The following is a 112656-nucleotide window of genomic DNA, read 5'->3' on the forward strand; positions in this document are numbered from 1 at the left end:
AGGCGTGCGGCGCGCACGGCCAGGCTGCCGGCGCGGTTGGCCTGAGGCTCCAGCGCCGCAGCCGCCACCAGTAAGCCCAGGGCCCAGATCGCCCCGCGATGGGTATTGACCCCACCGGTGGTGACCCGCATCGCCGCTTCGCCTTCACGGCCGATGCGGCCCAGGGCTTCGCGCAATGGCAAACCGATTGCGCCAAGTTCGATGGCGGCGTCAGCCATGGCCTTGAACGCCGGCCACAGGGACAGGGCCGAGGCGTGCATCAGCCCCAGGTGCAGGTCGCTGTGGGCGCCGTTGCCACGACGGTCCACCAGCGCCGGCTTGGGCGACAGGTCGGCCTCGTCGATCAGCGCGTCCACCGCCAGGTCCGCCAGGCGCTCGGCCAGGCTCAGAGGGTGTGATTGCAGGTTGAATGCGTGCATTACCAGCTCCTGAACTTGGCGGGCGGGTGGTACAGGCCACCCGACCACTCCACCAGATCGGCGACGCTTTTCGCCGCGAGCAACTCGCGACTGGCATCGGTACGGCGAATGCCGAGGTCTTCGGGCAAGGCGATCAAGCCTTCACGGCGCATGCGCGCGGTGTCTTTGGGGTTATGTCGCAGGCCGATGGCGGTGACCCCGGCCACGGCGGCAATCATGGCCTGGCGCTCCTCCAAGGAGCGGGCCTTGTACAGGTAGGCGATGCCTTCCTCGGTCAGCAGGTGGGTGACGTCGTCGCCGTAGATCATGATCGGTGCCAGGGGCATGCCGCTTTTGCGCGCCACCTCCACCGCGTCCAGGGTCTCGACGAAGGTCGGTTTGCCGCCCTCCTGGAAGGTCTCGACCATCTGCACCACCAGCTTCTTGCCGCGCTCGAGCATGGCCTGGGGCGCGTCGTTCTGATCGACGCGCATGTCCAGCCAGGCCGGGGTGCCGTGGCGACGGCCGCGGGGGTCGTGACCCATGTTCGGTGCCCCGCCGAAACCGGCCAGGCGGCCCCGGGTCACGGTGGAGGAATGGCCGTCGCCATCCACCTGCAAGGTGGCGCCGATAAACAGGTCCACCGCGTACTGCCCGGCCAGTTGGCAGAACATCCGGTTGGAACGCAGGGAACCGTCGCGGCCGGTGAAGAACACGTCCGGGCGCGCGGCAATATAGTGCTCCATGCCCAACTCGGTGCCGAAACAATGCACGCTTTCGACCCAGCCGCTTTCAATGGCCGGGATCAGGGTCGGATGGGGGTTGAGGGTCCAGTTGCGGCAGATCTTGCCCTTGAGCCCCAGGGATTCGCCGTAGGTGGGCAGGATCAGCTCGATGGCCGCGGTGTTGAAACCGATGCCGTGGTTGAGCGACTGCACATTGTGTTTTTCGTAGATGCCGCGGATCGCCATCATCGCCATCAGCACGTGCACCGGCTTGATGTGCCGTGGGTCGCGGGTAAACAGCGGCTCGATGTAGAACGGCTTGTCGGCCACCACCACGAAATCCACCCAGGACGCCGGGATGTCGACTCGCGGCAACTCGCTGACGTCATCCACCAACTGGTTGACCTGGACGATCACGATGCCGTCGCTGAAGGCTGCCGGCTCGATCAGCGCCGGGGTGTCCTCGGTGCTCGGGCCGGTGTAGATATTGCCGGCGCGGTCGGCCATGAAACCGGCCGAGAGCACCACATTGGGGATCAGGTCCACCACCAGCCGTGCATAAAGCTCGATGTAGGTATGGATCGCGCCGACTTCCAGCAGCCCGTCTTCGAGCAACTGGCTGATGCGCAGGCTCTGGGTGCCGGCAAAGGAAAAGTCCAGCTTGCGCGCAATGCCGCGCTCAAACAGGTCCAGGTGCTCGGAACGGCCGACGCTGGGCATGATCATGTGCAAGTCGTGGAGCTTGGCCGGGTCGGCCTTGGCCAGTGAGCGCGAAAGAAAATCCGCCTGCTTCTGGTTGTTGCCCTCCAGCACCACCCGGTCTCCGGGCAGGATCAACGCCTCCAGGGCGGCCACGATCTTGTCGGTGGGCAACACCACACCATCGGCCAGGGCCCGCACCTGCTCGAGGCGCCGCTGCTTCTCGCTGCGCCGCCGCGTCCAGCGCGAGTCGGGGGATATTATTGTTGTCATGCTCACTCCACGGGTTCGCTGTCGTGGAGCCACCTTAGGAGGCAATCCCCGGGGCATCAATCAAGCCCGGCGGCGGATCGTTACGCTCAGGGTAATGATTCAAGCCACGGCCATGGAGGCCGTGCCTGCACCGCCGATCTTGGAGTACCCTGCCACCCCACCACAGGCGCATCCCGAATCACCCGGCCGCTGAATGGCCGGCATCGACCTGACGAGAACTCTCATGGCAAAAACCGCATTCCCTCCTGTCCGCTCGGTCGAGCAGTTGCTGGGGCAGCTCCAGCAGGGCTTCAAGCCCGAGTACCTGATGTTCTGGGGCCACCAGCCGGCGCGGGATGGCCGTGTCACCCCCAGCTGTTTCAGCCAGTGGTTCCCGACGCCGTTCGAGGTCGACGGAGTGAGTTACGCCAGCGCCGAGCATTTCATGATGGCGGGCAAGGCCCGGCTGTTCGATGACGCCCAGACCCTGGAGCGGATCCTCGTCGCGGCGACCCCGGCCGATGCCAAGCAATTGGGGCGTCAGGTGCAGGGGTTTGACGGGGCGCAGTGGGACGCGGCGTGCTTCGATATCGTGGTGCGCGGCAACCTGGCCAAGTTCAGCCAGCACCCGGCACTGGGTGAGTTCCTGCTGGCCACTGGCGAGCAGGTGCTGGTGGAAGCCAGCCCGGTGGACCGCATCTGGGGCATCGGCCTGGCCGCCGAGGACAAGAAAGCCTCGCAGCCGGAGAAATGGCGCGGGCTCAACCTGCTGGGGTTTGCCCTGATGCAAGTGCGCAGCGCCCTGCGCGCCGGCTAAGCAGGCTCAAGCCACGCCCGGCACCAGCCCCGACGCCACCAGCAAGGCTTCGAGCCCCAGTAGGTCGGGGACCTTGGCCACTTGTTCGGCCACCTGTACCGCGGCTTTTTCCAGGGCGCACAAGGGCACATCGACGTAGCTCAATTGGCTGTCGAGTTTGTGCGAGCGCGGGATGCCCTGGACCAGCAAGGCAATGAACGCCAGGTTCGGTCGTCCGCCCAGGGCGTTGAGCACCACGATCCGCGCCCGGTCGCCAATCACGGTCTTGCCGCCACAGGCCGACTCGAAGCTGAGCAACGGAATCTGCCGATCGCGCCAGCTCACCAGGCCCAGGTACCAGGGCGGTGAATCCAGGTCGAACGAGCCGGGCTGGTAGTCGATCAGTTCGGCGATCGCGACATTGGGCAGGACCAGGGTCCGGTCGGCCAGGGGCAACAGCAGCCCGGTCAGGTTGCTGGCGCGGTGATCAAGCATGGGGTTTGCTCCACAGGGCGATGCTTTCGAGCAATACCGACTCTTGGTAGGGCTTGCCGAGGTAGTCGTTGACGCCGATGGCCATGGCCCGGTCGCGGTGTTTCTGCCCGGTGCGCGAGGTGATCATGATGATCGGCAGGTGCTGCAGGCGCGGATCGCTGCGCACCTGCATCGCCACTTCAAAGCCGTCCATGCGCGGCATTTCGATGTCCAGCAGCATCAGGTCCGGCAGGTGCTCGTCGAGCAGGAGCATGGCGTCCACCCCGTCCTTGGCGGTCAGCACGTTCATGCCGTGACGCTCCAGCAGGCGGCTGGTGACCTTGCGCACCGTGACCGAATCGTCCACCACCATCACCAGCATCGGCCGTTGCGGCTCGGCCTCGAGCGGCGCGTCCTCGTTGCCCACCACCTGCGGGCGCGGCAACCAGCTCTGCTGGACGCGGATATGGGCCAGCAAATCGAGAATCAGCACCACCCGGCCATCGCCGAGGATGGTCGCGCCCGACAGCCCCTGCACCGCCGAGAATTGCGGGCCGAGGCTCTTGACCACAATCTCGCGGCTACCGGCCATGGCATCGACCTGCACCGCGACCCGGTGCTCGTTGTAATGCACCAGCAGCACCGGCAGCGGCAGGCTCTGGCCCAGCAGTTTCGGGCGGCCGACGGTGTGCAGCAGTTCGCCGAGGTAGCACAGCTCGTAGCGCTGGCCGGCGTATTCATAACGCGGCGGATCGAGCTGGTAATAGCTGTCGAGTTCCACCGGCAGCACGCGGACGATGCCTTCGATGGTGTTCAGCGGGATCGCGTATTGCTCGTCGGCGCACTGCACCATCAGCGCCCGATTGACCGACACGGTGAATGGCAGGCGAATCCGGAAGTGCACGCCCTGCCCCGGGATCGAGTCGATGCTCATGGTGCCGCCCAACTGCCGCACCTCTTCATGCACCACGTCCATGCCCACGCCGCGCCCGGAAATCTGGGTGATTTTCTCCGCCGTGGAGAACCCCGGCTGCATGATGAATTGCAGCACGTCGCGGTCGCTGATTTCGAGGTTCGGGTCCAGCAGTCCGCGCTTGATCGCCTTGCTGCGCACCGCCTCCAGCGGCACCCCGGCACCGTCGTCACGCATGTCGAAAACGATGTCGCCACCTTCATGCGCCAGGTCCAGGGTGATCCGGCCCTGGGCCGGCTTGCCCACCGCCAAGCGCGCCTCGGCCGATTCCAGGCCATGGTCGACGGCGTTGCGCAGCATGTGTTCCAGGGGCGCCACCATGCGCTCCAGCACGTTGCGGTCCATCTCGCCCTCGGCATTACCGACGATGAACTCGACCTCCTTGCCCAGTTCGCTGGCGACCTGGCGCACGATGCGCTTGAGGCGCGGCACCATGCGTTCGAACGGCACCATGCGCGTGCGCATCAAGCCTTCCTGCAGTTCGGTGTTGATTCGCCCCTGCTGCTGCAGCAGGTTGTGTGCGTCGTGATTGCGGCGGTCGAGGGTTTCCTTGAGGTCGAGCAGGTCGGAGGCCGATTCGAACAAGGCCCGCGACAGCTGCTGCAACTGGGAATGGCGGTCCATTTCCAGCGGGTCGAATTCTTCATAGCCCAGGCGCTCGGCCTCCACCTGCTGGCGGCTGAGGATCCGGCCCTGGGTTTCGGTGTCGAGCCGGCGCAGTTGGTCGCGCATGCGCTCGATGGTGGTTTCCATCTCGCTCAGGGCCACCCGCGCATCGTTGACCTGCTGTTCGATACGCCCGCGAAAGATCGAGGTTTCCCCGGCCAGGTTGACCAGGTCATCCAGCAGCTCGGCCGACACCTTGACCATGTCCCCGGCCGGAGCCTCGACCACCGGCACAGGTGTTTCAGGCTTGCTCGGCGCTGGCAGGCTGAGCAGCGCTGGCGGCGGGCTGGGCTCGACAGAGGGATGGGTAAACGCCCGGATTGCTTCGATCAGGCTGTCGGCGGGCTTGATCGGCTGCCCCGCGCGGGCCGCATCGAGCATCTGCGCCAGCCGGTCGTGGCTGCTTTGCAGCAGGCTGAACAACGCGGGGGTGGCGTGCAGCAGCCCGGAGGACAGGCCTTCGAAGAGAAACTCCAGCTCATGGGCCAGGTCGCCGATCGGGGCGATTTCCACCATCCGCGCCCCACCCTTGAGGGTGTGCAGGTCGCGCAGCAGGGTTTCCACCTCCTGCCGCCCCTGGGGCTCGGCCTGCCAGCGCACCAGGGCCGCAGCGGAGCTGTCGATGATGTCGAAACCTTCCTCGAGGAAGATCTCCAGCAGCTCCGGGTCATGGGCGGCGGAATCACGGTCGGCCAATGGCTCCACGACCTCGGGGGCGACACTCGCCCGCTGGCGGAAACGGCTGATGGCCTTGATCAGCTCCTGCGGCTCGTCCAGCGGCTGTTGCCGCTGCAACTGCTCCAGCAGCACCGCCAGTTGGTCGTGGCTGTGCTGCAGCAGCTGCGCCAGTTCCGAGCTGTGCTGGTAACGCCGGTCCACCAGGCCCTGGTACAGGTTTTCCAGCTCATGGGCCAAATCGCCCACCGGCCCGACTGCGGCCATGCGCGCCCCACCCTTGAGGGTGTGCAGGTCGCGCTGCAAGGACAACAGCGGCGCGCCGTTATCCGGGTCGGACAACCAGCGATGCAGGGCCTGGCCCGCGCTTTCGAGGATGTCCACCGCCTCTTCGAGGAAGATCGCGACAATTTCATCGTCCTGCTCCGGCAGGTCCGCAGCCTGCCCCAGCTCGGCGGTGGCGGCCCCCAGCTCGCTGATGCTCAGGGTGCGGCTGCCGTCACTGCGGATCAGCCCGGTGGCCGCCGGGTCCAGGCCTTCATCGAGCAATTCGCGCAGGGCCCTGACCCGCGCCGGTTGCGGGCTGACCACCTGCCCGGCGGCCAGTTCGTCGAGCATATTGATCAGCGCTTCATGGGCGCTTTCGGCCTCGCGGAAGAAGCGCTCGCTGACCGCCAGGCTGCTTTCTTCCACCGCCCCATACAGGTCGAGCAAGGCTTCGCACAACTCATCCATCGGCTGCAGGTCGGCCAGGTGCGCGCCCTCGCCCAGGGTCGTCAGCTCATCCAGCAGCGCGCTCAGTTCCTGGCGCGCGCCGGGGTGCTGCTGCCAGCGGCGCAACAGGTTTTCGGCGTCCAGCAGGATGTCCATGCCCTGGGCCAGGAAGTTGTTGATCAGTTGCGGGTCGCGCTTGATGCGCAGCCCGCTGGCAGGGGAATTGAGGAATTTTTCCAGGCGCTCGCCCAGCAGCGCCTGGGTGCGGTCGATCAATGACCGCGCTCCGCTGATGGGCGCCTGGGGATCGCTGCCCAACTGCTTCAAGCCACGGCGAAACAGGCCCTCGGCCTCCAGCAGCAGCTCGACTTCATCCAGGTCGAGGGCGATCAGGTGCGCGCGATATTCCCGGGCCAACTGGTCCAGGGGCGCCGCCAGCTCGGCAATCGGCAAGACCCCGGCCATCGAGGCACTGCCCTTCAGGGTGTGCAGGGCCCGTTGCAACTCGTCGCTGGCCTGCAATGGCAGGTGTTCGGCGGCGTGGTCGAGAAAGCGATTGATGCTGTCGAGGTGGGTTTGCGCTTCATTGCGGAAAATCTCCAGCAACTGCGGATCGAGGGCAGCGTTCGCCGTGTGCTCCACGGGCGCGGCGTCATCGCCCTTGGCCAGGGCATGGGCGCGGGCCGCCAGTTGGTCGACATCGTCACGCTGGCGCTGGGCCTGGGCGGCGAATTCGGCGATCAGTTCCGGCAGCAGCTGCACCACCTCGCCCAGCAGTTGCCAGACCTGGGGCCCGGGCTCGACGCTGCGCTCCAGCACCCGGTTGAGCAGGTTCTCGACGGCCCAGGCCAGCTCCCCCAGGACCAGCGCGCGCACCATGCGCCCACTGCCCTTGAGGGTATGGAAGGCCCGACGCAGCTCACTCAGCGCGGACTTGCTCGCGGGATCGGCCGACCAGCGCGGCAGGTACTCGCGCAGCACCTCCAGTACCTCGTCGGTTTCCTCGAGGAACACTTCCCGCAGCTCATCGTCCACCGGCGCTTCGTCCCGCGGCGGCGGCAGCAGGCTGCCCGGGGTGTTGAGCGCCGGCGGGTTGAGGGCCGACACCGGGCTGGCCAGCACATCGGCCAGAGACTGCACTACCTGCGGGTCGTCGAGTTCCTGCAGGTCCTGCATCACCTGGGCTTCGCCGGGGCTGAGCACGTCGTCGAGCAGCGGCACCTGTTCGGCCGGCACATAACCCAGCGCGGCCAGGCCCTGCTCGGCCACATCGAGGATTTTCTCTCCCGGGGCCTCGGGGTCTTCGCTCAGGCGCTCCAGGTAGTACTCGATGCTGGTAATCACGTCGGCCAGGCTGTCCAGTTGCTGCCACTCGGGGCGAACCGGGTCGGGCAGCAGGTGTTCTCGGATAAAGCGGTTGCAGGCGTCGAGCAGGCTCGCGGCGCGGCTCAGGGGAATCATCGCCAGCGCCCCGCGCACCTGGGTCAGCAGCTCGGGCAAGGGCAACAGGTGCTCGCGGTCCCAATCGGCGTCGATGTATTCGACGATCAGGTCCTTGGCCTGTTGCAGGCACAGCCGCGCTTCCTTGATCACCAATTGGTGGATCTGGGTCAGGTCGGTGGTGGGCAGGCGGCTTTCTTCGCGGCTTTCAGGCTCCACGGTGCCGACCATGCCGGCCAGGGTCGCCTCGACATACAGCAAGGCGCCGGCCACATCCATCAGCACCGCGTCATTGGGTTCGCGCTGGCCCTGGGCCAGGCTCTGAACCACCGCCAACTGATCGATGATCACCTTGCGCGGCTGGCCGAAACCCAGCACCGCAAGGGTGTCGGCGATCTGCCGCAACGGCGCCAGCAGGCTGTCCAGATCATCGGCGTGCTGCCGGTCGCTGCGCACAAACAGATCCAGGCGCTCCTTGACCCGCACCAGCTCCTCACACAGCGCGGCCAGGACCGAGCGCATGGCATCGCGGTCGGGGCCGGCCATGCGGGCGCGTTCCTCGTCGACCAGGGCGCTGTCGGGCAGCGCGTCGTCCAGGGCGTAGCGTTCTTTCATGATCTGCATCTGCGGGGTGGGATGACGGGCCTTGGCGATGTAAAACAGCAGGCTCTTGAGTAGTTCGTCCGGCGCCGGCTGGTTGACCCCGGCGATGCCTTCCTCGAACAGGCGCTTGAGCTGGCGGTCGACATCCTTGAGCAGGCTGCGCACCGCCGGGCTGTTGGCCACCACCGCATGGCGCATGCCATCCACCAGGGCCAGGGAGATCTGCCACAACGGCCCCAGCGGCGCGTTCTGGCACAAGGTTTCAAGGCGCTCGAACACGCGGGTCATATAGGACAGGCTGTTTTCCACATCCTGTTCCCGCAGCAGGTCCACCAGCGCGGTTTGCAGCATATGCCGCAGTTTGCGCAACAAGACCTGCCATTGCCCCGGGTCCAGCGCGGCCAGGGCCGCCGCGTCGAGCGGCGCAAGGCTGGGCAGCAGCGGGCTGAACAGGCTGGTTTCCGAGAGCAGGCTCTCGCCACGGGCGCTGCGCAGGTCGTTGAGCAGCGGCAACACCACCAGCGGCAGGTCGCGCCGCGCACTTTGCACCCGGTCCAGGTACTGCGGCAGCTGGGTGATGGCCTGCAACAACAGGCGGATGGCTTCGTCACGCTGGGACACCCGGTGCTGCTGCAAGGCCAGGGCCAGTTGTTCCATCTCTTCGGCCAGCAGCGCCGCGCCATAGAACTCGACCATCTGCAGGCTGCCATGGACCTGATGGATGCCCTCCAGGCACTGGCCGATGGCGTCGGCGGCCAACGGCTCATCGAGCAGATGCTCCAGCGCCTGATAGGCCTGCTTCAGGGTCTCGGCAATTTCGCCCTTGACCCATTCGAGGGCCACATAGTCGTGCCGATCAACCATAACCACTCCCGTCAAAGTCTTCGTCTGCCTTAGCGCTTGTCACCCGGGACCTGCTCCCGGGAAGCCGGCAAGGTGAAGCCGGACACCGAACGCCGCAGTTGGCTGGCCATTTTTGCCAGGTTGCCAATGCTTTCAGCCGTCGCGGTGGAACCGGACGAAGTTTGTGAGGTGATCTGCTGGATCACGTTCATGGTCAGGGAAATCTGCCCGGCCGATGAGGTCTGCTGCTGCGCCGCGTTGGAAATGCTCTGGATCAGCGCCGCCAGGGTCTTGGACACGCCTTCGATTTCTTCCAGGGCCACCCCGGCGTCCTGGGCCAGGCGCGCACCGCGCACCACTTCGGAGGTGGTCTGCTCCATGGAGATCACCGCCTCGTTGGTGTCGGTCTGGATCGCCCGCACCAGGGTCTCGATCTGCCGCGTGGCCGCCGAAGAGCGCTCGGCCAGCCGCTGCACTTCATCGGCCACCACCGCAAAACCACGCCCGGCGTCCCCGGCCATGGAGGCCTGGATTGCCGCGTTCAGGGCGAGGATGTTGGTCTGGTCGGCGATGTCGTCGATCAGGCTGACAATGTCGCCGATCTCCTGGGAAGACTCGCCCAGGCGCTTGATGCGTTTGGCGGTGTCCTGGATCTGCTCGCGAATGTTGTCCATGCCGTGGATGGTGTTGTGCACCACCTCGTTGCCCTTGTTGGCGATCTCCACCGACCGCTCGGCCACCGCCGAGGACTCGGCAGCGTTGGCCGAGACCTGGTCGATGGATTGGGCCATGTCGTTGATCGCGGTGGAGGCTTCGGAAATCTGCTGCGCCTGGTGCTCCGAGGCTTCGGCCAGTTGCATGGCGGTGGCCTGGGTTTCCTGCACGGCACCGGCCACCTGGCCGGCGGTGAGGTTGATGGTGGCCACCAGGTCGCGCAGTTGGTCGACGGAATAGTTGATCGAGTCGGCGATGGTTCCGGTGAAGTCTTCGGTGACCGAGGCTGTCACCGTCAGGTCGCCGTCGGCCAGGTCTTCGATCTCATCCAGCAGGCGCATGATCGCGTTCTGATTGCGCTCGTTCTTTTCAGCGGTCTCGCGCAGTTGGCGATTGGTCTCGCGCACCATCACCAGGCCGATCAGGATGATCGACATCAGCGCCAGCAAGCCCAGGACATAACCACCGATGGTGTCCAGGGAGCGGCCGCCGGCCAGGTTCTCGAAACCGTTGGCCAGGCGCGAGGCTTCATCGAGCAGGGTTTGCGAAAGGCTGAAGATATTGCTCGCGGACTCGCGAACCTGGAACAGCTCGGGAGAAGTTTCGAGGATTTCATCCACCGAGCCCGACACGAACTCGAACAGCTCGGAGATCTCGGCCAGCCGGGCGCGGGCATCACGGTCTTCGACCTGGCTGATCTTCAGCGCCGGATTGCCCTGCAGCATGCCGTTCAGCACCTGGCCAAAGCGTGCCGCATCGCGCCCGAAGGCATCGGCGGCCTGGACTGCATTTTCATCCCCGGCGAGCACGGTGTTCACCGCCCCCAGGATCCGCTCCGCCAGCAGCGACTGACGCTGGGCCACGGCCACCTGGGCCGCCGGCGCGCCACGCTGGAGGAGGATTTCGACCACCTTCTCGTACTCCACCTGCAGTTGCGGCACGGTTTCGGCGAGGGTCGCGGCCACTTGATGCAGGGACAACACGGTCTGTTCGCTGGCAAGAATGGCGTCGGTGTTCTTCAGCAGTTTTTCCCAGTCCTGCTGCACGGCGTGCATTTCATCGCGCACGGCCAGCGGCGCGCCGGGCAGGCCGGTGGCCGGGTCGCCTTTTTTCAGGTAACCCCAGCGCTGGGCAAAGTCGTTGCGCGCATCACTCAGCAGCTTGAACGCGGCAGCCTTGCCGGCGGCGGCTTCAGTGGCGTTCTTGGCAATGCGCTGGGACAGCACCCGCAACTCGCCGGCGTGGCCGATGTACTGCTTGTCGTAGGTGGCCTGGGTGTTGAGGTAAGCGAAGTTGGCGAACAGCAGCATGATGAAAATGATCAGCGCGATAAACAGCACGATGATCTGCGAGCGGCTGCGCGAGCCTTCCACGGGCTTGGCGGTTTTGGCTTTTATCATCGATCAGGCCTGTGGCGAGCGAGCATGCCCGCGTTGTAAGTGCACAGCGCGCATGACGGGCCCCGCGGCGGCAATGCCTGGCGGTTCACAGCGCTACATCCATAAATCCCGAGGAACCGGCCAGGGCAAAGGGACTGAACACCTGCCACACCTGGTCGCGTTCGAAACGGCCTTGCAGGTAGGGCGCGATCGCCCCCTGGGCCGGCTCGATCACGCTGGCTTGCAGGCTGTCCTGGGCAAAATGCTGCATGCCGACGACTTCATCCACCATCAGCCCGGCAAATACCTCTTTGTGTTCGACCACCAGCACCCGGCGTTGCTTGCGCAGTGCCGAAAGCTCATGGCCGAAGAAACCGCACAGGTCCATGACCGGCAGCAGCCGCCCCCGCAGATTGGCCACGCCCTTGACCCAGGATTTCACCCCGGGCAGCACGGTGTAGCGCGGTTCATGCAGGACTTCGCTGACTTCGCCCATGGGCGCCACGTACCACTGCTCACCGATGCGAAAGCCGATCCCGCTCCAGCTGTGCTGGCGGGTTTCCTGGGACGGCAGATCCGCCGCCAGCAGGCGGCAGCGCCGATCGATATCGAGCAGCAGCTCGAACGCGGTTTGCGACTCGGCCATGGCGCTGGCCGTCAGCCGGCCAGAACGTTGTTCAGGGTCTTGATCAGGGTTTCTTCATCCACCGGCTTAGTCAGGTAGTCCTTGGCGCCCTGGCGGGTGCCCCAGACCTTGTCGGTCTCCTGATCCTTGGTGGTGATGATGATCACCGGGATATGGCTGGTTTCGGCGTCCTTGGTCAGCTGGCGGGTCGCCTGGAAGCCATTGAGGCCCGGCATGACGATGTCCATCAGCACCGCGTCGGGTTTTTCCTGGCGGGCCAGGGCGACGCCGTCCGCGCCGTTTTCGGCCTTGAGGACTTCATGACCGTGCTTTTCCAGCATGCCGGTCAGTTTGTACATTTCAGTCGGCGAATCATCGACGATCAGAATACGTGCCATGGTCTTCCCCATACGAATAGGCGTTCGGCCCCTTGGCTGAACGTCAATGTGCTTGTTCTACTGCGGCGAAGCCCGGGACATGGGCCTTGATCGCGTTCAGCAGTTCTTCCTTGCTAAAGGGCTTGGTCAAAAACTGGTCGGAACCGACGATGCGGCCCTTGGCCTTGTCGAACAGACCGTCCTTGGAGGACAGCATAATCACCGGCGTGGACTTGAAGGCACTGTTGTTCTTGATCAGGGCGCAGGTCTGATAGCCATCGAGGCGCGGCATCATGATGTCGACAAAAATGATCCCGGGGTGATGATCGGCAATCTTGGCCAGGGCCTCGAAACCGTCAACCGCAGTGATGACTTCACAGCCCACGTTCTTGAGCAGCGTTTCAGCCGTGCGGCGAATCGTCTTCGAGTCATCGATCACCATCACCTTCAAGGCGCTGGAATGCTGTTCCATATTCTGCTCTACCATCGCCACAGCGAATCGATTTAATGCCGGTACCGCCTGGTAAAGCCCCAAACCCTTGATGTTCAAGGCCTGAGCGCGGCATGCGAGCCTTTTTAGCATACTCTCAGAATGCAATCTATCGGCCGACCGGCAAGGCGGTTTTTCCTTGACCGGGAACCGCCCGGGCGCCACTCTGACGCCACTTTTTCAAGCCATTGCGCCCACTAAATTTTCGAGGAAACAGCCCATGAGCGTTCGCGTCGGGATTGTCATGGACCCTATCGCCAGCATCTCCTATAAAAAGGACAGTTCGCTGGCCATGCTGCTGGCCGCCCAGGCCCGCGGCTGGACCCTGTTCTACATGGAACAGCGCGACCTCTACCAGGGCGCGGGCGAGGCACGGGCGCGCATGCGTCCACTGCAAGTCTTTGCCAACCCGGAAAAATGGTTCGAGCTGCAAGATGAAATCGACTGCCCGCTGAGCGATCTGGACGTGATCCTGATGCGCAAGGACCCGCCGTTCGACATGGAGTTCGTCTACTCCACCTACCTGCTGGAGCAGGCCGAGCGCGCCGGCGTGCTGGTGGTCAACAAGCCGCAGAGCCTGCGCGACTGCAACGAGAAGCTGTTCGCCACGCTGTTCCCGCAGTGCACGCCGCCGACCGTGGTCAGCCGCCGCGCCGACGTGCTGCGTGAATTTGCCGCACAACATGGCGACGTGATCCTCAAGCCCCTGGATGGCATGGGCGGCACCTCGATCTTCCGCCACCGCGCCGGCGACCCGAACCTCTCGGTGATCCTGGAAACCCTGACCGCCCTGGGCGCCCAGCAGATCATGGGCCAGGCCTACCTGCCGGCGATCAAGGATGGCGACAAGCGCATCCTGATGATCGACGGCGAGCCGGTGCCTTACTGCCTGGCGCGAATCCCGGCCGCCGGTGAAACCCGGGGCAACCTCGCCGCCGGCGGACGTGGCGAAGCCCGCCCGCTGACCGACAAGGACCGCTGGATCGCCGCTCAGGTCGGCCCGACCCTGCGGGAGAAAGGCCTGCTGTTCGTCGGCCTGGACGTGATCGGCGAGCACCTGACGGAAATCAACGTCACCAGCCCGACCTGCATCCGCGAAATCGACAATGCGTTCGGCACCAACATCGGTGCGCTGCTGATGGACGCCATCGAGGCCAAGCTGCAACTGGCAAGCCGCAAGCCACAAGCTTGATGTGGATCATGTACAGCCTGTCGCTTGAAGCGTGAAGCTCGCAGCTTGAAACCAACATTGCGTTATCATGCGCCGCCTGTGAAACGCGCGATGTTGGTTTTGTGATGCCTCCTGTGATGTTGAACCGATGACACTCCCGTCCGACCTGCCTCTCGACCTCCCTCCCGAGCTCGCGCATAGCGGTGTGCGTCCGGCCGATCGTCTCGGTTTCACCCTGTTTCTCGCCGCCCTCCTGCACCTGGCGCTGATTCTCGGCCTGGGCTTCTCCTTCGCCGAACCCAAGCAGATCAGCAAGACCCTGGAAATCACCCTCGCCACCTTCAAAAGCGAGACCAAGCCGAAGAAGGCCGATTTCCTGGCCCAGGACAACCAGCAGGGCAGCGGCACCCTGGACAAGAAGGCGATCCCCAAGACCACCGAGGTTGCGCCGTTCCAGGACAACCAGGTGAACAAGGTCACGCCGCCGCCCGCCGCCAAGCCCGAGGTCAAGGAAGCAGCGCCCAAGGCCGCCGTCGCCACCACCGCGCCGAAACCGAAGAAGACCGTCACCAAGCGCGAAGAGGTCAAGACCGAAGCCGCGCCCAAGCCTGCGGCGCCGACCTTCGACAGCTCGCAGCTGTCCAGCGAGATCTCCAGCCTCGAAGCCGAGCTGGCCAATGAACAGCAGCTGTATGCCAAGCGCCCGCGCATCCACCGCCTGAGCGCGGCCTCGACCATGCGCGACAAGGGCGCCTGGTATAAGGACGAATGGCGCAAGAAAGTCGAGCGCATCGGCAACCTCAATTACCCCGAGGAAGCCCGGCGCAAGCAGATCTACGGCAACCTGCGGCTGATGGTCTCGATCAACCGCGACGGCTCGCTGTATGAAGTGCTGGTGCTGGAGTCGTCCGGCCAGCCGTTGCTGGACCAGGCGGCGCAACGCATCGTGCGCCTGGCCGCGCCTTTTGCCCCCTTTACCGGTGACCTGTCGGATATCGACCGCCTGGAAATCATTCGCACCTGGAAGTTTGCCCGGGGCGACAAGCTTTCCAGCAACTGACGCCGTGGCCAGTGAGCCGGCTCAAGCTCGGCCCGGCACTGCGGAGCGAAGGCAGCACCTGGCCCCGCGCCACCGGGCCAACCGCCCATGATCACCAGCTTGTCAGTTTGCCCCTCCAACGCCACACTAGCGCACATGAAAAACGTCAGCCCCAGCTACCTCAAGCATCACTTCCTGATCGCCATGCCCCATATGGCCGACCCGAACTTTGCGCACACCTTGACTTACATCGTCGAGCACAACGCCAATGGCGCCATGGGGCTGGTGGTCAATCGCCCGCAGGAACTGAGCCTTGCCGACATTCTCGAGCAACTGCGCCCCGATGTTGAAACGCCACTTTTGTGCGAGCACGTGCCGATTTTCAGCGGCGGCCCGGTGCAGACCGATCGCGGTTTTGTCCTGCATCCCAGCGGCCTGACCTTCCAGGCCACGGTCGAGCTCGAAGGCCTGGCGCTGTCCACCTCCCAGGACGTGCTGTTCGCCATCGCCGACGGTGAAGGCCCGCAGAAAAGCCTGATCGCCCTGGGCTACGCCGGCTGGGAAGCCGGGCAATTGGAGGCCGAACTGGCCGACAACGCCTGGCTGACCTGCCCGTTCGATGCCGACATCCTGTTCAACACCAGCAGCGAACTGCGCCTGGAAGCGGCCGCGCGGCACCTGGGGATCAACCTCAACCTGCTCACCAGCCAGGCGGGACACGCCTGATGGCCTTGCGACTGATCCTCGGTTTCGACTACGGCACCAAACAGATCGGCGTCGCCGTCGGCCAGGCCATCACCGCCCAGGCCCGCGAGCTGTGCACGCTGAAGGCACAGAACGGCATTCCCGACTGGAACCAGGTCGAAGCCCTGATCAAGGAATGGAAGCCCGACGCCGTAGTCGTCGGCCTGCCGCTGAATATGGACGGCAGCCCCAGCGACATGTGCGTACGCGCCGAAAAATTCGCCCGGCGCCTCAACGGCCGCTACAACCTGCCCTTCTATACCCACGATGAACGCCTGACCACCTTCGAGGCCAAGGGCGAACGCCTGACCCGGGGTGGGCAAAAGGGCAGCTACCGCGACAACCCGGTCGACGCCATCGCCGCCGCCCTGCTGCTGCAAGGCTGGCTCGACGAAAACGCAGCCTTGCTCGAACACTGAACCGCCCGATCCTGAAGATGCGTGGCTGCCCCAGCCACACGCCTCCTGGCCACAACACCAGCCGTAAGACTCCGCACCCGGCTCCACGCAGCCGGGCGCGGGCCCACGAAGGAGCAACCATGAGCCTGCCCAATCCCGTCGAACTGATCAGCCAGATGGCCGCTGATCTCAACGCCCACCTGGCCAAGCGCAAGATCAGCGAGCCGCGCTATATCGGCATTCGCACCGGTGGTGTCTGGGTCGCCCAGGCCCTGCTGGAAGCGCTGGGCAGCGACTCGCCGTTGGGCACGCTGGATGTGTCGTTCTATCGCGATGACTTCAGCCAGAACGGCCTGCACCCGCAAGTGCGGCCTTCGGAGCTGCCGTTCGAGATTGAAGGCCAGCACCTGGTGCTGATCGATGACGTGCTGATGAGCGGCCGGACCATCCGCGCCGCCCTCAACGAACTGTTCGATTACGGCCGCCCGGCCAGCGTGACCCTGGTCTGCCTGCTGGACCTGGACGCCGGCGAACTGCCGATCCGCCCGAATGTGGTGGGTGCGACCCTGTCGCTGGCCGCCCACGAGCGGGTAAAATTGTCCGGCCCCGCGCCGCTGCAACTCGAACTGCAAGACCTCGCCCTTTGACACGCCCCTTTAAAGAGTCCATTGCGATGACGCCTCCAGACGCCAAGCGCCCGCTGCAGCTCAATGATCAGGGCCAGCTGCGCCACTTCCTGTCGCTCGACGGCCTGCGCCGCGAGCTGCTGACAGAAATCCTCGACACCGCCGACTCGTTCCTTGAAGTCGGCGCCCGGGCGGTGAAAAAAGTCCCGTTGCTGCGCGGCAAGACCGTGTGCAACGTGTTCTTCGAAAACTCCACCCGCACCCGCACCACCTTCGAACTGGCGGCCCAGCGCCTGTCGGCGGACGTGATCACGCTGAACGTGTCCACCTCCTCGGCGAGCAAGGGTGAAACCCTGCTCGACACCCTGCGCAACCTGGAAGCCATGGCCGCCGACATGTTCGTGGTCCGCCACGGCGACTCCGGCGCCGCGCACTTCATCGCCGAACACGTGTGCCCGCAAGTGGCGATCATCAATGGCGGCGACGGCCGGCACGCGCACCCGACCCAGGGCATGCTCGACATGCTGACCATCCGCCGGCACAAGGGCGGCTTCGAGAACCTGTCGGTGGCCATCGTCGGCGACATCCTGCACTCGCGGGTAGCCCGTTCGAACATGCTGGCCCTGAAGACCCTCGGCTGCCCGGACATCCGGGTGATCGCGCCCAAGACCCTGCTGCCGATTGGCATCGAGCAGTATGGGGTCAAGGTCTACACCGACATGACCGAAGGCCTGAAGGATGTGGACGTGGTGATCATGCTGCGCCTGCAACGCGAGCGCATGCAGGGCGGCCTGCTGCCCAGCGAAGGCGAGTTCTACCGCCTGTTCGGCCTGACCACCGCGCGCCTGGCCGGCGCCAAGCCGGACGCCATCGTCATGCACCCGGGCCCGATCAACCGCGGCGTGGAGATCGAATCGGCGGTGGCCGACGGCCCGCATTCGGTGATTCTCAACCAGGTGACCTACGGCATCGCGGTACGCATGGCCGTACTGTCCATGGCCATGAGCGGGCAGACCGCCCAGCGACAATTCGAGCAGGAGAACGCCCAGTGAAGCTCAGCATTCTCGGCGCCCGCGTCATCGATCCAAGCAGCGGGCTGGATCAAGTCACTGATTTGCATCTGGAAGCCGGCAAGATCCTCGCCATGGGCGCCGCCCCGGCCGATTTCAACGCCGTCACCACCATCGACGCCAAAGGCCTGGTGGCTGCCCCCGGGCTGGTGGACCTGAGTGTCGCCCTGCGCGAACCGGGCTACAGCCGCAAAGGCAGCATCGCCAGCGAAACCCGGGCTGCCGCCGCCGGTGGCGTCACCAGCCTGTGCTGCCCACCGCACACCAAACCGGTGCTGGACACCTCGGCGGTGACCGAGCTGATCCTGGACCGTGCTCGCGAAGCCGGCAATACCAAGGTGTTCCCCATCGGCGCCCTGAGCAAAGGCCTGGAAGGCGAGCAGCTTGCAGAACTCATCGCGTTGCGCGACGCCGGCTGCGTGGCGTTCGGCAATGGCCTGGAGAGCTTTCGCAGCACCCGCACCCTGTGCCGCGCCCTGGAATACGCTGCAACCTTCGACTTGACCGTGATTTTCCACTCCCAGGACCGCGACCTGGCCGAAGGCGGCCTGGCCCACGAAGGCGCCACCGCCAGCTTCCTCGGCTTGCCGGGGATTCCGGAGACCGCAGAAACCGTGGCCCTGGCCCGTGACCTGCTGCTGGTGGAGCAAAGCGGCGTGCGCGCGCACTTCAGCCAGCTGACCAGCGCCCGGGGTGTGGCGTTGATCGCCCAGGCCCAGGCTCGCGGCCTGCCGGTGACTGCCGATGTGGCGCTGTATCAGTTGATCCTGACGGATGAAGCCTTGATCGACTTCTCCAGCCTGTATCACGTACAGCCGCCCCTGCGTTCCCGAGCGGACCGCGACGGGCTGCGTGAGGCGGTGAAGTCCGGGGTGGTCCAGGCCATTTCCAGCCATCACCAACCCCACGAGCGCGACGCCAAGCTGGCGCCGTTCGGCGCCACCGAGCCGGGCATCAGCAGCGTCGAGCTGTTGCTGCCACTGGCGCTGACCCTGGTGGAAGATGGCTTGCTGGACCTGCCAACCCTGCTCGCCCGCCTCAGTGCCGGCCCGGCCGATGCCCTGCGCCTGCCTGCCGGCAAGCTCGCGGTAGGCGCCCCGGCCGACCTGGTGCTGTTCGACCCGGCCAGCTCCACCGTGGCCGGCGAACACTGGCTGTCCAAAGGCGAAAACTGCCCGTTCCTCGGCCACAGCCTGCCCGGCATGGTGCGCTACACCCTGGTGGATGGACGCATCAGCTACCAGGCGTGACTGCAGGCGCTGTGGTGTGTCAGGGGAGCGCTGGGCCTAGCGCGGCTCAGCAGCGGCTACGGGTTGTAGCCGCTGTTTGGGTCAGGTTAGCGCCGCTTGGCGTTTTCCAGGGAGACCTGATCGTTCAGGGTCCAGAAGTCGTAGAGCACGCCCAGGAAGAACAGCCCGCCTGTCAGCAGGTACAACAGGCCGCTGATCCATTTCCCCTGGTACATGCGATGCACGCCAAACACCCCGAGAAAGGTCAGCAGCACCCAGGCCACGCTGTATTCGAGCGGGCCGGCGGTAAACCGCAGGTCCGCTTCACGGTCCATGGCCGGAATCAGGAACAGGTCGATCAGCCAGCCAATCCCCAATAAGCCCAAGGTGAAAAACCAGATCGTACCGGTCACCGGCTTGCCGTAATAAAAGCGGTGCGCACCGGTAAAACCGAAAATCCACAACAGATAACCGATCACCTTGCTGTGGGTGTCCTGCGGTGAAACATCCTGACGATAGGTGTTCATTGATGACCTCATTCCACGCAATAGATAAATATTCTTTAATTCTTTGTGACTTTTTTACAGGCTGCCGACGTATGGGAAATGTTAAAGTCCCTCCCGCCAAAGCCCCGTACCGCCTGAGTTCTGGCGGACAATTGCGTCAATTTGCCGCTACTTTGCAGAAGTTGACCTCCAGGTTGAATCGACAAACGGCCTCGGAACAGACAAAAAAGCTGTTATAAAGTTGCGCGCTAACCCATAAGAGCCTTGCCTAATGCGTCCATTTTTCAAGACATGGCTAACCATTTGCCTATTAATGCCACTGGCCGCCCACGCCACCAATCGTGAGCAACGTCTTCCCAACATTAACGGTTACACCCCGAAATCCCATGTTTCGCCGGTAACCGCCAAGAACAAGCAAAGCGTCAAGGGCCCGACTCACCTGAGCAAGGCCGACAGCAAGCTGGTCCCGCAAATGGCGGCCAAGCAGAGCAGCAATGTACTGAGTCGCGCCGTCAACGTCCTGGGTACTCCCTATCGTTGGGGCGGCAGCAGCCCAAGTAAAGGCTTCGATTGCAGCGGGTTGGTGAAATACGCGTTTAATGATGTGGCAGCGGTGGATCTGCCTCGCACCTCCAATGCCATGGCCAGCGGCCACGGGCAGAAGGTCGAGCGCAAGGACCTCAAGCCGGGCGACCTGCTGTTTTTCAACATCAAGAGCCGCAAGGTCAACCACGTTGCCATCTACCTGGGCAATGACCGCTTTATTCACGCCCCGCGCCGTGGCAAGGCCGTGTCGATCGACACCCTGAAAAAGCCGTACTGGGATAACCACTACGTGGTTGCCAAGCGCGTCCTGCCTAAAGAGCAGAACGCCCTGCGTGTGGTTCAGCGCTGACCGTCAGCCCTAACGTCACACCTCTATCGCCGGCAAGCCGGCTTCGACAGGTCTCACGGCCTTGTCGGGGTCGACTTGCCGGCGATGACGTTTCAGGCGCCGCCAAAAACCCCTCGCTCACAGCCCCTGGGGCGTCCGGGCCTTCTCCCGGGCATGTTCCGGGCTGATCAGCCCCGCGTTCAGCAACGCCTTCAAGCTCATGTCCAAGGTGCGCATGCCCACCGCGCCGCCAGTCTGGATCGCCGAATACATCTGCGCCACCTTGTCTTCGCGGATCAGGTTACGGATCGCCGGGCTGCCGAGCATGATTTCGTGCGCCGCCACCCGCCCACCGCCGATGCGCTTGACCAGCACCTGGGCGATCACCGCCTGCAGCGACTCGGCCAGCATCGAACGCACCAGGGCCTTCTCCTGGGCCGGAAACACGTCCACCAACCGGTCGATGCTTTTCGCCGCCGAGGTGGTGTGCAGGGTGCCGAACACCAGGTGCCCGGTTTCGGCGGCGGTCAATGCCAGGCGAATGGTTTCCAGGTCCCGCAGTTCGCCCACCAGGATCACATCCGGATCTTCGCGCAGGGCGGCGCGCAACGCCGCGGCAAAACTTCGGGTATCACGCAGGACTTCGCGCTGATTGATCAGGCACTGCCTGGGTGCATGGATGAACTCGATGGGGTCTTCGATGGTGAGAATGTGTTGCTGACGGTGCTGATTGAGGTGGTCGATCATCGCCGCCAGGGTGGTGGACTTGCCGGACCCGGTCGGACCCGTCACCAGCACCAGGCCATGGGGTACGGCGGCAATCTGGCGAAACACTTCGCCCATTCCCAGTTGTTCCATACTCGGCACCTGCGCGGGAATGGCGCGCAAGACCCCGGCAGCGCCACGGCTCTGATGGAAGGCATTCACCCGAAAGCGCCCGATTCCCGGCAGTTCGTAGGAAAAATCCAGGTCAAGGGTTGCCGCGAACTCCGCCCGCTGCGCCTCACTCATCAGGCCCTGGAGCATGGCCTGCACCTGCTGCGGCTCAAGCACCGCCAGCTCGCTGCGGACAATCTCGCCATCAACCCGCAGCATCGGCGGCAAACCTGCGCTAAGGTGCAAGTCCGACGCGCCCTGTGCAACGCACAAGGCCAGCAACTCAGGGATGTCCATAGTGCTTCCCAATTCCAGTAGAATGCCGCAACCCCAAGACCCGCTGGCGCACATTGAATGTCCACGATAGCAGACAACATCGCACTGGTCGGCGCGCGGATCCGCGCTGCGGCGCAGGCTTCGCAACGAGATGTAAACAGCATTCACCTGCTCGCCGTGAGCAAGACCAAACCCGCCGCCGCCCTGCGTGAAGCCCACGCCGCCGGCGTGCGCGACTTCGGCGAGAACTACCTGCAGGAGGCCCTGGGCAAACAGCTCGAACTGGCCGACCTGCCCTTGTGTTGGCACTTCATCGGCCCCATTCAATCGAACAAGACGCGACCTATCGCTGAACATTTCGACTGGGTGCACTCCGTGGATCGCCTGAAAATCGCACAACGCCTGTCCGAGCAACGCCCTGAACACCTGCCGCCGTTGAACATCTGCATTCAGGTCAACGTCAGCGGCGAGGCCAGCAAGTCCGGTTGCACCCCGGCCGATCTGCCGGCCCTGGCCAGCGCCATCAGCGCCCTGCCGCGCCTGCAACTGCGCGGGCTGATGGCGATACCCGAGCCGACCGAAGAGCGTGCCGCCCAGGACGCTGCCTTTGCTGCCGTGCAGGCGCTGAACAACCACCTGCAACAGCGTTTGAATCTGCCGCTCGACACACTTTCCATGGGCATGAGCCACGACCTCGAAGCGGCCATCGCCCAAGGCGCCACCTGGGTGCGGATCGGTACCGCGCTGTTTGGTGCCCGCGACTATGGCCAGCCCTGACGTGGCTGACTTACCTCTCTATAAGGACCTGACATGAGCAAGACTCGTATCGCCTTTATCGGCGCCGGCAACATGGCTGCCAGCTTGATTGGGGGCCTGCGCGCCAAGGGCCTGGACGCCGCGCAGATCCGTGCCAGCGACCCGGGGGCCGAAACCCGGGCCCGGGTCCAGGCTGAACACGGCATCGAGGTGTTCGCCGACAACGCCGAGGCCATCCAGGGCGCCGACGTCATCGTCCTGGCGGTCAAGCCCCAGGCCATGAAAGCCGTGTGCGAGGCCCTGCGCCCTAGCCTGCGGGCTTCGCAGCTGGTGGTTTCAATCGCCGCCGGCATCACCTGCGCCAGCATGAACAACTGGCTCGGCGCCCAGCCCATCGTGCGCTGCATGCCCAACACGCCGGCGCTGCTGCGCCAGGGCGTCAGCGGCCTGTTCGCCACCGCCCAGGTGAGCGCCGAACAACGCCAGCAGGCCCAAGAGCTGCTGTCGGCCGTCGGCATTGCCCTGTGGCTTGATGAAGAACAGCAACTGGACGCGGTCACCGCGGTGTCCGGCAGCGGGCCGGCGTATTTCTTCCTGCTGATCGAAGCCATGACCGCCGCCGGCGAGAAGCTCGGCCTGCCTCGGGAAATTGCCGCCCAGCTGACCCTGCAAACCGCCCTGGGCGCCGCGCATATGGCCGTCTCCAGCGAGGTCGATGCCGCCGAGCTGCGCCGCCGTGTCACCTCGCCGGCCGGCACCACTGAAGCCGCCATCAAATCGTTCCAGGCCGGGGGCTTCGAAGCCCTGGTGGAAAAAGCACTGGGTGCCGCCGCGCACCGCTCGGCCGAAATGGCCGAACAACTGGGCCAATAAAGGAGCCACTGATGATTGGATTGAATACTGCAGCGGTGTATGTGCTGCAAACCCTTGGCAGCCTGTACCTGCTGATCGTGCTGCTGCGCTTTGTGCTGCAACTGGTGCGCGCCAACTTCTACAACCCGCTGTGCCAGTTCGCCGTACGCGCGACCCAGCCGCTGCTCAAGCCGCTGCGCCGGATCATCCCGAGCCTGTTTGGCCTGGACATGTCGTCGCTGGTACTGGCGATCATCGTGCAACTGGCACTGATGGCGCTGACCCTGCTGCTGACCTACGGCACCACCGGCAACCCGCTGCAACTGCTGATCTGGTCGATCATTGGCGTGACCGCGCTGTTTCTGAAGATCTTCTTCTTCGCCCTGATCATCAGCGTGATCCTGTCCTGGGTCGCTCCGGGCAGCCACAACCCGGGCGCTGAACTGGTGAACCAGATCTGCGAGCCGGCCCTGGCGCCGTTCCGCAAGATCCTGCCGAGCATGGGTGGCCTGGATATCTCGCCGATCCTGGCGTTCATGGTACTCAAGCTGCTGGACATGCTGGTGATCAACAACCTGGCGGCGATGACCATGATGCCGGACATCCTGCGCCTGCTGATCTGACCCGGTGAGCTACTTTCGCTGGGACGGTGACGACCTGATTCTGGAATGCCACCTGCAACCTGCGGCCCGCAGCGATGACTTCGCCGGGCTGCACGGTGAGCGGCTGAAAATTCGCCTCACCGCGCCGCCCGTCGAGGGCAAGGCCAACGCCTACCTGATGGCGTTCCTGGCCAAGGCGTTCGGCGTCTCGAAAAGCCAGGTCAGCCTGATCAGCGGCGAGCTGAACCGGCAAAAACGGGTCCGGATCAACGCCCCCAAAAAGCTCCCGGACCTGCCCGACCTGACCCGCCCAGCCTGATCCCCTCGATTCCGGCGTCCAGGCTACAACCCGCGAAATAATCAGCCCCGGCCTTTGCTTGCCGCTGGGGGCAGCGGTCTTTAGACTTACGCCTCATTTAAATGAGAGCAGGGTCGATGCCAACTGCCTTTCCCCCCGATTCCGTTGGTCTGATCACGCCGCAACTGGCGCACTTCAGCGATCCCCTGGCCCTGGCCTGCGGTCGCTCGCTGCCGGCTTATGACCTGATCTTCGAAACCTATGGCGAACTGAACGCCACGGCCAGCAACGCCGTGCTGATCTGCCATGCCCTGTCCGGCCATCATCACGCTGCCGGTTTTCACAGCGCCGAAGACCGCAAGCCGGGCTGGTGGGACAGCTGCATCGGCCCCGGCAAGCCCATCGACACCCACAAGTTTTTCGTGGTCAGCCTGAACAACCTCGGCGGCTGCAACGGCTCCACCGGCCCCAGCAGCCTCAACCCGGAAACCGGCAAGCCGTTCGGCGCCGACTTCCCGGTACTGACCGTGGAAGACTGGGTGCACAGCCAGGCCCGCCTGGCCGACCGGCTCGGCATCCAGCAATGGGCCGCCGTGATCGGCGGCAGCCTGGGCGGCATGCAGGCCCTGCAATGGACCATCACCTACCCGGACCGAGTGCGCCACTGCCTGGCGATCGCCTCGGCGCCCAAGCTGTCGGCGCAGAATATTGCCTTCAACGAAGTGGCGCGCCAGGCGATCCTCACCGACCCCGAATTCCACGGCGGCTCCTTCCAGGAACACGGTGTGATCCCCAAGCGCGGCCTGATGCTGGCGCGCATGGTCGGGCACATCACGTACCTGTCCGACGACTCCATGGGCGAAAAATTCGGCCGTGGCCTGAAGAGCGAAAAGCTCAACTACGACTTCCACAGCGTCGAGTTCCAGGTCGAAAGCTACCTGCGCTACCAGGGCGAGGAGTTCTCCGGACGCTTCGACGCCAACACCTATCTGTTGATGACCAAAGCGCTGGACTACTTCGATCCAGCGGCGAACTTCGACGATAACCTGGCAAAAACCTTCGCCAATGCCACCGCCAAGTTCTGCGTGATGTCCTTCACCACCGACTGGCGCTTCTCCCCAGCCCGCTCCCGGGAGTTGGTGGACGCGCTGATGGCGGCGAAAAAAGACGTCTGCTACCTGGAAATCGATGCGCCCCAGGGCCACGACGCCTTCTTGATCCCGATCCCGCGTTACTTGCAGGCCTTCAGCAACTACATGAATCGGATTGCGCTTATATGAGCCGCTATCACTTGGGGAGGACGGCATGAGAGCCGATCTGGAAATCATCCAGGAATGGATCCCCGCCGGCAGCCGCGTGCTCGACCTCGGCTGCGGCGACGGCGAGCTGCTGACCTGGCTGCGCGACCACAAGCAAGTCACCGGCTACGGCCTGGAAAACGACCCGGACAACATTGCCCAGTGCGTGGCCAAGGGCATCAACGTCATCGAGCAGGACCTGGACAAGGGCCTGGGCAACTTCGCCAGCAACAGCTTCGACGTGGTGGTCATGACCCAGGCCCTGCAGGCCGTGCACTACCCGGACCGGATCCTCGACGAAATGCTCAGGGTCGGCCGCCAGTGCATCATCACCTTCCCCAACTTCGGCCACTGGCGCTGCCGCTGGTACCTGGCCAGCAAGGGCCGGATGCCGGTGTCCGAGTTCCTGCCCTACACCTGGTACAACACGCCGAACATTCACTTCTGCACCTTCGAGGATTTCGAAGAGCTGTGCCGCGAACGCGAAGCCCAGGTCATCGATCGGCTTGCCGTCGATCAACAACACCGGCATGGGTGGGCCAGTAAGCTATGGCCTAATCTCTTAGGAGAGATCGGCATCTACCGCGTCAGCAGCCCGGGGCTTGCGGACCACAAGGTCGCGGTTTAATCCACGTCATAGCAAGGAGAACGATCATGGGTCGCTTGGTAACTTTTCTATTGGCCGCCTGCCTGAGCTTCACGGCCGTGGGCGCCGAGGCCATCAAGGGCGAGCGCAAGGAAGTCTTCGGTGACGTCACCGTGCACTACAACACCTTCAACTCGACCTACCTGCAACCGGACATCGCCAAAAGCGCGGAGCTGATCCGCAGCAAGAACCAGGGGGTGATCAACGTGTCCGTGATCAAGGCCGGCAAACCGCTGGTCGCCCAGGTCAGTGGCACGGTCAAGGACCTGACCAGCAAGAGCATCCCGCTGAGCTTCAAGCAAATCACCGAACAAGGCGCGATCTACTACATCGCCCAGTTCCCGGTCGAGCAGCAGGAAACCCGAACCTTCACCATCAACGTTCAAACTGGCGGCGACAGCAACAGCTTCAGTTTTAACCAAGAGCTTTTCCCGGGCGAATAATGAACCTCACGCAACTCGTACTGGCCAGCCATAACGCCGGCAAACTCAAGGAACTGCAGGCCATGCTCGGCGCATCGGTGCAATTGCGCTCGATCGGCGAGTTCAGCAGCATCGAACCGGAAGAAACCGGTTTGTCGTTCGTCGAGAACGCCATTCTCAAGGCGCGCAATGCCGCACGCATTTCCGGCCTGCCGGCCCTGGCCGACGATTCGGGCCTGGCGGTGGACTTCCTCGGCGGCGCACCGGGCATCTACTCGGCGCGTTATGCCGATGGCCAAGGCGACGCGGCGAACAACGCCAAGCTGCTGGAGGCCCTCAAGGATGTCCCCGAGGAACAGCGCGGCGCGCAATTCGTCTGCGTCCTGGCGCTGGTGCGGCATGCCGACGACCCGCTGCCGATCCTCTGCGAAGGCCTGTGGCACGGGCGCATCCTTCATGCGGCCAGCGGCGAACACGGTTTTGGCTACGATCCGCTGTTCTGGGTCCCGGAGCGCAACTGCTCCAGCGCCGAACTGAGCCCGGGCGACAAGAACCAAATCAGCCACCGCGCCCGTGCAATGGATCTGCTGCGCCAGCGTCTGGGCCTGAAATGACCCCACAGACACCCGCGCAGCCGCTGATTCTCGGCACTGCGCCCACGCCCCGGGCGGCCCTTCCCCTGTTGCCGCCCCTGGCGCTGTACATCCACATCCCGTGGTGTGTACGCAAATGCCCGTATTGCGACTTCAACTCCCACACCGCCAGCCCTGTGCTGCCGGAAGAAGAGTACGTCGACGCCCTGCTGGCCGACCTCGACCAGGACCTGCACGCCGTCTACGGCCGCGAGCTGAGTTCGATCTTCTTCGGCGGCGGCACGCCGAGCCTGTTCAGCGCCGCAGCCCTGGGCCGCCTGCTCAAGGGCGTGGAGCAGCGCATCCGCTTCGCCGCCGATATCGAAATCACCCTGGAAGCCAACCCCGGGACCTTCGAGCAGGACAAGTTCATCGCCTACCGCGCCCTGGGCATCAATCGGTTGTCGATTGGTATCCAGAGCTTCCAGGAGGCCAAGCTCAAGGCCCTGGGCCGGATCCACAACGGCGCCGAAGCGATCCGCGCCGCCGATATGGCGCGCCTGGCCGGCTTCGACAACTTCAACCTGGACCTGATGCACGGTTTGCCCGATCAGTCCCTGGACGATGCCCTGGGCGACCTGCGCCAGGCCATCGCCATGCAGCCGACCCACCTGTCCTGGTACCAGCTGACCCTGGAACCCAACACCGTCTTCTGGAACCAGCCCCCTGTGCTGCCGGAAGACGACACCCTGTGGGACATCCAGGAAGCCGGCCAGGCATTGCTCGCCGAGCATGGCTACGCCCAGTACGAAGTGTCGGCCTACGCCCAGCCGGGCCGCGCAGCACGGCATAACCTGAACTACTGGAGCTTCGGTGACTTCATCGGCATCGGCGCCGGCGCCCACGGCAAGCTCAGCCACCCGGACGGGCGCATCGTGCGCACCTGGAAAACCCGCCTGCCCAAGGACTACCTGAACCCGGCCAAACAGTTCAAGGCCGGCGACAAACTCCTGGCCAACGAGGAGCTGCCGTTCGAGTTCCTGATGAATGCCCTGCGCCTGACCCAGGGCGTCGATGCCGCGCTCTATGCGCAACGCACCGGGCTCAGCCTGGAAAGCCTCGCCGACGCCCGGCGCCAGGCAGAACAAAGTGGCTTATTGCAGGTCGAACCGTCACGCCTGGCGGCTACCGCCCGCGGACAACTCTTCCTCAATGACTTGCTGCAATACTTTCTGACTTAAGGAAACCCCATGGATCTGGTACTCGATCTGCTCGCCACGGTGTCCCGCTGGAGTCGCAGCAACCTCTCGGAAATCGCCCTGGCACTGGTGGGCTGCCTGCTGGTGCTGTTTGGCGCCGACATCAAGGGCTGGGTCGAGCAACGCCTGGGCGGCCTGGCCGGCGCCCTGCGCGTGCCATTGATGGCCCTGCTGTGCATGATCGGCAGCGGCCTGGCGCTGATCTACGCCACGCCCTGGATCATTCGCGGCCTGAGCCAATTCAACAATTACAGCCTGGCGCCGGTGCTGCTGGTGGTGCTGGTGCTGATCGGGGTGGTGGCGGATCGCCGCTGACCCGGGTTCACACACAAGGATGAACATGAGCAAGAAAGTCATCGATGAAACCAGCAAGTTTCTCAGCTACGTCCTGCGCCATGAGCCCCAGGCCATAGGCCTTGAACTGGACACTGAAGGCTGGGGCGATATCGACGCACTGATCAGCGGCGCGGCCCGGGACGGGCGGCAGTTGAGCCGGGAACTGATCGCGCAGGTGGTCGACAGCAACGACAAGAAGCGCTTTTCCCTGTCGGCCGATGGCCAGCGCATCCGCGCGGTCCAAGGTCATTCCAACAAAGACGTGCAGCTGCAGCTCGAAGCCAGACAGCCGCCCGCGATCCTCTACCACGGCACCGCCACGCGGTTCATGGAGTCGATCAATGAGAAGGGGCTGATCCCGGGTTCACGGCATCACGTGCACCTGTCCCAGGACCTGGAAACCGCCAGCGCCGTGGGCCAGCGTTACGGCAAGGTGGTGATTTTGCAGATTGCCGCGCAAGCCATGCAGGCCCAGGGCTTCACGTTCTATCAGGCAGAGAATGGGGTGTGGCTGACCGAGCAGGTGCCGGTGAGTTTTATCAAACCCCTGTAGGAAAGCGGCTCCCTTGTGCCAAGGGAGCCTGATCCACTCAAGCGGTTCAGCTCAGCTTTTCAAACTTCAGATCCCACACCCCGTGCCCCAGGCGCTCGCCGCGGCGTTCGAACTTGGTGATCGGGCGTTCGGCCGGGCGCGGCACGCACTTGCCGTCTTCGGCCAGGTTGCGATAGCCCGGCGCGACGTCCATCACTTCCAGCATGTACTCGGCGTAGGGTTCCCAGTCGGTGGCCATGTGCAGGATGCCGCCCACCTTGAGCTTGCTGCGCACCAGCTCCGCGAACGAGGCCTGGACGATGCGCCGCTTGTGATGGCGGCTCTTGTGCCACGGATCGGGGAAAAACAGCATCAGGCGATCGAGGCTGTTGTCGGCGATGCAGCGGTTGAGCACTTCGATCGCGTCGCAATCGTAGACCCGCAGGTTGGTCAGGCCCTGGGTCAGCACGCCATTGAGCAACGCACCGACACCCGGACGGTGCACTTCGACGCCAATGAAGTCCTGCTCCGGCGAGGCGGCAGCCATTTCCAGCAGCGAGTGGCCCATGCCGAAGCCGATTTCCAGGGAGCGCGGCGCGGAACGGCCGAACACCTGGTCAAAATCCACCGGCGCATCGGCCAGGGGCAGCACAAACAGCGGCGTGCCCTGCTCCAGGCCTTTCTGCTGGCCTTCGGTCATGCGCCCGGCGCGCATCACGAAGCTCTTGATGCGGCGGTGTTGGCGTTCTTCGCCTTCTTGCGGCTGGATAGGCGTGTCGTTTGATTCAGTCATCAATGGCTCTTACTTGATCAGACCATCCAGCGGCGAGGAGGCGCTGGCATAGAGTTTCTTCGGCATGCGACCGGCGAGGTACGCCAGGCGGCCCGCGACAATCGCGTGTTTCATGGCTTGCGCCATCAGGATCGGCTGTTGCGCGTGGGCGATGGCCGAGTTCATCAGCACCGCCTCGCAGCCCAGTTCCATGGCAATGGTGGCGTCGGAAGCGGTGCCGACACCGGCATCCACCAGCACCGGAACCTTGGCTTCTTCGAGGATGATCTGCAGGTTGTACGGGTTGCAGATCCCCAGGCCAGTGCCGATCAGGCCCGCCAGCGGCATGACCGCGATGCAGCCCATTTCCGCCAGCTGGCGGGCGATGATCGGGTCATCGCTGGTGTAGACCATCACGTCGAACCCTTCCTTGACCAGCACTTCGGCGGCCTTGAGGGTTTCCAGGACGTTGGGGAACAGGGTCTTCTGGTCGGCCAGGACTTCGAGCTTCACCAGGTTGTGGCCATCGAGCAGCTCACGGGCCAGGCGGCAGGTGCGCACGGCTTCAACCGCGTCATAGCAACCGGCGGTATTGGGCAGGATGGTGTAGCGATCCGGCGGCAGGATATCCAGCAGGTTCGGCTCACCCGGGTTTTGCCCGATGTTGGTACGACGCACGGCAACGGTGACGATCTCGGCGCCCGAGGCCTCGATGGCCAGGCGGGTTTCTTCCATGTCACGGTACTTGCCGGTGCCTACCAGCAGTCGCGACTGGTAGGTACGACCGGCCAGGACGAAGGGCTTGTCACTGCGAACATTGCTCATCGGAAATCCTCTGTTGGGGTGAGGTTCTTGCAGAATTCTGGAAGTGCGCGGGTCGGACCTTAACGGCTAGCCGCCGCCAATGGCGTGCACCACTTCGACCTGATCGCCTTCATTCAGGGAAGTCTCGGCGTGCTGGCTGCGCGGAACGATGTCCTGGTTGAGTTCGACCGCAATCCGGCGTCCGGTCAGGTCCAGACGGGTCAGCAGGGCCGCGACGGTTGCACCGTCGGGCAATTCAAAGGGCTCACCGTTCAACTGAATGCGCATGCTCAAGGCCGCCATCATTTTTAGGGGCCAGCATTCTAGCCCGATCGAGCCCCAAAGGTCAGCTACAAGCGTCAGACGGCAAGCTGCATGCGCCAGGCGGCAAGACCGAGGAAAAACCAGCCCAGCAGGAAGGCCAGGCCGCCAAGCGGGGTGATGATTCCCAGCTTGCTGATGCCGGTCAGGGTCAGCAGATACAGGCTGCCGGAGAACAGCAGGATACCGACCACGAACGAGATTCCAGCCCAGCTCACCAGGCGCCCGGGAATATGCGCGGCCAGCAGGGCCACGCCGAACAGGGCCAGGGTATGCACCAGTTGGTACGTGACGCCGGTGTGGAAAATCGCCAGGTATTCGGCACTCAGACGGTTTTTCAGGCCGTGGGCGGCAAAGGCGCCGAGGGCAACCCCGGTAAAGCCGAAAAAGGCAGCCAGCATCAGGAAGCCACGCAGCATGAGGAACTCCAGTCAGAATCATCGGGCAGGGTCTGTATAATGGCCCGCTCAACGGGTTCGGCCAAGCCATCTCTATGCTGCGTTTACTTTTCCGTCGCGTCACAAAAGCCCTGCTCTGGTTCGCAGGCGGCAGCGTTCTGCTGGTGCTGGTATTTCGCGTGGTGCCGCCGCCCGGCACGGCGCTGATGATCGAGCGCAAGATCGAATCCTGGGTCGACGGCGAGCCCATCGACCTGCAACGCACCTGGAAACCCTGGGCCGAGATCTCCGACGACCTCAAGGTGGCGGTCATCGCCGGCGAGGACCAGAAGTTCTCCGAGCACTGGGGTTTCGATATCGGCGCCATTCAGGCAGCGTTCGCCCATAACGAGCGCGGCGGCTCGATTCGCGGCGCCAGCACCTTGAGCCAGCAGGTGTCGAAGAACCTGTTTCTGTGGTCCGGACGCAGTTGGCTGCGCAAAGGGCTGGAAGCCTGGTTTACCGGGCTGATCGAGATTTTCTGGCCCAAGCAGCGAATTCTCGAGGTGTACCTCAATAGCGTGGAGTGGGATGAAGGGGTGTTTGGCGCTGAAGCTGCGGCGCGTCATCACTTCGGTATCGGCGCAGGTTCGCTGTCGCGTCAGCAGGCCAGCCTGCTGGCCGCTGTGCTGCCCAACCCGCGAGTGTGGAGCGCCAGTCACCCGACCACTTATGTGTCGCAGCGCGCGGGCTGGATTCGCCGGCAGATGAGCCAACTGGGTGGCGTCGATTACCTCAACGGCCTCAACACCACGCGCAAGGCGCCCTGGGAGCAGTAACCCAAGGCCATCAGGACGCCCCTGGCCCACAAACAAAAACGCCCCGATCAATGACCGGGGCGTTTTTTATTGCGCCAGGGCTTACGCCGCAATCGACAGCTTCAGCTTGTTCATCGCGCTTTTCTCAAGCTGACGAATCCGCTCGGCCGACACGTTGTACTTCTGCGCCAAGTCGTGCAGCGTGGCTTTCTCTTCTGCCAGCCAGCGCTGGTAGAGGATGTCGCGGCTGCGGTCGTCCAGCACTTCCAGGGCTTCGTGCAGGTTGTGGTTGGAGTTGTCGCTCCAATCCGCATCCTCCAGTTGCCGCGCCGGGTCGTAGCGGTGGTCTTCCAGGTAGTTGGCTGGCGACTGGAACGCGCTGTCGTCATCCGCTTCGGCGGCTGGGTCAAACGCCATGTCCTGGCCAGTCAGGCGACTTTCCATCTCGCGCACTTCCCGCGGCTCGACGCCGAGGCTTTCCGCCACACGATGCACTTCTTCATTGTTCAGCCAGGCCAGACGTTTCTTCTGGCTGCGCAGATTGAAGAACAGCTTGCGCTGGGCCTTGGTGGTCGCGACTTTCACGATGCGCCAGTTGCGCAGGATGAACTCGTGAATTTCCGCCTTGATCCAGTGCACAGCAAAGGACACCAGGCGCACACCCATTTCCGGGTTGAAGCGCTTGACCGCCTTCATCAGGCCCACATTGCCTTCCTGAATCAGGTCAGCCTGGGCCAGACCGTAGCCGGAATAGCTACGGGCGATATGTACAACAAAACGCAGGTGGGCGAGCACCATCTGCCGAGCCGCCCCAAGATCCTGCTCATAGTAGAGACTCTCGGCCAGTTCACGCTCCTGCTCCGGTGTCAGCAGTGGAATGCTGTTCACGGTGTGCACATAGGCTTCCAGGTTTGCGCCTGGGACTAGGGCATAAGCAGGTTGCAAAGAAGTGGTCATACGAAAAAACCTCCGACTTACATAACTCGTGCAGTTCAGCACTGCGAAAATTGACCAGAAACCGAAGAACAAGTTCCCATAAATGCTGAAAGGTCAATACAAGCAAAAAGACATTACTTCGGCGCCAGTTCCCTGAGGTGTCGAGCGACCGCAATCCATGCACCGATATACCCTAACAGCACCGCGCCAAGCAAGAGAGACAGACCGTCGGCGGGCGGTACGCCCGCCAGGGCAAAATCACTGCCGTACAAACCGGCAAGCCCGACTACTGCGTCGTTCAGCCAATCAAGGCCAAACGCCAGCACCCCCCAGGACAGAAGCCCCGCACCGAAGCCATACAACGCGCCCATATAAAGGAAGGGACGCCGTACATAGCTGTCAGTGCCGCCGACGAGTTTAATCACTTCTATCTCTGTGCGGCGGTTTTCAATATGAAGACGAATGGTATTGCCTATCACCAAAAGTAATGCGGAAACCAGCAACACCGTCAGGCCGAAGACAAACCGGTCGCCCAGTTTGAGGATCGCCGCCAGGCGCTCGACCCACACCAGATCCAGTTGCGCCAATTGCACCTTGGGCATATCCGCCAGGCGCTGACGCAGGGCTTCCAGGGTGGCCTTGTCGACTTCATTCGGCGTCACCAGGACCACGCCCGGCAACGGGTTCTGCGGCAACTCCTTGAGCGCATCGCCCAGCCCGGACTGCTGCTGGAACTCTTCCAGGGCGCGGTCCTTGCTGATGAATTCGGCATCCGCCACGCCCGGCAAGCCCTTGATCTGCTCGCTGAGCTTCTCGCCTTCGGTGGCGCTGGCGTCGAGTTGCAGGTACAGGGAAATCTGCGCCGCCCGCTGCCACGAGCCACCGAGGCGCTCGACGTTGTTCAGCAGCAGCGACAGGCCCATTGGCAAGCTCAGGGCCACCGCCATCACCAGGCAGGTAAAGAAGCTGCCGATCGGTTGCTTGCCCAGGCGTCGCAGGCTATCGAGCAGGCTGGCGCGGTGGTTTTCGATCCAGGCATGCAGCTGGGTGCCGAAATCCGGGCCGTCGTCTTCATCGCGTTTTTTCTTCGAGGGTTGCGGATCGGAGGCTTTAGGCGCCACACGCTCGGCAACTTTCGGACTGCGAGTGGCACTCATACCCCGGCCTCCCCGTCGCCGATCAATCGGCCGCGTTGCAGGGTCAGCATGCGATGGCGCATGCGGGCGATCAGCGCCAGGTCGTGACTGGCAATCAGCACGCTGGTGCCCAGGCGGTTGATGTCTTCGAATACACCCATGATTTCAGCGGCCAGGCGCGGGTCGAGGTTACCCGTGGGTTCGTCCGCCAGCAGCAAGGCCGGACGGTGGACGATGGCGCGGGCGATACCGACGCGCTGCTGCTGACCGGTGGACAGGTCGCCGGGGTACAAATCGGTCTTGTCCGACAGCGCCACGCGCTCCAGGGCCGAATCCACCCGCTTGGCGATCTCGGCCTTGGACAGACCGAGAATCTGCAACGGCAGGGCCACGTTGTTGAACACCGTGCGATCGAACAATAACTGGTGATTCTGGAACACCACGCCGATCTGCCGACGCAGGTAAGGAATCTGTGCATTGCTGATGGTGCCCAGGTCCTGGCCGGCCAGCAGCAGCTTGCCGGTGGTCGGGCGCTCCATGGCCAGCAGCAGGCGCAGCAAAGTACTTTTACCGGCCCCGGAGTGGCCGGTGACAAACAGGAACTCGCCACGTCGCACTCGAAAGCTCAGCTCATGCAAGCCGACGTGACCGTTCGGGTAGCGTTTACCGACCTGTTCGAAACGAATCATGAACGCTCCCGCTCGGCAAACAGTGCCTGGACAAAGGGTTCTGCTTCAAAGGTACGCAAATCATCGATGCCTTCACCGACTCCGATATAACGGATCGGCAGGTTGAACTGCTTGGCCAGGGCGAAGATCACCCCGCCCTTGGCAGTGCCATCGAGCTTGGTCAGGGCCAGGCCGGTCAGTTCCACGGTCTGGTGGAACTGCTTGGCCTGGCTGATGGCGTTCTGCCCGGTGCCGGCGTCAAGCACCAGCAGCACTTCATGGGGCGCGTCTGCGTCCAGCTTGCCGATAACCCGGCGCACTTTCTTCAGCTCTTCCATCAGGTTGTCTTTGGTGTGCAGGCGGCCAGCGGTGTCGGCGATCAGCACATCGATGCCCCGGGCCTTGGCGGCCTGGACGGCGTCGAAGATCACCGAAGCCGAATCGGCGCCGGTGTGCTGGGCAATCACCGGGATCTTGTTGCGCTCGCCCCAGACCTGCAATTGCTCGACGGCAGCGGCGCGGAAGGTGTCGCCGGCGGCCAGCATGACTTTCTTGCCTTCCAGCTGCAGCTTCTTCGCCAGCTTGCCGATGGTGGTGGTCTTGCCGGCGCCGTTGACGCCGACCACCAGGATCACGAACGGCTTGTTCTGCGAGGCGATCTGCAACGGCTGCTCGACCGGTTTGAGCATGGCGGCCAGCTCGGCCTGCAAGGAGGTGTACAGCGCATCGACGTCGGTCAGCTGCTTGCGCGCGACCTTCTGGGTCAGGTTCTGGATGATCACCGAAGTGGCTTCAACGCCAACGTCGGCCGTCAGCAGGCGGGTCTCGATGTCTTCGAGCAGTTCGTCGTCGATGGTTTTCTTGCCCAGGAACAGGCTGGCCATGCCTTCGCCGATGCTGGCACTGGTCTTGGACAGGCCCTGTTTCAGGCGGGCGAAGAAACCGACTTTGGTTTCTGCCGGGCTGGCTGCGGGCTCGACCGCAACCGCAACCTCCACCGGCGCGGCCACGACTTCAACGACAGGTGCAGGTGCAGGTGCAGGAGGTTGCGGGGCCACGAAGACCGGTGCAACCGGCTCCGGCAGTGCAACTTCAGGCGCCGACAGCACCGGCTCTGGCTCAAATGCAGGGGCAACACTGGACGCCGGGGCCGGGATCGGCGGGCTGACATCAATGGCCTGCTCGTCTTCCACCAGGGCCACTGGCTCTTCCGCCACCGGCAGGGTCAGCCAGGGTTGGTGCTCGGGGGCGGGTGTCAGCGACAGTTCGGCGGCGGCAGGCTCAGGGGCAGGTTCGGCCAGCGGTTGCAGAATCGGCTCGGCCAGCGGCAGGATCACCGCCGTCGGCGCTGCAACCTCTGCTGCGGGCTGGGCAAGCGGCTCGGGAGCGGCTTCAGGAAGGGCTTGCGGCTGTTCGACGACGGTTTCCTGCGGTTTTTTGCGCAGCCATCCGAACAGGCTTTTTTTCTCGCCAGCCGGGGCTGGGGTCTTCTTGTCGTCGTTGGAACCAAACATGGAGGACGGCTATCTCAAGGTAGCGACGCGCCAAGGTGGCGCCTCGGTAAATAAATATTCGATGCAGAACAGACTGCGTTTAACCCAGCTTGTTCACGCGCAACATTTTGTTGAAGTGCCCACACGCACATCAAAGAACGATTTCACTCAGGACTGGAACGGTAAAATCGGCGAAAAAGCGAAGTTTAGCTGATAAAAACCGACCTTTAGCAGCAAACCCATACAACCTGATCCAGCACAAAGGCCCGATAGGCGTGGCCGCCGCTAAAACGGATCAGTATCCTAGCACCTCCTCGCCCGTACAGGCTAAGACCAAGCGGGCAGTCCAACAGGTTTAAAAACGAATGAATGCTCTAGCCCGCCGCGCTGCAGGCCTGCTGCTCAGCACAGTTTGTCTGCCCCTTTCAGCCCTGGCTGCCGATCCACAACCGACCCATGAATTCACCCTCGACAACGGCCTCAAGGTCGTCGTGCGCGAAGACCATCGTGCGCCTGTCGTGGTGTCCCAGGTCTGGTACAAGGTCGGCTCCAGCTACGAGACCCCGGGCCAGACCGGTTTGTCCCACGCCCTGGAACACATGATGTTCAAGGGCAGCGAAAAGGTCGGCCCCGGCGAAGCCTCGCTGATCCTGCGCGACCTCGGCGCCGAGGAAAACGCCTTCACCAGCGACGACTTCACCGCCTATTACCAGGTCCTGGCCCGCGACCGCCTGGGCGTGGCCTTCGAGCTGGAAGCCGACCGCATGGCCAGCCTGCGCCTGCCGCCCGACGAGTTCAGCCGCGAGATCGAAGTGATCAAGGAAGAACGCCGCCTGCGCACCGACGACAAGCCGATGTCCAAGGCTTACGAGCGGTTCAAGGCCATGGCCTACCCGGCCAGCGGTTATCACACGCCGACCATCGGCTGGATGGCCGACCTCAACCGGATGAAGGTCGAGGAGCTGCGCCACTGGTACCAGTCCTGGTATGTGCCGAACAACGCCACCCTGGTGGTGGTCGGCGATGTGACCCCGGACGAGGTGAAAACCCTGGCCCAGCGTTACTTCGGCCCGATCGCCAAACGTGACGTGCCACCGTCGAAGATCCCCCTGGAACTGGCCGAGCCGGGCGAGCGGCAGATCACCCTGCACGTGAAGACCCAGCTACCGAGCCTGATGCTGGCCTTCAACGTGCCGAGCATCGCCACCGCTGAAGACAAACGCTCGGTGCACGCCCTGCGCCTGATCTCGGCCCTGCTCGACGGCGGCTACAGCGGTCGCATCCCGACCCAACTGGAGCGCGGCGAAGAGCTGGTCTCCGGCGGCTCGTCGAGCTACGACGCCTACACCCGCGGCGACAGCCTGTTCATGCTCTCCGCGACCCCCAACAGCCAGAAGAAAAAGACCATCGCCCAGGCTGAAGCCGGGCTGTGGCGTCTGCTGGAGCAGCTGAAAACCACCCCACCGAGCGCCGAAGAACTGGAGCGTGTGCGGGCCCAGGTCATTGCCGGCCTGGTCTTCGAGCGTGACTCGATCACCAGCCAGGCCACCGCCATTGGCCAACTGGAAACCGTCGGCCTGTCCTGGAAGCTGATGGACACCGAACTGGCCGAATTGCAGGGCGTGACCCCGGAAGATATCCAGAAAGCTGCCCGTACCTACTTCACCCGCGAACGTCTGAGCGTTGCGCACGTACTGCCTGAGGAGTCCGCTCATGAGTAAGCGCAAGAACTCACGCCCGGCCCTGATCGGCCTGGTGCTCGTTGCCCTGGTCGGCGCCGCCGGCGTCTACCTGTACCCGCAAGGCGATTCCAAGGCCAGCCAGGCCCTGGACCAGGCCAAGTCGAGCCAGAAGCTGCAATCCCTGGCCGAGCTGGACGGCAAGGCCCCAAGCCACCGCAGCCTCAACGTGCAGACCTGGAACACCGCCGAAGGCGCCAACAAGGTGCTGTTCGTCGAAGCCCGTGAATTGCCGATGTTCGACATGCGCCTGATCTTCTCCGCCGGCAGCAGCCAGGACGGCAAGGCCCAGGGCCTGGCCCTGCTGACCAACGCCATGCTCAACGAAGGCGTGGCCGGCAAGGATGTGGGGGCGATTGCCCAGGGCTTTGAAAGCCTGGGGGCCGATTTTGGCAATGGCGCCTACAAGGACATGGCCGTGGCCTCGCTGCGCAGCCTGAGCGCTGTGGATAAACGCGAACCGGCACTGAAGCTGTTCGCCGAAGTGGTGGGCAAGCCGACCTTCCCTGCCGACTCCCTGGCGCGGATCAAGAACCAGATGCTCGCGGGCTTCGAATACCAGAAACAGAACCCCGGCAAGCTGGCGAGCCTGGAGCTGATGAAGCGCCTGTACGGCGAGCACCCTTACGCCCACTCCAGCGACGGCAACGCCCAAAGCATCCCGCCGATCACCCTGGAGCAACTGCGCGCGTTCCACGCCAAGGCCTATGCCGCCGGCAATGTGGTGATCGCCCTGGTCGGCGACCTTTCGCGCAGCGACGCCGAGGCCATTGCCGCGCAAGTCTCCAGCGCCCTGCCCAAAGGCCCGGCCCTGGCGAAGATCGCGCAACCGAGCGAGCCCAAGGCGAGCACCGGCCACATCGAGTTCCCGTCGAGCCAGACCAACCTGATGCTGGCCCAACTGGGCATCGACCGCGCCGACCCGGATTACGCCGCGCTGTCCATGGGCAACCAGATCCTCGGTGGCGGCGGTTTCGGCACCCGGCTGATGAGCGAAGTCCGCGAAAAACGCGGCCTGACCTACGGCGTCTACTCGGGCTTCACCCCGATGCAGGCCCGCGGTCCGTTTATGATCAACCTGCAAACCCGTGCCGAAATGAGCGAAGGCACTCTGAAACTGGTGCAGGACGTGCTGGCCGATTACCTGAAGACCGGCCCGACCGCCAAGGAACTCGAAGACGCCAAGCGCGAACTGGCCGGCAGCTTCCCGCTGTCCACCGCCAGCAACGCCGACATCGTCGGGCAACTGGGGGCCATGGGCTTCTATGACCTGCCGCTGAGCTACCTCGAAGACTTTATGCAGCAGTCCCAGAGCCTGACCGTGGAACAGGTCAAGACCGCCCTGAACAAACACCTGAGCGCCGACAAGATGGTGATCGTCAGCGCCGGCCCGACCGTCCCGCAAAAGCCGTTGCCGGCCCCCACTGACAAACCCGCCGAGCAACCGCTCGGGGTTCCGGAGCATTAATGGCCAGCCCATCGCGTCCCAGCAAAAAACCCGTGCACAACCAGCACAACGGCGTCGGCCACCTGCGCATCATCGGCGGTGAATGGCGCAGCCGGCGCCTGAGCTTCCCCGATGTGCCGGGCCTGCGCCCGACCCCGGACCGCGTGCGCGAGACCCTGTTCAACTGGCTCGCGCCCTATGTCGCCGGGGCCAAGGTGCTCGACCTGTTCGCCGGCAGCGGTGCGCTGTTCCTTGAGGCGCTGTCCCGTGGCGCCGCCATGGGCCAGGCCCTGGACAGCAGCAACGTCGCGGTGTCCAGCCTGCGCGAGCACCTGGGCACCCTGCGTTGCAGCGTCGGCCAGGTGCAGACCGCCGACGCCCTGCGCTACCTCGAAAGCCAGCCGGCCAGCGCCTTTGACCTGGTGTTCCTCGACCCGCCGTTCCACCAGAACCTACTGCCGACCGCCTGCGCCCTGCTTGAAGAGCGCAACTGGCTGGCCCCCGAGGCCTGGATCTACACCGAAAGCGAAAGCGCACCCTCGACCCTGGGCCTGCCGGCCAGCTGGCGCCTGCACCGTGAACAAAAATCCGGGCAAGTGCATTACGCGTTGTGGCACCGTATGGCAGAGATCGCCGGTTAAATCACCGGCCTGAACACGCTGCGCAGCCCGTCTGCGCAGCGCTGCATCGAGAATCAGCGTGCCTACATCGTCAGATCGCTTCACCCCCGCCTTCGGCCTCGGCAACCCGCACCTGCAAACGTTGTGGGGCCCGCTGTGGCGCAAAACCACACACCTGGAACGCGAACGCGAGCGCCTCTGGCTCGACGATGGCGACTTCCTCGACCTCGACTGGCATGGCCCCCATAACGCCCAGGCACCGCTGGTGCTGGTGCTGCATGGGCTGACCGGTTCCTCCAATTCGCCGTACGTGGCCGGGCTGCAAAAAGTCCTGGCCGACCAGGGCTGGGCCAGCGCCGCGCTGAACTGGCGTGGCTGCTCGGGCGAACCGAACCTGCTGCCGCGCAGCTACCACTCCGGCGCCAGCGAAGACCTGGCCGCCGCCATCGCCCATTTGCGCGCCAAGCGCCCACTGGCGCCGCTGTATGCCGTGGGCTACTCCCTGGGTGGCAATGTGCTGCTCAAGTACCTGGGGGAAAACGGCAGCGCCAGCCAGTTGCAGGGCGCGGTGGCGGTGTCGGTGCCGTTTCGCCTGGACCAGTGCGCCGACCGTATCGGCCAAGGGTTTTCCAAGGTCTACCAGGCGCACTTCATGCGCGAGATGCTGGCCTACATCAGGCACAAGCAGCGTCAGTTCCGACTCGACGAGCGCCATGAAGGCCTGGCCACCCTGGAGGGCCTGGGCTCCCTGGAGAACATGCGCACCTTCTGGGAGTTCGACGGCCGGGTCACCGCGCCGCTGCATGGTTTTGCCGATGCCGAGGACTATTACCGCCGCGCTTCCAGCCGCTACTTTCTCGGCGAGATCCGCACCCCGACCCTGATTATCCAGGCCGCCGACGACCCCTTCGTGTTCACCCACAGCCTGCCGCAGGCTGCCGAGCTGTCGGCCTGCACCCATTTCGAGCTGCAAGCCAAGGGCGGGCACGTGGGGTTTGTCGAGGGCTCGCTGAAGCGCCCCGGCTATTACCTGGAACGCCGCATTCCGCGCTGGCTGACCGCCCTGGATCACCCATAGCCATGGCAGCCTGCGGCGGCGAATCAATCCGTTTCTGGCAGACCGCGCCATTGGCCGGGGTCGAACTGCTGGCCGCGCGCTACATCGAGCAGCGTTTCGTGCCCCATGTGCACGACGGCTATGTGATTGGCATGATCATGGCCGGCGCCCAGCGCTACCGCTATCGCGGCGCCGAACACCTGGCGGCCAGCGGCACCCTGGTGCTGATCAACCCCGACGAACTGCACACCGGGGCCAAGGGCGCCGAGGACGGCTGGCTGTACCGGGCGTTTTATCCGGATAACCGCCAGATCCTGACCCTGCTCGACGAACTGGAGCTGCCCAGCGGCAGCCTGCCGGCATTTGGCGCGACCCTGTACCGCGACAGTGACCTGGTCAGCGGCTTCGCCCGCCTGCACCACTTGCTGGAAAGCCCGGCCACCGCCCTGCAGCAGCAGACCCAGTGGCGGGAAATGATGCTCCTGCTGTTGCAGCGCCACGCCGGGGTCAAGGCGCCCGGCGCACCGGGGCAGGAACACCGGGCCATCGTCCAGGCCAAGGAACTGCTGCGCTCACAGCTGGCGGCGCCCCCGTCACTGGAAGAACTGGCGGCGGCGGTGAATCTGTCGCCGTTCCACTTTGCCCGGGTGTTCCGCCGAGCCACCGGCATTCCGCCCCATACCTGGCTGATGCAGCAACGCATCGCCAAGGCCCGGGCCTTGTTGCGCGAGGGCTGCTTGCCGCTGGAGGTGGCGACTCAGTTGGGGTTTGCCGACCAGAGTCATCTCAGTCGGCAATTCAAGCAGGTGTATGGCGTGGCGCCGGCGGCGTACCGCAGTGCACTGCTGGGGAGCTGAAGCAGCGCACGCTGCAAGCAGATTTTGCGGCCCGACTGAGGCTTAGTCGCCTTTGGCGATGGCCCGCGTCGGGTCGGTGATCCATTCGCTCCAAGAGCCGGCGTACAGCTTGCCCAGGGGATAACCGGCCAGGCTCAGGGCAAACAGGTTGTGGCAGGCGGTGACACCGCTGCCGCAATACGCCACCAGATCGGTGGGAGAACGGCTGCCCAGTTGCGCGGCGAAACGCTGCTTGAGTTGCTCCGCCGGCAGGAAGCGCCCGTCGCTGTCGAGGTTCTCGCTGAAGGCCGCGCATTGCGCACCGGGAATATGCCCGGCCACCGGATCGATGGGCTCGACCTCACCGCGAAAACGCGGCTGGGCCCGGGCGTCGAGCAGGGTCAGGCCGGGCTGGCCCAGGCGCTGCTGCAACTGCTCGGCACTGAGCAGCAGCGAGTGGTCGGGGCTGCCGACAAAGCTTCCCGGGGTGCTCGGCGGCGCATCCAGGCTCAGGGGCAGGCCAGCGGCGTGCCAGGCTTTGAGGCCGCCATCGAGGATGAACACGCCCTCGCGCTTGCCAAGCCAGGCCAGCAACCACCAGGCCCGGGCGGCAAAAGCACCGGGGCCATCGTCGTAGAGCACGACGTCGCTGTCGGCATCGATGCCCCAGGCCTGCAACCGCGCCTGCAACGCCGCCGGTTCCGGCAGCGGATGACGCCCGGTCACGCCCTTGACCACCGGCCCGCTCAGGTCACGCTCAAGGTCGGCAAAATGTGCGCCGGCAATATGCCCCTCGGCATAGCTGCGCTGCCCGTAATCCGGGTCTTCCAGGGCAAAACGGCAATCCACTAGCACCAGGCCGGGCTGCTCTTTTCGCAGGTCCAGGGCAAGCGGGCTGATCAGTTGCGCAAGGGGCATAGCGGGCTCCTGTGATTCAAGTCGGTGGTAGATCCTACTGCACTTCTTCCAAGGCCTGGGCCAGTGGCACATAAAACTCGTCGAACAGGCCATCGACCGCCTCCCGCGCCTGATCGGTGACAAACCCGGCCTCCAGCACCAGCACCTGATAGACCCCGCGCTTGACGGCTTCCTCGCTCAAATGCGCGGAGTTTTCCCGGGTGGTGCAGAGAAAACGCACCCAGGACGTGAGGATGATCCAGGCGTTGAGGGTCAGGGACTCGATCTGCACCCGGTCCATGCGCAGGATCCCGGCTTCGACAAAACGCTGATAGATGGCAATGCCCTGAATCAGGCAACGCTGGGAGAAGCGCCGATAGCGCGCAGCCAGATCGCTGTCGCTGTCGAGCAGGTGTTCGAGGTCGCGGTGCAGGAAGCGGTAGCGCCACATGGCGGCCAGCAGCGCCTGCAAGTAATAGCGCTTGTCCTGCACGGTCATCGGCCGCCCCTGGGGCGGACGCAGGAAACTGTCGACCAGGGTTTCGTATTCGGCGAAGAGCACGGCGATGATCGCCTGCTTGTTCGGGAAGTGGTAGTACAGGTTCCCCGGCGAAATCTCCATGTGCGCCGCGATATGGTTGGTGCTGACGTTACGCTCGCCACTCTGGTTAAACAGGTCGAGGCTGTGCTGAACAATCCGTTCGCGGGTTTTTATTCGTGGGGCCATGGGCTTGGGCTTTAATCATTGAAAAGGCTGGCCGGCATCTTACGACCTATCCGAAGCGGGATAAATCAAAGCCGGCCGGGATGGCATTTGACAAGTTAGAGTATAAGCTCTAAAAACTAGCCACCCCCTAATAATCGGAGCCGTTCATGTCCGCCGAGATCGCCTACCTGCAGGAATCCCACTCGCAACTGGACGAGCTTCAACAGCTGTTTTGCGCCCAGCGCCAGGCCTATGCCGCCAACCCGATGCCGCCCGCCGCCCAGCGCCAGCAATGGCTAAAGAGCCTGCTGGAGCTGCTGAGCAACGAGCGCCAGGCGCTGATCGAAGCCATCAGCCAGGACTTCAGCCACCGCAGCGCCGATGAAACCCTGCTCGCCGAGCTGATGCCGAGCCTGCACGGCATTCATTACGCGCGTAAACACCTCAAGGGCTGGATGAAACCCTCCAGGCGCAAAGTCGGCCTGGCCTTCCAGCCCGCTTCGGCCAAAGTGGTTTACCAACCGCTGGGGGTGATCGGGGTGATCGTGCCCTGGAACTACCCGCTGTACCTGGCCATGGGCCCCCTGGTCGGTGCCCTGGCCGCCGGCAACCGGGTGATGCTCAAGCTCAGCGAATCGACGCCGGCCACCGGCCAGTTGCTCAAGCAATTGCTGGCCCGGGTTTTCCCTGAAGACCTGGTGTGCGTGGTGCTCGGCGAGGCTGAAGTGGGCATGGCCTTCTCCACGCTGCGTTTCGATCACTTGCTGTTCACCGGTGCCACCAGCATCGGCAAGCATGTGATGCGCGCCGCGGCGGAAAACCTCACGCCGGTGACCCTGGAACTGGGCGGCAAGTCCCCGGCCATTGTTTCCAGCGATGTGCCGCTCAAGGACGCTGCCGAACGCATCGCCTTCGGCAAGACCCTGAACGCCGGGCAAACCTGCGTCGCCCCCGATTACGTGCTGGTGCCGGAGGAGCGCATCGGCGCCTTTGTCGAGGCTTACCGTCAGGCCGTGCGCGGGTTCTTCCCGACCCTGGCGGACAACCCCGACTACACCGCGATCATCAATCAGCGCCAGGTGGCGCGGCTCAACAGCTACCTGAGCGACGCCACCAGCAAGGGCGCACTGCTGATCCCGCTGTTCGACCAGGGTCAGGAGCGGCGCATGGGCCACAGCCTGCTGCTCAATGTCAGCGACGACATGACCGTGATGCAGGATGAGATCTTCGGCCCGATCCTGCCCATCGTCCCGTATCAGACCCTCGACCAGGCCTTTGCCTACATCAACCAGCGGCCGCGCCCGTTGGCGCTGTACTACTTCGGCTACAACAAGGCCGAACAGAACCGCGTACTCGAACACACCCATTCCGGTGGCGTGTGCCTCAACGACACCCTGCTGCATGTGGCCCAGGACGACCTGCCCTTCGGCGGCATCGGCCCGTCCGGCATGGGCCACTACCACGGGCATGAAGGCTTCCTGACCTTCAGCAAGGCCAAGGGCGTGCTGATCAAGCAGCGGCTGAACGCGGCCCGGCTGATTTATCCACCCTATGGGAAGTCGATCCAGAAACTGATTCAGAAGATGTTCGTCCGCTAACCAGTCGATCGCCGGGTAACAATAACAATGACCCCTAGCCTGTCTGAATCACCCGCGCTGTCACGGCGCGGCTTGCTGAAAATCGGCCTCTGCGCCAGCGCCTTCCTCGCCACCGCCGGTCTGGGCGCCAGCCTCAGCGGCTGTTCTGCCAGTACCCCGGCCAGCGGCTTTGCGATGCTGCGCAGCAACGACCTGCCGTTCCTGCGGGCGCTGATCCCGGTGATGCTCGAAGGCGCCGTGGCTGCCGACAAGATGCCTGCCGCCATCGACGGCACCCTGGCCAGCCTGGACAACGCCCTCAACCATCTGTCGCCGGAGATGTTCAAGCTCACCCAGCAATTGTTCGACGTGCTGGGCATGGCCGTTACCCGTGGCCCGCTGACAGGGGTCTGGGGCAGTTGGGAAAACGCCAGCGCCGACGATATCCGCCACTTCCTCGGGCGCTGGGAAAACAGCCTGCTGTCCCTGCTGCGCATGGGCCATGCCTCATTGCTGCAATTGGTGATGATGGCCTGGTACACCCGCGCCGAGTCCTGGGCCCACTGCGGTTACCCCGGCCCGCCCAAGGTCTGATCGCCCCCCCGTAACTGCCGCCGCGCCCTTCCATAATAAGAAACGACAGAGAGCCTGATATGCCCGTACCCGATCTGTTCCGCGAAGGCCTGGCCCGCGGCTGGAAAACCTACAACGGCGCACAGCTGGAGCAAGACCTGACCCTGGAAGCCGACGTCGCCATCATCGGCAGCGGCGCAGGCGGCGGCACCACCGCGGAGATCCTCAGCGCCGCCGGCTACAAGGTCTTGCTGATCGAGGAAGGGCCGCTGAAAACCAGCAGCGATTTCAAGATGCTCGAAGACCAGGCCTACACCAGCCTCTATCAGGAAGGTATAGGGCGCATGAGCAAGGACGGCGCCATCACCATTCTTCAAGGCCGTGCCGTGGGCGGCACCACCCTGATCAACTGGACCTCGAGCTTTCGCACCCCGGACCCGACCCTGGAACACTGGGCCCGCGAGCACGAAGTCAAAGGCCACAGCGCCAGCGACATGGCGCCCTGGTTCGAAAAGATGGAGCAGCGCCTGGGGGTCGCGCCCTGGGCCATGCCGCCCAACGCCAACAACGACGTGATCCGCAACGGTTGCGAGAAGCTCGGCTACAGCTGGCACGTGATCCCGCGCAACGTGCGCGGCTGCTGGAACCTGGGCTACTGCGGCCTGGGCTGCCCGACCAACGCCAAACAATCGATGCTGGTGACCACTATCCCGTCCACCCTGGAGCACGGCGGCGAGCTGTTGTACCTGGCCCGCGCCGAGCGCCTGCAGATCAAGGGCGACCAGGTCACGGGCCTGCAATGCGTGGCCATGGACGAGCGCTGCGTGGCCCCTACCGGCCGCGTCATCACGGTCAAGGCCCGGCATTACGTGCTCGCCGGCGGCGGCATCAACAGCCCGGCCTTGCTCCTGCGCTCGGATGCACCCGACCCGCATTCGCGCCTGGGCAAGCGGACTTTCCTGCACCTGGTGAATTTTTCCGCGGGGCTGTTCGATGCGGTGATCAACCCGTTCTACGGGGCGCCGCAGTCGATCTACTCCGACCATTTCCAGTGGCTGGACGGCACCACCGGCAAAATGTCCTACAAGCTCGAAGTGCCGCCACTGCAACCGGCGCTGGCCAGCACCCTGCTGGGCGGTTTCGGCCCGCAAAGCGCGCTGAACATGGAACAACTGCCCCACACCCACGCCATGCTCGCGCTGCTGCGGGACGGCTTTCACCCGGACAGCACAGGCGGCAACGTCGAATTGCGCAGCGACGGCACCCCGGTGCTCGATTATCAGGTCTCGCCCTACGCCTGGGACGGCCTGCGCCGGGCCTTCCAGAGCATGGCCGAGATCCAGTTCGCCGGCGGCGCCAAGGCGGTGATGCCGCTGCACAGCGACGCGCGCTATGTGAAGACCCTGGCCGAGGCCAAGGCCCAGATCGACGGCCTGGACCTGGCGCTGTACCGCACGCGCCTGGGCAGCGCCCACGTGATGGGCGGCTGCGCCATGGGTGAAAACCCGAAAATCGCCGTCGCCGACAGCCTTGGGCGCCATCATCAATTGGCCAATCTGTCGATTCACGATGGCTCGCTGTTCCCCACCAGCATTGGCGCCAACCCCCAGTTGTCGGTCTATGGGCTGACCGCGCAACTGGCCACGGCCCTGGCTGAACGCTTGAAAACCGGGTGAAAAAGCTGATTATTCGCCACGTCTATAGTGCTTTCTTCCGTGACAGGCGACTTGGCCGACCGGAAAGGCTGCGATACCATCCGACTCCCCAACGGATTCCCGCCAGGACGACGCGATGAACCGAGTGTTGTACCCAGGTACCTTCGACCCTATTACCAAGGGCCATGGCGATCTGGTCGAACGCGCCTCGCGCCTGTTCGACCATGTGATCATTGCCGTCGCCGCCAGCCCCAAGAAGAACCCGCTATTCCCCCTGGAACAGCGTGTGGAGCTGGCCCGCGAGGTCACCAAACATTTGCCGAACGTTGAAGTCGTCGGTTTTTCGACGCTGCTTGCGCACTTCGCCAAGGAGCAGAACGCCAACGTATTCCTGCGTGGCCTACGGGCGGTCTCGGACTTCGAATACGAGTTCCAGCTGGCCAACATGAATCGCCAGCTGGCGCCGGATGTGGAGAGCCTATTTCTCACGCCGTCGGAACGTTATTCGTTCATTTCCTCGACGCTGGTCCGTGAAATCGCAGCCCTGGGCGGTGATATCACCAAGTTCGTCCATCCTGTCGTCGCCGACGCGCTGACCCTGCGCTTCAAGAAGTAACCCGGCGCCCCCCATCGCGCCCGCGTGCACTGCGGGCGCCAATGCGGCACAATTGCGCCCATTGGTTTTTCAAATGCCTGGGCCAGCCGCCCCGGCCGGAGTGCCCCATGTCCCTGATCATCACCGACGATTGCATCAATTGCGACGTCTGCGAACCCGAGTGCCCGAACGCCGCCATCTCCCAGGGCGAAGAGATCTACGTGATCGACCCCAACCTGTGCACCCAATGCGTTGGCCACTATGACGAGCCTCAGTGCCAGCAAGTGTGCCCGGTGGACTGCATCCCGCTGGACGAGGCACACCCCGAGACTGAAGAACAGTTGATGGCAAAATACCGGCAGATTACCGGCAAGGCGTGAGCTGAACCCGCCATCACCGCCCGCCTATTTCTTCAGGCGGATTGCAGGTTGAGGGTTTACGGCCGCTGCGCGCCCGAGCGGGAGCAAGCGCCCTCGCCACAGCAAGCGCCATAGCAAAAAACCTCGGTTGGCGAACGGCTCAGCTCTGGCAGCGTGGGCAATAGACGCTGGCTCGCTGGCCGAGCTTGATCTCGCGCAGGCCGGTGCCGCAGACCTTGCAGTTTTCCCCGCCGCGCCCGTAGACGAACAGCTCCTGCTGGAAATACCCCGGCTGGCCGTCACCGCCGATAAAGTCGCGCAGGGTGGTGCCGCCACGCTCGATGGCGGCGGCCAGGATGCGTTTGATCTCGATGGCCAGCTTCAGGTAGCGCGCCCGGGAAATGCTCTTGGCTTCGCGGCGCGGGTCGATGCCGGCGGCGAACAGCGCTTCGGTCGCGTAGATATTGCCGACCCCGACCACCACCGCGTTGTCCATGATGAACGGCTTGACCGCCATCGAGCGCGAGCGCGACAGCTGGAACAGGCGTTCGCCATCGAACAGGTCGGTCAGAGGCTCGGGCCCCAGCCGCAGCAGCAGTTCGTGATTGAGCGGGTCCTGGCTCCAGAGCATCGCGCCAAAGCGCCGCGGGTCGGTGTAGCGCAGGGCCAGCCCGGACTCCAGCTCGATGTCCACGTGCTCATGCTTGGCCGCCGGCAAGCCGACTTCCACCAGCCGCAGATTGCCCGACATGCCCAGGTGGCTGATCAGGGTGCCGACTTCGGCATTGATCAGCAGGTACTTGGCGCGCCGCTCCACCAGCACGATGCGCTGGCCCGAGAGGCGCACATCGAGGTCTTCCGGGATCGGCCAGCGCAGGCGCCGGTCACGCACGATCACCCGGCTGACGCGCTGCCCTTCCAGGTGCGGCGCGATACCGCGCCGGGTGGTTTCGACTTCGGGTAATTCGGGCATGGTCGCCTCAGGTGCTCGATACGGGATGAAAAATCAGTGCGCGCCCATTTCGCGAACGGTGGCCTTGAGGCTCTCGAAGTCGTAGTCGGACAGGCCGACATAATCGAGCACCAGGTGGCCGACGCTGTTCCATTCGTGGTCTTCGACCTGATTGCCCAGGACCCGATACGAGGAGCAGATGTGCTCGGCCATCTTCAGGATCGCCAGCAGGTTCTTCAGTTGGCTGTTGCGCGAAGACTCGTCGCTGAAAATCGCCAGGGCGTTGTGGTGATTGGCGATGGCGTTGGTCACGTGTTCCGGCAGGCGCCAGGACTTGGCGGTGTAATAACCGACCACCGCATGGTTGGTGTTGAACGCGGTGTTCTCGGTATCGACCACCCGGCTCTCGGGGCCGGCGTGGGCATAAGCCTGTTCGAGCACCGCCATGTAGTCGGGGAAGCGCTTGAGCATCAGCGGCACCCCGCAATCGTGGAACAGGCCCAGGGCGTAGGCTTCGTCGATCGCTTGCGAACCGGTGCGCTTGGCCAGGGTCAGGCAGGTCATCGCCACGTCCTGGGCGGTGTCCCAGAAGCGATTGAGGGTGACGATGGTTTCATCGCTCATCTCGCCCTTGATCGACTGCGCGTTGATCAGGTTGATAATCGAACGGCTGCCCAGCAGGTTCACCGCGCGCTGGATCGAGGCGATCTTGTTGCTCAGGCCGTAATACGGCGAGTTGACGATTTTCAGCAGTGCGCCAGACAAACCCGGGTCCTGGGAAATCAGCTTGGCGATCACCTCCAGGTCCGGATCGGGCATGTACTGCTCCATCTGCAGATCCACCATGATCTGCGGTTGAGGCGGCACGCTGATGCCTTGCAGGGCCTGCTGAATCTGTTCTTCGGAGAGTTCTGGAGACATGAGTGCACACTCTGGACTAGGCGGCGATTCTAACCTCTAAAAAGACGAATTTGGCCACTTGGGCAGGATCTTTACATAGCTGTGACACGCCGCAGGTCCAGCCAAACCCGCGCAAGCACGCTGACGGGTTATACTCGCGCCCTTTTTTCCGGAGCGACGTCATGTCCCTGCCAAGCCTGCGCCTCAAAGCCAACGCCGATCGCCGCCTGCGCGCCGGCCACCTGTGGGTCTACAGCAACGAAATCGATGTAGCCGCCACCCCGCTCCACGGGTTCAAGGCCGGTGATCAGGCGGTGCTGGAAGCCGCCGGCGGCAAGGCCCTGGGCATCGTTGCCATGAGCCCGAACAACCTGATCTGCGCGCGCCTGCTGTCCCGTGACGTCAAGCTGCCCCTGGACAAGTCGCTGCTGGTGCACCGCCTGAACGTCGCCCTGTCGCTGCGCGAGCGCCTGTTCGACAAGCCGTTCTACCGCCTGGTGTACGGCGACTCCGACCTGATGCCAGGCCTGGTGGTCGACCGTTTCGGCGACATCCTGGTGGTGCAGATCGCTTCGGCCACCATGGAAGCCCATAAGGACGACGTGATCGCCGCCCTGACTCAGGTGCTCAAGCCCAGCGGCATTCTGTTCAAGAACGACTCGGCGGCCCGTGACGCCGAAGGCCTGGAGCGCTACGTCGAAACCGTATTCGGCCTGGTCCCGGAATGGGTCGCCCTCGAAGAGAACGGCGTGAAGTTCGAAGCCCCGGTCATCCAGGGTCAGAAAACCGGTTGGTTCTACGACCACCGCATGAACCGCGCCCGCCTGGCCCCTTATGCCAAGGGCAAGCGCGTGCTCGACCTGTACAGCTACATCGGCGGCTGGGGCGTGCAGGCGGCAGCCTTTGGCGCCAGCGAAGTGTTCTGCGTCGATGCCTCGGCCTTCGCCCTCGACGGCGTCGAGCGCAACGCCGCGCTGAACGGCTTTGCCGAGAAAATGACCTGCATCGAAGGCGACGTCTTTGAAGCCCTGAAAGAACTGAAAGCCAGCGAAGAGCGTTTCGACGTGATCGTGGCCGACCCACCGGCCTTCATCAAACGCAAGAAAGACATGAAGAACGGCGAAGGCGCCTACCGCCGCCTGAACGAGCAAGCCATGCGCCTGCTGAGCAAGGACGGGATTCTGATCAGCGCCTCGTGCTCGATGCACCTGCCCGAGGACGACCTGCAGAACATCCTCCTGACCAGCGCTCGCCACCTGGACCGCAATATCCAGCTGCTGGAGCGTGGCGGCCAAGGCCCGGACCACCCGGTGCACCCGGCTATCGCCGAAACCCGCTACATCAAGAGCATCACCTGCCGCCTGCTGCCTAACAGCTGAGTGCAGTGAAGACAAAAATCCCGGCCATGTGCCGGGATTTTTTATTCAGGGGCAAACACTTCCTGTGGCGAGGGAGCTTGCTCCCGCTGGGCCGCAAAGCGGCCCCAAAACCCGCCACCGCGAACGCTCAGACAGATCGCGGAATCAGGCTTTATGGCTCGCGCCCCGGAACATTGGCCGCTCCATCGGGAGCAAGCTCCCTCGCCACAGATAGAGCGTTCACCGTCCACCTCAGCCAACCCTCAGCGGCTGGGAATCTGCCGCCAGTCCAGTTCCACACCGTCGATCCGCAGGGTCTTGTAGCGCTGGCGCACCGGTTTGACCTTGCCCTCGCGAATCTGCCGGATCAGCTGCGGCGCATCGCTGATGCCAGAGAGCACTCCCGCATGCCGCCATTCGCCCTTGCCCTGATCCGCACGGGCGTACATCGCCGCCGACGACGCCCAGCTCTGCTTTTCGATCAGCAGCACTTCGTCGACACCATCGTCATCCAGATCCACCGCCCAGGCCGCGCAGCCGGGGGGATTGCAGTCGTTATGGGTGGTCAGCAGCTCGATCAGTTGCTGGCTGCCATCGGGCACCGGGCCCAGCCAATAGAGTTTCGGCGTCAGGTAGTCGTGCGGCTGGTCCTTGATCGAGACCGACTCCAGCAACTCCAGCAACTGCGCCCTGCCCGGCTCATCCAGGATCTGCCCCTGGCGCGCCTGCGCCAGCAACCCGTCGAACTGCTCGCGACCCGGCGCCCCCAGCTTCTGCCGCAGGCTCCGGGCATCGAACTCGGCCACCGGCGTACGCCCATCCAATAGACGCTGCACCTGGTTACGGGCACTGAAGGCCTGCGGGTCGAGCACCGGGGTGAACATCAACAACAGCACCAAAAAGCTCAGCAGGGCGATCCAGGGGTTGCTGCGGCTCAGGCTACCGAGCCACACCGAGTGCCGGGCAAACACTGCCCACAACGCCGCCAGGCTGTGGACCAGGGCCACGGCCACCAGCAGCAACGCCAGAAAGCGCCATGGGGTCAGGCCGTATTGATCGATCCGCAACCAACTCGAATAGCCCCCCATCGCCACCAACAACGGCAGGCAGCACAGGCTGGCGTTGATCAGGATTTTCAGCGCCTTGGCGTAGCCGGCATCCTGCTGGCCGTCCTGGAACACGCCATTGAGCAAAAACAGGGTGCACGCCACCAGGCTCAGCAAAATGTGCGTCGAGTAGCCGGTGCTCCAGATCGGCTGCAGACCGGTGAACACCAGGGCCAGGGTGAAGACCACGGTGATCAGCGCACACAGCGGCAGCAGGTAGCGGCACACGGTCAGCAAGATGCCGCGCAGCAGGCCGATGACCTTTTGGTTTTCCCGCCCCATGCGCATGCCCAGGGAGAAAAACAGCGGCAGGCTGAAACACAGGAAGTACGACGAGGTGAACAGGTCGCCGAGCTGGGGCATGCCGAGGATGCTGAACAGACGGCCGCACAGCCACAGCAACAGGCTGAAGGCCAGGGTCACCAGCAGCGCCAGGAGCACGATAAACCCGTTGTTCCAGGCGTGGCGGAACAGGTCTTGATAACGCGGGCGACCGCCCTCGCGCGTCGGCCAACTGAGGACGAACGCGGTGCCGATATAGGCCAGCACCAGGCCCGTGAACGGCCACAGACTCCACATCCAGCCGTAGGCATCGCGGATCAGCACCCAGCTGGACATTCCGGCCAGCAACAGGCTCAGGCCAACGACCAGTACCCAGGTGCCACGCTCGCGCACGTCACTGCCGAGCAGTTGCAGGTTGATCCCGGCCACCACCGCCAGGGTGCGGACGAAGGTGTAGAGCTCAGCCTGGTGATAGAACAGGCTGGCGCTGAGCAGCAGCCCCTGGACCAGGGCGATGGCGATATAGAACAACAGGGAGCGATTCAACACGGGCATGGCAAATCCTTTTGTGGAGACAGGCAGCGCTAGCAGGTCGCCGCGAGGGTGTTGCGGCGTAGCAGCATGTTCAGGCACAGGCCGATCAGGAACAGGCCCAGGGAGAACGCCAGGGTCGGCCCGGCAAAGAACACCAGCGCCTCCCAACCGCCCTTGAACGGGTCGCGGTAATGGCTGCTGGTCCAGGTTTTGAACAGGGCCTGGGCGAGCCAGGGCAAGGGCAAGGCCAGCGCCACCCCTAACCCATGACCGAAGAAGCGCCGCCAGAAGTGCGCCAGCCCCGGCAACACGGCAGCACTGATCAGGGTCAGCAGGACCAGCCCCGCCGTCACGCTGCTGAGCACCCAGGAGGTCAACGGCAGCTCGCGACACGCCAGCACCAGCCCCGTCACCACCAGGCCCAGGCCCGCCGCCGCCAGCCAGGTCAGCCCCTGGCCGCGACGTTCCGGCAGCAGTTGCAACAGGCCGCCGCCCATCAACAGCCCTGCGCTGCTCGCGACCATGACCTCGCCGGATACGGTGTTGGAGAGCCAGATACCCATCAACAGCACACCCTGGGCCAGCCCTACCGCCAGGTAAAATCTCAAGGTTCGAAGGGTCGCAGACATTCCAGTTCCATTGGAGAGTGATCGAAGGGCGCGCAGTCTAACCCAGCGCCCCATCGCCCGGCAGCAGGCAATCGCACGCCGCAGAGCGGCCACAACGTTCCTTCCTGACGCCAGCGGTGTAGAATCGCCAGATTCATCGCCAGTCATCCCCCGGCGGGTTTATGAGTTCAGGCTGAGGCGCGCGGCGATCCCGCAGTGTCATCAGCAGCTTTAGGACACACGGCCATTTCTGAGTGTTCCCAAGGTCAATAGAAGCTCACTCCCCTTTTGATACCTGATTAGCCGCCCGGAGTGCTCCATGCCTGATTACCGCTCGAAAACATCCACCCATGGCCGCAACATGGCCGGCGCCCGCGCACTGTGGCGCGCCACGGGGATGAAAGATGACGACTTCAAGAAGCCGATCATCGCCATTGCCAACTCCTTCACCCAGTTCGTCCCGGGCCATGTGCACCTGAAGGACCTGGGCCAGCTGGTTGCCCGCGAGATCGAACGTGCCGGCGGCGTGGCCAAGGAATTCAACACCATCGCCGTGGACGACGGCATCGCCATGGGCCATGACGGCATGCTGTATTCCCTGCCGAGCCGCGAGATCATCGCCGACTCCGTGGAATACATGGTCAACGCCCACTGCGCCGACGCCATCGTCTGCATCTCCAACTGCGACAAGATCACCCCCGGCATGCTGATGGCCGCCCTGCGCCTGAACATCCCGGTGATCTTCGTCTCCGGCGGCCCGATGGAAGCCGGCAAGACCAAGCTCGCCAGCCACGGCCTCGACCTGGTCGACGCCATGGTGATCGCCGCCGATTCCAGCGCTTCTGACGAGAAGGTCGCGGAATACGAGCGCAGCGCCTGCCCGACCTGCGGTTCGTGCTCCGGCATGTTCACCGCCAACTCGATGAACTGCCTGGTGGAAGCCCTGGGTCTGGCGTTGCCGGGCAACGGTTCGACCCTGGCCACCCACAGTGACCGCGAGCAGCTGTTCCTGCAGGCCGGTCGTACCATCGTCGAGCTGTGCAAGCGCTACTACGGCGACAACGATGTGTCGGTGCTGCCGCGCAACATCGCCAACTTCAAGGCGTTTGAAAACGCCATGACCCTGGACATCGCCATGGGCGGTTCCACCAACACCATCCTGCACTTGCTGGCCGCGGCCCAGGAAGCCGAGATCGATTTCGACCTGCGCGACATCGACCGTCTGTCGCGCCACGTGCCACAACTGTGCAAAGTCGCGCCGAACATCCAGAAGTACCACATGGAAGACGTGCACCGCGCCGGCGGGATCTTCTCGATCCTCGGCTCCCTGGCCCGTGGCGGCCTGCTGCACACCGACCTGCCGACCGTGCACAGCGCCTCCATGGCCGAAGGCATCGCCAAGTGGGACATCACCCAGACCACCGACGAAGCCGTGCATCACTTCTTCAAGGCTGGCCCGGCAGGCATCCCGACCCAGACCGCGTTCAGCCAGTCGACCCGTTGGGAAACCCTGGACGACGACCGTGAAAACGGCTGCATCCGCAGTGTCGAGCACGCCTACTCGCAAGAAGGCGGCCTGGCCGTGCTCTACGGCAACATCGCCCTGGACGGCTGCGTGGTGAAAACCGCCGGCGTCGACGAGTCGATCCACGTCTTCGAAGGCAACGCCAAGATCTTCGAAAGCCAGGACAGCGCCGTGCGCGGCATCCTCGCCGACGAAGTGAAAGCCGGCGACATCGTGATCATCCGTTACGAAGGCCCGAAAGGCGGCCCGGGCATGCAGGAAATGCTCTATCCGACCTCCTACCTGAAGTCCAAGGGCCTGGGCAAAGCCTGCGCCCTGCTGACCGACGGCCGCTTCTCCGGCGGCACCTCGGGCCTGTCCATCGGCCACGCTTCGCCTGAAGCGGCGGCTGGCGGCGCCATTGGCCTGGTGCAGGATGGCGACAAAGTGCTGATCGACATCCCCAACCGCTCGATCAACCTGTTGGTCAGCGACGAAGAACTGGCAGCACGCCGCGCCGAGCAGGACAAGAAAGGCTGGAAACCGGTTGAAGTGCGGCCACGTAAAGTGACCACCGCCCTGAAAGCCTACGCCCTGCTCGCCACCAGCGCCGACAAGGGCGCGGTACGCAACAAGGCCATGCTCGACGGGCTGTGATACTGACCGTTGAATAAAAATGCCCCGCCAAGTGCGGGGCATTTTTTTGTCCGTTACCCAGGCCGCCGAGCGATCCGAGGCCAGCACACGCCTAGGGCACCGGCTGGCCCAATTGCTCACGCAGGAAGCGGTACAGACCATCGGCGCTCTTGCGGTAGCCATCGGCCGTCAGGTGCACCAGGTCGTTGCGCGCCAGTTCGTTGGCTTGCCATTGGCTGATGGAGCACGGGCCGCCCATAAAGGCCTGCCAGTCCCAGAACAGGGTGCGGTTACGCTGCGCCAAGTCTTTCTGGATCCGCACCAGTTGCCGCAGGGGTTGCGGTTGCGCGGCGGCGCAGGAGCCGGCCCCACGACGCTTGATCGAGTCCGGTGGACCGACCAGCAGAATCACCGCCTTGGGCAGGGTTTTGCGCAACAGGGTGATTTTGTCCTGCAACTGGGCGCGGTATTTGTCCAGTTCCAGGTCATCGTCAAACGCCTCGTTGGTGCCGTAGGCCAGGATCACCATGTCCGGGCGCAACGCCTTGAGCGCATCGGCCCAACCCGGTTGCCATTTATCCACCACGTCCAGGCGCGCGCCGTTGATGCCCAGCGAGGAATAGATCACCCCGGCACTCTTCTGCGCGAGGATATTCCAGCCGCCCAGGGCCAGGCCCGTATTGTTGGCGACGCTCAGCTCCATGGGCATGCTCAGGTTGTTGAATGGCGGGCTGAAGCGCCATTGCCCACCCGTGGCGGCCAGCATGCGGGTGGCCTGGGTCAGGTTGGACTGGGCCTTGAGGGTGCTGTTGGTGGTCGCCTGGTACAGCGCCGACACCCGGTACTGCTGACGGCTGGGCTCGCGCTCGCGGATCTGCACCTTGGCACCCGGGGTCTGGGGCAAGGACAGATAACCGCCCAGGGGGAACTGGGTGCTCTGCTGATTACGCGCCGACACCTGCGACCACTGACGCTTGGCCACGTTGAGGATCACCCGCTCATAGCGGGTCCCCGGCACCGGCGTGGCGGCGATAAAACCGATACCGCCGTCACCGTACTGGGCCTGCAACAGGCGGCGCATCTCACCGGTGAACAGGTCGGCCGCGGTGTGCGAGTCGCCCAGTTGCACGATGCTGATCGGGGTGCGATCCGAGGTGCTGAACTTGCGCGCCAGCAGGGCAAGGTTCGGGTCGCTGCCCGGCACCGGGAGGATTTTCTTCGAGGCCACACCCGGTTTACCGGCGCCCGCCGCGGGAGTGGCTTGGACCTGGGAGGTAGGGCTACAACTGCTCAGCAGGGTAATGCTCAACAACAGCGCAATGCCGTGCAGTCGCCGCATGTCAGTGCTCCGTTATTTGTTGGGTAGGAAAGTTGATCATGGAGATCACACGTTCGGCGATCAGCCGTTGCCCGGTAGGGGTGAAGTGGATGCCGTCATCGACCCGGGTCTTGACCTTCTTCTGGTTGGCGTCCGTCAGGTAATAAGAGAACTGGTCGTTCTGATAGCCCAGGATTTCGTTGGCCGAGACAAAGTGCTGGTGGTACTGCTCGATCTGGCTTTTATACAGCACGTTGAGGTAAGCCATGGCCGCCGACAGCTTGGCTTTCTCCATGTTCGGCGGGCCGACCCAGATCACCTGCACGTTGTGCTCGCGCGCGGTGTCGAGGATCGAGTCGATGCGCTGGCGGTAAGCCACTTCCCAATCCGGCGCCTTGAAGCGCAGGAAGGGTTTGCCTTTGCCATCGGGCATGTCCCACGGGTCGTTGGGCCCGAGGAAGATCACCATCAGGCGAATGTTCGGGTTGGCGGCCAGGGTGCTTTCGACGGTCTTGGGCCAGTTGAAAAAGTTCGGGTAGGCCAACCCCGTGCTCTGCCGACTGAGGTTCACGCTTTTGACGTTGTAGCGTTTGCGCAAGGTATTGGCCATGTGCGGCGCCACGCCTTGCATCAGCGAGTCACCGACAAAAAACACTTCATCGCCCAGGGCCAGAGACGCCATCAACGGCGTGACCGGGGCACTGTCACCAGGGGTGGGGCTGGCCTGGGTCGAGGGTTCGACCGCTGCCGCCACGGCAGGTTCATGCACCGGCTCATGCACCGGCGCCTGGACCGGTTCATGTACCGGCGCCTGGACCGCCACCGGATGGCTGGCCGGGTGCGCGGCCGGCGCGGCGGGTGCCAGGACCACCGGCTCCACAGGAGTCGGGGCGAGGGTCGGCAACGGCGCCAGCGGCTCGTCTTCCGAGGCCTCGGCCTGGGCCACCAGGCCAAGCCCGTCCTGCCCGGTGAACTGGCTGACCAGTCGTTGCCGGCCATCCTCCAGTGTCTGGTTCAACTGCGCGCCCCACCGCCACTCTGGGTTCTGCGCCAGCCCGGGAATCTCGCAGCCCTCGTGGTACTTCTGCTGGCAGTACAGGCGGATCGAGTTCTGGTTGAACCACACCAGCATCAGGCTGATGACCAGCACGGCGTACAGCACTTTGGCGGCAGCGCCCTGGCTGCTCAACCACGGCGACCTGTTAGAAACTGGCATAGATAAACCCCGGTACGCCCGACGGCGAGGCAAAGATGACCAAGCAAATGAACAACCCCAACGGCAGCGGATACAGCAGCCACGGCAAGCGGGTGCTGGCATCGAACAGCCGGCGCAACAGCGCCACGATCTGCGGGTACAGGGCGACAAACAGCAGGCACGCCAGGAGCGAGGCGCCCTGGCTGGTCAAACCGGCCAGCGACAGGTTGCCAAGGCCGGCGAACATGTCCAGGGCATCGCTGAAGGACGCACAGCGGAAGAAAATCCAGGCAAACGCCACATAGTGGAAGGTCAGCAAACGGGCCAGCAGGTCGGCGCCGATCCAGGTCGGGCGCTGCGGCAGCCACTGGCTGAAGAGCTTGTACAGCGCCAGGCCGATACCGTGCAGGGCGCCCCAGATAATGAAGTTGGCGCTGGCACCGTGCCACAGCCCGGAAATCAGCATCGCCAGCAGCATGTTCAGGTTGCCGCGCCACACGCCCCGGCGGTTACCGCCCAGGGGGATGTACACGTAGTCGCGGATAAAGGTCGACAGGCTGATGTGCCAGCGGCCCCAGAATTCCTTGAGGTTGCGGGCCGCGTAGGGAAAGTTGAAGTTCTCCGGCAGACGGAAGCCCAGCAGCAGCGCGATGCCGGTCACCAGGTCGGTGTAACCGCTGAAGTTGAAGTAAATCAGGAACGAATAGCCGTAGACGCTGCGCAGAATCTGCTCGGCAGAAAAGCTCACCGGGCTCTCGAACACCGGGTCGACCCATTCATTGGCCAGCCACGAGCTGAGGAAAAACAGTTTGACCACCGCCAGGGCGATCAGGCCCAGGGCGCGCTGCGGCTCCAGCACCTGGCGCACGGTTTGCGGGCGGATCTGCGGCAGCATGTGGCTGGCACGGTTCACCGGGCCGGCGATCAGGCTCGGGAAAAACGCCAGGTACAGCGCCAGGTCGAAGGGCGATGCCGGGGTCATCTCGCGCCGGTTGATCGACACCAGGTAGCTGACCGAGTGAAAGGTATAGAACGACAGCCCCACCGGCAGCAGCACTTCCAGCAGCGGCACCGACACTTCCAGGCCGAACTGGGCCAGGGCGCTTTGCAGGCTGCTGGTAAAGAAGTCCTGGTACTTGAACAGGTAGAAGGTGCCGAGCACCAGCAACAGCATCAAGCCATTGACCCAGGCACGCCCCGGATACCGATGGCTCAGCAGCCCCAGCAGGTACACCAGGCTGGTATAGCCGAGCAGGATGTACAGGAAGTTCAGGCTGAAGCTGGCGAGGATCGCGTAGCTCGCGCCCAATAGCAGCACGTTCTGTAGACGCGGGCTCGCGCACAGGCACCAGTACAGGACGAAAAACAGGATGAAGCAGAAGCCGAATTCGATCGAGAGATAGCTCACAACGTATTCCATTACGCGCAGACGGAAGGGAGCCCAGCACGCAAGGAACAAGCCGCGGCGTTAAGCGGCGGCGATTATGGCAGAGGGCCTTTATTTGTCACAAGTTGAAACACTCTGCAACGATCTTATCCACAGCCCCGAGCCGGCGCCTGCAACCGGAGGCTGCAGGATCCGGCGTCGGTGACCGGGTTGGTTACTGAATGTCCTCGGGCTTGACGATCACCCAGTTCTTGTCGGCGGTCACCGGCAGCCCTTCCTTGGCCTGGGCCGCGGCGTGCTTGGCCATCATGCCGTTGAGCTGGGTCATGTACTTGTCCTTGCGATTGATCCACAGGTGGATGCCACCCTTGGCCACGTCGACATCGTGGAACAGCATGTAGCCGTCGCTGGTCGGGGTGTCGCCGCCCACCAGCACCGGTTTCTTCCATTCGTCGATGTAGGTCAGGATCGCCGCGTGCTTGCCGGCCATCCAGGTGGCCGGGGTCCACAGGTAGGGGGTCAGCTCCAGGCCGAGGTTGGCCTTCTCGTCATACTTGCCGTCGGTGATCTGTTTGCGCGCGGTGGTCAGGGCGCCGGTCTTACGGTCCTTGAGCAGGGTGGTCACGCCGATCACGTTCTGCGGCTTGACGTTGTAGCCGTACTTGGGATCGGCGGCGACCATGCGCACCAGCTCTTCGGACGCGGCGGTCATCACGTAGACCTCGATGCCGTTCTCCATCAGCTTGTTGTACAGCTCGGCCTGGCCGGTGAAGACCTTGGGCGGGTTGACCTCGATGGTCTTGACCACGTCACCGTCGTAGTAGGTGCTCGGCACCGGCTTGCCGGACGCCATCAGCTCGTCGACGTAGCCCTTGAGTTCCTTGAGGGTAAACCCCGAGAACACTTGCGCGACCCAGGGGTAGCAGACCATGTCGTCGACTTCACACAGGCGGTAGTAGTAGCTGAACAGGCTTTCCTTGTGCTCGGCGGTGTCCTTGAACGGCATCAGTTTCAGTGACGGGTCGAGGGTCTCGCGGGTGATCAGGCCCTTGTTCTCCATAAAGGGCAGCAGGGATTCTTCCAGGTCGTAGCGGTAACTGGTGTTGTCCATGTCGAACACCGCGTAGTTACCCTTGTTGGCGTTGGCCGCGATCATCGCGTCCAGCTGCTTGGCCTGCGCCGCCGGCCAGTGCTTGAGTTCGGTAGCGGCAAGGGCCTGGCCAGCCAGGCCCAGGCAGAGTGCGACAGCCAGAAATTTCGGAGCAAGTTTCATCGGCGGTTCTCCCTGATTCAAAGAGATCGACGCTAACAAATAAGTGTGACGATCCTCGTCTCGACGCGACCGCCTGCGTCCTGATTCCGTCACCGACATTCGTCTGCGCGCCAGCCGCTTATTCCAAAAACGACAGTCCACCTGCTTTTTTGGTATTAAATCTTTTAGTTATCAAGCTGTTAGGATTTCCGGTTCGCAATCGCAGGCACACGCGATTGGCACCTATCTTTTCGGAGCTTCAATGAATCTGCCGCTGATCCTCAATCTGCTGGTATTCCTCGCCTTGCTGCTGGGCCTGGCGCAAACCCGCCACAGCTCCTGGAGCCTGGCCAAGAAAGTGCTGCTGGCACTGGTCCTCGGCGTGCTGTTCGGGGTCGCGCTGCACAGTATCTATGGCGCGGGCAACCCGGTGCTCAAGGCCTCGATCGGCTGGTTCGACCTGGTCGGCAACGGCTACGTGCAGTTGCTGCAAATGATCGTGATCCCGCTGGTGTTCGCGTCGATCCTCAGCGCCGTGGCCCGCCTGCATAACGCCTCGTCCCTGGGCAAGATCAGCTTCCTGACCATCGGCACCCTGCTGTTCACCACCGCAATTGCCGCCCTGATCGGTATCGGCCTGACCAACCTGTTCGGCCTCACCGCCGAAGGCCTGGTGGCCGGCACCCAGGAAATGGCCCGCCTGCAAGTGATCCAGAGCGATTACGCGGGCAAGGTCGCCGACCTCAATGTGCCGCAGTTGCTGCTGTCGTTCATTCCGCAGAACCCCTTCGCCGACCTGGCCCGGGCCAAGCCGACCTCGATCATCAGCGTGGTGATCTTCGCCGCCTTCCTCGGCGTCGCCGCGCTGCAGCTGCTTAAGGACGATGTCGAGAAAGGCCAGAAAGTGGTCAACGCCATCGACACCCTGCAAGCCTGGGTCACCCGCCTGGTGCGCCTGGTAATGAAGCTCACGCCCTACGGTGTGCTGGCGCTGATGACCAAGGTGGTGGCCGGCTCCAACCTGCAGGACATCATCAAGCTCGGCAGTTTTGTGGTGGTGTCCTACCTCGGCCTGGGCCTGATGTTCGTGGTCCACGGCGTGCTGGTGTCCCTGGCCGGGATCAACCCGCTGCGCTTCTTCCGCAAGATCTGGCCGGTGCTGACCTTCGCCTTCACCAGCCGCTCCAGTGCCGCGAGCATCCCGCTGAGCATCGAAGCCCAGACCCGGCGCCTGGGGATCCCGCAGTCCATCGCCAGCTTTTCCGCCTCGTTTGGCGCCACCATCGGCCAGAACGGCTGTGCCGGCCTGTACCCGGCGATGCTGGCGGTGATGGTGGCCCCGACCGTGGGCATCAACCCGCTGGACCCGCTGTGGATCGCGACTCTGGTAGCCATCGTGACCCTGAGTTCGGCAGGCGTAGCCGGGGTGGGCGGCGGTGCGACCTTTGCCGCGCTGATCGTGCTGCCGGCCATGGGCTTGCCGGTGTCCCTGGTGGCGCTGCTGATTTCGGTGGAACCGCTGATCGACATGGGCCGCACCGCCCTCAACGTCAGCGGCTCGATCACCGCCGGCGCCATCACCAGCCAAGTCATGGCACAAACCGACAAAACCCTGCTCAACGCCGACGAACACGAAGAACTGGCCCAAGCCTGACTGCCGCTGCCGAGCAACGCGAGGCGGCGCTGGCCAGGATGGGCGGCGTGGGAGTGTCAGTCACAGTGATGCTGCTGCTCAGGGCCAGCGTCCGAACGCGGCCCGAGCCTGGCGGCAGCGGCTACAGAGGTTCTTCACCTGTAGCCGCTCGCTGGCCAGAATGGACGACGTGAGAGTGTCAGGCACACAGAGATTGCAGCCTCACGCCAGCCGCTACCGCCGCTCCCAAACCTCAAAACTATAAGCCGGCTTGCCCCCTTCAGCCGGGGTCGGCAGGTCGGACACCAATTGCCACTGCTGCTGATCGAACTCGGGGAACCACGCGTCGCCCTCCGGGCTCAACGCCACGCGGGTCAGGTACAGGCGGTCGGCGTGCTCCAGCCCTTGGCCGTACAACTGCGCCCCGCCAATCAGCATCAGCTCGCTGGCGCCCTGCTCCAGCGCCCATTCCTCGGCCCTGGCCACGGCGGCCTCCAGCGACGCAAAGACCTCGGCCCCTTCGAGCTGCAAATCGGCCTGACGGCTGACCACAATGTTCAAGCGACCCGGCAGCGGCCGACCCAGGGAGTCCCAGGTCTTGCGCCCCATGATGATCGGCTTGCCCAGGGTGGTGGCCTTGAAGTATTTGAAATCCCCCGGCAAGTGCCAGGGCATGCTGTTGTCGACGCCGATCACGCGGTTTTCACCGAGGGCTGCGATCAGGCTGAGGGGGAGAGTTTTTTTCATGGCGGCGAGGATACCAGAGGCTCGCGGCCTCGCCACGTACCCCGATCGGCGTGACAGCGGTTATGCTCAGCGCACATTTGAGCAACGGACCACCGTGTGACAGACCTGACGCCCCTGCAACAACTCTGGCTCACCGAAACCGTGCGCCTGCGCGAGGAACACGCCGGCCCACTGGAGGATCAGGAAGCCAATCGCCTGGCCCGCCACTCAGGCGGCGACCTGGCAACCCGGGTCCACGCCCGCGCCCGCTGGCTGGCCGAGCGCGATGGCCTGAGCCAGGCCCTGCGCCACTGGCTGCAAGGCGCGCGCCTGGCGCTGCTGGCAATGGCGCTGCTGGCGATCATCAGCGGTGCCGGCCTGGCATTCGCCGCCCTCGGTGACGGCCAGCGCCCGGTCAACGTGTTCTGGGCCCTGGGCAGCCTGCTCGGCCTGAACCTGATCCTGCTCCTGAGCTGGGCCCTGGGCCTGCTGTTCGCCGGCGAACACGGCGCCAGCCTTGGCCGTTTGTGGCTGTGGCTCAGCGAAAAACTCGCGCGCGACGCCAAGGCCGCGCAACTGGCGCCGGCCCTGCTGCTGTTGCTGCAACGGCAAAAACTCAATCGCTGGGCCATCGGCCTGCTGGTGCATGGCCTGTGGCTGCTGGCGATGCTCAGCGCCTTGGTGCTGTTGCTGACGCTGATGGCCACCCGGCGCTACGGTTTTGTCTGGGAAACCACCCTATTGCGCGGCGACACCTTCGTCGCCCTGACCCAGGCCCTGGGCGCCCTGCCCGCGCTGATCGGCTTCAGCCTCCCCAGCGAGGCCATGATCCGCGCCAGTGGCGACAGCGCCCTGAACATTGAAAGCGCCCGCCAGGCCTGGGCTGCATGGCTGGTCGGCGTGGTGCTGGTTTACGGCCTGCTGCCGCGCCTGCTGCTGGCCCTGCTGTGCCTGTGGCGCTGGAAGCGTGGCCGCGCAGCCCTGAGCCTGGACCTCAACCTGCCGGGTTACAGCCCACTGCGCGAAGCGCTGATGCCGAGCAGCGAACGCCTGGGAGTCAAGGATGCCGCCCCACAGCAGTTGCATCGTGTCGAAGGCGCGACCGGCACCCTGGACAGCGACGGCGCCCTGCTGGTGGCCATCGAACTCGACGACCAATACCCCTGGCCGCCGCCATTGCCTCACGGCGTGAAAGACGCCGGCATCCTCGACAGCCGCGAGTCGCGCCAAAAACTCCTCGAACAAATGACCCGCTTCCCCCCGGCGCGCCTGGCCATCGCCTGCGACCCGCGGCGCTCGCCGGATCGCGGCAGCCTGGCGCTGATCGCCGAACTGGCGCGCAATGCCGGTGCCAGCCGCGTCTGGTTGCTGCCGGCGCCACCCGGCCAGGCCCTGGACGCCGAACGCCTGGGCGACTGGCACGCTGCGCTGCAGCAATTGGAATTGCCCTTCAGCGATGGCGCCCCCTTGAGTTGGCTGGAGACCGGTCATGACTGATACCCGCAAACCGCCCCTGAAACTGGCGGTGGTCGGCCACACCAACGTCGGCAAGACCTCGCTGCTGCGCACCCTGACCCGCGATGTCGGCTTCGGCGAAGTCTCCCACCGGCCGAGCACCACCCGGCATGTCGAGGGCGCGCGCTTGTCGGTGGACGGCGAAGCCCTGCTGGAGCTGTACGACACGCCCGGGCTGGAGGACGCCATCGCCTTGCTCGACTACCTCGAACGCCTGGAGCGCCCGGGCGAACGCCTGGATGGCCCGGCGCGGCTGACGCGGTTTCTTGAAGGCAGCGAAGCCCGCCAGCGCTTCGAGCAGGAGGCCAAGGTTCTGCGCCAGTTGCTGGCTTCGGATGCCGGGCTGTATGTGATCGACGCCCGCGAGCCGGTGCTTGCCAAGTACCGCGATGAGCTGCAAGTGCTGGCCAGCTGTGGCAAGCCGCTGCTGCCGGTGCTGAATTTTGTCAGCAGCGCCAGCCACCGCGAACCCGACTGGCGCGAAGCCCTGGCACGGCTCGGGCTGCACGCCCTGGTGCGTTTTGACAGCGTGGCGCCACCGGAAGACGGCGAGCGCAGGCTGTATGAAAGCCTGGCCCTGCTCCTGGAAAGCTCGCGCCCGCAACTGGAACGGCTGGTTGCCGACCAACAGGCGCAACGCCAGGCCCGCGAGCAGAGCGCGAAGCGGCTGATTGCCGAACTGCTGATTGATTGCGCGGCCTGCCGCCGCAGCGTGGCCAGCGATGCGGCGCTGGAACAACAGGCCATCGGCGAACTGCGCAGCGCCATCCGCCAACGGGAACAGCGTTGTGTCGAAGCCCTGCTCAAGCTCTATGCCTTTCGCACCGGAGACGCCGCCGCCAGCGACCTGCCGTTGCTGGACGGACGCTGGGGCGACGACCTGTTCAACCCGGAAACCCTCAAGCAACTGGGGGTTCGGGTCGGTAGCGGAATCGCGGCCGGGGCCGCCGCCGGGGCTGGCGTCGACCTGCTGGTGGGCGGCCTGACCCTGGGCGCGGCGGCGCTGGCCGGTGCGATTGCCGGCGGCGCCCTGCAAACCGCCCGCAGTTATGGCAGCCGCCTGCTGGGCAAGATCAAGGGCCAGCGCGAACTGACCGTGGACGACAGCGTGCTGCGCCTGCTGGCATTGCGCCAACGGCAATTGGTGCAGGCCCTGAACCAGCGCGGGCATGCGGCCATGGACAGCATCCAGGTGGCGACGCCAGAGGACAAAAGCTGGCGCGAAGGCAAACTGCCCGAAGCCCTGCACAAGGCCCGGGCCCATCCTCAGTGGTCGTCCCTCAACCCTCAGCCGCGCTTGAGTCAGGCAGAACGCCAGGAACAGATCGAGCTACTGGCCCAAACGTTGTAACCCCCGTAGCCGCTGCCGAAGCACGAGGCTGCGCTGGCCATCACCCACGACGTGCTTCCCCCGGCATAACCTCGGCGCCCAAACCACCCAGCGGCAGCGGCGCCAGCAAGGCCAGCGCCTTGTCCTTGAGGATCTGCATATCAATCACCGGCACCCACAGTTCCTTGGCCTGTTCGTCCCAGTGCCGCAGGCGCAGGCTGATGGACCATAGCGGGTCCTGCTCGAAAGCCGTCGCCTCCTGCGCACTCATCACCCCGCCCTGGAACTCCAGGGTCCGGCGGCTGGCTTCGCTCAGGCGCTGGTAATAACCCGGCTCCTTGAGGGTCAGGTAGCGCTTGGCCTGCACGTGATACTCCACCAGCCGCGCCAGTCGCTCGCTAAAACCGATCCGACGCAGATAATCAGCACCGAGGCGCTCATGGCTGACCGCGCCAAAACCATCCATGGTTGCCGCCTCTTCGGCGCAAATGTGCCCGATATCGTGAAAGAACGCCGCCAACACCACTTCATCGTCAAAGCCTTCGGCCATGGCCAGTTGCGCCGCCTGGGACATGTGCTCGATCTGCGACACCGGCTCGCCGATGTAATCGTGGTCGCCAAAGCGCTCGTACAGCGCAAACACCTCGGCAACCGCCCGGGCCTGATGCTCCATCAGCTTTCTCCCAGCAGGCGGGCGATATTGCTTTCCGCCATGGCCGGGCCAACGCTCATCCCCACCCCGGTGTGCATCAGCGACGCATGCACCCCCGGCGCCGCCTGCAGGAACGAAAACGGCTGCTGCCCGCGCGCGCCATACACGCCCTGCCAGCGCTCCAGCACCTGAACCTTGCAGCCCAGGGTCTGCTCGGCCAGCTCGATCATCCAGTCGTCCACCTGTTCGGCATTGAATGGCGACGGATCCCGCCCGTAATCGTGAGAATCGCCGATGATCAACTCACCGTAGGGCGTCGGGCTGATCAGCAGGTGAATGCCATGCTCATGCAGATGGGGCGCCTGAGCCAGGATTTGCGCCTGTACCGCCGCCGCTTGCGGCAAGTCGGAAAACGCACCGTAGTGCACGCAACTCAGGCCGGTGAGCAGCGCGTGCTGCAGCTTCAGGTCGACCTGGGGCCGGGCGCGGAGCATTTGCAGGCGGCAGATTTGCGGCTCGAGCCGGGCCAGGGGTTCGGCGAGCAGAGTCTGATAGTCGTGGCCGGAACAGAGCACGATCTGCGTGCCACGAAAGGTCCCGGCGGTGCTGTGCAACTGCCCGGGTTCGATGTCGCGGACCAGGGTCGAAAAATGAAACTCCACCCCCAGGTCGCGGCGCAGGTACTCGATCAGCGCCGGAATCGCCTCGCGGGAATACAGCTGCTGGTCGTCCAGGCCATGGAGCGCCGCGCGATGATGACGAAACTGGCCGCCGTACAGGTCATTCAGGGCCGCGCCCCGCAGCAGCTCGACCCGATAGCCGTGCTCCACCGCACGCCCATTGCAGAAGGCTTGCAGCAGATGCTCTTCGGCCTCGCTGCGGGCAAACAGGTAGGAGCCATTGCGCTTGAGCTGCAACCCCGCCAGCTGCGCCCAGTCACCCCAGATCTCCCGGCTGGCCCGGGCCAGCTCAAGCATGATGCCCGGCGGCTGGCCGGTGACCAGGGCCTGGCCGAAGTTGCGCACCGAGGCGCCCAGGGGCGTGGCGCTGCGCTCGAATACCCGCACCCGCAGGCCGCGCTTGGCGGCCGCATAGGCGTGGGACAGGCCCAGGATGCCGGCGCCGATAATCAGCATGTCGCTGTGTCGAGTCATGTACGTGTCCTGAAAAGATTAGGCGGACGTGGCGCGGGAGCTTGCTCCCGCTGGACCGCGCAGCGGTCCCAACCCAGGTACTGCGGCGCTTCAAACACACCGCAAGCTCTGCTGTCAGGAGTGCTGTCCACTCCAGCGGGAGCACGCTCCCGCGCCACAAAAAGCCACTCGTCCTCCCCCTGACAGGCCCTTGGCCCGCAGGGGGCGTCCCTGGCGCTTACTGCGCCGCCACTTTTTCCGACTTGCCGTCGTAGCGCTTGCGCCATTCGGCAAGGATCTGGTCGCGGTTCTTCGAAGCCCAGGCGAAGTCGTTCTTGATCAGGCGCTGCTCATAGTCGGCCGGCAGTTCGGTCTGCGGCTTGGCGATGCCCGGCTGGGCCAGCACGGCAAAGTTTTCCTTGTACAGCTCCATCGCCGCCGGGCTGGCGGAGAAGTCGGCGAGTTTCTTCGCCGCCTCTTCATAAGGGGTGCCCTTGATCACCGCGGTGGCTTCGATTTCCCAGCCCAGGCCCTCTTTGGGCAGCACGATATCCAGCGGCGCGCCCTGGCGCTTGAGCTGCACCGCCGGGTATTCGAAGGAAATGCCGATCGGGAATTCGCCGGCAGCGGCCAGCTTGCACGGCTTGGAACCGGAGTGGACGTACTGGCCGATGTTCTGGTGCAGCTCATCCATGTACTGCCAGCCCTGCTTCTCGCCAAAGGTCTGCAACCAGGCGCTGACATCGAGGAAGCCGGTGCCGGAGGACGCCGGGTTGGGCATCACGATCTTGCCCTTGTACTCGGGCTTGGTCAGGTCCTGCCAGCTCACCGGCTTGGTCAGGCCCTGCTTCTCGGCTTCCACGGTGTTGAAGCAGATAGTCGCGGCCCACACGTCCATCCCGACCCAGGCGGGCGGGTTGGCGGCGTCGCGGTAGTTGGGCCCGATCTGGCCCAGGTCCTTGGGCGCGTAGCTTTGCAGCATGCCCTGTTGATCGAGGATCGCCAGGCTCGACGCCGCCAGGCCCCAGACCGCATCGGCCTGTGGCCGGGCTTTTTCCGCCAGCAGCTTGGCGGTGATGATCCCGGTGGAATCGCGCACCCACTTGATCTCGACGTCCGGGTTGGCCTTTTCGAAGGCTTGCTTGTAGGACTTCAACTGCTCGGCTTCGAGGGCGGTGTACACCGTCAACTCGGTCTTGGCGGCAAAGGCATTCAGGCTGAAGGCGGTGAGGACAGCAGCGGCAAGAGCCAGGGGCTTGAACATGGTGCGGTTCCTTTTAATGAGTGTGGGTGGAGGGACGAAATCAGTGGCCCGGCGCGGTCTGGCGCCAGGCCTGGGAGCGGCGCAGCAAACCGCGCGAGGCCCAGGCCAGCAGCAGCGAAACGCCGGCCGAGGTGAAGAGGATCAGGGTCGACATGGCCGCCGCGCCGCCGACGTTGCCGGCGTCGTCCATGTTCAGCACGGCGACGGCGGCGAGAATGGTGTCCGGGCTGTAGAGGAAGATCGCCGCCGACACCGTGGTCATGGCCGAGACGAACAGGTAGCGCACGATGTCCAGCAGCGCCGGCAGGCAGATCGGCAGCGTGACCCGCCAGTAGTGCCGGTACAGCGGCGCCTTGAGCGACAGTGCGGCGGCTTCGAACTCGGCATCGAGCTGGCGCAGGGCGGTGGTGGCGGTCATCTGCGCGGTGGTCAAATAGTGAGCAATGGTGCACACCACCAGCAGGCTCATGGTTCCGTAGAACACATGCAGCGGGTTGCCGTTGAGGTTGAAAAAGAACACGTAGCCCAGGCCCAGGACCAGGCCCGGCACTGCCATCGGCACAAAGCTCAGCATGCGCAGCAGCAGGTTCAGGCCGCGCTGCCCCTGGGTCTTCTCCATCAGGTAGGCGCCGGTGAAAATCAGCCCGCTGCCGATCAGGGCGGTGCACAGGGCCATAGTCAGGCTGTTGCGGTAGGCCAGCCAGCCACCGCCGGCGGTGTCGCTGAACTGATAGTGATTGAGCGAGAGCGACAGGTTGTACGGCCAGAATTTGACCAGCGACGAGAACACCGCCATGCCGAACACCAGCAGCAACGCCGCGCAGATCAGCAGCACGATGGCCAGGTAGCAGCCATCCCGGACGCGACTCGGCAGCGGCTTGAAGACCTGGGCCCGGCCGCTCATGGAGTCGCCATGGCGCCGGCGCAACCAGGCATCGACCGCGAAGCTGAACAGCGCCGGCAGCAGCAACACCATGCCGATCAGGGCGCCGCGCCCGAACTGTTGCTGGCCGACCACCGCCTTGTAGGCCTCCAGTGCCAGCACCTGATAGTCGCCGCCGACCACCACGGGCACGCCGAAGTCGGTGATGGTCAGGGTGAACACCAGGCAGAACGCGGCGAACACCGCTTGCCGGGTCGCGGGCCAGGTGATGCTGCGAAAGGCCTTGGCCGGGCTCGCGCCCATGCTCGACGCCGCGTCGAACAGCCGCGCATCGGCCAGGGACAGCGCCGAGAGCAAAATCATCAAGGCATGGGGAAAGGTGTAGATCACCTCCCCCAGGACAATCCCCCAGAAGCCGTAGATGTTGTCTGACAGCAGCCCGCGCAGCAGGCCCTGATTGCCGAACAGATACACCAGGGCGATCCCCGGCAGCATCGAAGGCGCCATCAGCGGCAGCAGCGACAGGCCGCGCCAGACAGCCTTGCCCGGAATCAGGGTGCGCTGCAGGGCGTAGGCGAACAGATACGCCAGGGGGACCACGATGGCCGCCACGCTGAGGGAGACTTTCAGGCTGTTGCCCAGCAACCAGTGGAAGTTTTCGCTGCGCAGCAGTTCCCGCGCCGCCACCAGCCCACCGCCCTGCCCGGCCTCACTGCTGAAGCCACGCCAGAAGATCGCCAGCAACGGCATCAGCACAGCAACCCCCAGCAGGCACAGGAGCAGGACCTTGCCGCCGACCACAAACAGCCGATCACCCAGCTCGGCGCGGGAGGCCTGGCGTACCTGCTTGCCCGGCAGCGGCAGGGCGATCTGCGCGCCCATCAGGCAAACACCTGCAGGCTGCGCGGCGGCAGGGCGACCATGATGTTCTGCGCGCCCAGGCGTGGCATGGCTTCGGGCGCCAGTTCGGCGAGCAGCGCATGGCCGGGCAAATGCTCCAACTCAAAACTCATGCGGCAGCGGTTACCGAGGAAGGTGATTTCACGGACCTTGGCCGGGAACAGGTTTTCCTCGTGCACCAGCGGGTTGACGCTGATCGCCTCCGGACGGCAGAACAGCCGGCCCGACGCGGCTTTGCCGCTGTTGTCGGCCAGGCGCATGCTCATCCCGCCGACCTGGGCATGGCTCTCGCTGTTACGGCTGAAGGGCAGCCAGTTGCCCTGGCCGACGAACTCGGCGACGAAAGGCGTCGCCGGCCGGTCGTAGATTTCCTGGGGCGTGGCGTACTGCTCGACCTTGCCGTTGTTCATCACCGCGATGCGGTCGGCCATCAACATGGCCTCGTCCTGGTTGTGGGTGACCATCAAGGTGGTCACGCCCAGGCGCCGCTGCAATTGGCGCAGCTCGGTGCACAGGTGCTCGCGAACCCGGGCATCCAGGGCCGACATCGGCTCGTCGAGCAATAACAGGGAAGGCGCCGGAGCCAAAGCACGGGCCAGGGCCACCCGCTGCTGCTGGCCGCCGGACAGTTGGCCGGGGTACTTCTTTTCGCTGCCGGTCAGGCCCACCAGCTCAAGCATCTGCCCGACCCGCTGGCGCACCTCGTCGCGCCCGCTGCCGGCCAGGCCGTAGGCGATATTGGCCTCGACACTGAGGTTGGGGAACAGCGCGTAGGACTGGAACAGGATCCCGTAATCCCGAGCCTGGGGCGCCAGGCGCGAGACATCGCGCTCACCCAGGTACAACTCGCCCTGGTCCTGGCGCTCAAGGCCGGCGATGCAGCGCAGCAGCGTGGTCTTGCCGCAACCGGACGGGCCGAGCAGGCACACCAGCTCGCCGGCCGCCACGTCCAGGGACACGTTATCCAGCGCCGCAAAGGCGCCAAAACGTTTCTGCAGACCGCGCACCTTCATCGGTGCACCGGGGTTGCTCAGGGCAGTGGCAATCGAGTTGTTCATGGAGGGGCCTCATCAAGCAGATGCAGGCCATCCTAGGGAACGAATGCGTAGTTACTGTGGCAACGAGGCAAAAGCTGCCGATAGTGGTATTGGCAGATTTGGGTTGGCCCGGGGCCAGGCAACCCGGTAGGGCAGATTCAGCAGCCAGCCATTTCCTGGGCCAGCCCGAGGAAGGCCGCCGGCAGCCGCGCGTTTTTGCGCTCCTTGAGGCAGTACAGGTACTCGGCGATCTGCGGCGCGTTTTCGAAGGTCAGCACGCGCAACTGCGGGTCGTGGGGCACTTCCTGGCGGGCGATGATGCTGATGCCGATGTTGCGCAGCACGGCTTCGCGGATCGACTCACGGCTGCCGATCTCCAGCAGCGGGCCAAAGCTGACCTGGGCGCTGTTGAGCAGTGCTTCGGTCAGGCTGCGGGTGGTCGAGCCGGCTTCACGCATCAGCAGGGTATGCCCGGCCAATGCACTCAGGGGCACGTGGTCCAGCGCCGCCAGCGGATGGTTGCGATGCACCGCCAGCACCAATGGGTCGGTGCCCAGCACCCGGCGGATCAGGCGTGGGTCTTCGAGCAGTTGCGACGACGCGGCGATGTCCACTCGGTACTCTTCCAGGGCCTCCAGCACCTGCTGCGAATTGCCGATTTCCACGGCCACCTGGACCTGGGGCAAGCGCTCGCGGAAGGTTTTGACCAGGTCGAGGATGTAATACGGCGCGGTGGCAGCGATGCGCAGGCTGCCCTGCATCTGGCCGCTGTTACGCAGGAAGAACTCGATGTCCGCCTCCTGCTGCAACAACTGCTTGACCATCGGCAGCAGCCGCGCGCCCTCGTCGCTCAGGCTCAGGCGGCGACCGCCGCGGTAGAACAGCTCAACCGCGTACTGGCTTTCCAGGTGGCGAATCTGGGTGGTGACCGTCGGCTGGCTAAGGCCGAGCTTTTTCGCCGCCAGGGTGATGCTGCCCAGGCGGGCGACCATGTAAAAAGCCTTCAGCTCGGCACTCAGCACTGCGCACTCTCGTCGTTATTTGCGCAAGAGGCGCAAACCATTGAACACCACCAACAGGCTGACCCCCATGTCGGCAAAGACGGCCATCCACATCGTGGCCAGGCCGGCAAAGGTTACTCCAAGAAAGATCGCCTTGATCACCAGCGCCAGGGCGATATTTTGCACCAGGATATTCGAGGTCTGGCGCGACAGGCGGATAAACGCCGGAATCTTGCGCAGATCATCGTCCATCAGGGCGACATCCGCGGTTTCAATCGCGGTGTCAGTGCCAGCGGCGGCCATGGCGAAACCAATTTCGGCCCGGGCCAGGGCCGGCGCGTCGTTGATGCCGTCGCCAACCATGCCCACGCGGTGCCCCTGGGCATACAGCGCTTCAATCGCTTGCAGCTTGTCGGTGGGCAGCAGGTCGCCTCGCGCCTGGTCGATGCCCACCTGGGCCGCGATGGCCTGGGCAGTGTGCGGGTTGTCACCGGTCAGCATCAGGGTCTTGACCCCCAACTCATGCAGCTGGGCGATGGCTTCGCGGCTGCTGTCCTTGACCGTATCGGCCACGGCAAACAGCGCCAGCGGCCCGGAGCGGTCGAGGAGCAGGACCACGGTCTTGCCTTGTTTTTCCAGGGCGAAGAGTTTTTCCTCGAGGGCGGGCGAGCACAGGCCCAGCTCTTCCACCAGGCGGTGGTTGCCCAGGTGGTACAGCTCACCGTTGATTTCACCACTCACGCCGCGCCCGGCCAGGGCCTGGAAGTTATCCACAGCGTGCAGCGCCAGGTTTTTATCCACAGCCGCATTGGCGATGGCCAGCGACACCGGGTGGTCCGAACGCCCGGCCAGGCTGGCGGCCAATGCCGGCGCGGTGTTTTCGGCCAGGGGGTCGAGGGGCAGGAAGTCGGTCTGCACCGGCTTGCCGTGGGTGATGGTGCCGGTCTTGTCCAGGGCCAGGTAGTCGAGTTTGTAACCGCCCTCCAGGTACACCCCGCCCTTGACCAGGATCCCTTTGCGCGCGGCGGCGGCCAAGCCGCTGACGATGGTGACCGGGGTGGAAATCACCAGAGCACACGGGCACGCCACCACCAGCAGCACCAGGGCACGGTAGATCCAGTCGAACCAGGCCGCGCCCATGAACAGCGGCGGAATCACCGCCACGGCCAAGGCAAAAACAAAGACTACCGGGGTGTAAATGGTGGAGAACTTGTCGACAAAGCGCTGGGTTGGCGCCCGTGCGCCCTGGGCCTGCTCCACGGCGTGGATGATCCGCGCCAGGGTCGAGTTGTTGGCCGCGGCGGTGACTTTATATTCCAGGGAGCCGGCCTGGTTGATGGTGCCGGCGAAGACCTTGTCGCCCACGGTCTTTTCAATCGGCAGGCTCTCGCCGGTAATCGGCGCCTGGTCGATAGTCGAACTGCCAGAGACCACCTCGCCATCGAGGCCGATGCGCTCACCAGGGCGCACCCGGACCAGGGCTCCGAGTTCAATGCTTTTGGCTTCACGTTCGACCCAAGTTCCGTCCGGCAACTGCACCGTGACCTGCTCCGGGGTCATCTGCATCAGGCCGCCGATGGCGTTGCGCGCCCGGTCCAGGGAACGCGCTTCAATCAGCTCGGCCACGGTGAACAGGAACATCACCATCGCCGCTTCCGGCCACTGGCCGATCAGCACCGCGCCGGTCACCGCGATACTCATCAGCGCGTTGATGTTGAGGTTGAGGTTCTTCAGGGCGATCCAGCCCTTTTTATAGGTGCCCAGGCCACCGCTGAGAATCGACACCAACGCCACCAGGGCAATCACCCAGGACGGCGCGCTGTCGGTGAAGTGAATCACCTCCGCGGCCAGTGCCCCCACGCCGGACAGGGCCAGCGGCCACCAGTGTTTCTTCACTGCAGGCGCCGCCGGCTCGGCGTCGGCGCCCTGCTCGATCGGCTCGGCCTGCATACCCAGGGACTTGATGGCTTCGATAATCGGCGCGGTGCTCGGCAAGTCGTGGGTGACGCCCAGGACCCGATTGATCAGGTTGAACTGCAATTGCTGCACACCGGCCAGCTTGCCCAGTTTGTTCTGGATCAGCGTCTGCTCGGTCGGACAGTCCATGGCTTCAATCCGAAAACTGCTGAGGCGGGCGCTAGCGCTGATGGTCGCGCTCAACAGGACCTGTGACGGCGCGACCTTGGAGGAGCAGCAGGAATCGCCATGGCTGCCGTGGTCATGCTTGGGGATGGCCTGCAGCTTCGGCTCTTGGCCGTGATCGTGATCGTGATCGTGATCGTGATCAGCGTGGGGCTTGCCGGAAGTGTGGAGCGTGATCTGATCGTGATCAGCGTGGGGCTTGCCGGAAGTGTGGAGCGAATTGTTCATTGGGGTGACGTCCATGAAAGGTGCCTGTTGCCAAGTGAACACCCTGTAGCCACTATAGGGTCAAGCACCCAAAACGAGACGCCCCCATGAAAATCGGTGAATTGGCGAAACTGACCGACTGCCAGGTCGAAACCATCCGCTATTACGAACGCGAAGGGCTGCTGCCGGAACCGGCTCGCAGCGAAGGCAACTACCGTCTTTACACCCAGGCCCACACCGAACGCCTGACGTTTATCCGCAATTGCCGCAGCCTCGACATGACCCTCGAGGAGATCCGCAGCCTGCTGGGCCTGCGCGACAGCCCGCAAGGCCAGTGCGAAAACGTCAACGCCCTGATCGACGAACACATCCACCACGTCAAATTGCGCATCGACGGCCTGCTGGCGCTGCAGGAACAACTGCTCGACCTGCGCCAACGCTGCTGCGAAGGACCGGACTTGGATCAATGCGGGATCTTGCAGCGCCTGGAAGTCAGCGGTTCGGTCGCGCCCAGCGACGCCGAGCACTCCCATGTCGGCCGCAGCCACGGGCACTAGGCCCGTGGCCAGGGCGCCATGGTTTCAGGAGCCGTGGCGGCCCAGGGGTATCAACCGCTGGTAGATCCCCTCAAGCAGCGTCAGCAGCCGCTGATCCAGATCGCGCCAGGCCAGGCCCTGGCGCACCAGGCAGGCGCTGAGTAGCCCGACCAGGCAGCCGCCCAGGATGTCGAACGGGAAATGCACCCCCAGGTAGACCCGGGCCCAGCTCACCAATAGCGCCAGCGCCAGCATCACCAGCCCGGTTCGGTACAGGGACACCAGAATCAGCGCGAACGCCATGGCAAACATGCCGCTGGCATGATCGCTGGGAAAGGACGCCCCAGGCGCGTGGGCCAGGAAGTTCTGCCCCAGGCCGAGCATGAACGGTCGTGGGTGAAACCACAGATCGCGAATCAGCAGGTTGCAGGCCAGGGCGAAGACAATGCTCAAGGTCGCGATCAGCACGATCATTCGTTGCCGCCGTCCGCCAAACACCCACAACATCAGGAGCAGCAGCGGCACGCTCAGGACCAGCCATTGCGCCAGGAACACCGCCAGTTCGCGCATCGGCAACGATGCTTCGGCGCTGGCATTGATGGCCAGGAACAGGCTGCGGTTGAGTTCTTCCATTCAAGGGCTCGTATTCAATATCAGAAGGACTGCACCCCGAACGAACCGAGGCTGCTCCTGAGAGCGTAGCCGCTCGCCAGGTACAGCAATGCCCGGGAGGGTTCCCGGGCACAGGTCGATAAAGGTCACGGATGAAGCGATAGGGGCCGCGCGGCGTCAGCCCCACGGCTCCCGGGTAAAGGCCTAGACCGCCATCGGCGCGGTCATGGGTGCATGGTGCTGGTAGCCGTCGAGGGAGAAGTCGCTCGGCTCGATCAGCTCCAGCCACTCCGGCTGGTAGACACCGGTCTTGGCGAACTCCGGCACCCGATCACTGATCACCAGCTTAGGCATCGGGAACGGCTCGCGCTTGAGCTGTTCGTTGAGCATGTCCAGGTGGTTTTCGTAAACGTGGGCGTCACCGATGAAATAGGTGAACCAGCGCGGGGTGTAGCCGGTGAGGCGCCCGATCAGGCTCAGCAAGGCGGCGCCTTCGGTGAGGTTGAACGGCGTGCCCAGGCCCAGGTCATTGGAGCGGATATAGAGGGTCAGGGAAATTTCCCGGGTCTCGACATTGGGGTGGAACTGATACAGCAGGTGGCATGGCGGCAAGGCCATTTCATCGAGCTGGGCGCAGTTCCAGCCGTGGAACAGGATCCGCCGGCTGCCCGGGTCCTTGATGATGGTGTCGACGCACTGGCGGATCTGGTCGATGGCCTTGTACAGCACCACATAGGCCTGACCGTTTTCCTCACCTTCGGCGATCTGCCGATAACCCTGGGCCAGGGTCTGCTCGATGGCGGCCGGGTTGCTCAGGGCAATCTGCTTGTACGCCGGCCATTTGCGCCATTGCACGCCGTAAATTTCACCCAGGTCGTCTTCGCCCTGGCGGAACGGGTTGGCCAGCCACTGCGCGTTTTCGTTGGCGTTCTGGTCCCAGACCTTGCAGCCCAGGGCACGGAACTGGGCGGCGTTGTTCACCCCACGCAGAAAACCGCACATCTCGCCGATGGCCGACTTGAAGGCCATCTTGCGGGTGGTGATGGCCGGAAAGCCTTCCTTGAGGTCATAACGCAGCATGGCACCGGGAAAACTGATGGTGTTCACGCCGGTGCGGTTGGCCTGCTTGGTGCCGTTGTTGATGACATGGGCGACCAGATCGAGATATTGCTTCATGAATTACCTGCATCCTTGAACCCGGGGCCAGGGCCCCGGTATTCGAATTTAAAGCGCGGCGCTCGTGTTCGCCGGAGCGCGGTGATAAGCCAGCCAGATCAGGAACAAGCCACCAATGATCATCGGCAGGCACAGGACCTGGCCCATGGTCAGCCAGTTCCACGCCAGGTAGCCGAGCTGGGCATCCGGCACCCGGACGAACTCGACGATAAACCGGAAAATCCCGTAGAACAGGGCAAACATGCCGGAGACCGCCATGGTCGGCCGCGGCTTGCGCGAGAACAGCCACAGGATCACAAACAGTGCCACGCCTTCCAGGGCGAACTGGTACAGCTGCGACGGATGCCGCGGCAACTGCGAAGGATCGCTGAACGGCGGGAAAATCATCGCCCAGGGCAGGTCGGTCGGCTTGCCCCACAACTCGGCGTTGATGAAGTTGCCGATCCGCCCGGCGCCCAGGCCGATCGGCACCATCGGCGCGACGAAATCCATCAGTTCGAAGAACGACTTGTTGTTGCGCTTGCCGAACCACAAGGCCGCCAGCATCACCCCGATAAAGCCGCCATGGAACGACATGCCACCCTTCCACACCTCGAAGATCAGGGTCGGGTTGGCCAGGTACGCGTTCAGGTCGTAGAACAGCACATACCCCAGACGCCCCCCGACAATGACCCCCATCGACATCCAGAACACCATGTCGGAGAGCTTCTCCTTGTTCCAGGTCGGGTCGAAACGGTTCAGCCGACGCGATGCCAGCAGCCAGGCACCGCCGATGCCGATCAGGTACATCAGCCCGTACCAGTGGATTTTCAGCGGACCGATGGCCAGGGCCACCGGATCGATCTGCGGGTAAGGCAGCATTGCGACTCCTCGTAAGAGTAGAAAACTCAAGATTGCGGGCGTGACAGTGGCACGCCGGGATTAAGCCAGGATTGCGGCCCCTTTCAGAGCAGGAAACTCAGCCCTACGCCAAACAGCAGCGCGGCAAACAGACGCTTGAGCAGGCGCGGCGACAGGCTGTGGGCCAGGCGCGCGCCAAAGCGGGCGAATACCATGCTGGTCAGCGCAATGCCCAGCAGCGCCGGCAAATACACAAAACCCAGACTATGGGCCGGCAGCAACGGATCATGCCAGCCCAGAATCATGAAACTTAAAGCGCTGGCCAGTGCGATCGGCAGGCCGCAGGCCGATGACGTCGCCACCGCTTGCTGCATGGGCACGCTGCGCCAGGTCAGGAACGGCACGGTGAGCGAACCGCCACCGATGCCGAAAATCGCCGAAGCCCAGCCAATCACGCTACCGGCCAGGGTCAGACCCACTTTGCCGGGAACCGTTCGGCTGGCCTTGGGCTTGAGTTCAAGGACCATCTGCAGGGCGATCACCAGGGCGAATACACCAATGATCTTTTGCAGGTGGGGACCGGAAATCGCCTCCGCCGTCAGCGCACCAAAGCCGGCGCCGATCAGAATCCCGACGGTCATCCAGACAAAGATCGGCCAGCGCACCGCGCCCCTGCGCTGATGCTCGCGAATCGCATTGACCGAAGTGAAGATGATGGTGGCCAGCGAGGTGCCCACTGCCAGGTGGGTCAACACCAGCGGGTCGAAGCCCTGCGCCTTGAAACTGAACACCAGCACCGGAACGATGATGATCCCGCCACCCACGCCAAACAGCCCGGCCAGCACGCCCGCACAGGCGCCCAACAGCAGATAGAGCAGAAATTCCATGGGTGCACCCCAAAATAAGACCGGCATGGTACCGGATGCACGGCCCTCGGCTCCACTGGATGGCGATGGATACCCGCTTCATCTGTGCGTAGAGTGGGCAAAAACCCAAAAGGGATAAGCCCGATGTGCTTGATCGTTTTCGCTTGGCGGCCGGGCCATGCCCAACCGCTGATCGTCGCGGCCAACCGCGACGAATTCTATGCCCGCCCCAGCCTGCCCCTCGCCCAGTGGCCTGAAACCCCGGAGATTTACGCCGGACGCGACCTGGAAGCCGGGGGCACCTGGCTGGGGGTCGGCGCCGATGGCCGCTTCGCCGCACTGACCAATATTCGCGACCCTCATCAACCGCCAGCGCGCCGCTCCCGGGGCGAACTGGTGGCACGCTTTCTCGCCGGCAAAATCCCGCTGGATGACTATTTGACCGACGTTGTCGGCAGATCGGTGGAATATGCCGGCTTTAACCTGCTGGTCGGTACCGCCGAAGCGCTGTGGCATTACAACGCCAACGACCTGCAACCCCAACGCTTGGGCAGTGGCGTGTATGGCTTGTCCAACGCCGGCCTGGATACGCCCTGGCCGAAACTGCTCAAGGCCCGCGCCGCCCTCGGCGAACTGCTGGACGATCCGCAGCCCCAGGCGCTGCTGGCCTTGCTCAGTGACCCGCAGACCGCGCCCTTTGCCGACTTGCCGGACACCGGCGTCGGCCTGGCCACCGAAAGCCTGCTGTCCAGCGTGTTTATCGCCAGCCCCAGCTACGGCACCCGCGCCAGCACCGCGCTGATCGTCCACGCCGACGGCACCCGGCACTTGGTGGAACGCAGTTTCGGGCCCTACGGCGGGCATTTGGGAGAGGTCGAGCTGAAGGTTTAGAACGCCCAGGCCGGATGCTGCTGGGCAGGATCCGGCCTGGGGGGAGCAGAACCGCGCGGCTTAGAGTGTCTTGGCCGAAGCCGGATTGATCATCCGCGCCAGGCCGAGCTTTTTCAGCGCCAGTTGCAGCGAGCTGTGGATAACTTGCGGGTTGTCGATGGTCATCAGCTCGGCCAACAGTTCCTTGGCCTTGGTCAGGTTGATCTGACGCAGCATCCACTTCACTTTCGGCAGGTTGGTGGCGTTCATCGACAGGCTGTCGAAGCCCATCGCCATCAGCAGCACCGCCGCCGCCGGATCACCGGCCATCTCACCGCAGATACTCACCGGCTTGCCTTCGGCGTGGGCGTCGCGCACTACGTTTTGCAGGGCTTGCAGCACCGCCGGGTGCAGGTAGTCGTAGAGATCGGCGACCCGCGGGTTGTTACGGTCCACCGCCAGCAGGTATTGGGTCAGGTCGTTGGAGCCGACCGACAGGAAGTCCACCTGGCGCGCCAGCTCCTTGGTCTGGTAGACCGCAGCCGGAATTTCGATCATGACCCCGATCGGCGGCATCGGCACATCGGTGCCTTCGTCACGCACTTCGCCCCAGGCACGGTGGATCAGGTGCAGGGCTTCTTCCAGTTCGTGGGTGCCGGAGATCATCGGCAGCAGGATGCGCAGGTTGTTCAGGCCTTCGCTGGCCTTGAGCATGGCCCGGGTCTGGACCAGGAAGATTTCCGGGTGGTCGAGGGTGACGCGAATGCCGCGCCAGCCGAGGAAGGGGTTGTCTTCCTTGATCGGGAAATAAGACAGTGACTTGTCGCCGCCGATGTCCAGGCTGCGCATCGTCACCGGCTGCGGATGGAAGGCCGCCAGTTGCTCGCGATAAATCGCCAGCTGCTCCTTTTCACTCGGGAAACGCTGATTGATCATGAACGGCACTTCGGTGCGGTACAGGCCCACACCTTCGGCGCCGCGCTTCTGTGCCCGCGCCACATCGGCCAGCAGGCCGGTGTTGACCCACAGCGGCATGCGGTGGCCATCCAGGGTCACGCACGGCAGGTCGCGCAGCGCATCCAGGCCCTGGGCCAGTTGCCGTTCTTCTTCGACCACCTCGGCGAACTGCTTGCGCAGCACATCGCTGGGGTTGGTATAGACCTCGCCGTGGTAGCCATCGACGATCATCTGGATGCCGTCGACCTTGGAGTAAGGCAGGTCGACCAGGCCCATGACCGTCGGAATCCCCATGGCTCGCGCCAGGATCGCAACGTGGGAGTTGCCCGACCCCAATACCGACACCAGGCCGACCAGCTTGCCTTCCGGCACCTCGCCGAGCATGGCCGGCGTCAGTTCTTCGCTGATCAGGATGGTGTTGTCGGGGTAGACCAGGGTTTGCTGGCGCTCTTCCTGCAGATAGGCCAGCAGTCGGCGGCCCAGGTCCTTGACGTCGGACGCCCGCTCGCGCAGGTAGGCGTCGTCCATCAGCTCAAAGCGGTTGACGTGGTCGGTGACCACCTGACGCAGTGCGCCCTGGGCCCACTGACCAGTCTTGATAATGGTGGTGACTTCGCTGCCCAGTGAGGCATCGTCGAGCATCATCAGGTAGACGTCGAACAGGGCGCGCTCTTCCGGGCGCAGCTGAGTCGCGAGTTTTGCCGACAGCGCGCGCATATCGGCACGCACGCCTTCAATGGCGGTCTTGAACAGCCCGAGCTCGGCATCGATATCGCTAATGGTTTTATCCGGCACCACGTCCAGGTCGGCCGGCGGCAGCATGACCACCGCCGTACCCACTGCGGCACCCGGCGAACCCGGGACCCCGACGAACTTGGCTTCCTGGATCCCCTTGCCCTGGCGCCCCAGGCCGCGGATCGAACCGGTGGCTTCGGCGTGGGCGATAACCCCCGCCAGCTGCGCGCTCATGGTCACCAGGAAGGCTTCTTCGCCCTCGTCGAACTGGCGACGCTCCTTTTGCTGGATAACCAGCACGCCCACGACACGGCGGTGGTGGATGATCGGTGCGCCGAGGAAAGAGGCGTAACGCTCCTCACCGGTTTCGGCGAAGTAGCGATAGCGTGGGTGATCGGCGGCATTTTCGAGGTTGAGCGGTTCTTCGCGCGTGCCGACCAGGCCGACCAGACCTTCATTGGGTGCCATGCTGACCTTGCCGATCGAGCGCTTGTTCAAGCCCTCGGTGGCCATCAGGACAAAACGGTTGGTCTCGGGGTCCAGCAGATAGACCGAGCAGACCTGACTGCCCATGGCCTCTTTGACGCGCAATACAATAATCCCTAACGCCGCCTTGAGATCCTTGGCGGAGTTAACTTCCTGGACGATCTTGCGCAGCGTATTGAGCATGGCTCGGGGTCGAACTCCGTCGTCAGTCGCGCGCTAATAGGCGCGGGGCAAGCTCTTTGAGAGCGCGGCGATAAACCTCGCGCTTGAATGTCACCACCTGGCCCAACGGATACCAATAACTGACCCAGCGCCAGCCATCGAACTCCGGTTTACCGGTCAAATCCATCCGCACCCGCTGCTCGTTGGAGATCAGGCGCAGGAGAAACCATTTCTGTTTCTGGCCGATGCACAGCGGTTGGCTGTGTGTCCTGACCAGACGTTGCGGCAAACGATAGCGCAACCAGCCCCGGGTGCAGGCGAGAATTTGCACATCTTCGCGCTCCAGGCCCACTTCTTCGTTCAACTCGCGGTACAAGGCGTCTTCCGGGGTCTCCTCGGGGTTGATCCCCCCTTGAGGAAACTGCCAGGCATCTTGATTGATACGGCGAGCCCATAGCACCTGGCCGGCATCATTCGTCAGAATAATCCCGACATTGGGGCGAAAACCATCGGGGTCGATCACGGCAACAACCTCGCAAACGCATGTCGCCGCATTGTTCCACAAAGGTTGTTAAAGCAGCAACGAGGCGGCTTACCTTATGTGCACTCTTGTGAAAAGACCGTATTCTGGACGCCTTTTTCAGCCTTCTGTGAGCGAGTAACTGCAATGCGCCTGGCTTTATTCGACTTGGACAACACGCTTCTGGGCGGTGACAGCGATCACGCCTGGGGCGATTACCTGTGCGAAAGAGGCTTCCTCGACGCCGTCACCTACAAGGCCCGCAACGACGAGTTCTACCAGGATTACCTGGCGGGCAAGCTCGATAACGCCGCCTACCTGAACTTCTGCCTGGAAATTCTCGGCCGCACCGAGATGAGCGTGCTCGATCAATGGCACCGCGACTATATGCGCGACTGCATCGAGCCGATCCTGCTGCCCAAGGCCATGGCGCTGCTGGCCAAGCACCGCGAGGCCGGCGACAAACTGGTGATCATCACCGCCACCAACCGTTTCGTCACCGCGCCGATCGCCGAACGCCTGGGCGTGGAACACCTGATCGCCACCGAATGCGAGATGGTCGACGGCCGCTACAGCGGGCGCAGCATCGATGTACCCTGCTTCCGTGAGGGCAAAGTGACACGCCTGAACCGCTGGCTGGAAGAAACCGGCCACAACCTCGACGACAGCTACTTCTACAGCGACTCGATGAACGACCTGCCGCTGCTGGAACAAGTGGCGAACCCGGTGGCGGTCGACCCCGACCCGAACCTGCTGGCCGAAGCCCAGAAACGTGGCTGGCCGGTGCTCAGCCTGCGCGGCTGATGCCGCTGCCCGGTCCGCTTGAGCCCGCGGACCCGGCCCCAGGCCAAGCCAGCCATTACGCTGGCTTGGCCACCATCAAATAGAAAATCCCCATGAACGCCAGGAACGCCGGCCAGCCCAGGGCAAACCACCAGCGCATGTAGGTGGCGGCCTTGAGCGGCATCGGCGTGCCGTCGCGCAACGCCTGCTCGGCCATGCGGTGGACGCGGATCTGCAACCAGACCACCGGCAACCAGCAAATACCCGCCAGCACATACAAACCCAGGCTCCACATCAACCAGCTCTGCCCGATCGACCAACCCGCCAGGTGAATCAGCCCCAGGCCGCTCAGCGGCTGGAACACCGCCGTGGTCGCGGTAAACGCCCAGTCGGCGAACACCAGGTGCTTGAAGGTCACGGCGATCACTTCGACCTTGCCGCTGCGCCAGGCACGCAGGGCGTAATAGGCCGAGCCGGCGCCCAGCCCGAATAGGATGGTCGAAGACAGGATGTGCAGGGTTTTAAGCAGCAGGTAAACACTCATCGACGCGGTTCGGTCCACAGAAGCCAAAGGGTCGCCACCATCAGCACCAGGTTCTTGGCGACGGCGGCATAAGGGTCAAACCAGTAGTGCGGCAGCACCAGGCTGATAAACAGGGTGTAACCCAGCATCAACAGCAGCTGCACCTGCAGGGTTGGTCGCCGCCAGCGCTTGAGCAGCAAACCGACGCCCAACAGCGCATCGCACAGCGAGCCGCCGACCACCGCCAGCATGGCCATAACCCCGTGAACCCCGGCCTCGCCCATGATCCGCAGCCCCCAGTCGTAACCGGGGCCGATGCACACGGCGGCCGTGCCCAGCCAAATCAACACCATCACCGCCAGCATCAGCGGGCGCAGGGCCAACTGGCTGCTCTGGCTGGCCGTCGGCCAGTCGTGCAAACGCGTCGCCAGCGGTGCCGCACGGTAGCCGCAGACCGACTCCAGCACCTGCGGATCGGCCAGGTTGTCGCGCTGCGCCATGCGCAGGCTTTGCCGATTCAGGGCCCGCCAGCCCAGGCGCTCCCCCAGCCAGACGCCCACCGCCAGCAGCCCGGACGGCACTTTGATGTAGCGCCCCGGCGCCCAGCCCTGGGCCGCGCGCAACTGGTCCAGCACCTGGGCCAGGGTCAGGCATTGCGGGCCCACCAGCGGCAAGACCATGGCCTGCGCCGGCCATTGGCGCAGCAGCGCCAGGACCGCGCCACTCAGGTCGTCCACATGCAATGGCTGCAACTGCGCCTTCAGGTCGAGCAGGGCAATCAGCGGCCAGGGCGAGAGCTGGGCCAGCCAGCCACTGCTGGCGCCGCCCTGCCCCAGCACCAGCGAGGGGCGCAGCACCACGGCGTCGATGCCCAGTTGCAGCAGATACTCATCCGCCGCGCCCTTGCTGGCGAGAAAGGCCACGTCCGATTGCGCCGCCGCGCCCAGGGCCGAAATCTGCAATACGCGCACGCCTTGTTGCGCCGCCAGATCAAATAGCGCGCGGGCGCCCCGATCCTGGGTCAACGCCAGCGCCGTGGTGTCGGTCGTCAGCAGCCCGGCGGCGTTGATCAGCAGGTCGACCTGCTCGGGAAAGGCAAAATAACTCGGGTCCCGGGCCAGCAGGTCGAGGTCCAGGCAGCGCCACTCAACCCCGGGCAGCCCGGGCGCCTGGGGCTGGCGACTGGTAGCGATCAATTGATGGCCAGCGGCGTGCAGCGCCGTCAGCAGATGGCGGCCGATAAACCCCGTGGCCCCCACCAGAAGGATTTTCATCTGATTCCCCAGCGCGGCTTACCGGCTCAGACCGGCTTGGCGCCCATCAACCCGGCGATGGCAAAAAAACACACAAAGCTGAAAATCGCCAGCGCCAGGGTGAATTTCAGGCCGCTGGCCGCCTTGGCCAGCCGCAAGCGGTTGAGCCGCACCAGCAACCACAACCAGGCCAGCGCGCCCAGGGTGTAGAGCACGCTGGAGGCGAGGATCCAGGTCTGGCCCAGCGGCCAGCCCACCAGGTGCACCATCCACCAGCCGCTGAAGGGCAGGCTCAGGACGCCCAGCGCCATCAGCAGCCAGCCGAACAGCCCCGGCCGACGCAGCACACGGCTGTAAAAGGTGGCGTCACCCCGGTTGCGCCAGACCCAGACCGCCAGGCCCAAGGCGCTGCCCAGCAGCAGCACCGTGGCCAGCACATGCAGCAGCTTCAGCGTGGTCAAATTTTCCATGTCATCTACTCCTTAGGCCGTGCCCATCAGCGTAGCCGTTCAGCCCAGGAACAGCTGATACGCCGGGTTGTCGCTTTCATCCCAGTACGGGTAGCCGATTTGCGCCAGTGCCGCGGGCACCAGGTGACGCTCGGCAGCCGGGACTTGCAGGCCGGCAACCACTCGGCCATCGGCCGCGCCGTGGTTGCGGTAGTGGAACATCGAAATGTTCCAGCGCCCGCCCAGCTTGTGCAGGAAGTTGAACAAGGCTCCCGGGCGCTCCGGAAACTCGAAGCGAAACACCACTTCGTCACTGACCTTTTCCGCATGGCCACCGACCATGTAGCGGATATGCAGCTTGGCCAGCTCGTTGTCGGTCAGGTCGATGACCGGGAAGCCCTGCTCGGTCAGGCTGGCGATCAAAGCGCTGCGCGGGTCGTTTTCCGGGTGAGTCTGCACCCCGACGAAAATGTGCGCTTCGCTGCCAGTGTTGTAGCGGTAGTTGAATTCGGTGATCTGGCGCTTGCCGATGGCTTCGCAGAACGCCTTGAAGCTGCCCGGCTTCTCGGGAATGGTCACGGCGATGATGGCTTCACGGCCCTCGCCCAGCTCGGCGCGCTCGGCCACGTGGCGCAGGCGGTCGAAGTTGACGTTGGCGCCGGAGTCGATGGCCACCAGGGTCTGGCCGGTGATGCCGCGCTGCTCGACGTACTTCTTGATCCCGGCCACGCCCAGGGCGCCGGCAGGTTCGGTGATCGAGCGGGTATCGTCGTAGATATCCTTGATTGCCGCACAGATCTCATCGGTGCTGACGGTAATGACTTCGTCGACGTAGTCTTTGCAGATATCGAAGGTGTGCTGGCCGATCTGCGCCACCGCCACGCCGTCGGCAAAGATGCCCACGGTCGGCAGTACCACCCGCTCACCGGCGGCCATGGCCGCTTGCAGGCAGTTGGAGTCGTCCGGCTCGACGCCGATGATCTTGATTTCCGGGCGCAGGTACTTCACGTACGCCGCGATGCCGGCGATCAGGCCGCCGCCGCCCACCGGGACAAAGATCGCATCCAGGCGCCCGGGGTGCTGGCGCAGGATTTCCATCGCCACCGTGCCCTGCCCGGCAATGGTGTGCGGATCATCATAAGGGTGGATGTAGACGTAGCCTTTTTCGTCGACCAGCTTCAGCGAGTAGGCCAGGGCTTCCGGGAAGGAGTCACCGTGCAGCACCACCTTGCCACCGCGCGAACGCACACCTTCGACCTTGATCTCCGGGGTGGTCTTGGGCATCACGATGGTCGCCTTGACCCCCAGGACCTTGGCCGCCAGGGCCAGGCCCTGGGCGTGGTTACCCGCAGATGCCGTGACCACGCCCCGCGCGCGCTCTGCCTCGCTGAGCTGGGTGAGCTTGTTGTAGGCGCCGCGAATCTTGAACGAGAACACCGGCTGCAAGTCTTCACGCTTGAGCCAGACCTGATTGCCCAGCCGCTCGGAAAGCTGGCGGGCGGTCTGCAGGGGGGTTTCTACGGCAACGTCGTAAACGCGCGAGGTGAGGATCTTTTTGACGTACTGTTCAAGCATCGGAAAGCATCACTGAGCGGGTTGGGCAGGGCCAGGGAGTCTAACCCAGCGTTTGGGCGGGCGACCACACGAAAACAGAGGTTTTGTTGGGTTATACTCGCGCCCCTCTTTACTCCCCGCCCGCTCCGGAGCCCGCATGACCCAGGATCAACTCAAACAGGCAGTGGCCCAGGCCGCCGTCGATTTAATCCTTCCGAAACTCGATGACAAAAGCATCGTCGGGGTCGGCACCGGCTCCACCGCCAACTGCTTTATCGACGCCCTGGCCCAGCACAAGGGCGCCTTCGACGGCGCGGTCGCCAGCTCCGAAGCCACTGCCGCGCGCCTCAAGGGCCACGGGATTCCGGTGTATGAGCTCAACACCGTCAGCGACCTGGAGTTCTACATCGACGGCGCCGACGAAAGCGACGCGCACCTGAACCTGATCAAGGGCGGTGGCGCGGCCCTGACCCGCGAGAAGATCGTGGCCGCCGTGGCCAAGACCTTCATCTGCATCGCCGACGCCAGCAAGCTGGTCTCGGTGCTGGGCGCCTTCCCGCTACCGGTGGAAGTGATCCCCATGGCCCGCAGCCACGTGGCCCGCGAGCTGGTCAAGCTCGGCGGCGACCCGGTGTACCGCGAGGGCGTGCTGACCGATAACGGCAACATCATCCTCGACGTGTTCAACATGCAGATCACCAACCCGGTGGAGCTGGAGCGCCAGATCAACGCCATCGTCGGCGTGGTCACCAACGGCCTGTTCGCCGCGCGCCCGGCCGACGTACTGCTGCTGGGCACCAGCGAAGGCGTGAAAACCCTCAAGGCCTGATCCCGCAGTCGCCTGCCGACGCTGAGCCTTGAATGGGGCCAGCGGCGGCAGGCTCGCCTTACAACGCGGGCTTCTTGAACACGTAGAACAGGTTCGGCTCGCTGACCAGGTACAGGCTGCCATCGTCATCCATGGCGATTCCTTCTGCCTGCGGCACCGTCGCCCGCAAGCCCTGCTGGCCCTTGGTCAGGGACAGGGTGCTCAGCGGTCGCCCGTCGACATCCAGCTCCAGCACCAGCCGCGACTCATCCGACAGCGCCAGCAAATGCCCGGTGCGTTCGTCGTACTGCAGGCTGGACAGGTCGCGCACAAACATCCCGGCATCGCGCTTGGGGTTGTTGACCACGTGCACGGCGTAGGACTTTTCCGGGTTGTAGTGAGGAAAGCCCTGCACCTCATAGATCAACATCGGGTCACGTTCCTTGGCGACGAACAGGCGCTTGCCCACCGAGTCGTACGCCAACCCTTCAAACCCCTTGTTACTGCTCATGTGCACCCCGAGGGTCATTTGCTCGGCATCGGCCGCATCGAGAAACCGCGTGTCGTCCTCAAGGTGGATCTTGATCAGGCGCTGCCGGCGCTCGTCCGTCAGCACGTAAGTGTCGGCGCTGATGAACTCCACCGCCTCCGGATCGCCAAAGCCGACCAGGGCCACCCGGCGCAGGATCTGCCCCTCGAGCGACAGCTCGATCAGTTCGGCATTCTTGTTGGTGACGGTAAACAGGCTCTTGCGCACCGGGTCGTAGGTCAGTGCCGACACGTCGGCGTCCAGGCCCGGGATCTGTTGCGCCTCGATCTCCACCCGGTAATCGCCCAGGCCGATGGAACGGGCATCAGCCGGTTGCCACAGACCTTGCACATTGAACCAGGCGCGCTCGAACAATCGGTACTGCTGGGCGGCGACGCCGACCAGCAACAGAGCGACCAGGCACAACATCAGGGAAAGGGCTTTGGGGCGGGCAAGTCGACGCATTCAGGCAAGCTCGGGATCAGGACGGACGGATGAAATATCACGCCTGACTGAATTTAAACTTAATTGCCCGGGGTGTCTGGCCCGCCTTGCGATCAGCGCAGGACGCAGCGGTGTGACTCAGCGCTTCTCGAAACGGTAAAAAAGGTCGGGCTCGCTGACCATGTACAACACACCGGCGTCGTCCATGGCCACGCCCTCGGCGCGGGGAATGGTGCTCTTCAACCCGTTGAAACCGCCCAGCAGGGTCATGAAGCTGACCTGCTCACCGGCTTCATCCAACTCCAGCAACAAATGGGAATCGGCGGACAGCACCAGGGTGTGACCGGTGCGCGGGTCGATGCCCAGGGCCGAAAGATTGCGCAGGTCCAGCTCGTCACTGGCCAGCTTCTGCTTGTCACCCTTGAGCACCTGGCTGCCGTCGCTGCTCCAGGTGAACAACGCCGGCGGCCGCTCCTCGCCCAGCAGCAACTGCTGTTTGCGCGGGTTCCAGGCGATGGCTTCAAAGGCTTTGTTCTGGTCTTTCGAAGGGCCCAGGTCGTATTGGGGGAAGTCGGCGATGTTCAGTTCGCGGGTGCTGGCGTCGACCTTGACGATGGTCAGCAGGTGCTGGCGTTCGTCGACGATGGCCAGCAGCCCGTTTTCCAACGCCGCCACGCCTTCCGGATTGCCCCAGCCCACCAGCGGCATCTTGCGCAGCACATCGCCCTGCAGGCTCAACTCCACCAGGAACGGGTTCTTCCCCATCACCGAAAACAGGGTCTTGGTCTGCGGGTTATAGGTCAGGTCGGAGGCCTCGTCCTTCTCCATTCCCGGCAGCACCTTGGCATCGATCACCGCACGGTAGTCGGGCAGCCACACGCTTTCCTGGCGCGCCACCGGTGTTTCAAACCCCTCCTGGACCCACAACCAGCCACGATCATCCCAATGCATGGCGTACGCCAGGCCATAGACGATCACGCCTACCAGCAGCAACCAGGAATACCAGCGCATGACGAAACGCGAGCGGCGAGCGGTTTTGAGTTTGGGAAGGGGATGCACGGCCATCAATGACATTCCAGAAGATCAGCCATTTGTAATAGCACACGGAATAAGGGGCCATGCGCTTTGGACGGGTATTTATCCAAAAAAAATGTGAAAAAAATGCCAAACACCCAGGGCGAGTGCTTGCAGGCTGGCGCGATCCGATCAGGATCGGCCAGCCCGGACGATCGGCAGCGAAGGCTCAGCGAACGCTGCTGCTGAAGGCGCTGGCGCCTGGAAGCTCCAGGACCAACTCGTCACCGACATTCAGCGGACCGACGCCCACCGGCGTGCCAGTCAGGATCACATCACCGGCCTGCAGCGAGAAGCATCCAGCCATGTGCTGGATCATCGGCACGATGGGGTTGAGCATCGCGCTGCTGTTGCCGTCCTGGCGAACTTCGCCGTTGATGGTCAGGCGGATGCCGATATCGGTCAGGTCGGCGAAGGTGCTGCTGACCACGAACGGTGCCAGGACCGCCGCGCCGTCGAACGACTTGGCGATTTCCCAGGGCAGGCCCTTGGCCTTGAGCTCGGACTGCTTGTCACGCAGGGTCAGGTCCAGGGCCGGGGCGAAACCGGAAATCGCATCCAGCACTTCTTCGCGGCTGGGCTTGGTCGACAGCGGCTTGCCGATCAATACAGCGATTTCCGCCTCGTAGTGCACCGAACCACGCTCGGTCGGAATGCTGAACCCGCCTTCCAGCGCCACCACACAACTGCCCGGCTTGATAAACAGCAGCGGCTCGGTGGGCACCGGGTTGTCCAGTTCCTTGGCGTGCTCGGCGTAGTTGCGTCCGATACACACCACTTTGCCTACCGGGAAGTGGATTTTCGTACCGTCGACATATTGGTGCTGATAGCTCATTACCGACTCCTGCTCGTTGGATTCTTCAGGGACTGCGGCTTCAAACAGCGAAAATCTTGCCCGGGTTCATGATCCCGTTCGGGTCGAACACGGCCTTTACGGCTTTCATGTACTCGATCTCGACCGCAGAGCGGCTGTAGGTCAGGTAATCGCGCTTGGTCATGCCCACGCCGTGTTCGGCGGAAATCGAACCGTTGTACTTCTCGACGGTTTCGAACACCCACTTGTTGACCGTGGCGCACTTGGCGAAAAACTCGTCCTTGCTCAAGTTGTCCGGCTTGAGGATGTTCAAGTGCAGGTTGCCGTCGCCGATATGGCCAAACCAGACGATTTCGAAGTCCGGGTAGTGTTCGCCGACGATCGCGTCGACTTCCTTCAGGAAAGCCGGCACTTTCGACACGGTGACCGAAATGTCGTTTTTGTACGGGGTCCAGTGGGAGATGGTCTCGGAGATGTACTCGCGCAGCTTCCACAGGTTGTGCAGTTGGGTTTCGCTCTGGCTCATCACGCCATCCAGGACCCAGCCCTGCTCCACGCAGTGCTCGAAGGTTTCCAGGGCGTGGTTGGCCACTTCTTCAGTGGTCGCTTCGAATTCCAGCAGGGCGTAGAACGGGCAGTCGGATTCGAACGGCGCCGGTACATCACCCCGGGCCATGACCTTGGCCAGGGCCTTGTCGGAGAAGAATTCGAAGGCGGTCAGGTCGAGCTTGCTCTGGAAGGCGTGCAGCACCGGCATGATCGAGTCGAAATCGGCGGTGCCCAGCACCATCGCGGTGAGGTTCTTCGGCGCGCGATCCAGGCGCATGGTGGCCTCGACCACAAAACCCAGGGTGCCTTCAGCGCCGATGAACAGCTGGCGCAGGTCGTAGCCGGTGGCGTTCTTGATCAGGTCCTTGTTCAGCTCCAGCAGGTCGCCCTTGCCGGTGACGACTTTCATGCCGGCGACCCAGTTACGGGTCATGCCGTAGCGAATAACCTTGATCCCGCCGGCATTGGTGCCGATATTGCCGCCAATCTGACTGGAACCGGCAGAGGCGAAGTCCACGGGGTAGTACAGGCCCTTGTCGCTGGCCAGGTTCTGCAACTGCTCGGTGACCACGCCGGGCTGGCAGACTGCCGTACGGTCGGTGAGGTTCACGTCGAGGATCTGGTTCATGTAGTCGAAGGACACCACCACTTCACCATTGGCCGCCACCGCAGCGGCGGAAAGCCCGGTGCGGCCGCCCGACGGCACCAGTGCGATCGTGTGCTGATTGGCCCAGCGCACGATGGCCTGGACCTGCTCGGTGGTCTTGGGAAACACAATGGCCGTGGGGGCCGGAGCGAAATGCTTGGTCCAATCCTTGCCATAAGCATTCAGGGAGTCGGCATCGGTCAGCACCTTGCCAGGCTCAACCAGGGTCTTCAGCTCATCAATCAGGGCAGGATTGGTCATCGACAGAACTCTCGAACAATTCATGGTCATCCTGAGAACGCTTCACGTCGCAGGAATGAGTGTTTAGCGGGGTGCGTATGCTAGCATACCGCCCCCGCAGGGTAGTGCCCAAAGGCGCTCTGCGGTGACGGCTTTCCTGCCGTCCGGGTCAGCTATCGCTGTCCGATTCCCTGCCATTTTTCTCCGGGACACAGGTTTACGCAGATGAGCAAGACTTCTCTCGATAAGAGCAAGATCAAGTTCCTTCTTCTCGAAGGCGTCCACCAATCCGCTGTCGACGTCCTCAAGGCCGCCGGCTACACCAGCATCGAGTACCTCACGGGCTCCTTGCCGGAAGCCCAGCTGAAGGAAAAGATCGCTGACGCTCACTTCATCGGCATCCGTTCCCGCACGCAACTGACTGAAGAGATCTTCGACCACGCGAAGAAACTGGTCGCGGTCGGCTGCTTCTGCATCGGCACCAACCAGGTTGACCTCAACGCCGCTCGCGAGCGCGGGATTGCGGTGTTCAACGCGCCGTACTCCAACACCCGTTCGGTTGCCGAGCTGGTCTTGGCCGAGGCGATCCTGCTGCTGCGCGGCATCCCGGAGAAGAACGCTTCCTGCCACCGTGGTGGCTGGATCAAAAGCGCCGCCAACTCGTTCGAGATCCGTGGCAAGAAGCTGGGCATCGTCGGCTACGGCTCGATCGGTACGCAGTTGTCGGTCCTGGCCGAAGGCCTGGGCATGCAGGTGTTCTTCTACGACACCGTGACCAAGCTGCCGCTGGGTAACGCGACCCAGGTTGGCAAGCTGCACGACCTGCTGGCCATGTCCGACATCGTGACCCTGCACGTTCCGGAAACCGCTGCGACCCAGTGGATGATCGGCGAGAAGGAAATCCGCGCCATCAAGAAGGGCGGGATCCTGATCAACGCCGCACGCGGCACCGTGGTCGAACTGGACCACCTGGCTGCCGCGATCAAGGACAAGCACCTGATCGGCGCCGCCATCGACGTATTCCCGGTGGAGCCGCGCTCCAACGACGAAGAGTTCGAAAGCCCGCTGCGTGGCCTGGACAACGTGATCCTGACCCCGCACATCGGTGGTTCCACTGCTGAAGCCCAGGCCAACATCGGCCTGGAAGTGGCAGAGAAACTGGTCAAGTACAGCGACAACGGTACGTCGGTGTCCTCGGTCAACTTCCCGGAGGTGGCCCTGCCGGCTCACCCGGGCAAGCACCGCCTGCTGCACATTCACGAGAACATCCCGGGTGTGATGAGCGAGATCAACAAGGTCTTCGCCGAAAACGGCATCAACATCTCCGGTCAGTTCCTGCAGACCAACGAGAAAGTCGGTTACGTGGTCATCGACGTCGACGCCGAGTACTCGGACCTGGCGCAAGAGAAGCTGCAACACATCAACGGCACCATCCGTTGCCGCGTGTTGTTCTAAGCGTTCTACGCCAGACCAAAAAGGAGCCCTTCGGGGCTCCTTTTTTATGGGGCCTGTTTTTTATGGGGCCTGTTTCGGCGACTTGTCCCTGGGCCAGAACACCACGGCCAGGTTGGCGAACAGGCTCAGGAAGAACAGCGGCATGACCAGATACATGGGCGCCGAAAACACCTCGGGCGCCGTTCCGAACATAATCGCGCCGACGATGATCGATACGAGCGACAGGACCGCAGACAGCGCACACCACCAGAACAGTCTGGAGCCGATCCTTGCAAGCTTTCTACGCATCCCTGCCCTCTTCAACCGGTTCACAAAAAAGGAAGGCACATTGGCCTTCCCCGTTTCAATTGTCATTACCCAAGGCTGGGAATAACGATTATTTCACCGTCACTGTGATCTTCTTCGACACGATCACTGGCTTGAACGGTACGTGGTTCTTGTCCGCCAACTCCAGTTGCAGGGTGTGCTTGCCCGGCGCCAGGGTGACTTCGGTTTCAGTCTGGGCCTTGCCGAAATGCAGGTGGTTGGCGTCCATCGGGATCGGCAGGTTTTCCGCCGGCAGTTGGTCGACATCGATCAACAGGTGATGGTGGCCGGTGTTCGGGGTCTGGTCGCCAGCAGGTGCCAGGGCCATGCCTTCGACACCGAACTTGACCTTGAAGGTCTTGTCCACGGTTGCCCCGTCTTCAGGGGACACTATGCTCACCTGGGCACCGGCAGGCGCTGGCGTACGAGGAATTTCCGCAGCACCGGCGAACATCGAGGCACCCAGCAACAGACTGGCCAGTGCGGTACGAGAGATGAAGCTTTTCATTATTTTCTCCAGTTTTTCGGCAAAATCTTTACGTTTGTGACAACTTCAGAGCGATTTGTTGTCGAAGGCACTCAACACCATAGCAAAGCGTGCCTGAACGGCGAACCGCACCTATAAATTCAAGGAGAGACCATGCGCTTTCTGCCTGGCCTGATACTTTTGCTACCCCTTGTGAGCACTTACGCTCAAGCCGAACTGATTGATGACATCAATGATCGTGGGGAGCTGCGCATTGCCCTCGAGGCCAACAGCCCGCCCTTCAACTTCAAGGACGACGGCAAACTCAGCGGGTTCGAGGTTGAACTGGGCCAACTGCTGGCCGGCGAACTCGATGTACGCGCCGACTTCGTGGTCACCGATGCTGCCGACTTGCTGCCAGGCGTCGAAAGCGGCAAATACGACGTGGCCATCAACCACATAGCAGTGACCCCGGAACTCAAGGATCGTTTCGATTTCAGCGAGCCCTACAGCTACTCCAGCGCACAACTGATCGTGCGCCAGGAAGAACAGCGCCCGCTGGGTACGCTGCAGGCCCTGCAAGGCCAGGCGTTGGGCGTGGCCCAGGGCAGCCAGTTCGTGGACCAGGCGCGGAACGTCGAAGGCATCAACCTGCGCAGTTACCCGGATGCGCAACAGCCTCTCAAGGACGTGGCGGACAAGCAGATCGACGCCGCCATCAGCGATCGCCTGCTGATCCCCTATGCCATTCGCGACAGCCGCCTGCCCGTCAAGGAAGGCGCCAAGGTCGGCCCCACCCTGAGCCTGGCGATTCCGTTTCAGAAAGGTAACCCGGCCTTTCAGGCCAGCCTGGATGGCGCCCTGCAGCGCATCAAGAGTGACGGGCGCCTGATGGCGCTGTCGGAGAAATGGTTCGGCATGGATGCGAGCAAGCCGCCGAAGCCTTGAGCCTGTAGCCGTTCAAAGCGGTGGGTGTCAGGGGTATTTGCAGTGTTGCAGAGGGCCAGCGCAGCCTCGCCCGCTCGGCAGCGGCTTCGGGGGGTGCCGCCTTATTGCGCAAGGCTGGCCAGGGCGGCGGCGGCTTCGGGCAACTGCAACTCGCTGAAGACCTGCACCCCGTGGCGTGCCAACAACGCGGCGGTGACGCCCGCACCCTGGACCTTGATCCCACCGAACGAACCATCGTAGGTCAGCACATTGCCGCAGGACGGGCTGTGGGCCTTGAGCACCGCGATGCGAATGCCATGGCGCTGCACCAACGCCAGGGCCTGCCGGGCGCCGTCCAGGAACTCGCCACTGACGTCTTCACCGTCGCTGGTCAGCACCTGGGCACGACCATCGAGCACCTCGCTGCCCTGCCCGCCCGGAATCTCGGCCGCCGCTCGCGGTGTCGGCAAGCCGCCGGCCACTTCCGGGCACAAGGCAACCACCCGCCCCTCGGCCTGCCAATGGGCCAATTGATCGAATGGCCCGCTGGCTCCCCCGTCGTAACGTACGCGGTGGCCCAACAGGCAGCGGCTTACCAGAATCTTGTGCATGATCAGAACGGCTCGTTACCGCGCCGCCGGAACCAGCCGGTCAACGACAGGCGATCGCGGGTCGCGGGCATGACTTCATGAGGCACCTCGCCGGATAGAAACACCACCAGCCGGCCTCCCGTAGGGACCACATCGTATTCGACGTCGCCCTTCAGATACATCCGCAGCTGACCGCCGTACTCAGGCAGCCACCCCGGGTTGAGGTAGATCACCGCCGACACCATGCGCCGATCATCGTCGCGAAAACGGTCGAGGTGCTTGAGGTAGAACGCCCCGGGCGGGTAGAGGGCGAAATGGCTTTCGAAATCCTCCAGGCCCAGGTACAGGCCGCGATTGAGCGCCACGCGCAGGCTGTCCATCAGCCCCAGGTAGGTGTCGCAAGCCTCGGCCTGGCCGGGTTCGAGCCACTGGATATGATCCCCCCGGATCCCCTCGCGGATCTCCTGGAATGGCCCGCGCCCTACCGCCGCCGGAGCCAGTTCACCTTCGGCTGCACGTTTACGGCACTCAGCCGCCAACTCCAGGGTCAGAGCCTCTGGCAGAAAGATATTCTGCTGCGACCAGCCACAGGCGGCCAAGTCGTCGACGATACGTAACAACAATGGGTGATCAGAGGGTATTTGCATGGCGCGCATAGTATCCAGCCTCAGATGAATCCGACAGAGCCGTGTAGCGGAGGACCGCGCAAAATTTCAATGCATCGGTATCGGACACTTTGCACCCTGATCCTGATACGAATTCTCGACAACCATCGCCTCGCCCCGGAGAATAGTGGGCTGCTGACAGGAGTCCTTATGCGCCGTTTGCTTTTTTCACTGTTGATGTTCTGCGTTTTGCCCGCGTGGGCAGACAGCCTCGACCAGTTGTACAAGGTCGCCGGTTGGCCAGAACAACGCGCGCATTTCAACGATGCCCTCACCGCGGCTCAGCAACGCTACCAGAACAGCCTGCCACCGGCGGTCTACCAGGCGTTGGTGAACAACAGCAACCAACGCTTCGCCCCCCAGGCGATGGATCGGCGCGCCCAGGCGCAGCTGAGGCAGAACCTCGCCGACCCGCAGCCGGCCCTGGCGTTTTTCCAGTCGCCCCTGGGACGCAAGATCACCGCCGCCGAACTACTGGCGACGCGTCGCGACCAATTGGCCAAGAATGCCCAGGGCCTGCCGAAGATGCAGGCCAGTGACAATCGTCAATTGATCATCGGCCACCTGGCCCAGGCCCTGCCTGCCCGCGAGGCCGGTGCCGAAGTCAGCCTGGCAATTGCCGGGGTGGCGGCCGACAGCCTGAGCCAGATGATTCCCGGGCTGCTGGGCGGTGGTCAGGCCCAGGGCATGCTCAACGGCCAGCGCCAGCGGCTGATGGAGCAGATCGGCGCCGATTTGAACAACACCTTGCTGTACGTCTATCGCGACCTGTCGGATACCGAACTGGAAGAGTTCGCGACCTTCGCCGAATCCACCGAAGGCAAGGCCTACTACCAGGCTGCCCTCGCCGCCATCCGCGCCGGCCTGGCCGTCGGCCAAAGCAGCTCCAGCCTCGCCCCGTAGCTCTGTCGCCGCTGCGCCGAAATACATCCGTTACCCGTGCATCGCTTCACAGGGCCAGCCGCAGCTGCCGACAGGCTGCGCTGGCCCGCACAGACGCCGCCAATCCCCCTGAAACCGTCACCCTCCAAGGGAGCGGCCCCCAGCGCCTACAGGTGCTGGTCGAGGAAGGCGAAATACTGTTCGCGAAATTCAGGGGTTTCATTGGCCAGGTGATGGCGCGCACGCGGCAGCATCAGTACCTGGGGCTGATCGAACTTGCCGCAGATCACCTGCAGGTTGTGTCGCCAATCCACCGTCATGTCCTGCTCGCCCTGCACGATCAACGGGCGCCGGGAGCTGCGGGGCGCGGTTTCCAAACGTTTGATCCAGCGCGACAAGGCACCGACCCAGGCCGTTGGCAGGCGCTGCGGCTGCAAGGGGTCGGCCTGCAGGAACGGCATGAAATCGGGGTCGTTGGTGTTCTCGCTGAAGCGCCGGGCAATCCCGCTGACAAAGGGTTTGAGCAGGTAATAGCTGAGCATCGACCAACCCCAGGAGCGCGGCCGCACCAGGGGTGACAGCAAGATCACCCGACCCTGGGCAGGACTCTGCTCACCCTCATGGAGCAAATGATCGACCACGATTGCGCCACCGGTGCTCTGCCCGAACAGGTGCCAGGGTTGGGGCAAATCCAGGGACCGCGCCTCGGCAAACAACCCCTGCACCACCGCCTGGTACACCGCGAAATCATCGATGCTGGCGCGCTCGCCGCTGGACAGCCCGTGCCCCGGCAAATCGCAGGCAATCACCACGAACTGATGCTCCAGGGCCCACTCGATCACGTGCCGGTACAGGCCCATGTGGTCGTAATAGCCGTGGTACAGAAACAGGGTCGCCACCGGATGTTCCGGCCACCAGACCTGGCTGACCACTTCAAACCCCTGCACCTCGAACCGCCCCAAGCGGCAACGAAACGGCGTCGCACGCTGGGCAAAATCCAGCCCGTAGAAGCGCTGATAGGCCCGCGCCTGCGCCGACAGGGGCTGCGCGGCAGCCAACGGTTGCAGGCTGGCACGCAATTGATCGGGGTCGAACGTCGCAGGCATAGGGCTTTCCAAAGGTGGCGCGAAGCGCAAAACAGGCTTTATGGGCCTGCGATATTCATCTGTCGCGGCAAGCATGGCAAGCTACGCGACCTCGAGGACCGATCCGCATGCCCAAGCCTTACCGCACGACACTCCTTGCCAGCCTGCTTGCACTCATCTGCGCCGGGGTGCTGTGGGCAGCCTACGACTGGTTCCAGGGCCGCTACCTGCGCGCCTTCAGCGAACACACCGCAGTGTTTTCCGGCGACCCGCTGCAACTGCCCGCCGAACTGGCCGGCCCCGGGGCGATCCGCCTGGTGCACTTCTGGGACCCGGCCTGCCCGTGCAATGTCGGCAACCAGCAGCACCTGGGCGAATTGATCGAACACTTCGGCCCCCTGGGCGTCGAGTTCTACGCCGTGCAAAAGCCCGGCAGCCATGGCCAGCTCCCCGTCACCCTGAACGCACTCAAGCCCATCGCCACACTGCCCGGCGCCGAGCAGATCCCCGCCAGCCCGGCCGTGGCGATCTGGGACCGCAACGGCAAGCTGGCGTACTTCGGCCCCTACAGCGAAGGCCTGACCTGCAACTCCAGCAACAGTTTTATCGAACCCATCCTGCAGGCCCTGCATCAGGGACGCACGGTCGACGCGACCCACACCCTGGCGGTGGGCTGCTATTGTCCATGGCCGGTGAACCCTGTGAACTAGGGCATTCCCGACTTTTCAAGGACAGGGCTGCCCAGCCGCCGACGGGCCGTGCTAAATGTCTGCGGTCCACCCGGACGGCATTCGAAGATCGAACCAGGAGCCTCCATGAAACGCAGCTTGCGCGTACTCGCCGTGTTGATCCTCGCCCTTGCCGCCGGGGCCGGCGGCTACCTGTACAGCAAGCAGCCTTCACGCCAGGGCCAGGTCGAACTGGCCGGCCTCCAGGGCTCGGTCACCGTGCGCTATGACGAGCGCGGCGTACCCCATATCCGCGCCGAAAACGAAACCGACCTGTACCGCGCCCTCGGCTATGTCCATGCCCAGGACCGCCTGTTCCAGATGGAAGCCATGCGCCGCCTGGCCCGCGGCGAACTGGCCGAGGTGCTGGGGCCCAAGCTGGTGGACACCGACAAACTGTTTCGCAGCCTGCGCATTCGCGAACGAGCAGCCCGCTACGTGGCGGCGCTGGATCGAGAGTCGCCGGCCTGGAAGGCGCTGCAAGCCTATCTGGACGGCATCAACCAGTATCAGGACAGCCACGCCAGCCCGATCGAGTTCGACGTGCTGGGCATCCCCAAGCGGCCCTTCACCGCCGAAGACACCATCAGCGTCGCCGGCTACATGGCCTACAGCTTTGCCGCAGCCTTTCGCACCGAACCGGTGCTGACCTATGTGCGCGATCAGCTGGGCAGCGACTACCTGAAAGTCTTCGACCTCGACTGGCAGCCCAAGGGCGTGCTGGCAAACCACAAGACCCCACCGGCCCCGGCCCTTTCCGCCCGCGATTGGCAGGGCCTGGGCGCCCTCGCCCAACTCAGCCGTCAGGCCCTGGAAGATGCCGGCCTGCCGCAGTTCGAGGGCAGCAATGCCTGGGCGATCGCCGGCAGCCGCACCAAAAGCGGCAAGCCATTGCTCGCCGGAGACCCGCACATTCGCTTCTCGGTGCCTGCGGTGTGGTATGAGGCGCAGCTTTCGGCGCCGGGCTTCGAGCTGTACGGCCACCACCAGGCCCTGGTGCCCTTTGCGTTCCTCGGGCACAACCTGGATTTCGGCTGGAGCCTGACCATGTTCCAGAACGACGACCTCGATCTGATCGCGGAGAAGGTCAACCCGGACAACCCCAACCAGGTGCGCTACCACGATCAATGGGTCGACCTCATCAGCAGCGAGCAACAGATCGCGGTCAAGGGCCAGGCCCCGGTGACCCTGGTGCTGCGCCAGTCGCCCCATGGCCCGATCGTCAACGACGCCCTTGGCGCCAACGCCGGCCAGACACCGATCGCCATGTGGTGGGCGTTTCTGGAAACCCCCAACCCGATCCTCGAAGGTTTCTACCAGCTCAACCGCGCCGACACCCTGGCCAAGGCCCGCAGCGCCGCGAGCAAGGTCCAGGCGCCCGGCCTGAATATCGTCTGGGCCAACGCCCGCGGCGATATCGGCTGGTGGGCCGCGGCCTTGTTGCCCAAGCGTCCGCTGGGGGCCACCCCGAGTTTTATCCTCGACGGCAGCAGCACGCTGGCCGACAAGGACGGCTTCTACCCGTTCAGCGCCAACCCCCAGGAAGAGAACCCGGCACGCGGCTACATCGTCTCGGCCAACTTCCAGCCGGTGTCGCCCAGCGGGATGGAGATCCCCGGGTACTACAACCTGTCCGACCGTGGCCAGCAGCTGGATCGGCAACTCAGTGACAAAACCGTGAAGTGGGACATCGACGCCAGCCAGAAGCTGCAACTGGGCACCACCACCGCCTACGGCCCGCGTTTACTGGCTCCGCTGCTGCCGGAGCTGCGCAGCCTGGTCAGCGATCCCCAGGAGCTGAAACTGGTGGAGCAACTGGCGCAATGGCCCGGCGACTACCCAGTGCAGTCCACCAGCGCCACCCTGTTCAACCAATTGCTGTTCGAGCTGGCCAATGCGGCGTTCCATGAAAAGTTGGGCGACTCGCTGTTCGACACCCTGCTCACCACCCGGGTCATCGATGCCGCCCTGCCGCGCCTGACCGCCGACGCCAACTCGCCCTGGTGGGACAACCGCCTGACGCCGCAACGGGAAACCCGCGCCGACACCCTCAAGCTGGCCTGGCGCGCCAGCATCGACCACCTCAAGCGCACGTTGGGCGACGACCCGGCCCAGTGGCGCTGGGGCGATGCCCACACCTTGACCCACGGCCACCCGCTGGGCACGCAGAAGCCCCTGGAGCGGGTGCTCAATGTTGGCCCGTTTTCCGCCCCCGGGGCCCACGAAGTGCCGAACAACCAGACCTCGAAAATCGGCCCGGCGCCCTGGCCGGTGACTTACGGCCCGTCGACCCGGCGCATCATCGACTTCGCCGACGCGGCCCACAGCCTGACCATCAACCCGGTCGGGCAAAGTGGCGTGCCCTTCGACAAGCACTACCAGGACCAGGCCGAAGCCTATATCGAAGGGGTCTACCAGCAGGCGCACTTCAGCGAAGAAGAAGTCCTCGCCAATACCCGCAGCACCCTGAAACTGCTGCCGGCACGCCCGGCGCACTGACGCTCGGCGCCGCTCACTCAGGCCGGCGTGGCGAAGTTCAGGCGAAACTGCTGCGGCGTTACCCCCAGGCGGCGGTTGAAGACGCTGCGCATGTGCTGGGCATCGCGGAAGCCGCATTGATAGGCCACGATCTTGAGCGGCGCGCGGGTGCTTTCGAGCATCACCCGCGCCGCGTCCAACCGGGCGCGCTCGACGAACTCCGCCGGAGTGACCTTGGCCTCGCGGGCAAAGACGCGGGAAAAGTTGCGCGCGCTCATGTTGGCCGCTCGCGCCAGGTCGGCGATGTTCAGGTCGCCATTGAGGTTGGCCAGCACGTAGTGCTGCACCAGCGCCACCGCCGAAGTGGCTTCGGCGTGGGGCGTGAGGAACGGGCTGAACTGCGACTGCCCGCCCCCGCGCTGGGTGAACACCACCAGGCGCTTGGCCACGCTCAGGGCCACTTCGGCGCCGTGATCACGGGCCAGCAGGTACAGCGACAAGTCGATCCCGGCCGTGACCCCGGCCGAGGTGAACAGCTCGCCATCCTGCACATACAGCCGATCGGCCTCGACCCGGGCCGAGGGACAGAGCGCCGCCAGGGCCGTGGCGTCGTTCCAGTGGGTGGTGACCGTGCGCCCCTCCAGCAGGCCGGCCCGGGCCAGCATGAACGCGCCATTGCAGATCGAGCCAAACCCGCCAGCGCCCAGGCTCGCCTGCCGCAGCCAGGCGTCGAACTGCGGGCCGAAATCCAGAAACGGCAACTGGGGCCCGCCCGCCGCCAGCAGCAGGTCGTAGTGGGCGTCGGCTTCGCTGAAATGCCGGTGCGCCTGCAGCGTCAGCCCATTGGAACAAGCCAGCAGGCCGCGCTCGACACCGATGACCTGCAACCGGTAATGGGCCTCGGGGGCCAGGAAGCGATTGGCCTCGGCAAACACATCCATGGGCCCGGTGACGTCCAGGGACTGCACCCCGGGAAATACAACGATGGCAACGCTTTTGCCCATGGGATCGATCACCTGCCGGGAGTTGAAGGGGGGACCAGAGGCTGGAATCCAGCCTGGGGCGACGGGGCATAACCCTAGCGAATCACCGGCCAGTAAGCGAGCTGGCACGAAATGCACGCCGATTGGCCGGGATCGCAGCCATGGCTCGATTGTCCGCCATGGGGCTGGGGAACAGACTGGCTCCATCAGCGCCGCCCCGGCGCCCGAGGACCACCCCATGAGCAACCGCATCGCCGGCATCCCGATCCCCGACAGCGCCCTAGCCCGGGCCACCACCGAATACATCCGCGACCTCGAGCCCGACCTGCTGTACCACCACTCGCGCCGGGTGTTCCTGTTCGGCGCCCTGAGTGGCGAACGCCGGCAACTGGCCTACAACCCGGAGTTGCTGTACGTCGGCGCGATGTTCCACGACCTGGGCCTGGTCGAAGGCCTGCGCAGTGCCGAGCACCGTTTTGAAGTGGACAGCGCCAATGCAGCCAAGGCCTTCCTCCAGCCTTACGGCCTGAACGACGATGATCTAGAGCAGGTCTGGCTGTCCATCGCCCTGCACACCACGCCAGGGGTCACCGAGCATTTGCGGCCGAACGTGGCGCTGGTCACCGCTGGTGTCGAGATGGACGTGCTGGGCATCGATTACGCGGCCTTTCCGGCCGCGCAACGCGAGGCCGTGGTCCACGCGCACCCTCGGGGCGAAGGCTTCAAGGAATGCATCCTCTGTGCGTTCGCCGAGGGCTTCAAACACAAGCCCTTGAGCACCTTCGGCACGGTGAACGCCGATGTGCTGGTGGACAGCGAGCCCGGTTTCAAGCCGCTGAATTTTGTCGAGGTGATCCGCCAGTCGCCCTGGAGCTCTTGAACCGGGGCCCACGGCAGAAACATAAACGCCCCTTCGACAGGGGCGTTTATGGCATTGCTTGGGCTTAAACGGCTTCCGGCGCCTGGGCCCGACGGACGTCAGGCTGTTTCCAGGAATCGGCCGCGCTTTCTTCGATGGCCTGCTGGATCGCCCGCTTGCGCGCTTCTTCGGCGCGGCGGCTGAAGAACCAGACCAGGAAGGTCACCAGGGACACCGCCAGCAGAATCAGGCTGGCCACGGCGTTGATTTCCGGTTTGACCCCCAGGCGCACCGCCGAGAACACTTCCATCGGCAAGGTGGTGGAACCCGGGCCGGATACGAAGCTGGCCAGTACCAGGTCATCCAGAGACAGGGCGAACGACATCATGCCGCCGGCTGCCAGGGAGGGCGCGATCATCGGGATGGTGATCAGGAAGAACACCTTCCACGGCCGTGCCCCGAGGTCCATGGCCGCCTCTTCGATGGACAGGTCCAGCTCCCGCAGACGCGCCGACACCACCACCGCCACATAGGCCGAGCAGAAGGTGGTGTGGGCGATCCAGATGGTCACCAGGCCACGTTCCTGGGGCCAGCCGATCATCTGTGCCATGGCCACGAACAGCAGCAACAGCGACAGACCGGTGATCACTTCGGGCATCACCAACGGCGCGGTCACCAGGCCGCCGAACAGCGTGCGGCCCTTGAAGTGGGTGATCCGGGTCAGCACGAACGCCGCCAGGGTCCCCAGCGCCACCGCGGCGATCGCCGTGTAGCAGGCGATCTCCAGGGAGCGCAGGACCGAGCCCATCAGTTGGGTGTTGTCCAGCAGGCCGACGTACCACTTGATCGACCAGCCGCCCCAGACCGTCACCAGTTTCGAGGCGTTGAACGAGTAGATCACCAGGATCAGCATCGGCAGGTAGATGAACAGCAAGCCGAGTACCAGCATCAGGGTCGAAAAACTGAAGCGCTTCATTCTTTGCCCTCCATCTCTTTGGCCTGACTACGGTTGAAGAGGATGATCGGCACAATCAGGATCGCCAGCATCACCACCGCCAGGGCCGACGCCACCGGCCAGTCACGGTTGTTGAAGAACTCTTGCCAGAGCACTTTACCGATCATCAGGGTTTCCGGGCCGCCCAGCAGTTCCGGGATCACGAACTCGCCCACCACCGGGATGAACACCAGCATGCAGCCGGCGATGATGCCGTTCTTGGACAGTGGGATGGTGATCTTCCAGAAGCTGTTGAAGGTGCTTGAACCCAGGTCCGACGCGGCTTCCAGCAGGCTGTGGTCGTGCTTCACCAGGTTCGCGTACAGCGGCAGGATCATGAACGGCAGGTAGGAATAGACCACGCCGATGTACACCGCGATGTTGGTGTTGAGGATCTGCAGCGGCTCGTTGATCCAGCCCATGCCCATCAGGATGCCGTTGAGCAGGCCGTTGTTGCTGAGGATGCCCATCCAGGCATAGACGCGGATCAGGATCGCGGTCCAGGTCGGCATCATGATCAGCAGCACCAGCACGGTCTGGATCTCTTTGCGCGCCGTGGCGATGCCGTAGGCCATCGGGTAGCCGATCAGCAGGCAGAGGATGGTGCTGAAAAACGCCATCTTCAGCGAGCCGAGGTAGGCGGCGATGTACAACTCGTCGTCGCCCAGCATCGAGTAGTTGCCCAGGTTCAGCAGCAACTGCACCTTCTGGTCGACGTAGCTGTAGATCTCGGTGTACGGCGGGATAGCCACATCGGCTTCAGCGAAGCTGATCTTCAGGACAATGAAGAACGGCAGCATGAAGAACAGGAACAGCCAGATGAACGGGACCCCGATGACCAATTGACGGCCACCGGGAATTATTCGATTGAGTCGGCGTTTGAGCTTTCGCATGTTCATGAGCGCAGTACCACGCCGCTGTCGTCTTCCCACCACACGTAGACCTGGTCACCCCAGGTCGGACGGGCGCCACGGCGCTCGGCGTTGGCCACGAACGACTGCACCAGCTTGCCGCTCGGCAGCTCGACGTAGAACACCGAGTGTCCGCCCAGGTAGGCGATGTCGTGCACCTTGCCGCTGGACCAGTTGTATTCGCAGGTCGGCATTTCGGCAGTGACCAGCAGTTTTTCCGGGCGAATGGCGTAGGTCACCGACTTGTCTTGCACCGAGGTGCTGATGCCGTGGCCGACGTAGATCTGGCGATCCAGGTCTTTGCAGGTGATGGTGGCGTGGCCCTCGGCGTCGTCGATCACTTCACCTTCGAAGATGTTGACGTTGCCGATGAACTCGCAGACCAGGCGGCTGACCGGGGTTTCGTAGATGTCGATCGGGCTGCCGATCTGCGCGATCCAGCCCAGGTGCATGATGGCGATGCGTTCGGCCATGGTCATGGCCTCTTCCTGGTCGTGGGTCACCATCACGCAGGTCACGCCGACGCGCTCGATGATCTCCACCAGCTCCAGTTGCATCTGCGAACGCAGCTTCTTGTCCAGGGCACCCATCGGCTCATCGAGCAGCAGCAGTTTCGGACGCTTGGCCAGGGAGCGAGCCAGGGCCACGCGCTGGCGCTGGCCACCGGAGAGCTGGTGCGGCTTGCGCTTGGCGTATTGGCTCATCTGCACCAGCTTGAGCATTTCCGCGACCCGGGCGTCGACTTCCGCCGCCGGGATCTTGTCCTGCTTGAGGCCGAAGGCAATGTTCTGGGCCACGGTCATGTGCGGGAACAACGCATAGGACTGGAACATCATGTTGATCGGCCGCTCGTAGGGCGGCATGTCGGTGATGTCCACGCCATCGAGGAAGATTCGCCCCTCGGTCGGCCGCTCGAAGCCTGCGAGCATGCGCAGCAAGGTGGATTTGCCCGAACCCGATCCGCCGAGCAAGGCGAAGATTTCGCCTTTCTTGATTTCCAGGGACACGTCGTCCACGGCAATCGTCTCGTCGAACTTCTTCGTGACCCGGTCGATTTTGACCAACACCTGCTTAGGTGTCTGGTCGCCCTCGAGGGCTTTCTTGTAGGCGCCGGAGGCAACAGCCATTTGCGAAACTCCCAACAAAATTTGCAGCTCGCCCGATACAGGCGAGCCTTGGATAGTTTGAGCCTTTGAAGCTATTTACCCGACTTGACCTTGGTCCAGCTACGGGTCATGAGACGTTGAATCTTGGGCGGCAACTCGGAGTTGACGTACAGCTTGTCGACGATGGCTTGCGCTGGGTAAACCGCCTCGTCGGTTCGTACTGCCTGGTCCATCAGCTCGCCCGCCTTGGGGTTGGGGTTGGCGTAACCGACGGCGTCGCTGACCTGAGCGATGACCTCAGGCTTGAGCAGGTAGTTGATAAAGGCATGGGCCTCCTTGACGTTGCCGGCATCCCGCGGGATGGCCAGCATGTCGAACCAGAGGTTGCCGCCTTCCTTGGGGATCACGTAGGCGATTTCCACGCCCTTGCCGGCCTCTGCCGCACGGGCCTTGGCCTGGAATACATCACCGGAGAAACCGGCCGCGACGCAGATCTCGCCATTGGCCAGGTCGGAGATGTACTTGGAAGAGTTGAAGTACGTCACGTAGGGGCGCACGGCCAGCAACTTGGCCTCGGCCTTCTTGTAGTCTTCGGGGTTCTGGCTGTTGGGCGACAGGCCCATGTAGTTGAGCACCGCCGGCAGCATTTCATCGGCTGAATCGAGGAAGGCCACGCCGCAGCCGGACAGCTTCTTGATGTTTTCCGGCTCGAACAGCATGGCCCAGGAATCGATCTTGTCGACGCCCAGCGCGGCCTTGACCTTCTCCACGTTGTAACCGATGCCGTTAGTGCCCCACAGGTAAGGCACGGCGTACTGGTTGCCCGGGTCGTTCTTCTCCAGGCGCTTGAGCAGCACCGGGTCGAGGTTGGAATAGTTGCTCAACTGCGCCTTGTCGAGCTTCTGAAAAGCCCCGGCCTTGATCTGCTTGCCCAGAAAGTGATTGGACGGCACCACCACGTCATAGCCGGTATGCCCGGCCAGCAACTTGCCTTCCAGGGTTTCATTGGAGTCGAACACGTCATAGACCGGCTTGATGCCCGTGGCTTTTTCAAAGTCCGCCAGAGTGCTCTGACCGATATAGTCGGACCAGTTATAAATATGCACGGTAGGTGCTGCCTGGACACTGACGGCCAGCGTCAGTCCGGCGCCGACCAGCAAGGCTTTGCGAAATAAAGAAATAGGCAAGTGGAGGTCCTCTAAATAGTTGGGCCCAAGTTGCCCCGTGTCACATGACAGCCCGAAGCTGCCCGGCAACAAAACCGGCGCGCAACTTACCCTCGATAAACCGTTCCAGCAAAACTTTCTGTCATTTAATTACGGCAAAACCGATGTAGCCGCTGCTGGCAGGCTGCCAGCGCTGACCAAGAAAACCCTGCTTTCATCAGCGCCAGGCCCCTTTCGGGGCCATCGCAGCCTTGGGCAGCGGCTACAGGTTTGCGTTATTTACCGGATTTGATCTTGGTCCAGCTGCGCGTCAGGATCCGCTGGGTCGCGGCCGGCAAGTCGGCAATCGCATACAACTTGGCCTGCACCTCCGCTGACGGGTAGATGCCTGGGTCGCTGGTGATGTCTTTATCGACCAGGGCGGTTGCAGCCGCGTTACCGTTGGGGAAACGCACGGCGTTGGTGATCTCGGCCATGATTTCCGGCTTCTGCAGGAAGGTCATGAACTTGTAGGCGCCGTCGACGTTTTCCGCATCTTTGGGGATGGCGACCATGTCGTAGAAGCTGCCAGCACCTTCTTTCGGAATGTTGTAGCTGACTTTGACCTTGTCACCGGCTTCGGCAGCGCGGGACTTGGCCTGGTAGATATCGCCCGAGTAACCGACCGCAACGCAGATGTTGCCGTTGGCCAGGTCAGAGATGTACTTGGAAGAGTGGAAGTAGCCGATCGAAGGACGGATCTTCAGGAACAGGGCTTCAGCTTCGGCCAGTTGTTTCTTGTCCTGGCTGTCGGTTGGATAGCCCAGGTAGTGCAGTGCCACCGGAATCATCTCGGTGGGCGAATCGAGGAAGCTGATGCCGCACGACTTCAACTTGGCTGCGTTCTCAGGCTTGAACAGCAGGTCCCAGGAGTTGGTCGGTGCATCGGCGCCCAATGCAGCCTTGACCTTCTCGGCATTGAAGCCGATACCGATCGAGCCCCACATGTAAGGGAAGGCGTGTTTGTTGCCCGGGTCGCTGACGGATACGGCCTTGAGCAAGGATTCGTTGAGGTTTTTCCAATTAGGCAGTTTGGAACGGTCCAACTCTTGGTAGACACCGGCCTTGATCTGTTTGGCCAGGAAGTTGTTGGACGGCACCACAATGTCGTAACCGGACTTGCCGGCCAACAACTTGGCTTCCAGGGTTTCGTTACTGTCGAACACGTCGTACACGACTTTGATACCGGATTCGGTTTCAAACTTCTTGATGGTGTCCGGTGCGATGTAGTCGGACCAGTTGTAAACGTGCAGAACCTTGTCATCGGCCTGGGCTGCGCCAGCGATTGCGCCCATCAGGGAGATCGCGAGGAGGGTCTTGCCAGCTATCTTCATACCTAATGCCTTCATGCGTAATGCTCCAATTATTCTTTTTAACCACATTCTTGTTAACCAAGAGCCGGCGGCCGATTCCCGGGCAACTAAAAACAGCGGGTAGTCTGGCAAGATCCAAGGCAGGCTTTCAAGGAAAGACCCATCCTTTATAACTGCTCAGGGCGAAAGTACCGCGAGATACTCCGCCCAGAGCCTAGCACTTAGCCTTGCAGCGCACTCAAGGTCAGATCCAGGCACTTGCGTGCCTTGGCCACCAGTTCATCGATCTCCGCGTGGCTGATCACCAGCGGTGGAGCGATGATCATGGTGTCGCCCACGGCGCGCATGATCAGGCCATTGTCGAAGCAGAACTGACGGCAGATCATGCCGACGCCCTTGCCCACATACCGCGCCCGTGTCGCCTTGTCCTGAACCAGCTCGATGGCGCCCAGCAGACCCACTCCACGAACTTCGCCCACCAGGGGGTGATCGTTGAGTTCGCGCAGACGTTTCTGCAAATAAGGTGCCGTTTCTGCATGAACGCGTTCGATAATTTTTTCATCACGCATGATGCGGATGTTTTCCAGGGCCACGGCCGCCGCCACCGGGTGCCCGGAATAGGTGAAGCCGTGGTTGAAATCGCCGCCTTCATTCAATACCGCGACCACTTCGTCGCGCACGATCAGGCCACCCATCGGGATGTAGCCCGAGGTCAGGCCCTTGGCGATGGTCATCATGTCCGGCTTGAGGCCGTAGAAGTCGCTGCCGAACCATTCGCCGGTCCGCCCGAAACCGCAGATCACCTCGTCGGCGACGAACAGGATGTCGTACTTGGCGAGGATTTCCTTGATGCGCGGCCAGTAGCTTTCCGGCGGCACGATCACGCCACCGGCGCCCTGGATCGGCTCGGCAATAAAGGCACCGACGTTATCCACGCCGATTTCCAGAATCTTCTCTTCCAGCTGATTGGCGGCCCAGACCCCGAACTCTTCGGGGCTCATGTCGCCACCCTCGCCGAACCAGTAGGGCTGCGGGATGTGAACAATGCCCGGGATCGGCAGGTCGCCCTGTTCGTGCATGTAGGTCATGCCGCCCAGGCTGGCGCCGGCCACGGTGGAACCGTGGTAGCCGTTGACCCGGCTGATGATGGTTTTCTTGTTCGGCTGGCCCTTGATCGCCCAGTAGTGGCGGACCATACGCAGCATGGTGTCGTTGCCTTCGGAGCCGGAACCGGTGAAGAACACGTGGTTCATGCCTTCAGGGGCAATGTCGGCGATGGCCTTGGACAGCTCCAGCACCGGCGGGTGGGCGGTCTGGAAGAACAGGTTGTAGTACGGCAGTTCTTTCATCTGCTTGGCCGCAGCGTCCGCCAGTTCATCGCGACCGTAACCGATGGCCACGCACCACAGGCCGGCCATGCCGTCGAGGATCTTGTTGCCTTCGCTGTCCCACAGGTAAACGCCCTTGGCGGTGGTGATGATCCGCGGGCCTTTCACTTTCAGCTGCTTGAAATCGCTGAACGGGGCCAGGTGGTGATCGTTGCTGAGGGCTTGCCATTCACGGGTTTGCGGGTTGTTGCTGGTCATACGGCTCTCCTAGAGTCAGTGGGGCGCCGCTTGCGGCCGCGGCGCCCGGTGTGTCAGACGGCGAACAGCAGGAATTCCCGCTCCCATGAGCTGATCACGCGCTTGAAGTTTTCATGCTCGGCCCGCTTGACCGCGACGTAGCCAGTGATGAATTTTTTACCCAGGTATTTTTCGACGGTGGCGCTGTTTTCCATACGCTCCAGCGCGTCTTCGATGGTCAGCGGCAGGCGCAGGTTGCGGCGCTCGTAACCACGACCGACCACCGGCGCGCTCGGATTGATCCCCTCGACCATGCCGATAAAACCGCAGAGCAGGCTCGCGGCAATCGCCAGGTAAGGGTTGGCGTCGGCGCCCGGCAAGCGGTTTTCCACCCGGCGGTTCTGCGGGCCGGCATCCGGTACGCGCAGGCCCACGGTGCGGTTCTCTTCGCCCCACTCCACGTTCACCGGCGCCGACGTGTCGGGCAGGAAGCGGCGGAACGAATTGACGTTCGGTGCGAACAGCGGCAACAGCTCGGGAATCAGCTTCTGCAAACCACCGATGTGGTGCAGGAACAGCTGGCTCATGGTCCCGTCTTCATTGGAGAAGACGTTCTTGCCGGTATTGATGTCGATGATGCTCTGGT

Annotated in this window: 110 protein-coding genes (1 of these 110 only partly in view); 47 read left to right on the forward strand and 63 right to left on the reverse strand. The window is 63.7% G+C overall.

From position 1 onward, the window contains the following. Both CF161_RS06610 and mdcA read right to left on the reverse strand, forming a co-directional pair. On the reverse strand, positions 1 to 419 hold a 419-nt coding region (locus CF161_RS06610), incomplete at its 3' end, for a triphosphoribosyl-dephospho-CoA synthase (protein WP_020295788.1). Beyond that, the gene (gene mdcA, locus CF161_RS06615; RefSeq protein WP_020295789.1) at positions 419 to 2095 is read right to left on the reverse strand and encodes a malonate decarboxylase subunit alpha; all 1677 of its coding nucleotides are present in this window, start codon (positions 2093 to 2095) and stop codon (positions 419 to 421) included. The genes mdcA and CF161_RS06610, both read right to left, overlap by 1 nt. 223 nt (positions 2096 to 2318) lie before the next feature. On the opposite strand from mdcA, the gene CF161_RS06620 reads away from it, so the two are divergent. After that, positions 2319 to 2891 (forward strand): NADAR family protein, encoded by a 573-nt coding sequence (locus tag CF161_RS06620; protein ID WP_020295790.1) that lies wholly within the window; start codon positions 2319 to 2321, stop codon positions 2889 to 2891. Positions 2892 to 2897: 6 nt separating this feature from the next. Here CF161_RS06620 and CF161_RS06625 read toward each other — a convergent pair whose 3' ends face one another. The 6 genes from CF161_RS06625 to pilG form a co-directional block, all read right to left on the reverse strand. Beyond that, positions 2898 to 3365 (reverse strand): chemotaxis protein CheW, encoded by a 468-nt coding sequence (locus tag CF161_RS06625; protein ID WP_020295791.1) that lies wholly within the window; start codon positions 3363 to 3365, stop codon positions 2898 to 2900. Further along, positions 3358 to 9279 (reverse strand): Hpt domain-containing protein, encoded by a 5922-nt coding sequence (locus CF161_RS06630; protein WP_020295792.1) that lies wholly within the window; start codon positions 9277 to 9279, stop codon positions 3358 to 3360. Before CF161_RS06630 ends, CF161_RS06625 begins: the two co-directional genes overlap by 8 nt. A 29-nt stretch (positions 9280 to 9308) precedes the next feature. Next, positions 9309 to 11372, reverse strand: a complete 2064-nt coding sequence (locus CF161_RS06635) for a methyl-accepting chemotaxis protein (protein ID WP_020295793.1) — start codon at positions 11370 to 11372, stop codon at positions 9309 to 9311. 85 nt (positions 11373 to 11457) lie between these two features. Further along, complete coding sequence (locus CF161_RS06640) at positions 11458 to 11997, reverse strand: chemotaxis protein CheW (protein ID WP_020295794.1); 540 nt, start codon at positions 11995 to 11997, stop codon at positions 11458 to 11460. An 11-nt stretch (positions 11998 to 12008) separates the two neighbouring features. Then, positions 12009 to 12374, reverse strand: a complete 366-nt coding sequence (pilH, locus tag CF161_RS06645) for a twitching motility response regulator PilH (RefSeq protein WP_020295795.1) — start codon at positions 12372 to 12374, stop codon at positions 12009 to 12011. A 43-nt stretch (positions 12375 to 12417) separates the two neighbouring features. Beyond that, positions 12418 to 12825 (reverse strand): twitching motility response regulator PilG, encoded by a 408-nt coding sequence (gene pilG / locus CF161_RS06650; protein ID WP_020295796.1) that lies wholly within the window; start codon positions 12823 to 12825, stop codon positions 12418 to 12420. Positions 12826 to 13063: 238 nt separating this feature from the next. Here pilG and gshB point away from each other — a divergent pair, with 238 nt between their 5' ends. From gshB to CF161_RS06685, 7 genes are all read left to right on the forward strand, one after another. Beyond that, complete coding sequence (gshB, locus tag CF161_RS06655; protein ID WP_020295797.1) at positions 13064 to 14035, forward strand: glutathione synthase; 972 nt, start codon at positions 13064 to 13066, stop codon at positions 14033 to 14035. Positions 14036 to 14162: 127 nt separating this feature from the next. After that, positions 14163 to 15074 carry an energy transducer TonB gene (locus CF161_RS06660; protein ID WP_043228786.1) on the forward strand — a complete coding sequence of 304 codons (912 nt, stop codon included), beginning with the start codon at positions 14163 to 14165 and terminating at the stop codon, positions 15072 to 15074. Between the two features lie 135 nt (positions 15075 to 15209). Beyond that, on the forward strand, positions 15210 to 15779 hold the full coding sequence (locus CF161_RS06665; RefSeq protein ID WP_020295799.1) for a YqgE/AlgH family protein: 570 nt from the start codon (positions 15210 to 15212) through the stop codon (positions 15777 to 15779). Beyond that, positions 15779 to 16216 (forward strand): Holliday junction resolvase RuvX, encoded by a 438-nt coding sequence (gene ruvX, locus CF161_RS06670; RefSeq protein WP_020295800.1) that lies wholly within the window; start codon positions 15779 to 15781, stop codon positions 16214 to 16216. The genes CF161_RS06665 and ruvX overlap by 1 nt, the downstream gene beginning before the upstream one ends. A 119-nt stretch (positions 16217 to 16335) precedes the next feature. Next, positions 16336 to 16842: a bifunctional pyr operon transcriptional regulator/uracil phosphoribosyltransferase PyrR gene (gene pyrR / locus CF161_RS06675; protein WP_020295801.1), complete on the forward strand. Its 507-nt coding sequence runs from the start codon at positions 16336 to 16338 to the stop codon at positions 16840 to 16842. 26 nt (positions 16843 to 16868) lie between these two features. Further along, complete coding sequence (locus CF161_RS06680) at positions 16869 to 17873, forward strand: aspartate carbamoyltransferase catalytic subunit (RefSeq protein ID WP_020295802.1); 1005 nt, start codon at positions 16869 to 16871, stop codon at positions 17871 to 17873. Next, positions 17870 to 19141: a dihydroorotase gene (locus tag CF161_RS06685; protein WP_020295803.1), complete on the forward strand. Its 1272-nt coding sequence runs from the start codon at positions 17870 to 17872 to the stop codon at positions 19139 to 19141. The genes CF161_RS06680 and CF161_RS06685 overlap by 4 nt, the downstream gene beginning before the upstream one ends. Before the next feature lie 86 nt (positions 19142 to 19227). Here the strand turns inward: CF161_RS06685 and CF161_RS06690 are convergent, their stop codons facing one another. Continuing rightward, entirely contained in the window at positions 19228 to 19647 is a 420-nt protein-coding gene (locus tag CF161_RS06690) for a TM2 domain-containing protein (RefSeq protein ID WP_020295804.1), read from the reverse strand. Between the two features lie 250 nt (positions 19648 to 19897). Between CF161_RS06690 and CF161_RS06695 the strand changes: the two genes are divergently transcribed. Beyond that, on the forward strand, positions 19898 to 20521 hold the full coding sequence (locus CF161_RS06695) for a C40 family peptidase (RefSeq protein WP_043228790.1): 624 nt from the start codon (positions 19898 to 19900) through the stop codon (positions 20519 to 20521). Between the two features lie 117 nt (positions 20522 to 20638). Here the strand turns inward: CF161_RS06695 and CF161_RS06700 are convergent, their stop codons facing one another. Beyond that, positions 20639 to 21673, reverse strand: coding sequence for a type IV pilus twitching motility protein PilT (locus CF161_RS06700; RefSeq protein WP_020295806.1), 1035 nt, complete (start codon positions 21671 to 21673; stop codon positions 20639 to 20641). Between the two features lie 57 nt (positions 21674 to 21730). Here CF161_RS06700 and CF161_RS06705 point away from each other — a divergent pair, with 57 nt between their 5' ends. From CF161_RS06705 to CF161_RS06755, 11 genes are all read left to right on the forward strand, one after another. After that, positions 21731 to 22429 (forward strand): YggS family pyridoxal phosphate-dependent enzyme, encoded by a 699-nt coding sequence (locus CF161_RS06705; RefSeq protein WP_020295807.1) that lies wholly within the window; start codon positions 21731 to 21733, stop codon positions 22427 to 22429. A gap of 33 nt (positions 22430 to 22462) precedes the next feature. Next, complete coding sequence (gene proC, locus CF161_RS06710) at positions 22463 to 23281, forward strand: pyrroline-5-carboxylate reductase (RefSeq protein WP_020295808.1); 819 nt, start codon at positions 22463 to 22465, stop codon at positions 23279 to 23281. A gap of 11 nt (positions 23282 to 23292) precedes the next feature. Continuing rightward, a complete protein-coding gene (locus CF161_RS06715; protein WP_020295809.1) occupies positions 23293 to 23883 on the forward strand; it encodes a YggT family protein in 591 nt (196 codons plus the stop codon). A gap of 4 nt (positions 23884 to 23887) precedes the next feature. After that, positions 23888 to 24181 (forward strand): DUF167 domain-containing protein, encoded by a 294-nt coding sequence (locus CF161_RS06720; protein WP_020295810.1) that lies wholly within the window; start codon positions 23888 to 23890, stop codon positions 24179 to 24181. A 116-nt stretch (positions 24182 to 24297) separates the two neighbouring features. After that, a complete protein-coding gene (locus CF161_RS06725; protein ID WP_020295811.1) occupies positions 24298 to 25440 on the forward strand; it encodes a homoserine O-acetyltransferase in 1143 nt (380 codons plus the stop codon). A gap of 25 nt (positions 25441 to 25465) precedes the next feature. After that, entirely contained in the window at positions 25466 to 26086 is a 621-nt protein-coding gene (gene metW / locus CF161_RS06730; protein ID WP_020295812.1) for a methionine biosynthesis protein MetW, read from the forward strand. Positions 26087 to 26112: 26 nt separating this feature from the next. Further along, positions 26113 to 26547, forward strand: coding sequence for a DUF4426 domain-containing protein (locus tag CF161_RS06735; protein ID WP_020295813.1), 435 nt, complete (start codon positions 26113 to 26115; stop codon positions 26545 to 26547). Continuing rightward, positions 26544 to 27140 carry an RdgB/HAM1 family non-canonical purine NTP pyrophosphatase gene (gene rdgB / locus CF161_RS06740; protein WP_043228794.1) on the forward strand — a complete coding sequence of 199 codons (597 nt, stop codon included), beginning with the start codon at positions 26544 to 26546 and terminating at the stop codon, positions 27138 to 27140. Before CF161_RS06735 ends, rdgB begins: the two co-directional genes overlap by 4 nt. Further along, a complete protein-coding gene (gene hemW / locus CF161_RS06745; RefSeq protein ID WP_020295815.1) occupies positions 27137 to 28339 on the forward strand; it encodes a radical SAM family heme chaperone HemW in 1203 nt (400 codons plus the stop codon). Before rdgB ends, hemW begins: the two co-directional genes overlap by 4 nt. Positions 28340 to 28348: 9 nt before the next feature. Next, a complete protein-coding gene (locus tag CF161_RS06750) occupies positions 28349 to 28672 on the forward strand; it encodes a DUF3392 domain-containing protein (RefSeq protein WP_020295816.1) in 324 nt (107 codons plus the stop codon). A 25-nt stretch (positions 28673 to 28697) separates the two neighbouring features. Next, positions 28698 to 29246, forward strand: coding sequence for an RNA 2'-phosphotransferase (locus CF161_RS06755; protein ID WP_020295817.1), 549 nt, complete (start codon positions 28698 to 28700; stop codon positions 29244 to 29246). A gap of 46 nt (positions 29247 to 29292) precedes the next feature. Here the strand turns inward: CF161_RS06755 and trmB are convergent, their stop codons facing one another. The 4 genes from trmB to CF161_RS06775 all read right to left on the reverse strand — a co-directional run bounded on the left by trmB (position 29293) and on the right by CF161_RS06775 (position 31541). Beyond that, positions 29293 to 30018 (reverse strand): tRNA (guanosine(46)-N7)-methyltransferase TrmB, encoded by a 726-nt coding sequence (trmB, locus tag CF161_RS06760; RefSeq protein WP_020295818.1) that lies wholly within the window; start codon positions 30016 to 30018, stop codon positions 29293 to 29295. 9 nt (positions 30019 to 30027) lie between these two features. After that, complete coding sequence (locus tag CF161_RS06765; RefSeq protein WP_020295819.1) at positions 30028 to 30822, reverse strand: thiazole synthase; 795 nt, start codon at positions 30820 to 30822, stop codon at positions 30028 to 30030. A 66-nt stretch (positions 30823 to 30888) separates the two neighbouring features. After that, complete coding sequence (gene thiS / locus CF161_RS06770; protein ID WP_020295820.1) at positions 30889 to 31089, reverse strand: sulfur carrier protein ThiS; 201 nt, start codon at positions 31087 to 31089, stop codon at positions 30889 to 30891. A gap of 71 nt (positions 31090 to 31160) precedes the next feature. After that, positions 31161 to 31541 carry a DUF423 domain-containing protein gene (locus tag CF161_RS06775; RefSeq protein WP_020295821.1) on the reverse strand — a complete coding sequence of 127 codons (381 nt, stop codon included), beginning with the start codon at positions 31539 to 31541 and terminating at the stop codon, positions 31161 to 31163. 74 nt (positions 31542 to 31615) lie between these two features. Between CF161_RS06775 and mtgA the strand changes: the two genes are divergently transcribed. Further along, on the forward strand, positions 31616 to 32338 hold the full coding sequence (mtgA, locus tag CF161_RS06780; protein WP_020295822.1) for a monofunctional biosynthetic peptidoglycan transglycosylase: 723 nt from the start codon (positions 31616 to 31618) through the stop codon (positions 32336 to 32338). A gap of 81 nt (positions 32339 to 32419) precedes the next feature. Here mtgA and rpoH read toward each other — a convergent pair whose 3' ends face one another. The 4 genes from rpoH to ftsY all read right to left on the reverse strand — a co-directional run bounded on the left by rpoH (position 32420) and on the right by ftsY (position 36571). Continuing rightward, a complete protein-coding gene (gene rpoH, locus CF161_RS06785; protein ID WP_020295823.1) occupies positions 32420 to 33274 on the reverse strand; it encodes an RNA polymerase sigma factor RpoH in 855 nt (284 codons plus the stop codon). A 113-nt stretch (positions 33275 to 33387) separates the two neighbouring features. Continuing rightward, positions 33388 to 34410 (reverse strand): permease-like cell division protein FtsX, encoded by a 1023-nt coding sequence (ftsX, locus tag CF161_RS06790; RefSeq protein ID WP_020295824.1) that lies wholly within the window; start codon positions 34408 to 34410, stop codon positions 33388 to 33390. After that, positions 34407 to 35078 (reverse strand): cell division ATP-binding protein FtsE, encoded by a 672-nt coding sequence (gene ftsE, locus CF161_RS06795; protein ID WP_020295825.1) that lies wholly within the window; start codon positions 35076 to 35078, stop codon positions 34407 to 34409. Before ftsE ends, ftsX begins: the two co-directional genes overlap by 4 nt. Continuing rightward, the gene (ftsY, locus tag CF161_RS06800; protein ID WP_020295826.1) at positions 35075 to 36571 is read right to left on the reverse strand and encodes a signal recognition particle-docking protein FtsY; all 1497 of its coding nucleotides are present in this window, start codon (positions 36569 to 36571) and stop codon (positions 35075 to 35077) included. The genes ftsE and ftsY overlap by 4 nt, the downstream gene beginning before the upstream one ends. On the opposite strand from ftsY, the gene CF161_RS06805 reads away from it, so the two are divergent. The 6 genes from CF161_RS06805 to CF161_RS06830 all read left to right on the forward strand — a co-directional run bounded on the left by CF161_RS06805 (position 36570) and on the right by CF161_RS06830 (position 42270). After that, positions 36570 to 36764 carry a hypothetical protein gene (locus CF161_RS06805; RefSeq protein WP_020295827.1) on the forward strand — a complete coding sequence of 65 codons (195 nt, stop codon included), beginning with the start codon at positions 36570 to 36572 and terminating at the stop codon, positions 36762 to 36764. The genes ftsY and CF161_RS06805 overlap by 2 nt on opposite strands. A gap of 151 nt (positions 36765 to 36915) precedes the next feature. After that, positions 36916 to 38271, forward strand: coding sequence for a pitrilysin family protein (locus CF161_RS06810; protein ID WP_020295828.1), 1356 nt, complete (start codon positions 36916 to 36918; stop codon positions 38269 to 38271). Next, entirely contained in the window at positions 38264 to 39757 is a 1494-nt protein-coding gene (locus tag CF161_RS06815) for a pitrilysin family protein (RefSeq protein WP_020295829.1), read from the forward strand. Before CF161_RS06810 ends, CF161_RS06815 begins: the two co-directional genes overlap by 8 nt. Next, positions 39757 to 40377 carry a 16S rRNA (guanine(966)-N(2))-methyltransferase RsmD gene (rsmD, locus tag CF161_RS06820; RefSeq protein WP_020295830.1) on the forward strand — a complete coding sequence of 207 codons (621 nt, stop codon included), beginning with the start codon at positions 39757 to 39759 and terminating at the stop codon, positions 40375 to 40377. Before CF161_RS06815 ends, rsmD begins: the two co-directional genes overlap by 1 nt. 58 nt (positions 40378 to 40435) lie before the next feature. Beyond that, positions 40436 to 41434 carry a hydrolase gene (locus CF161_RS06825; RefSeq protein WP_020295831.1) on the forward strand — a complete coding sequence of 333 codons (999 nt, stop codon included), beginning with the start codon at positions 40436 to 40438 and terminating at the stop codon, positions 41432 to 41434. Between the two features lie 2 nt (positions 41435 to 41436). Continuing rightward, positions 41437 to 42270, forward strand: a complete 834-nt coding sequence (locus CF161_RS06830) for an AraC family transcriptional regulator (protein ID WP_020295832.1) — start codon at positions 41437 to 41439, stop codon at positions 42268 to 42270. 42 nt (positions 42271 to 42312) lie between these two features. Here the strand turns inward: CF161_RS06830 and CF161_RS06835 are convergent, their stop codons facing one another. Beyond that, positions 42313 to 43167 carry a sulfurtransferase gene (locus CF161_RS06835; protein ID WP_020295833.1) on the reverse strand — a complete coding sequence of 285 codons (855 nt, stop codon included), beginning with the start codon at positions 43165 to 43167 and terminating at the stop codon, positions 42313 to 42315. Positions 43168 to 43201: 34 nt separating this feature from the next. Then, positions 43202 to 43873: a TetR/AcrR family transcriptional regulator gene (locus CF161_RS06840; RefSeq protein WP_020295834.1), complete on the reverse strand. Its 672-nt coding sequence runs from the start codon at positions 43871 to 43873 to the stop codon at positions 43202 to 43204. Positions 43874 to 44019: 146 nt separating this feature from the next. Between CF161_RS06840 and CF161_RS06845 the strand changes: the two genes are divergently transcribed. From CF161_RS06845 to CF161_RS06865, 5 genes are all read left to right on the forward strand, one after another. Next, positions 44020 to 45450, forward strand: a complete 1431-nt coding sequence (locus CF161_RS06845; RefSeq protein ID WP_020295835.1) for a coniferyl aldehyde dehydrogenase — start codon at positions 44020 to 44022, stop codon at positions 45448 to 45450. A gap of 27 nt (positions 45451 to 45477) precedes the next feature. After that, a complete protein-coding gene (locus CF161_RS06850) occupies positions 45478 to 46023 on the forward strand; it encodes a hypothetical protein (RefSeq protein ID WP_043228798.1) in 546 nt (181 codons plus the stop codon). A gap of 59 nt (positions 46024 to 46082) precedes the next feature. Then, on the forward strand, positions 46083 to 47678 hold the full coding sequence (locus CF161_RS06855; protein ID WP_020295837.1) for a GMC family oxidoreductase: 1596 nt from the start codon (positions 46083 to 46085) through the stop codon (positions 47676 to 47678). 115 nt (positions 47679 to 47793) lie between these two features. Beyond that, complete coding sequence (gene coaD, locus CF161_RS06860; RefSeq protein WP_008019993.1) at positions 47794 to 48273, forward strand: pantetheine-phosphate adenylyltransferase; 480 nt, start codon at positions 47794 to 47796, stop codon at positions 48271 to 48273. 107 nt (positions 48274 to 48380) lie between these two features. Beyond that, entirely contained in the window at positions 48381 to 48632 is a 252-nt protein-coding gene (locus tag CF161_RS06865; RefSeq protein WP_020295838.1) for a YfhL family 4Fe-4S dicluster ferredoxin, read from the forward strand. Positions 48633 to 48771: 139 nt separating this feature from the next. On the opposite strand, the gene mutM is transcribed toward CF161_RS06865, so the two are convergent. Both mutM and CF161_RS06875 read right to left on the reverse strand, forming a co-directional pair. Then, positions 48772 to 49584 (reverse strand): bifunctional DNA-formamidopyrimidine glycosylase/DNA-(apurinic or apyrimidinic site) lyase, encoded by an 813-nt coding sequence (mutM, locus tag CF161_RS06870; protein WP_020295839.1) that lies wholly within the window; start codon positions 49582 to 49584, stop codon positions 48772 to 48774. A 33-nt stretch (positions 49585 to 49617) separates the two neighbouring features. Then, positions 49618 to 50430 (reverse strand): HDOD domain-containing protein, encoded by an 813-nt coding sequence (locus tag CF161_RS06875; protein ID WP_177326758.1) that lies wholly within the window; start codon positions 50428 to 50430, stop codon positions 49618 to 49620. 215 nt (positions 50431 to 50645) lie between these two features. On the opposite strand from CF161_RS06875, the gene CF161_RS06880 reads away from it, so the two are divergent. Continuing rightward, on the forward strand, positions 50646 to 51842 hold the full coding sequence (locus CF161_RS06880; RefSeq protein ID WP_020295841.1) for a class I SAM-dependent rRNA methyltransferase: 1197 nt from the start codon (positions 50646 to 50648) through the stop codon (positions 51840 to 51842). Between the two features lie 242 nt (positions 51843 to 52084). On the opposite strand, the gene CF161_RS06885 is transcribed toward CF161_RS06880, so the two are convergent. After that, on the reverse strand, positions 52085 to 53764 hold the full coding sequence (locus tag CF161_RS06885) for a DUF4153 domain-containing protein (RefSeq protein WP_020295842.1): 1680 nt from the start codon (positions 53762 to 53764) through the stop codon (positions 52085 to 52087). Between the two features lie 29 nt (positions 53765 to 53793). Then, positions 53794 to 54372, reverse strand: coding sequence for a hypothetical protein (locus tag CF161_RS06890; protein WP_020295843.1), 579 nt, complete (start codon positions 54370 to 54372; stop codon positions 53794 to 53796). A gap of 298 nt (positions 54373 to 54670) precedes the next feature. Here CF161_RS06890 and ilvD point away from each other — a divergent pair, with 298 nt between their 5' ends. Then, the gene (gene ilvD / locus CF161_RS06895) at positions 54671 to 56512 is read left to right on the forward strand and encodes a dihydroxy-acid dehydratase (protein WP_020295844.1); all 1842 of its coding nucleotides are present in this window, start codon (positions 54671 to 54673) and stop codon (positions 56510 to 56512) included. Between the two features lie 91 nt (positions 56513 to 56603). On the opposite strand, the gene CF161_RS06900 is transcribed toward ilvD, so the two are convergent. From CF161_RS06900 to CF161_RS06915, 4 genes are all read right to left on the reverse strand, one after another. After that, complete coding sequence (locus CF161_RS06900) at positions 56604 to 57830, reverse strand: SGNH/GDSL hydrolase family protein (protein WP_020295845.1); 1227 nt, start codon at positions 57828 to 57830, stop codon at positions 56604 to 56606. Between the two features lies 1 nt (position 57831). Continuing rightward, complete coding sequence (locus CF161_RS06905) at positions 57832 to 59025, reverse strand: SGNH family hydrolase (protein ID WP_043228804.1); 1194 nt, start codon at positions 59023 to 59025, stop codon at positions 57832 to 57834. Continuing rightward, positions 59012 to 60412: an MBOAT family protein gene (locus tag CF161_RS06910; protein WP_020295847.1), complete on the reverse strand. Its 1401-nt coding sequence runs from the start codon at positions 60410 to 60412 to the stop codon at positions 59012 to 59014. Before CF161_RS06910 ends, CF161_RS06905 begins: the two co-directional genes overlap by 14 nt. Positions 60413 to 60605: 193 nt before the next feature. After that, positions 60606 to 61664 carry a hypothetical protein gene (locus CF161_RS06915; protein ID WP_020295848.1) on the reverse strand — a complete coding sequence of 353 codons (1059 nt, stop codon included), beginning with the start codon at positions 61662 to 61664 and terminating at the stop codon, positions 60606 to 60608. 241 nt (positions 61665 to 61905) lie between these two features. Here CF161_RS06915 and CF161_RS06920 point away from each other — a divergent pair, with 241 nt between their 5' ends. Next, positions 61906 to 63297, forward strand: coding sequence for an L-cystine transporter (locus CF161_RS06920; RefSeq protein ID WP_020295849.1), 1392 nt, complete (start codon positions 61906 to 61908; stop codon positions 63295 to 63297). Positions 63298 to 63510: 213 nt separating this feature from the next. Here CF161_RS06920 and CF161_RS06925 read toward each other — a convergent pair whose 3' ends face one another. Then, positions 63511 to 64023 (reverse strand): dihydrofolate reductase, encoded by a 513-nt coding sequence (locus tag CF161_RS06925; protein WP_020295850.1) that lies wholly within the window; start codon positions 64021 to 64023, stop codon positions 63511 to 63513. A gap of 96 nt (positions 64024 to 64119) precedes the next feature. Between CF161_RS06925 and CF161_RS06930 the strand changes: the two genes are divergently transcribed. Then, entirely contained in the window at positions 64120 to 65499 is a 1380-nt protein-coding gene (locus tag CF161_RS06930) for a DUF2868 domain-containing protein (protein WP_020295851.1), read from the forward strand. Next, positions 65492 to 66868: a GTPase/DUF3482 domain-containing protein gene (locus tag CF161_RS06935; protein WP_020295852.1), complete on the forward strand. Its 1377-nt coding sequence runs from the start codon at positions 65492 to 65494 to the stop codon at positions 66866 to 66868. Before CF161_RS06930 ends, CF161_RS06935 begins: the two co-directional genes overlap by 8 nt. A 40-nt stretch (positions 66869 to 66908) precedes the next feature. Here the strand turns inward: CF161_RS06935 and CF161_RS06940 are convergent, their stop codons facing one another. The 7 genes from CF161_RS06940 to CF161_RS06970 all read right to left on the reverse strand — a co-directional run bounded on the left by CF161_RS06940 (position 66909) and on the right by CF161_RS06970 (position 76087). Continuing rightward, positions 66909 to 67520 (reverse strand): phosphonate degradation HD-domain oxygenase, encoded by a 612-nt coding sequence (locus CF161_RS06940; RefSeq protein ID WP_020295853.1) that lies wholly within the window; start codon positions 67518 to 67520, stop codon positions 66909 to 66911. Beyond that, positions 67520 to 68653, reverse strand: a complete 1134-nt coding sequence (locus tag CF161_RS06945) for a TIGR03364 family FAD-dependent oxidoreductase (protein WP_020295854.1) — start codon at positions 68651 to 68653, stop codon at positions 67520 to 67522. The genes CF161_RS06940 and CF161_RS06945 overlap by 1 nt, the downstream gene beginning before the upstream one ends. A 217-nt stretch (positions 68654 to 68870) precedes the next feature. Then, positions 68871 to 69896 (reverse strand): putative 2-aminoethylphosphonate ABC transporter substrate-binding protein, encoded by a 1026-nt coding sequence (locus tag CF161_RS06950; protein ID WP_020295855.1) that lies wholly within the window; start codon positions 69894 to 69896, stop codon positions 68871 to 68873. 40 nt (positions 69897 to 69936) lie between these two features. Further along, positions 69937 to 71661 carry a putative 2-aminoethylphosphonate ABC transporter permease subunit gene (locus tag CF161_RS06955; protein ID WP_020295856.1) on the reverse strand — a complete coding sequence of 575 codons (1725 nt, stop codon included), beginning with the start codon at positions 71659 to 71661 and terminating at the stop codon, positions 69937 to 69939. Continuing rightward, positions 71661 to 72737 (reverse strand): putative 2-aminoethylphosphonate ABC transporter ATP-binding protein, encoded by a 1077-nt coding sequence (locus CF161_RS06960; protein WP_020295857.1) that lies wholly within the window; start codon positions 72735 to 72737, stop codon positions 71661 to 71663. Before CF161_RS06960 ends, CF161_RS06955 begins: the two co-directional genes overlap by 1 nt. Before the next feature lie 137 nt (positions 72738 to 72874). Next, positions 72875 to 73738, reverse strand: a complete 864-nt coding sequence (locus CF161_RS06965; RefSeq protein WP_020295858.1) for a LysR family transcriptional regulator — start codon at positions 73736 to 73738, stop codon at positions 72875 to 72877. Positions 73739 to 73753: 15 nt separating this feature from the next. Further along, positions 73754 to 76087: a heavy metal translocating P-type ATPase gene (locus tag CF161_RS06970; RefSeq protein ID WP_020295859.1), complete on the reverse strand. Its 2334-nt coding sequence runs from the start codon at positions 76085 to 76087 to the stop codon at positions 73754 to 73756. 86 nt (positions 76088 to 76173) lie between these two features. Here CF161_RS06970 and cadR point away from each other — a divergent pair, with 86 nt between their 5' ends. Next, positions 76174 to 76623, forward strand: a complete 450-nt coding sequence (cadR, locus tag CF161_RS06975; RefSeq protein ID WP_020295860.1) for a Cd(II)/Pb(II)-responsive transcriptional regulator — start codon at positions 76174 to 76176, stop codon at positions 76621 to 76623. A 24-nt stretch (positions 76624 to 76647) separates the two neighbouring features. On the opposite strand, the gene CF161_RS06980 is transcribed toward cadR, so the two are convergent. From CF161_RS06980 to CF161_RS06995, 4 genes are all read right to left on the reverse strand, one after another. Further along, entirely contained in the window at positions 76648 to 77235 is a 588-nt protein-coding gene (locus CF161_RS06980) for an undecaprenyl-diphosphatase (protein WP_020295861.1), read from the reverse strand. 183 nt (positions 77236 to 77418) lie between these two features. Further along, complete coding sequence (locus CF161_RS06985; protein WP_020295862.1) at positions 77419 to 78390, reverse strand: thymidylate synthase; 972 nt, start codon at positions 78388 to 78390, stop codon at positions 77419 to 77421. A 48-nt stretch (positions 78391 to 78438) separates the two neighbouring features. Continuing rightward, the gene (gene lgt / locus CF161_RS06990; protein WP_020295863.1) at positions 78439 to 79251 is read right to left on the reverse strand and encodes a prolipoprotein diacylglyceryl transferase; all 813 of its coding nucleotides are present in this window, start codon (positions 79249 to 79251) and stop codon (positions 78439 to 78441) included. An 83-nt stretch (positions 79252 to 79334) separates the two neighbouring features. Further along, the gene (locus CF161_RS06995) at positions 79335 to 80117 is read right to left on the reverse strand and encodes a sulfite exporter TauE/SafE family protein (RefSeq protein ID WP_020295864.1); all 783 of its coding nucleotides are present in this window, start codon (positions 80115 to 80117) and stop codon (positions 79335 to 79337) included. Between the two features lie 123 nt (positions 80118 to 80240). On the opposite strand from CF161_RS06995, the gene CF161_RS07000 reads away from it, so the two are divergent. Beyond that, on the forward strand, positions 80241 to 80987 hold the full coding sequence (locus CF161_RS07000; protein ID WP_020295865.1) for an NRDE family protein: 747 nt from the start codon (positions 80241 to 80243) through the stop codon (positions 80985 to 80987). A gap of 60 nt (positions 80988 to 81047) precedes the next feature. Here CF161_RS07000 and ptsP read toward each other — a convergent pair whose 3' ends face one another. Then, on the reverse strand, positions 81048 to 83327 hold the full coding sequence (gene ptsP / locus CF161_RS07005; protein ID WP_020295866.1) for a phosphoenolpyruvate--protein phosphotransferase: 2280 nt from the start codon (positions 83325 to 83327) through the stop codon (positions 81048 to 81050). Positions 83328 to 83349: 22 nt separating this feature from the next. Continuing rightward, a complete protein-coding gene (locus CF161_RS07010; protein WP_007927344.1) occupies positions 83350 to 83829 on the reverse strand; it encodes an RNA pyrophosphohydrolase in 480 nt (159 codons plus the stop codon). Between the two features lie 144 nt (positions 83830 to 83973). On the opposite strand from CF161_RS07010, the gene CF161_RS07015 reads away from it, so the two are divergent. Beyond that, entirely contained in the window at positions 83974 to 84630 is a 657-nt protein-coding gene (locus CF161_RS07015) for an HAD family phosphatase (protein WP_020295867.1), read from the forward strand. Positions 84631 to 84685: 55 nt separating this feature from the next. Here the strand turns inward: CF161_RS07015 and CF161_RS07020 are convergent, their stop codons facing one another. Genes CF161_RS07020 through ilvA form a run of 4 tightly spaced genes read right to left on the reverse strand, consistent with a single transcriptional unit; the run spans position 84686 to position 88409 of the window. Then, complete coding sequence (locus tag CF161_RS07020; RefSeq protein WP_020295868.1) at positions 84686 to 85153, reverse strand: DUF2269 domain-containing protein; 468 nt, start codon at positions 85151 to 85153, stop codon at positions 84686 to 84688. After that, positions 85150 to 86406 carry an SDR family oxidoreductase gene (locus CF161_RS07025; protein ID WP_020295869.1) on the reverse strand — a complete coding sequence of 419 codons (1257 nt, stop codon included), beginning with the start codon at positions 86404 to 86406 and terminating at the stop codon, positions 85150 to 85152. The genes CF161_RS07020 and CF161_RS07025 overlap by 4 nt, the downstream gene beginning before the upstream one ends. Before the next feature lie 26 nt (positions 86407 to 86432). Next, positions 86433 to 86855, reverse strand: coding sequence for a DUF2269 family protein (locus CF161_RS07030; RefSeq protein WP_020295870.1), 423 nt, complete (start codon positions 86853 to 86855; stop codon positions 86433 to 86435). A 39-nt stretch (positions 86856 to 86894) separates the two neighbouring features. Continuing rightward, positions 86895 to 88409 carry a threonine ammonia-lyase, biosynthetic gene (ilvA, locus tag CF161_RS07035; RefSeq protein ID WP_020295871.1) on the reverse strand — a complete coding sequence of 505 codons (1515 nt, stop codon included), beginning with the start codon at positions 88407 to 88409 and terminating at the stop codon, positions 86895 to 86897. A gap of 136 nt (positions 88410 to 88545) precedes the next feature. Here ilvA and rpiA point away from each other — a divergent pair, with 136 nt between their 5' ends. Next, positions 88546 to 89217 (forward strand): ribose-5-phosphate isomerase RpiA, encoded by a 672-nt coding sequence (rpiA, locus tag CF161_RS07040; protein WP_020295872.1) that lies wholly within the window; start codon positions 88546 to 88548, stop codon positions 89215 to 89217. A gap of 58 nt (positions 89218 to 89275) precedes the next feature. Here rpiA and CF161_RS07045 read toward each other — a convergent pair whose 3' ends face one another. The 4 genes from CF161_RS07045 to CF161_RS07060 form a co-directional block, all read right to left on the reverse strand. After that, complete coding sequence (locus CF161_RS07045) at positions 89276 to 90190, reverse strand: SdiA-regulated domain-containing protein (RefSeq protein WP_043228814.1); 915 nt, start codon at positions 90188 to 90190, stop codon at positions 89276 to 89278. Positions 90191 to 90307: 117 nt separating this feature from the next. Beyond that, positions 90308 to 91234, reverse strand: a complete 927-nt coding sequence (locus tag CF161_RS07050; RefSeq protein ID WP_020295874.1) for an SdiA-regulated domain-containing protein — start codon at positions 91232 to 91234, stop codon at positions 90308 to 90310. 178 nt (positions 91235 to 91412) lie between these two features. Continuing rightward, on the reverse strand, positions 91413 to 92078 hold the full coding sequence (locus tag CF161_RS07055) for a fumarylacetoacetate hydrolase family protein (protein WP_020295875.1): 666 nt from the start codon (positions 92076 to 92078) through the stop codon (positions 91413 to 91415). 40 nt (positions 92079 to 92118) lie between these two features. Next, the gene (locus CF161_RS07060; RefSeq protein WP_020295876.1) at positions 92119 to 93513 is read right to left on the reverse strand and encodes an FAD-binding oxidoreductase; all 1395 of its coding nucleotides are present in this window, start codon (positions 93511 to 93513) and stop codon (positions 92119 to 92121) included. 204 nt (positions 93514 to 93717) lie between these two features. Here CF161_RS07060 and serA point away from each other — a divergent pair, with 204 nt between their 5' ends. Next, positions 93718 to 94947: a phosphoglycerate dehydrogenase gene (gene serA / locus CF161_RS07065; protein WP_020295877.1), complete on the forward strand. Its 1230-nt coding sequence runs from the start codon at positions 93718 to 93720 to the stop codon at positions 94945 to 94947. A 60-nt stretch (positions 94948 to 95007) separates the two neighbouring features. On the opposite strand, the gene CF161_RS32780 is transcribed toward serA, so the two are convergent. Together CF161_RS32780 and CF161_RS07075 are read right to left on the reverse strand one after the other, a co-directional pair. After that, complete coding sequence (locus CF161_RS32780; RefSeq protein WP_156882665.1) at positions 95008 to 95235, reverse strand: hypothetical protein; 228 nt, start codon at positions 95233 to 95235, stop codon at positions 95008 to 95010. An 88-nt stretch (positions 95236 to 95323) separates the two neighbouring features. Beyond that, the gene (locus CF161_RS07075) at positions 95324 to 95761 is read right to left on the reverse strand and encodes a DUF4399 domain-containing protein (RefSeq protein ID WP_020295879.1); all 438 of its coding nucleotides are present in this window, start codon (positions 95759 to 95761) and stop codon (positions 95324 to 95326) included. Positions 95762 to 95893: 132 nt separating this feature from the next. Here CF161_RS07075 and CF161_RS07080 point away from each other — a divergent pair, with 132 nt between their 5' ends. Further along, positions 95894 to 96667, forward strand: coding sequence for a transporter substrate-binding domain-containing protein (locus CF161_RS07080; protein WP_020295880.1), 774 nt, complete (start codon positions 95894 to 95896; stop codon positions 96665 to 96667). A gap of 101 nt (positions 96668 to 96768) precedes the next feature. On the opposite strand, the gene CF161_RS07085 is transcribed toward CF161_RS07080, so the two are convergent. After that, positions 96769 to 97257: a DUF523 domain-containing protein gene (locus tag CF161_RS07085; RefSeq protein WP_020295881.1), complete on the reverse strand. Its 489-nt coding sequence runs from the start codon at positions 97255 to 97257 to the stop codon at positions 96769 to 96771. Positions 97258 to 97259: 2 nt separating this feature from the next. Continuing rightward, entirely contained in the window at positions 97260 to 97892 is a 633-nt protein-coding gene (locus tag CF161_RS07090; RefSeq protein ID WP_020295882.1) for a 2OG-Fe(II) oxygenase, read from the reverse strand. Between the two features lie 159 nt (positions 97893 to 98051). On the opposite strand from CF161_RS07090, the gene CF161_RS07095 reads away from it, so the two are divergent. Continuing rightward, the gene (locus tag CF161_RS07095; RefSeq protein WP_020295883.1) at positions 98052 to 98804 is read left to right on the forward strand and encodes a DUF2059 domain-containing protein; all 753 of its coding nucleotides are present in this window, start codon (positions 98052 to 98054) and stop codon (positions 98802 to 98804) included. Between the two features lie 146 nt (positions 98805 to 98950). Here the strand turns inward: CF161_RS07095 and CF161_RS07100 are convergent, their stop codons facing one another. Further along, positions 98951 to 99889, reverse strand: coding sequence for an alpha/beta hydrolase (locus CF161_RS07100; protein ID WP_020295884.1), 939 nt, complete (start codon positions 99887 to 99889; stop codon positions 98951 to 98953). 107 nt (positions 99890 to 99996) lie between these two features. Between CF161_RS07100 and CF161_RS07105 the strand changes: the two genes are divergently transcribed. Both CF161_RS07105 and CF161_RS07110 read left to right on the forward strand, forming a co-directional pair. Continuing rightward, positions 99997 to 100578: a DUF6436 domain-containing protein gene (locus CF161_RS07105; protein WP_020295885.1), complete on the forward strand. Its 582-nt coding sequence runs from the start codon at positions 99997 to 99999 to the stop codon at positions 100576 to 100578. Between the two features lie 105 nt (positions 100579 to 100683). Beyond that, positions 100684 to 103095: a penicillin acylase family protein gene (locus tag CF161_RS07110; protein WP_020295886.1), complete on the forward strand. Its 2412-nt coding sequence runs from the start codon at positions 100684 to 100686 to the stop codon at positions 103093 to 103095. Between the two features lie 17 nt (positions 103096 to 103112). Here CF161_RS07110 and CF161_RS07115 read toward each other — a convergent pair whose 3' ends face one another. Further along, on the reverse strand, positions 103113 to 104078 hold the full coding sequence (locus CF161_RS07115) for a GlxA family transcriptional regulator (RefSeq protein WP_020295887.1): 966 nt from the start codon (positions 104076 to 104078) through the stop codon (positions 103113 to 103115). Between the two features lie 217 nt (positions 104079 to 104295). On the opposite strand from CF161_RS07115, the gene CF161_RS07120 reads away from it, so the two are divergent. Further along, complete coding sequence (locus CF161_RS07120; RefSeq protein ID WP_020295888.1) at positions 104296 to 104937, forward strand: HD domain-containing protein; 642 nt, start codon at positions 104296 to 104298, stop codon at positions 104935 to 104937. Positions 104938 to 105001: 64 nt separating this feature from the next. On the opposite strand, the gene CF161_RS07125 is transcribed toward CF161_RS07120, so the two are convergent. From CF161_RS07125 to CF161_RS07155, 7 genes are all read right to left on the reverse strand, one after another. Next, the gene (locus tag CF161_RS07125; RefSeq protein ID WP_020295889.1) at positions 105002 to 105892 is read right to left on the reverse strand and encodes an ABC transporter permease subunit; all 891 of its coding nucleotides are present in this window, start codon (positions 105890 to 105892) and stop codon (positions 105002 to 105004) included. Beyond that, positions 105889 to 106770 (reverse strand): ABC transporter permease subunit, encoded by an 882-nt coding sequence (locus CF161_RS07130; RefSeq protein ID WP_177326759.1) that lies wholly within the window; start codon positions 106768 to 106770, stop codon positions 105889 to 105891. The genes CF161_RS07125 and CF161_RS07130 overlap by 4 nt, the downstream gene beginning before the upstream one ends. 35 nt (positions 106771 to 106805) lie before the next feature. Further along, a complete protein-coding gene (locus CF161_RS07135) occupies positions 106806 to 107948 on the reverse strand; it encodes an ABC transporter ATP-binding protein (protein WP_020295891.1) in 1143 nt (380 codons plus the stop codon). A 71-nt stretch (positions 107949 to 108019) separates the two neighbouring features. Next, on the reverse strand, positions 108020 to 109114 hold the full coding sequence (locus CF161_RS07140; protein ID WP_020295892.1) for a polyamine ABC transporter substrate-binding protein: 1095 nt from the start codon (positions 109112 to 109114) through the stop codon (positions 108020 to 108022). Between the two features lie 254 nt (positions 109115 to 109368). Next, positions 109369 to 110466, reverse strand: coding sequence for a polyamine ABC transporter substrate-binding protein (locus tag CF161_RS07145; protein ID WP_020295893.1), 1098 nt, complete (start codon positions 110464 to 110466; stop codon positions 109369 to 109371). A 200-nt stretch (positions 110467 to 110666) separates the two neighbouring features. Continuing rightward, positions 110667 to 112031, reverse strand: coding sequence for an aspartate aminotransferase family protein (locus CF161_RS07150; protein WP_020295894.1), 1365 nt, complete (start codon positions 112029 to 112031; stop codon positions 110667 to 110669). 53 nt (positions 112032 to 112084) lie between these two features. After that, positions 112085 to 112656 carry the end of a glutamine synthetase family protein gene (locus CF161_RS07155; RefSeq protein WP_020295895.1) on the reverse strand. 787 nt of this gene lie beyond the right edge of the window, so the window shows 572 of its 1359 coding nt (coding positions 788-1359); its start codon lies off the right edge, out of view — the gene reads right to left on this strand; its stop codon occupies positions 112085 to 112087.

The organism is Pseudomonas sp. CF161 (assembly GCF_000416215.1).
Lineage (GTDB): Bacteria > Pseudomonadota > Gammaproteobacteria > Pseudomonadales > Pseudomonadaceae > Aquipseudomonas.

Coding starts and splice junctions, on each gene's coding strand:
- mdcA (WP_020295789.1), bottom strand. CDS start 2,095: ATGACAACAATAATATCCCCCGACTCGCGCTGGACGCGGCGGCGCAGC.
- CF161_RS06620 (WP_020295790.1), top strand. CDS start 2,319: ATGGCAAAAACCGCATTCCCTCCTGTCCGCTCGGTCGAGCAGTTGCTG.
- CF161_RS06625 (WP_020295791.1), bottom strand. CDS start 3,365: ATGCTTGATCACCGCGCCAGCAACCTGACCGGGCTGCTGTTGCCCCTG.
- CF161_RS06630 (WP_020295792.1), bottom strand. CDS start 9,279: ATGGTTGATCGGCACGACTATGTGGCCCTCGAATGGGTCAAGGGCGAA.
- CF161_RS06635 (WP_020295793.1), bottom strand. CDS start 11,372: ATGATAAAAGCCAAAACCGCCAAGCCCGTGGAAGGCTCGCGCAGCCGC.
- CF161_RS06640 (WP_020295794.1), bottom strand. CDS start 11,997: ATGGCCGAGTCGCAAACCGCGTTCGAGCTGCTGCTCGATATCGATCGG.
- pilH (WP_020295795.1), bottom strand. CDS start 12,374: ATGGCACGTATTCTGATCGTCGATGATTCGCCGACTGAAATGTACAAA.
- pilG (WP_020295796.1), bottom strand. CDS start 12,825: ATGGAACAGCATTCCAGCGCCTTGAAGGTGATGGTGATCGATGACTCG.
- gshB (WP_020295797.1), top strand. CDS start 13,064: ATGAGCGTTCGCGTCGGGATTGTCATGGACCCTATCGCCAGCATCTCC.
- CF161_RS06660 (WP_043228786.1), top strand. CDS start 14,163: ATGACACTCCCGTCCGACCTGCCTCTCGACCTCCCTCCCGAGCTCGCG.
- CF161_RS06665 (WP_020295799.1), top strand. CDS start 15,210: ATGAAAAACGTCAGCCCCAGCTACCTCAAGCATCACTTCCTGATCGCC.
- ruvX (WP_020295800.1), top strand. CDS start 15,779: ATGGCCTTGCGACTGATCCTCGGTTTCGACTACGGCACCAAACAGATC.
- pyrR (WP_020295801.1), top strand. CDS start 16,336: ATGAGCCTGCCCAATCCCGTCGAACTGATCAGCCAGATGGCCGCTGAT.
- CF161_RS06680 (WP_020295802.1), top strand. CDS start 16,869: ATGACGCCTCCAGACGCCAAGCGCCCGCTGCAGCTCAATGATCAGGGC.
- CF161_RS06690 (WP_020295804.1), bottom strand. CDS start 19,647: ATGAACACCTATCGTCAGGATGTTTCACCGCAGGACACCCACAGCAAG.
- CF161_RS06695 (WP_043228790.1), top strand. CDS start 19,898: ATGCGTCCATTTTTCAAGACATGGCTAACCATTTGCCTATTAATGCCA.
- CF161_RS06700 (WP_020295806.1), bottom strand. CDS start 21,673: ATGGACATCCCTGAGTTGCTGGCCTTGTGCGTTGCACAGGGCGCGTCG.
- CF161_RS06705 (WP_020295807.1), top strand. CDS start 21,731: ATGTCCACGATAGCAGACAACATCGCACTGGTCGGCGCGCGGATCCGC.
- proC (WP_020295808.1), top strand. CDS start 22,463: ATGAGCAAGACTCGTATCGCCTTTATCGGCGCCGGCAACATGGCTGCC.
- CF161_RS06715 (WP_020295809.1), top strand. CDS start 23,293: ATGATTGGATTGAATACTGCAGCGGTGTATGTGCTGCAAACCCTTGGC.
- CF161_RS06725 (WP_020295811.1), top strand. CDS start 24,298: ATGCCAACTGCCTTTCCCCCCGATTCCGTTGGTCTGATCACGCCGCAA.
- metW (WP_020295812.1), top strand. CDS start 25,466: ATGAGAGCCGATCTGGAAATCATCCAGGAATGGATCCCCGCCGGCAGC.
- CF161_RS06735 (WP_020295813.1), top strand. CDS start 26,113: ATGGGTCGCTTGGTAACTTTTCTATTGGCCGCCTGCCTGAGCTTCACG.
- hemW (WP_020295815.1), top strand. CDS start 27,137: ATGACCCCACAGACACCCGCGCAGCCGCTGATTCTCGGCACTGCGCCC.
- CF161_RS06750 (WP_020295816.1), top strand. CDS start 28,349: ATGGATCTGGTACTCGATCTGCTCGCCACGGTGTCCCGCTGGAGTCGC.
- CF161_RS06755 (WP_020295817.1), top strand. CDS start 28,698: ATGAGCAAGAAAGTCATCGATGAAACCAGCAAGTTTCTCAGCTACGTC.
- trmB (WP_020295818.1), bottom strand. CDS start 30,018: ATGACTGAATCAAACGACACGCCTATCCAGCCGCAAGAAGGCGAAGAA.
- CF161_RS06765 (WP_020295819.1), bottom strand. CDS start 30,822: ATGAGCAATGTTCGCAGTGACAAGCCCTTCGTCCTGGCCGGTCGTACC.
- thiS (WP_020295820.1), bottom strand. CDS start 31,089: ATGCGCATTCAGTTGAACGGTGAGCCCTTTGAATTGCCCGACGGTGCA.
- CF161_RS06775 (WP_020295821.1), bottom strand. CDS start 31,541: ATGCTGCGTGGCTTCCTGATGCTGGCTGCCTTTTTCGGCTTTACCGGG.
- mtgA (WP_020295822.1), top strand. CDS start 31,616: ATGCTGCGTTTACTTTTCCGTCGCGTCACAAAAGCCCTGCTCTGGTTC.
- rpoH (WP_020295823.1), bottom strand. CDS start 33,274: ATGACCACTTCTTTGCAACCTGCTTATGCCCTAGTCCCAGGCGCAAAC.
- ftsX (WP_020295824.1), bottom strand. CDS start 34,410: ATGAGTGCCACTCGCAGTCCGAAAGTTGCCGAGCGTGTGGCGCCTAAA.
- ftsE (WP_020295825.1), bottom strand. CDS start 35,078: ATGATTCGTTTCGAACAGGTCGGTAAACGCTACCCGAACGGTCACGTC.
- CF161_RS06805 (WP_020295827.1), top strand. CDS start 36,570: ATGGAGGACGGCTATCTCAAGGTAGCGACGCGCCAAGGTGGCGCCTCG.
- ftsY (WP_020295826.1), bottom strand. CDS start 36,571: ATGTTTGGTTCCAACGACGACAAGAAGACCCCAGCCCCGGCTGGCGAG.
- CF161_RS06810 (WP_020295828.1), top strand. CDS start 36,916: ATGAATGCTCTAGCCCGCCGCGCTGCAGGCCTGCTGCTCAGCACAGTT.
- CF161_RS06815 (WP_020295829.1), top strand. CDS start 38,264: ATGAGTAAGCGCAAGAACTCACGCCCGGCCCTGATCGGCCTGGTGCTC.
- rsmD (WP_020295830.1), top strand. CDS start 39,757: ATGGCCAGCCCATCGCGTCCCAGCAAAAAACCCGTGCACAACCAGCAC.
- CF161_RS06830 (WP_020295832.1), top strand. CDS start 41,437: ATGGCAGCCTGCGGCGGCGAATCAATCCGTTTCTGGCAGACCGCGCCA.
- CF161_RS06835 (WP_020295833.1), bottom strand. CDS start 43,167: ATGCCCCTTGCGCAACTGATCAGCCCGCTTGCCCTGGACCTGCGAAAA.
- CF161_RS06840 (WP_020295834.1), bottom strand. CDS start 43,873: ATGGCCCCACGAATAAAAACCCGCGAACGGATTGTTCAGCACAGCCTC.
- CF161_RS06845 (WP_020295835.1), top strand. CDS start 44,020: ATGTCCGCCGAGATCGCCTACCTGCAGGAATCCCACTCGCAACTGGAC.
- CF161_RS06850 (WP_043228798.1), top strand. CDS start 45,478: ATGACCCCTAGCCTGTCTGAATCACCCGCGCTGTCACGGCGCGGCTTG.
- CF161_RS06855 (WP_020295837.1), top strand. CDS start 46,083: ATGCCCGTACCCGATCTGTTCCGCGAAGGCCTGGCCCGCGGCTGGAAA.
- coaD (WP_008019993.1), top strand. CDS start 47,794: ATGAACCGAGTGTTGTACCCAGGTACCTTCGACCCTATTACCAAGGGC.
- CF161_RS06865 (WP_020295838.1), top strand. CDS start 48,381: ATGTCCCTGATCATCACCGACGATTGCATCAATTGCGACGTCTGCGAA.
- mutM (WP_020295839.1), bottom strand. CDS start 49,584: ATGCCCGAATTACCCGAAGTCGAAACCACCCGGCGCGGTATCGCGCCG.
- CF161_RS06880 (WP_020295841.1), top strand. CDS start 50,646: ATGTCCCTGCCAAGCCTGCGCCTCAAAGCCAACGCCGATCGCCGCCTG.
- CF161_RS06885 (WP_020295842.1), bottom strand. CDS start 53,764: ATGCCCGTGTTGAATCGCTCCCTGTTGTTCTATATCGCCATCGCCCTG.
- CF161_RS06890 (WP_020295843.1), bottom strand. CDS start 54,372: ATGTCTGCGACCCTTCGAACCTTGAGATTTTACCTGGCGGTAGGGCTG.
- ilvD (WP_020295844.1), top strand. CDS start 54,671: ATGCCTGATTACCGCTCGAAAACATCCACCCATGGCCGCAACATGGCC.
- CF161_RS06900 (WP_020295845.1), bottom strand. CDS start 57,830: ATGCGGCGACTGCACGGCATTGCGCTGTTGTTGAGCATTACCCTGCTG.
- CF161_RS06905 (WP_043228804.1), bottom strand. CDS start 59,025: ATGCCAGTTTCTAACAGGTCGCCGTGGTTGAGCAGCCAGGGCGCTGCC.
- CF161_RS06915 (WP_020295848.1), bottom strand. CDS start 61,664: ATGAAACTTGCTCCGAAATTTCTGGCTGTCGCACTCTGCCTGGGCCTG.
- CF161_RS06920 (WP_020295849.1), top strand. CDS start 61,906: ATGAATCTGCCGCTGATCCTCAATCTGCTGGTATTCCTCGCCTTGCTG.
- CF161_RS06925 (WP_020295850.1), bottom strand. CDS start 64,023: ATGAAAAAAACTCTCCCCCTCAGCCTGATCGCAGCCCTCGGTGAAAAC.
- CF161_RS06935 (WP_020295852.1), top strand. CDS start 65,492: ATGACTGATACCCGCAAACCGCCCCTGAAACTGGCGGTGGTCGGCCAC.
- CF161_RS06940 (WP_020295853.1), bottom strand. CDS start 67,520: ATGGAGCATCAGGCCCGGGCGGTTGCCGAGGTGTTTGCGCTGTACGAG.
- CF161_RS06945 (WP_020295854.1), bottom strand. CDS start 68,653: ATGACTCGACACAGCGACATGCTGATTATCGGCGCCGGCATCCTGGGC.
- CF161_RS06950 (WP_020295855.1), bottom strand. CDS start 69,896: ATGTTCAAGCCCCTGGCTCTTGCCGCTGCTGTCCTCACCGCCTTCAGC.
- CF161_RS06955 (WP_020295856.1), bottom strand. CDS start 71,661: ATGGGCGCGCAGATCGCCCTGCCGCTGCCGGGCAAGCAGGTACGCCAG.
- CF161_RS06960 (WP_020295857.1), bottom strand. CDS start 72,737: ATGAACAACTCGATTGCCACTGCCCTGAGCAACCCCGGTGCACCGATG.
- CF161_RS06970 (WP_020295859.1), bottom strand. CDS start 76,087: ATGAACAATTCGCTCCACACTTCCGGCAAGCCCCACGCTGATCACGAT.
- cadR (WP_020295860.1), top strand. CDS start 76,174: ATGAAAATCGGTGAATTGGCGAAACTGACCGACTGCCAGGTCGAAACC.
- CF161_RS06980 (WP_020295861.1), bottom strand. CDS start 77,235: ATGGAAGAACTCAACCGCAGCCTGTTCCTGGCCATCAATGCCAGCGCC.
- CF161_RS06985 (WP_020295862.1), bottom strand. CDS start 78,390: ATGAAGCAATATCTCGATCTGGTCGCCCATGTCATCAACAACGGCACC.
- lgt (WP_020295863.1), bottom strand. CDS start 79,251: ATGCTGCCTTACCCGCAGATCGATCCGGTGGCCCTGGCCATCGGTCCG.
- CF161_RS06995 (WP_020295864.1), bottom strand. CDS start 80,117: ATGGAATTTCTGCTCTATCTGCTGTTGGGCGCCTGTGCGGGCGTGCTG.
- CF161_RS07000 (WP_020295865.1), top strand. CDS start 80,241: ATGTGCTTGATCGTTTTCGCTTGGCGGCCGGGCCATGCCCAACCGCTG.
- ptsP (WP_020295866.1), bottom strand. CDS start 83,327: ATGCTCAATACGCTGCGCAAGATCGTCCAGGAAGTTAACTCCGCCAAG.
- CF161_RS07015 (WP_020295867.1), top strand. CDS start 83,974: ATGCGCCTGGCTTTATTCGACTTGGACAACACGCTTCTGGGCGGTGAC.
- CF161_RS07020 (WP_020295868.1), bottom strand. CDS start 85,153: ATGAGTGTTTACCTGCTGCTTAAAACCCTGCACATCCTGTCTTCGACC.
- CF161_RS07025 (WP_020295869.1), bottom strand. CDS start 86,406: ATGAAAATCCTTCTGGTGGGGGCCACGGGGTTTATCGGCCGCCATCTG.
- CF161_RS07030 (WP_020295870.1), bottom strand. CDS start 86,855: ATGGAAAATTTGACCACGCTGAAGCTGCTGCATGTGCTGGCCACGGTG.
- ilvA (WP_020295871.1), bottom strand. CDS start 88,409: ATGCTTGAACAGTACGTCAAAAAGATCCTCACCTCGCGCGTTTACGAC.
- rpiA (WP_020295872.1), top strand. CDS start 88,546: ATGACCCAGGATCAACTCAAACAGGCAGTGGCCCAGGCCGCCGTCGAT.
- CF161_RS07045 (WP_043228814.1), bottom strand. CDS start 90,190: ATGCGTCGACTTGCCCGCCCCAAAGCCCTTTCCCTGATGTTGTGCCTG.
- CF161_RS07050 (WP_020295874.1), bottom strand. CDS start 91,234: ATGGCCGTGCATCCCCTTCCCAAACTCAAAACCGCTCGCCGCTCGCGT.
- CF161_RS07055 (WP_020295875.1), bottom strand. CDS start 92,078: ATGAGCTATCAGCACCAATATGTCGACGGTACGAAAATCCACTTCCCG.
- CF161_RS07060 (WP_020295876.1), bottom strand. CDS start 93,513: ATGACCAATCCTGCCCTGATTGATGAGCTGAAGACCCTGGTTGAGCCT.
- serA (WP_020295877.1), top strand. CDS start 93,718: ATGAGCAAGACTTCTCTCGATAAGAGCAAGATCAAGTTCCTTCTTCTC.
- CF161_RS32780 (WP_156882665.1), bottom strand. CDS start 95,235: ATGCGTAGAAAGCTTGCAAGGATCGGCTCCAGACTGTTCTGGTGGTGT.
- CF161_RS07075 (WP_020295879.1), bottom strand. CDS start 95,761: ATGAAAAGCTTCATCTCTCGTACCGCACTGGCCAGTCTGTTGCTGGGT.
- CF161_RS07080 (WP_020295880.1), top strand. CDS start 95,894: ATGCGCTTTCTGCCTGGCCTGATACTTTTGCTACCCCTTGTGAGCACT.
- CF161_RS07085 (WP_020295881.1), bottom strand. CDS start 97,257: ATGCACAAGATTCTGGTAAGCCGCTGCCTGTTGGGCCACCGCGTACGT.
- CF161_RS07090 (WP_020295882.1), bottom strand. CDS start 97,892: ATGCGCGCCATGCAAATACCCTCTGATCACCCATTGTTGTTACGTATC.
- CF161_RS07095 (WP_020295883.1), top strand. CDS start 98,052: ATGCGCCGTTTGCTTTTTTCACTGTTGATGTTCTGCGTTTTGCCCGCG.
- CF161_RS07100 (WP_020295884.1), bottom strand. CDS start 99,889: ATGCCTGCGACGTTCGACCCCGATCAATTGCGTGCCAGCCTGCAACCG.
- CF161_RS07105 (WP_020295885.1), top strand. CDS start 99,997: ATGCCCAAGCCTTACCGCACGACACTCCTTGCCAGCCTGCTTGCACTC.
- CF161_RS07110 (WP_020295886.1), top strand. CDS start 100,684: ATGAAACGCAGCTTGCGCGTACTCGCCGTGTTGATCCTCGCCCTTGCC.
- CF161_RS07115 (WP_020295887.1), bottom strand. CDS start 104,078: ATGGGCAAAAGCGTTGCCATCGTTGTATTTCCCGGGGTGCAGTCCCTG.
- CF161_RS07120 (WP_020295888.1), top strand. CDS start 104,296: ATGAGCAACCGCATCGCCGGCATCCCGATCCCCGACAGCGCCCTAGCC.
- CF161_RS07125 (WP_020295889.1), bottom strand. CDS start 105,892: ATGAAGCGCTTCAGTTTTTCGACCCTGATGCTGGTACTCGGCTTGCTG.
- CF161_RS07135 (WP_020295891.1), bottom strand. CDS start 107,948: ATGGCTGTTGCCTCCGGCGCCTACAAGAAAGCCCTCGAGGGCGACCAG.
- CF161_RS07145 (WP_020295893.1), bottom strand. CDS start 110,466: ATGAAGATAGCTGGCAAGACCCTCCTCGCGATCTCCCTGATGGGCGCA.
- CF161_RS07150 (WP_020295894.1), bottom strand. CDS start 112,031: ATGACCAGCAACAACCCGCAAACCCGTGAATGGCAAGCCCTCAGCAAC.